The sequence below is a fragment of the Burkholderia sp. MR1-5-21 genome, from assembly GCF_053427715.1.
The window spans coordinates 400,353-515,695 of the sequence record NZ_JBSAXD010000001.1 but is presented as its reverse complement, the minus strand read 5'-3'; the positions used below and the strand labels follow the sequence as shown (position 1 = coordinate 515,695).

The window sequence follows — 115,343 nt, the reverse complement described above, 5'->3', positions numbered from 1 at the left end:
ACTGACGGCTTCGAATACGCTGTTGAACGGCCAGGGCGACGTCAATGGCAGCCGGCAACTGAAGGTTTCGACGAATACCCTCATCAACGATGGCAAGCTGCAGTCGGCCGGTGATGTCAGCGTGACGACGCATGGCGACCTCGCCAACAGCGGCCAGATCGTGGCCGGCCACGATCTCACGGCGACGGCAGGCGGCCTCCTCGACAACAGCGGCACCCTGTCGGCAGGCCATACCGCGAACGTGAACGCCGATACCGTGCGGAACCGCGCGACAGGCGAATTTTTCGGCAGCAACGCTACAAACGTCCATGTGAATCGATCGCTGACCAATGAAGGGTTGATCGACGGCGGCGCAACGACGGTGACGGCCGGCGAGTCCGTCACGAATGCGGGCGGCCGAATCTACGGTGACATCGTTGCGGTGGGCGCGAACACCGTCATCAACGATCAGAATGCCGACGGCGTGGGTGGCGTGATCGCATCGCGCGCCGACCTCGACATCGGCGCGCAGACGCTCGAGAACCAGAACAACGCACTGATCTATGCGAGCAACGACATGCGCGTCGGCGGCGCGCTGGACGCGAACCGGCAGGCAGCGGGCGCTGCGCAGACCGTGACGAACAATGGCGCACAGATGGACGCCCGACGCGACGTCACGATCAGCGCGAACCGATTCGAGAACCTCAACGCGAATTTCCAGACCACGACGATCACGACCGACAGCGGCAACAAGTTGTGGTATCAGGTGCCGGGCTCGACCGAAAAAATCGACCCGTCGACCGTTTACCTGTATCAAAAGAACAGTCAGGAAATCCACCCGGGTACGGACTATCAGTGGGCGCTGGACGACGATCAGAAATTCATTCTGTTGCCGTCGACGAAGTATCCGTTCGCGGAGTACGCGAAGTACACGCTGAATGGCATCGCAGGCAAGATCGACAAGACCACGTATGCTGCATCGAATTTCGGCGTGGACGAGGTGGCGGCCAAGACTGGCGCTTATCGCACGGTGCCGGCCGACATATGGGCAACCTTCGGGGTTGCACCGCCGCCGGACGCGAATCCGGCGTGGATGACGCCCGGTCCGTTCCTCATGACCGGGATCGCAGGCCTGTTCAACGGCAGGTACGGCGTGGGCGATGACTGGTTTGCAGTCAAGCCGCCCACGGAGGCGGACGTGACTGGCGACAAGCCACCTTTGTTCGGCCCACCGAGCCCATCGTGCCTGACGTCGGCGAATCCGGCATGCGCGCCGTTCCAGCAGTGGTATCAGGCGACCACGGCCGCCTATCAGAACCTGAATCGGGCCGTCGCCGCATACAACGCGGATGTGTCGGGCCGGCTCGTGGAGACCTACACCGTCTATGCGGTCGACGTGAAATCGACCAAGGATGTCGTGACCGCGTCTCAACCCGGCACGATCACGGCCGGACGGCATATCACGATCAATACGCCATCTGGTGTCAACGACAAGAGCCAGATTATCGCCGGCGACGGCAACAAGCCGACGAATGTGCAGAACATCGGTGCGATCGGCAGCGAGGCGTTTGCGGGTTCGGGCAAGGCGATCCATACGTGGGTCCAGTCGGGTGGAGCGTTCAGCGGGGACGAGCGCGCGACTTCGACGACCGACTACGCGCCGGCCATCCCGTCGCGGACCATCGATCTCCCGGTCGTGCTGACCGATCCGGCCAAGCCGTCGAATCCGATCAAAAGTGCCGCGGTTGCGACATCCGCCGTGCAGGGTGTGAGTGGAACGGGGGTGACGCCTGTGACCGGCAAGGAAGTTGGCGGACAGGTAGTCTCCGGTGCTTCTGTACAGGGCGTCGGAATCGAGATGGTATTCGCGGTGCCGGCGAATGTTGGCGGCGTCGTGGTGCGCACAGTGACACCGAATACGCGCCTGCCGAACAATGCGCTCTATCAGGTCGCGGCGGATCCGGGCAGTCGCATCCTGATCGAGACAGATCCGCGCTTTACCGACTACCGGAAATGGCTGTCGAGCGACACGATGCTGGATGCGCTCAAGGTCGATCCGAACACAGTGCTCAAGCGGATCGGCGATGGCTTCTACGAGCAACAACTGATCCAGCAGCAGATCATCCGGGTGACCGGCCAACGTTTCATCGGCGACTATTCGGACAACCAGAGCGAATACGAAGCGCTGATGGCGAGCGGCGTGACGGCGGCGCAGCAGTTCGGGCTGAACGTCGGCACGGCGCTGACCGACGCACAGATGGCGGCGCTGACGAGCGACATCGTGTGGCTGGTCAATCAGACCGTGACGTTACCGGACGGTAGCCAGCAAACGGTTCTGGTTCCGCAGGTGTATCTGCGCGCGAATGCGGCGGACCTTACCGGCGAAGGGACGATCATCGCCGGCAAGAACGTGACGGTGGATGCGGACGGCGCCTACAGGAATACGGGCGCGATCGCGAGCCGGAACGTCACCATCATCCGTGCGGAATCGATCGAGAACAGCGGGACGGTCGCGGGCGGTACCGTGCTGGCGAGTGCAAACAAGGATCTGAACGACCTCGGCGGCTTGATTCAGGGAAACACCGTCTCATTGTCGGCCGGACGCGACCTCAATCTGACGAGCACCACGAGTTCGGCGACGGCGAAGAGCGGCAGTGCGACGGGCATCGATCGCGTGTCGACGATCAACGCCGGGACATTGGTTGCGCAGGCCGGCGATGACCTGAATACGAATGCCGCGGCGATTGCAACGACGGGTGATGCGGCCCTGGTCGCGGGCAATGACGTCAATCTCGATGCGGTGCGCCAGAGCAGCCAGGACGCGGTCAGGTGGGATGACCGCAATCACGCGGAGCATTCGGCATCGAGCGATACGGGGACGCAGATTGCAACGGGCGGTAGCCTTGCGATCGCGGCGGGCCGGGATGTCAATACGACGGCGGCTTATGCGAACGCGCAGGGTGCGATCGGAGTGAGTGCCGGGCGTGACGTGAACCTGAGCGCCGGCGAACAGAGTGCGAGTGCGAACGACGAACACTATCGGAAGGAGAGCGGTTTCCTGTCGTCGAAGTCGACGCACACGATCGATTCGAGCAGCTACACGAATGCGGTCGGCACGACGTTGTCGGGTAATACCGTCGCGGTGCAGGCTGGAAACGACCTGACGGCGAAAGCTGCGACGATCGCCGGCACGCGTGACGTGAGTCTCGCGGCCGGCCACGATCTGACGATCACGACGGCGGATACTGCGTCGAGCGAGTATCACTTCAAGGATGTCAGGAAATCGGGGCTCGGCAGCGCAGGCGCCGGGATTTCGTACGGCACGAACCGGACGACCGATACGAGCCGCGATACCGTGAAGGGATCGCGAGGCAGCCTGGTCGGCAGCACGGACGGCAGCGTGTCCCTGCAAGCGGGCAACAAGCTTCATGTCACCGGCTCCGACATCGTCGCGGCGCAAGATGTGACGGGGATCGCGAAGGAGGTGACGATCGATGCGTCGCAGACCAACCGTCACCACGAAGAAACCCACGAAGTGAAGACCACCGGTTTCTCGCTGGCGGTGAAGTCGCCCGTCATCGATGCGATCCAGAACGTAAACCAGCAGGCGCAGGGGGCGGGCAACGGTCAGGACGGACGGGCCGCGGCGCTGCATGCGATCGCGGCAGCCGGTGGCATGGCAGATACGGTCGCGGCAACGGGCAATTTGACGAATGCGCTCAGTGACCCGAAGGGCAAAGTGGACGCGAAGGTCGAGCTGAGTTTCGGTTCGTCGCACGCCAAGACGACATACATCGAGGACATCACGCAAAACAACGGCAGCAGCGTGAAGGCCGGTGGCACGGCTGCCTTTGTTGCGACGGGCGACAAGAACGCCGGGCAGGGCAACGTGACGATCCAGGGATCGGATGTGAGCGCGAAGGATGTGCTGCTGAAGGCGACCAATCAGGTCAATCTCATTAGCAGTACGGACACGGATAGCACGCGCAGCACGAACGAGTCGAAGAGCGCGAGTTTCGGTGTGTCGGTGGGGACCGGTGGTTTGGGGGTGTCGGCATCGATGTCGCGCGCGCATGGCGATGGCAATTCGGATGCAGCCACGCAGAACAACACGCATATCAACGCGAGCAATACGGCGGCGATCGTCAGCGGCGGCGATACCAGCATCGTTGGGGCGAACGTCAATGCGAACAAGGTGATTGCGGATGTCGGCGGCGATCTGAATCTCGCGTCGGTGCAGGATACGAGCCAGAGCGCGGCCCATCAGAGTAGTGCCGGCGGTGGGTTCAACGCGAGCATGAGTGGGGCGAGTGCCAGTGTCAGCGTGCAGAACGGCCATGCGAGGGGCAGCTATGCGGGTGTGAACGAGCAGTCAGGTATTCAGGCGGGGGACGGCGGATTCGACATCAACGTCAAGGGCAATACGGATCTGAAGGGCGCGTACGTCGCGAGTACGGCGACGCCGGACAAGAACCAGCTCACGACGGGGACGCTGTCGTTCTCGGATGTTCAAAACCACTCCGAACACGATGCGAGCAGCTTCGGGATCAGTGCGGGTGGTGGTGTCGGGAACGGCGGTAACAACTACGCGACGCATGGGCCGACGAGCGGGAAGAACACGGGTGGGGCGCTGCCGCTCTATGTAAGTGTGAGCGACAGCAGCGATGCGACCACGAAGAGCGCGATCAGCGCGGGCACCATCACCATCACGGACACGGCGAACCAGAAGCAGGATGTGACGACGCTCGAGCGCGATGCGTCGAATCTGAATGGCACGGTCAGCAAGACGCCGGATTTGCAGCAGGTGTTGAGCAATCAGTCGGATCGGATCAACGCGGCGCAAGCGGCGGCGGAGACGATTGCGAAGCAGATTGGCAGCTATGCGGACAAAAAGCAGCGGGATGCGCAGACAGCAGCGGCGAATGAAACCGATCCGAAGCTCCGGGCGCAATATCTGCAAGAAGCCAAGGATTGGGCCGAAGGTGGCGACAATCGGGCCGCACTGCATATCGCGGGTGGGGCGTTGACCGGTGGCTTGACCGGAGGCGGCTTGGGGGCCGCAGGCGGCGCGGCGGGTGCGGGGCTGTCGGCGAAGCTCGCGCCGCAACTGAATGAAATCGCGCAGTCGATCAAGGACGCGGGGCCGACGGGTAGCCAGAACGTCGACGAGCTGCTGGGGAATCTTGCGTCGAATGTGTTGGCTGGTGGTGCGGGTGCGTTGGTTGGAGGTGGAGCGGGGGCGTTGTCTGGGGCGAGTGTGGATCGGTTTAATCGGCAGTTGTATCAAGACGCGCAATTCGACGAACGCGCGCTCGCAAAGAAGTTGGCGGAAAAGAGTAACGGGCAATACACACAGGCGCAGATCGAAGATCAAATGCGGATCATGGCAGCATCGATTGGGATGCGACATGAATCTGGTGCGCCGACCACATTAGTGGGGCAAGTGCCGACGGATAGCGGGGCGCAGTGGGTCGGTGCGAAGCCGACGGCTGATGGAAAAATGGTGCTGACCCAGAAGACGGCACAACCTGATCCAAAGATTCAAGCGTACATCCTGAACAATTACAACACGGTGATGCCGGGTGATGTGCCGAGCATGGTTACGTATGATCGGCCTGCTGGTACTGGTTGGGGATTCAACGTGACCGGGCCATTTACGAAGTTTGATCAGTCGGATGTGAACTATGTGAAGAACACGACGGCGGATGCGGCATCGATGGTTTCGACAAATGCGGGGCGGTTTGGAGCAGTGACGACTGCGCTGGCGAACGTCCCATCACCATACTCTGGTGGACTCTCAGCAGCAGCTTATGCTGCAACAGTTGCTGGATTCGCGGCTGACGCTCTGGGCCAAATCGTTAAACCGGATGTGGGTCAATACGCCGTATCTGGTGTCACTGGTTTAATTGCGGGAAATCTGTCAGATCGTGTTCCGGGGTTAGGGCCAGCGATAAACGAGACAGTGAACACGTTCAACAATAGCGGCGCAGGCCAGCAGACGCAGAATTATGTGAATAGATACTGGATTGACTTCGTTAATTATTGGGGCGGCAAGTGATAAAAATTCGATTTATTGAGGATGGGAATTTTTCGCGATGGATGCGGACTAGCCTACTTACTATTGGTGTTCTAATTATGTTCGTTGCGTACAAGTACGTACCACCCGCTCCGTTTGGAGGTTTCCTGCTGCTGTTCGGGTTGGGGGTCGCGGCTGTTGGCGGGTACGCGAGTAGGTCACATTTGCTCAAGCTCAAACCCTTCGACAACAGCTACAAGAAGGCTCGCGAGAGCTACGAATCAGACAGCGATGATGAAGGAGTAAAGAAGTGAGTGAGGCATGGTCGAACAATAGCGTACCCAAGGATCATTTTTCAGTTGCCCAGGTAGCGCTTTACATTTTCGCGATACATCAGGCAGTCGTCGTGCTCATGACTGCAAGTGACGCTGTACCTCTGGGTATCGCCCCATAGGCCCCGTTAGTGTAACGAATTTCAGTAACCACCACCGCCGTCGTCAGCATTCTGTTCCTCATGATTGGGTATGTTCTGCTTGCTCGCTGTCTGACTTGCTGTAGCAGGGTGGTTTGGCGAATCTCATCGGCTGTATTCCTGACCAACCTGGGAATTGAGGCCTTGGCGCCAGCAGTACAACCCAGGCCGCACCCTGTATTGGCAGGAAGTCGTTCCATAGCCGGTGCAATCTCCATATGGAGTGGCCGTGCGGTGGTTGGCAAACCGTCAAATGCGACATCGTGTAACTGATCAGTGAAAAGCTTCAGTCTTGAATACCAGCGCCTTTGGTAGTACGGTGACGGGCGTAGTAGCGGACTTTGTTCAACAAATCGCGAAGCCAAATTCGGCGCAATATGTGTTCAACGGATTAACGGCGATGCTGAGTAACTACGCATCGAGCAAGTATCCCGAGCTTACGCCAGTTATTAATGAGCTGACCAACCATTTGAATGGTAGTAGCGCCGCAGCCTCAATTCAGGATCGCGCGAACAAAGTGTTTGGTGGGAGTGGTGAATGAAAAAAGTAATGAAGATTCGATTTATGGAGGACGGAAATCTTAGTTCGTGGTTGCGTATTCTTCTTATTCTTATCGGCATTGGTCTTGCCGTAATTGCAATTGAATTTGATCTTTCTGTTGCCTGGGCTCGCACTCTCTTACTTGGTGGATTCGCAATCGCACTTGTTGGGGGGATGACGAGTCGCGCAAAACTTTTTCATATCAAACCGTTCGATAACAGCTACAAGAAGGCACGCGAGAGTTACAAGTCGAAAGATGACGAAGAAGAACGGTTGAAATAGAAGCGCGAACCCGGCGTTGGCCAGGTTTGTTCGGTTCAAGCGGCAGTTGCACGACGACGCGAAAGCGAATGAATAGACGCTGGAGAAACTGTTGGCGGAGAGTACGGATACGGACAGCACGCGCAGCACGAACGAGTCGAAGAGCGCGAGTTTCGGTGTGTCGGTGGGGACCGGTGGTTTGGGGGTGTCGGCATCGATGTCGCGCGCGCATGGCAACGCTAATTCGGATGCAGTCACGCAGAACAACACGCATATCAACGCGAGCAATATGGCGGCGATCGTCAGCGGCGGCGATACCAACATCGTTGGGGCGAACGTCAATGCGAACAAGGTGATTCCGGATGTCGGCGGCGATCTGAATCTCGCGTCGGTGCAGGATACGAGCCAGAGCGCGGCCCATCAGAGTAGTGCCGGCGGTGGGTTCAACACGAGCATGAGTGGGGCGAGTGCCAGTGTCAGCGTGCAGAACGGGCACGCGAGCGGCAGCTATGCGGGTGTGAATGAGCAGTCGGGCATTCAAGCCGGGGACGGCGGATTCGACATCAACGTCAAGGGCAATACGGATCTGAAGGGCGTGTACATCGCGAGTACGGCGACGCCGGACAAGAACCAGCTCACGACGGGGACGCTGTCGTTCTCGGATGTTCAAAACCACTCCGAACACGATGCGAGCAGCTTCGAGATCAGCGCGGGTGGAGGTGTCGGGAATGGCGGTAACAACTACACGACGCATGGGCCGACGAGCGGGAAGAACACGGGTGGGGCGCTGCCGCTCTATGTAAGTGTGAGCGACAGCAGCGATGCGACCACGAAGAGCGCGATCAGCGCGGGCGCGATCACGATCACGGACACGGCGAACCAGAAGCAGGATGTGACGACGCTCGAGCGCGATGCGTCGAATCTGAATGGCACGGTCAGCAAGACGCCGGATTTGCAGCAAGTGTTGAGCAATCAGTCGGATCGGATCAACGCGGCGCAAGCGGCGGCGGAGACGATTGCGAAGCAGATTGGCAGCTATGCGGACAAGAAGCAGCGGGATGCGCAGACAGCAGCGGCGAATGAAACCGATCCGAAGCTCCGGGCGCAATATCTGCAAGAAGCCAAGGATTGGGCCGAAGGTGGCGACAATCGGGCCGCACTGCATATCGCGGGTGGGGCGTTGACCGGTGGCTTGACCGGAGGCGGCTTGGGGGCCGCAGGCGGCGCGGCGGGTGCGGGGCTGTCGGCGAAGCTCGCGCCGCAACTGAATGAAATCGCGCAGTCGATCAAGGACGCGGGGCCGACGGGTAGCCAGAACGTCGACGAGCTGCTGGGGAATCTTGCGTCGAATGTGTTGGCTGGTGGTGCGGGTGCGTTGGTTGGAGGTGGAGCGGGGGCGTTGTCTGGGGCGAGTGTGGATCGGTTTAATCGGCAGTTGTATCAAGACGCGCAATTCGACGAACGCGCGCTCGCAAAGAAGTTGGCGGAAAAGAGTAACGGGCAATACACACAGGCGCAGATCGAAGATCAAATGCGGATCATGGGCGGGGTGATCGGCGGGGATCGTGAATCTGGAGCGCCGGCGACATTGGTCGGGACGATGCCGACCGACTCGGGAGCGAAATGGCAATATGCGGGAACGACCGATGACGGCAAGCCGATTCTGACGCAGATCACGGTGAGGCCGAATGCTGAATTGCAGAGCTACATTCTTGCGAATTCTGCATGGGCGCAGAATGAAGTGCCGAACATCATGTATGACGGGACTGGCAAGAAGGGTTTTGGCTTTGAGGTAACGGGGCCGTTCACGAAGTTTGATCAGTCGGATGTGAATTATGTGAGGAATACGACGGCGGATGCGGCGTCGATGGTTTCAATGAATGCGGGGCGAATCGGCGCGGCCGCAGCAACAGGAGCAGCGCTTCCTACGCCTGTTACCCCCACCCTTGAAGCTATCGCGTTTGGATCGACGGTTACTGGATGGGTGGCGGATTTCGTTACGCAAATGGCTCGTCCAAACCCGGGTGACTATGTCGCAGGAGGCGTAGTGGATCTGACGCTCGGAGGGGTAGCGAATAAGTACCCACTAGCTGGGCCCTTCTTTACAGAACTCGGGAATTGGATCAAGGGCACCGGCACATTCAATGATGCAAGTAAAAAACTTAACGATGCAGTAAAAAATGGAAAATGAAGATTATAAATGATGGGAATTTTGCGCCTTGGTTTCGTGTCGGATTGTGGGCGGCGGGTATAGCTATTGCTGCTTCGTCTTATTATTTGCTGTCTGGGTTATTAATGTTCTTCGGTGTTGTCGTCGGAATGATTGTTCTAGCGACCGGAACATACGCGGAGCGTGCGAACATCTTGCACTTGAAGCCGTTCGACGACGGCTACAAGAAAGCACGTGGGAGCTACAAGACGAAGGATGACGACGAAGATCAGTCGAAGTAGAAACGACGAACCCGGCGATGGCCGGGTTTGACTGACCGGTTCAATCGGCAGTTGCATCCTGAAGAAAAGAAGTGGATCAGCGAAAAAGAGGCGGCATATGCGAAGCAGTATGGTTTGACGCCCGAGCAAGCGCATAACGAACTGACGATGCAGGCCAATTTGCAAGTGCAGAACGGTTCCTCAGGGACATGGAATCAGCGCGCGAGCGAATTCTTGGGACAAGCGCATGGGATGTTGCCTGCTGACGGGTTCGATCGGCAACTGCACGACGACGAGAAAAAGGCGTTTGCGGAGAAGGCTGGCAACGACAAGGCTGAACAGGAGAAGCTGACGCGCGCGGCGTGCCACGTGGTGAAGTGCTGGGCGGAGTACCAGAGGGTAGCGCGGAGTGGAACAAGGACTATGTGGGTGAGGTTGAAGCGGCGCAGTTGGAGCCGCAACTGGATTAGGCGAATCAGCAGGAGGAAGCAGATTTGTTCGAATACACGCAGTGGCAGAAGGTTGCTGATGCACTCAAGAACGATCCACAAAGAGTTGGCCTCGCTCGTTCCGCCAGTCTTCCGAGATTTTCAAGTGGAACATCCGAGGCAATCATCTTGCCGATTTGATCGCAGGCAGCGTCGCGAAGTATGTCCCATCCGGCGTCTGATCCGCCAGGCTCGAATGGGGCCGTTCCGCTTGTACGAGCTGATGTACTCGCCGATGGAGCGCCGGGCATGGTTGACCGGGAGATGTCAGGAAGCCGAACTCATTGACCAATCGGCAACTTCAGCGGCTCGTGCTCACCCGTCAGCCCGAACACGACGAGTTGCGCGGGCTCGGTATCGCTCGCGTTGCGCGACACCTGATGCCGCGAGCCGGGCGGCTCGTACCAGCCTTCGCCCGCTCGATATCGGCGCAACGGGCCGTCATTGATCTGCGACAGCACTTCGCCCTTCGACACGACCGCGAATACCGAGCCGAGATGCCGATGCGGCTCGGAGGCCTGGCCGGGCGCGTAGTCGACCGTCGCGACGACCGCCAGCTTGCCGGGCGCTTCGGGCACGGCCTGCTTCATCACAGGGTGCACGGCGTCGCCGCCGTCGTGTGCATGCGCCGCCGGGGACGCGGCGCCGAGCGCGGCCAAGAACGCGGCGGCCGCGCACAGGAACATGGAGCGCGTCATCGCAGGCTCCTTACGCGGGCAGCTTGCGGAACGCGATCGCGAAGCGGTTCCACGTATTGATCGTCGACACGAGCAGCGTCAGGTCCACGAGTTCTTCCTCGGTGAAATGCGGCTTCACGGCTTCCCAGACGGCTTCCGGCACGCGGTCGGCGGCGACCAGCGTCAGCGCCTCGGTCCATTCGAGCGCCGCGCGTTCACGGTCGGTGAAGAACGGCGTTTCGCGCCACGCGACAACCGTCGCGAGGCGGCGGTCGGTTTCGCCGCCCTTGCGCGCATCGGTGGTGTGCATGTCGACGCAGAACGCGCAGCCGTTGATCTGCGATGCGCGCAGGCGCACGAGTTCCGCGAGCGGTTTGTCGATCGAGCTCTTCGCGAGGAATTCCTCGGCGTTGCGCATCACCTTGATGGCATTCGGGCTGGCGGCATAGAAGTTCAGGCGGGGTTGCATCGTGAGTCCTCGGTCGGTTGATGCGCACGGTGGCGCGACGGGACCCAGATTAACGATCGGACTGGCCTTCCGAAATGACCAATTCCAGGTAAATCAAGGTAGCCAGTGCTCGGCGGTCAGCCGCCGGCGCGCAGCAGCGCAGCAAGCCGCGCGAGCGCCGTGTCGACGCGCGTCGCGTCGATCCCGCCATAGCCGAACAGCAAACCCGCGTGACGCGGCACGTCGACGTGGAACGCCGCGATCCCGTACAGCCCGACATCCTGCCGGCTCGCCGCCGCGATCAGCGCTGCTTCGTCGACACCCGCCTTGAGCCGCGCGGCGAGGTGAATGCCCGCCGCCGGCGCGATCGTGTCGAACCACGGCGCGAGGCCGCCGCGCAGGTGCGCGAGCAGCACCTTGCGCCGCGCGTCGTAGTGCTTCTGCACGCGGCGCAGGTGCCGCGCGAAATCGCCGTCGAGCATGAAGCGGGCAAGCGCGGTCTGCGTCAGCGTGCACGTATGCCAGTCGACGATCTGCTTCGCCTTGCAGAGCGCCGCGTGCAGCGCATGCGGCGGAATCGCGTAGCCGATCCGCAGCTCGGGAAAGATCGTCTTCGAGAACGTGCCGATATACGCGACGAGGCCCGTGCGGTCGAGGCTCTTCAGCGATTCCATCGGCCGTCCTTCGAAGCGGAATTCGCCGTCGTAGTCGTCCTCGATGATGATCGCGCGCCGTCGCTGCGCCCATTCGAGCAGCGCGACGCGCCGCTCGAGGCTCATCGGCATGCCGAGCGGAAACTGGTGCGACGGCGTCACGTAGACGAGGCGCGCATCGTCCGGCAGCCGGTCGGTGACGAGGCCGTGCGCATCGACCGGCACGCCGGCCACCGTCGCGCCGAGCGACGCGAACGCGGCGCGGGCCGGCGGGTAGCCGGGATCCTCGACCGCGACGACGTCGCCGGGCCGCACGACGACGCGCGCGATCACGTCGAGCGCCTGTTGCGCGCCCTGCGTGACGATCACGTCCTGCCAGTGGCAGCCTACTGCCCGGTTGAACGCGACATAGCGCGCGATCGCGAGCCGCAGCTGCTGGTCGCCGGCCGGGTCCTGATACTGGCCGGGGCCGCGCGCCTGCACGCGCAGCGCATGGTGCAGGCAGCGGCGCCACGCGTCGAATGGGAACAGCGACTTGTCGGTCACGCCGCCGCGGAAATCGAAGGCGGGCGCGTGCTGCGGAGTCGGCATTGCAAGCGCATCGGGCAGGTCGGTCCAGAACGCGCGGATGTCCGGCGCGTTCGTGGGGTCGGGGGCGGCGGCGATGCCCGGCGTCGGCGTATCCGGTGCATGCGGCACGCGCGCGAGGCCGTCGGCGACGAACGTGCCGTCGCCGCGCCGCGTCCACAGGTAGCCTTCCGCGATGAGCCGCTCGAACGCGTCGAGCGTCGTCTTGCGCGACACGCCGAGCTGCGTCGCGAGATCGCGCGTCGACGGCAGCCGCGCGCCGCCCGCGAGGCGTCCGTCGACGATCGCGGTGCGCAACTGCCGGTAGATTTGCCCCGTCAGGTCGTGACGGCCTTCGATGCGGATCGCGATGTCCATCGCAGTGGCTACCTCGGTTTGGATGATTTCGCCGCAACCGGCGTACCGCAAGTATGCCTTTGCGCCGGCCGGCGGTGCGGGCAGGTAGGGGCAGGTGCTGGCAGGTGGGGACAGGTGCGGTTAGGTGCGGTTAGGCGCGTAGGTGCGGGTAGGCGCGGGCAGGCGCGGGCAGATGCGGGCAGATGCGGGCAGATGCGGGCAGACGTGGGCAGACGTGGGCAGGTGCGGGCAGGTGCGGGCCGATGCGCGCGCCGCGCTCCGCTGCCGGAGCGGCCCGGCAGGCCTGCCGGCGTTACGTCGCACTCACCCGATACGTGCGCCGAGCCAGGACGTGAACGCCGTCACGAGCGGCGTATCGGCGAGTTCGTGACGCGTGACGAGGTAGTACGCGTGCCGTGCCGGCACGGTCGTGTTGAACAGCCGCACGAGCGTGCCGTCGAGCAGGTCGTCGCGCACCGACAGGCTGTCGCCGAGCGCGACGCCCTGGCCGCGCGCGGCGGCCTCGATGCCGATGTGCGCATTGCCGATCTCGAGCACGCGGATGTCCGGCAGCTTGTCGGCGTTCGCCTCGGCGAGCCACCGCATCCACGAGCCGGAATGCTCGCAGAACAGGGAGCGCCCGGCCAGGTCCTGCACCTTGCGGATCGCGGCGGGCCCGTTCATCAGCGCCGGACTCACGACCGGAAAGAGCGTCGGGTGCACGAGCAGCGTGACGCGCCGGTTGCGCCAGTTGCCTTCCCCGTAGCGCACGCAGACGTCGACGTCCGGCGAATAGACCTCGCGATCGTCGTTCGACGGAATCACCTTCAGGTGGATGCCCGGATAGCGCTCGAGAAAATCGCCGATATGCCGCGCGAGCCAGCGCGACGTGAGCGACAGCGGTGTCGATATCACGAGGTCGCCGACGGCGGCCGGCGTGTCGAGCTTGACCGTCGCGTTCGCGATCATGTCGAACGCCCGCCCCACCGGCTCCAGCAACGCTTCGCCTTCGGGCGTCAGCTTCACGCGCGCCTTTGATCTGACGAAAAGCTCGACGCCGAGCGTGCCTTCGAGAATCCGGATCTGGTGGCTGACCGCGCTGGCAGTCACGTGCAGTTCGTCGGCGGCGGCCGACACGCTGCCGCGCCGGGCGGCGGCCTCGAATGCGCGGAGGGGATTCAGCGGCGGCAGGCGGTTGCGCATCGGTGTTCGCGGCAGGTGTTGAGAAAAATTTCATTTAAGCCGATTCAATTTCTCGCTACAACAAAAAAAATTGAATGCCTACAGTGGGGGCAATTCATCCGACACGAGGTTGACCGCAATGAGCATCATCGAACCGATCGAACGTCTGTGGGGCGGCCGCTTCCAGGCGAAACCGTCCGACGCGCTGCAGGCGCTGTCGCGCTCCAATTCCAGCTTCTTCCGTCTGGCGCCGTACGATCTGGCGGGTTCGCGCTCGCATGCGCGCGAGCTGCAGCGTGCAGGAATCCTGAGCGACGAGGAGCTCGCGCAACTGCTCGCCGCGATGGACGGCGTCGAGCGCGATTTCGCGGCGGGCGAGCTCGCGCCGTCGCTCGCCGACGAGGACGTGCACACGTTCCTCGAGCGCGTGCTCACGCAGCGCCTGCCCGCGATCGGCGGCAAGCTGCGCGCCGGCCGCTCGCGGAACGACCAGGCCGCGAACGACTTGCGCCTGTATCTGCGCGACAAGTCGCGCAAGCTCGTGCGCAGCGTACTCGAGCTGCAGGAGGCGCTCGTCGGACAGGCGAGCCAGCATGTCGGGACCATCACCGCGGGGTTCACGCACCTGCAGCCGGCACAGCCGATCGTGTTCGGGCATCAGTTGCTCGCGCATGCGCAGGCGCTGTATCGCGACGTCGACCGGCTGGTCGACTGGGATCGCCGCACCGCGCGCTCGCCGCTCGGCGCGGCCGCGCTCGCCGGTTCGGCCATCTGTGTGCGGCCGGAGCTGTCGGCGCGGGAACTCGGCTACGACGGGCCGTGCGAGAACTCGATCGACGCCGTCGCCTCGCGCGATCATGTCGCCGAATTCGTGTTCGTGACGAGCATGCTGTCGGTCAACCTGTCCCGCCTGTCGGAAGAAGTGATCCTGTGGACGTCGCGGCAATTCCGCTGGGTGGAACTCGACGACGGCTACGCGACAGGCAGTTCGATCATGCCGCAGAAGAAGAACCCGGACATCGCGGAGCTCACGCGCGGCAAGGCCGGCCGGCTGATCGGCAACCTGAGCGGCCTGCTCGCGACGCTGAAATCGCTGCCGCTCGCGTACAACCGCGATCTCGCCGAGGACAAGGCCGCCGCGTTCGATTCGATCGACACGCTCGAACTCGTGCTGCCCGCGATGGCCGGGATGATCCGGACGATGCGCGTGAACGCCGACGAGATGCGACGCCAGGCGCCGCTCGGCTTCACGCTCGCGACGGAGGTCGCGGACTGGCTCGCGCTCACGGGCGTGCCGTTCAGCGAGGCGCACGAAATCACCGGCGCGCTGGTGCGCGCGTGCGAGCGCGACGGCATCGAGCTGGCCGACGCGAGCGCCGAACTGCTGCAGGCGGTCGATGCGCGTCTCGCACCCGGGATGCGCGAGCGCCTGACGCTCGACGCAGCCGTCGCGGCGCGCGCCGGCGCGGGCGGCACGTCGCCCGCACGCGTGCGCGAGCAGATCGAACGCCTGCAGCACGCGATCGAACGCCAGGCCGTGTGGGCCGCCGACTACCGGGGGCCGTCATGCTGAGCGCATCCGATACCCGCCGTCTCGACGGCACGCCGCCGGCAGCCTCCGACGTGGCCGACATGGCCGGCCTCGTGCGCGTGCGCCGGCGCTACTGGGGCCGCTATGCGGCATCGGTCGCGATCGTCGCGGCGATCGCGTACGTGGCTGCCGCGTTCGCGCGAGGCCAGATCGAATGGCACGTCGTCGGCCAGTTCCTGACCGCGCACTCGATCCTGACCGGCCTTGGCAACACGATCGTGATGACGATCCTCGCGATGACGCTCGGCGTCGCGCTCGGCGTCGTGACCGCGGTGATGCGGCTGTCGTCGAACCCGGTGCTCGGCGCGCTCGCGCAGGGCTACATCTGGCTGTTCCGCGGCACGCCGGTGATCCTGCAGCTGCTGCTGTGGTTCAACCTCGCGCTGGTGTTCCCGACGATCGGCATTCCGGGCATCGCCGAATACCGCACCGTCGACGTGATGACGCCGTTCCTCGCGGCCGTGCTCGGGCTCGGGATCAACCAGGGCGCGTACACGTCTGAAGTCGTGCGCGCGGGGCTGCTGTCGGTCGACACGGGCCAGTACGAGGCCGCGAAGTCGATCGGCATGGCGCGCCTGCAGGCACTGCGCCGGATCATCCTGCCGCAGGCGATGCGCGTGATCGTGCCGCCGATCGGCAACGAGCTGATCAGCATGGTCAAGCTGACGTCGCTCGCGAGCGTCGTGCAGTACGCGGAGATGCTGCATAACGCTCAGAACATCTACTACGCGAACGCCCGCGTGATCGAGCTGCTGATCGTCGCGGGAATCTGGTATCTCGCCGTCGTCACCGTGCTGTCGCTCGCGCAGGCGCGCGTCGAGAAGCGTTTCGCGCGCGGTGCAGGGCGCGGCGCGGGGCGCAAATGAACGGCACGACCCATCACCATCGGGAGGCTCCCATGACGAACGCGAACGCGGTCGTGCGCGCGGTCGACGTGCGCAAGTCGTACGGCGACTTCCAGGCGCTGCACGGCATCACCCTCGACGTCGCGCAGGGCGAAGTGCTCTGCATCATCGGTCCGTCGGGCTCGGGCAAGAGCACGTTCCTGCGCTGCATCAACCAGCTCGAGACGATCAGCGCGGGCGCGCTGTGGGTCAACGGCGAGCTGGCCGGCTACCGGCGCGTCGGCGACCGGCTCCACGAGCTGTCGGAGCGCCAGATCGCGCGGCAGCGGCTGTCGACGAGCATGGTGTTCCAGCGCTTCAACCTGTTCCCGCACAAGACCGCGCTCGAGAACGTGATCGAGGGTCCCGTGCAGGTCTTGAAGCGCCGCCGCGCGGACGCGCAGGAGGAAGCGCGCACGCTGCTCGCGCGCGTCGGGCTCGGGCACAAGTGCGACGCGTTTCCGGTCGAGCTGTCGGGCGGCCAGCAGCAGCGCGTCGCGATCGCGCGGGCGCTCGCGATGCATCCGCAGCTGATCCTGTTCGACGAACCGACGTCCGCGCTCGACCCGGAGCTCGTCGGCGAGGTGCTGGCCGTGATGCGCGATCTCGCGAAGAGCGGGATGACGATGATCGTCGTCACGCACGAGCTGGGCTTCGCGCGCGAAGTGGCCGATCGCGTCGTGTTCATGGACGGCGGCCGGATCGTCGAGAGCGGGCCGCCCGACCAGGTGCTGTCCGCGCCGACGCATCCGCGCACGCGCGACTTCATTTCGGCAGTGATCGCATGAGCGGGCCGGGCGCCCCGTGCCGCCGCGCCCGAACGACTGTTTCCGTCAACGACATCCTCACACAACGACAAGGCAACGCCCCATGAAAGCTTCCATCCTGACTCGCACCCTGGCCGCCGCCGCGTTCGGCGCACTCGCGCTGCACGCGTCGTTCGCGGTTGCGCAATCCACGACTGCCGCCGCAAAGCGCACGCTGAACGTCGCGATCGTGCCGAACTATCCGCCGTTCGAATACAAGGACCCCGCGACCGACAAGCTCGCGGGCTTCGACGTCGATCTCGGCGAGGCGCTCGCCGCGAGGATGGGCGCGAAGGTGAACTGGGTCGAGACGAGCTTCGACCAGATGATGAGCGCGGTCACGACCCAGCGCGTCGACATGATCCTGTCCGGCATGACCGACCTGCCGACGCGCCGCGACGCGGTGACGTTCGTCGACTACATCGAGACGGGGCCGCAGTTCTACACGTTGAAGGCGCGCGCGGGCGAGTTCACGCAGATGGGCGCGCTGTGCGGCAAGCGGGTCGGGTCGAGCCGGCGCACGTCGTTCCCCGACAACACGGCCGCGTGGAGCGCGGAGAACTGCGTGAAGGCCGGCAAGCCCGCGATCGTCGTGGTCGGCACCGACGGCTCGTCGGACGCGCGGATGCAGTTGCGCCAGAACCGCATCGACGCGGCCGTGCAGGGCGGCGAGACGCTGCCGTACCAGAACAGCCTCGAGCAGAACGCGTACGCGCCGGTCGGCAAGCCGTTCCTGTCGCAATACACGGGGATCGGCGTCGCGAAGACCAACACGGCGCTGACGAGCGCGCTGACGACTGCGCTCAACCAGATGATCGCGGACGGTTCCTACCAGAAGATCCTGACGAAGTGGGGGCTGCAGGAGCACGCGGTGTCGAAGGCGATGGTCAACGGCACGCACTGAGCGCGCGATGACTGGCCTCGCTCCCCGCTGGCCGGACGCGAAGCGCGCGTGCGTCGCGCTCGCGTTCGATCTCGACGGCCCGACCGGCGACGCGATGCTGAACGGGTCGATCTGGAACAACCCCGCCTACTTCACGCTCGGCAGCTACGGGCCGTGGCGTGCGCTCGGGCGGCTGCTCGACCTGCTCGCGTCCTTCGACGTGCCCGCGACGTTCTTCGTGCCTGCGTGGGTCGCCCGGACGTGGCCCGCGCAGTGCGCGGCGATCGTCGAGCGCGGCCACGAGATCGGCTACCACGGCTACCGGCACGAAGCGTTCTGGACGCTCGCGCCCGAGCGGCAGCGGGAGGTCATGGCGCAGTCGGCCGAGATCTTCGCGCGCACGCTCGGTGTGCGGCCCGTCGGGTTCCGCACGCCGTCCGGCGACTGGAGCGCGCAGACGCTGGCCGTGCTGCGCGAAGCGGGCGTGCGCTACTCGAGCTCGATGCGCGGCGACGACCGGCCCTATCTGCTGCCAGGCCATGACGGCGAGCCGCCGCTGGTCGAGATCCCCGGCCGCTGGGAGACCGACGATTACGCGTCGCTCGCGTATCACCGCAATCCGGACTTTCCGGCGGGGCTCGACCGGATCGCCGGTTACGACGCGACGCTCGACAACTGGACGCGCGAATTCGACGGCGTGTATCGCGACGGCCTGTGCCTGACAACGCTGCTGCATCCGAAGGTCTGCGGCAAGCCCGGGCGCATCGCGTTGCTGGAAGCGTGGCTCGGCCACATGCAGGCGAAGGGCGGCGTGTGGTTCGCACGCTGCCGCGAAGTGGCCGACTGGTGGCTCGCGCAGCACGCGGGCGATGCGGAGCCGACACAACGGGACAACACGTGACGACGTTTCCTTCATGGCCGGGCGGCGCGCGATGCGCGGTCGCGATCACAGTCGACTTCAATGACATCCATGGCATCGAAACGCAGGAGCCGCGCATCGCCGGCCGCGAGAAATCGCTGTCGGCATGGCGCTACGGTGCGACGCGCGGTGTCGACCGGCTGCTCGCGGCGTTCGACGAGTTCGGCGTGCCGGCGAGCTGGTTCGTGCCGGGCGTCGTCGCCGAAACGCACGCGGATGCCGTGCGAGCGATCGCCGCGGCCGGCCACGAGCTCGGTGTGAGCGGCTATCGCTGCGAGGACTTCGACACGCTGCCGCTCGCCGCGCAGATCGACGCGTGCCGTGCGGGGCGCGCTGCGCTCGCGGACGTGATCGGCCGCGACGCGGACGGCTTCCGCTCGTTCACCGGCAACTGGGCCGACGGCTTCGCGGATGTCCTCGTCGCGGAAGGTTTCACATGGTCGTCGTCGTGGCGCGGCGACGATCTGCCGTATTTCCATCCGCCGGGCAACGGCCGCGCCGACGGCGCGCGACTCGTCGAATTGCCGTTGCACTACGAACTGGAGGACGAGCCGTATTTCGTATTCAACCTGTCGCCGCCGGTGCCGGCCGGCCAGCCGCGCATCGCGTCGTATCGCGACGTGCTCGACAACTGGCGGCGCGACTTCGACGGTTTCCGGCGCTTCGGGCTCTGCTGCGTGCTGCGGCTCCATCCGGAAATCATCGGCACTGCCGGGCGGATCGACCTGCTGCGCGCGCTGCTCGCGCACATGCGCGACGCGGGAGACGCATGGTTCGCGACGGGGCGCGACATCGCACGCTGGTGGCGCACGCAGGGGCCGGCCAATGCGCCAGGCCATCCGGTCGACGTGTTCGCGCACTGCGTCGCGGAGGCGGCGGCGCGATGACGGCCGATATGCAAACGCGCGCCATGCGGCTCGCCGCGTTCGTTGCGCAGACGCCCGCCGACACGTTGCCGGACGACGTCGTCGCGAAGGCGAAGCGGCACGTGCTCGATACGTTCGGCGCGGCGCTCGCGGGCGCGTCGGCCGTCGAGACGCGCAGCGCCCGCGCGCTGACCGGTGCCGCCGAGCGCGGCGGCACGCTGCTGTGGGGCACGCGCCGGGCGGCGGGCGCGCGCGACGCGGCGTTCGTCAACGGGATCGCCGCGCACGCGCTCGAACTCGACGATTCCGGCGGTTGCGATCATTCCGGCGCGGTCGTGCTGCCGGCCGCGCTCGCCGCGCTGGCCTGCGCGGCCAGGCCCGTGACGGGCCGCGAGTGCCTGGCGGCGATCGTGCTCGGCTATGACGTCGGCCGGCGCGTGCTCGAGGCGGCCGGCGGCTATTCCGCGCACAACGGCGCGGGCTGGCATTCGACGCTCAGTTGCGGCGTGTTTGGCGCGGCGGCTGCGAGCGCGCGCATGCTCGGGCTCGACGCCACGCGCACGCGCGACGCGCTCGGCCATGCGGCGAGCTTCGCGGGCGGACTGTGGGGATTCATCCACGACGGATCGCAGACGAAGCGGCTTCACGCGGGGCGGGCGGCGGAAGGCGGCGTGCTCGCGGCGCTGCTCGCGCGCGAGGGCGTGAGCGGCCCCGCGCACGTGTTCGACGACGTGTGGGGCGGCTTCTTCAGCACGTTCGCCGCGCAGTCGCGCGCGCACGATGCGCTGACCGACGGCCTCGGTGCGAACTGGAAGCTGATGCGCTGCTCGATCAAGCCGCATGCGTCGTGCCGCAGCGCGCACGCGGCCGTCGACGCGACGCTGCAGCTCGCGGGCGGGCGCCGCTACGATGCCGACGGGATCGAACGGATCTCGGTGCGCGCGAGTGGTTTCGTGGTCCGGATGTGTGGCGGCCGCGACCTGTCGACACTGTCCGCCGCGCAAATGAGCCTGCCGTATGCGGTCGCGGCGGCGCTGGTGTTCGGCGACACCGGGCTCGACGCCTATCGTGCCGAGCGGCGCACCGATCCGCGCATCGCCCGCATGCTCGCGCGCATCGAGATCGATGCCGATCCGGCACTCGGCGATCTCGACGAGCCGACCGTGACGCTGCATGCGAAAGGCGCCGCACCCGCGTCGCGCCACGTGCCGATCCCGCTCGGCGATCCGCGCAATCCGCTCGCGGACGACGCGTTGCTCGCGAAATACCGCGCATTGTCGGGGCCGGCGCTCGGGCAGGCGCATGCCGATGCGCTGGCCGATGCGTGCCTGTCGCTCGAGCGGCTGCCCGATGCGCGCGTGCTGCAGGACGCGCTCGCAGGCGACGCGGATGCCGGCGAGCCGATGCGTTGATGCCGGGCGCCGCCATCGACATGGCGTCCGCGGCGCGAACGGCCGGCATCGTCCGGCATGCGCCGCTACGGCGCGTCGCAAGCGCGATCCGGTCCGTCCCGCCCCGCGAGGTTCGTGACCGTCAACCCGTCGAACGTCGCGCTGCCGTGTTCCGCGAACACGGCGATTCGGTCAGCCGCGAGCGGCGGGAAGATCAGGTCGGTGATCGCGGTGCGCCCGCCGCCGGCGAATACTTCGACCGAGCCGCGATCGACGACGATCTCGAGCGGCAGCCGCCCGTTTTGCAGCGGCAGGTTCACGATGTGCTGCGGGCTGAACGCGCTGGAAAAATTCGTTTCGCCCGATTGCGACCGGTCGAGCGTCAACGTCCGTTTCGCCGTGTCGTAGACGATCCGCGTGCCGATTGTGCCATCCGCCGAACGCCGCACGACGAGCCCCGCGCGCGCGGCGCCGTGCGGGGCGAGCGTCAGCGTGATCCGCTGGACGGTGCCGCGCGTCGCCGCCGGCAATTCGCGCAGCGCCGACGCGACGCCCAGGTCGCCGAGATGCGTCGCGGGCCGTCCGTCCGCCCATGCGTCGAACGCCGGGGCCGGCGTGACGACGAGCTGCGGCTCGCCGTCGATCGTCTTCAATGCGAGTGTGCGCGGCAACGTCATCGCGCCGCGCCATGGCGTCGTCGGCGCCTTCGCCGCGTAATCCCAGTTGCTCATCCACGCGATTGCAACCGGCTGCGCGCCGGGTGCGCCTGAAAACGTGCCGGCTGCGTAGAAGTCCGCACCATGGTCGACCCAGCGGAATTGCGCGGGATCCGACCCGGCCGGCGCGACGCGATCGGGCGTGAAGGTGCGGCCATCGAAGTCGCCGACGAAATACATCGACCCCGAACCGCCCGCGATCGACCACGGATTCACATTGACGATCATCACCCACTTGAACCGCTTCGGATCGCCGTCGACCGGCAGCGGAACCAGGTCGGGCATTTCCCACAGCGTGCCGTCGTGCGGGACGCCCGGCAGCGTGAAGTCGCTCAGGAACGCCCAGTGGATCAGGTCGCCGGAGCGGTACAGCTTCACGACGTGCGCGTCGGCGACGACGGTCGTCATCAGCCAGTACCCGCCGGGCGCGTACCACGATACTTTCGGGTCGCGGAACTGCTTCGACTCCGGATCGAGCGTGAGCACCGGATTGTGCGCGTACGGCCGCCAGGTCTCGCCGTGGTCGGTGCTGTACGCGAGCGATTGCGCCTGCGTACCGGGCGCGTGTCCGGAACCGGCCTTGTAGACGCTCGTGTACAGCGCGACGAGCGGGGTCTCGCCGGGCGCGCCGAGGCCGGACGTGTTGCGCGTGTCGGCGACGATCGAGCCAGAGAAAATTTCCTCGGTCGCGTTCGCGCGCATCGCAACCGGCTGCTCGCGCCAGTGGACGAGGTCGGTGCTGGTCGCGTGGCCCCACGACATGTTGCCCCAGTCGTTGCCGAGCGGATTGAACTGATAGAACAGGTGATAGCGGCCGTTCTCGTAGACGAGGCCGTTCGGGTCGTTCATCCAGTTGCGCTGCGGCGTGTAATGGAGCGCCGGCCGCCATTGCGGCGTGCCGTCGGAGACGGGCGCGGGGCATGGAATGGCGGAGGGCGCGGCGGCGACGCGTGCGGCGAGCGTGCACGCAAGCAGCAACGTCGCCGCGCGGGGGCGGAAGCGTTCGGGTGTGAATCTCATGCGTCGTTCGATGCTTCGCATGACGAAGCGGGAAGAAGGGCGCTGCGCGACCGATGCCGCCGGCGGCGCAGCGCAAGGTTTGCCGAAGGTGACGGCCAAGCGCGCGCACGGGACACGCCCGATGCGCGCGCGCCGCGCTTACTGCGCGTTGCCGTCGTTGTGGCCGGCGCCCGTCGCGGGCAGGTTTGCCGGGATGTCGCCGTAGCCGCCGAGCCCGCCGCGTCCGTAGAAGCGGTCGACCGCCGTCGACGTGCCGTTGATGTTGACCTTCACCGTCGGCGCGAGCGTGCCGCCGCGGCGCGGGCCGATCGCGTCGATGAACGACTCGACGAGGCCGCCCGGCATCACGTAGTGCGAATACGACTGGAACTCGCGCGGGTTCTGGTTCGGGTCCTGGAAGTACGGCTGGCCGGCCGGCGCGGAGAAGTCGGTCGGATTGCCGAGCACGAGGCCGCTGCCGCCGTTCAGCGGCAGGAAGTCGCTGCGGATGCCGTTGCCGACGAAGCCGTACACGCCGTCAGGCCCGTCGACGCCGGCCGCCATCGTGTTGCGGTGGCTGATCGTGAACAGGTAGTACTTGCCGTCCTTCAGGTAGATCTGCGGACGCTCGGTCTGGTCGTCCACGCAGTTCGCGGACAGCAGCGGCGGCAGGAACTTCCACTCGGTCAGCTGCGGGTTCGTCGCGATCGCGAGGCCGACATTGGCCTTTTGATACACTGCGCCCGAATTCATCACCGCGTTCAGGTCTTCCTTGTACGGATCGTTCTGCGCGTAGCCGAGGTCGGCTTCGGTGCAGGTGCGCGAACCGCGCGGGCCGCCCGTGTTGCCCTCGAACACCATGTAGGTCTTGCCCGGATGCGCCGGATCGGTAAACACGAACGGATCGCGGAACGAGAAGTAGGTGTTCTGCTGCCCCGTCTGGTAATACTTGCCGTCCGGCTGCAGCAGCGCCTTGTGATCGTCGAAGCCGCTGAACCACACGTGCTTGTCGTCGGCGTGGATATGGCCGTCGGCGCGCGTGATGATCGCCTGAGGCGGCGTGATGTCGGCGCCGCCCGGCGCCGAGCGGTTGAACGACGTCGCCGTGTAGTACAGGCTGACGTTGTCGCCGTGCGTGAGGCGCGCGGAGCCCGACCATTCGGCGTTATTGGTCATCGGCGCGGTGCCGAACACCTTCACGCTCGCACCGTCCGGGAACAGGTGGCCGCCCCAGGTCCAGCCGCCGTTCGCGGGGCGCTGCGACGCGGGGATGCCCGCGCGGCGGTAGAAGAAGCCGATCCGCGCATGAACGTGGCGGTCGTCGAACGTGTAGCCGGCATGCGGGTCGGCGGTGAGCGAGAAGATCACCTCCCAGCCCTTGTAGCTGAGCTGGTTCGCGCGCAGGTCGGCGAGCGGCCACGTGTCCCAGACCCACACGTTCGAATTGATCAGCGGGAAATCCTGCGGGATGTCGGGCATCGTCAGCGCTTGCGGCAGTGAATTCCTGTCCGCGCCGGCGATATGCGATTGCGCGACGATCTGACGGATGTCGGCGCGCGTCCAGCGCATCGTGAAGTTGCTCTCGGGATCGTAGGCCTGCTGCGAGTGGGGCGTGGGCATGGGCGCGCCCGTGCCGCCGGACTGCGCGTGCGCGACGGCCGCGAAGGCGGCCAGTGCGCCGCCAGCGAGCAGCAAACGTTTGCCCGGGAGCGAGCGGAAAAGGGGAAAGTATGTCATCTCGGCGTTGTTTCGAAAGAGGTTGAAAGAGAACGTCTGAGGGTGGCATCGATGTCCAAACCGGTTTGGATGCTATTTCAAACCGGTTTGGGCGTCAAAAGATATTTATTTGACAGCATTGCTTACAGAGGCGAAAGAATCGGCCGGCAGACCGCTCGGGTTGCCGGCCGCACATCGCAAGGGACGACCGTGAAGGTGAATCTGAAGGCGCTATCGGATGCGCTCGGGCTGTCGCGCACGACGGTCAGCCGTGCGCTGAACGGGTATGACGACGTCAGCGAGGCGACGCGCGAACGCGTGATTAAGGCGGCACAGGAAATGGGCTACGTCGCGGATCCGACCGCGCGCCGTCTCGCGACGGGGCGCGCGGATGCGATCGGGATCGTCTATCCGTTCGGTGCGGGCGATCTCGGCGATCCGCGTTTCGGCGAGGTCGTCGCAGGGATCACCGAGCGGCTGGCCGAGCGCAACCTCGATTTCATCATCGTGTCCGCGCGGCCGAACGCGGAACTGGACACGTACCGGCGGCTTGTCGACGGCAAGCTGGTCGACGGGCTGATCGTCGCGCGCACGCTGGTCGACGATCCGCGCATCGCGTTCCTGCAGTCGCGCGGGTTTCCGTATGTCGCATACGGCCGCACACGGAGCGCGGAACCGTACGCGTGGTTCGACTTCGACAACGAAGCCGGCGCGAAGGCGGCCGTGCAGCGGCTGATCGGGTTCGGGCATCGGCGCATCGCGATGATCGGCGCGCCGCTCGCGCTGAATTTCGCCGCGCAGCGGCGCGCCGGTTTCAACGCCGCGATGCGCGAGGCCGGCATCGAACCCGATCCGGCACTGCAGGTCGAGTGCCCGTTCACGCGCGACGGCGGATTGCTGGCCGCGCAGGCGCTGCTCGCGCTTCCCGAGCCGCCGACCGCGATTTTCGTCGACAACAACATCGCGGGCAGTGGTGCGTTTCGCGCGCTCGCCGACAGCGGGCGGCGCATCGGCGACGACCTTGCGCTGATCGTCTATGACGGGGTGCCGGCCGACGTCGCGCATCCGCGTCGCGTGACCGCCGTCTTGCAGCCGACCGGGCATAAAACGGGGCGTTCGCTGGCGGAGCTGATGCTCGACATGGTTGCCGACGGCGTGCGCGGAGAGCGGCTTGCAACGCCGGTGATCGACGCGGGCGACACCGACGGGCCGTTGCGCGGGTAGGGGCGGGCGCGGCACAGGCGAGCGTTCGAGGTTGAAGGCAGTCGCGGCGCGCGCCGGCCAGCGGACGAAATCCCTGAAGCCCGCATGGTCGAACGCCTGTTGGCTAGACGACTGGTCTATTCGGGCGATATCATCCACTCCGTTGATTGCAACGACGACTGGCGGCACGGCGCAGTGCACCAGGCCGGCGGGATGCCGGAAATCTGCGGCGGCATGCCGATTCGCCGGAAGCGGACGCGAAACTGAAACATGCGGCTGCGATGCTGGCGGGGCGGTGTCCGGTGTCCGGTGTCGGTCGTCGCGGCGACGCGCGACGTGAGCCGCGTACCGCAGCAAGGTTGCGCGCAGTCAGACCATCACGCGACGCTGTCGCGTTTTTTTGCGCCAGTGCTCTAGACGACTGGTCTAATAGAGTGTGACGTGATGCAGAACTTTGACTACGCGAACCACGTGTTGTGGACCAATACTTGAGCAATACGCGGCCCTGTTTCCACCCTTTCGATAGGAGTGCCCGATCATGAAGATTCTCGTTGTCCTGACGTCGCACGATACGCTCGGCGACACCGGCAGGAAGACCGGTTTCTGGCTCGAGGAACTGGCAGCGCCGTACTACGTATTCAAGGACGCGGGTGCCGAATTGACGCTCGTTTCGCCGAACGGCGGCCAGCCCCCGCTCGACCCGAAGAGCAGCGACCCGTCCGCGCAGACCGACGCAACCCGCCGATTCGAGGCCGACGCGGCCGCCAAGGCCGAGCTGGCCAGCACGCGCAAGCTGGCCGACGTGTCGATCAACGATTACGACGCGGTGTTCTACCCGGGTGGCCACGGTCCGCTGTGGGATCTCGCCGAGGACCTGCATTCGATCTCGCTGATCGAGCGCGCGATCGGCGCCGGCAAGCCGGTGGCGCTCGTGTGCCACGCACCGGGCGTGCTGCGTCACGCGAAGGATCCGCGGACGGCCGAATCGCTGGTGCGCGGCAAGCGCGTGACGGGCTTCACGAACAGCGAGGAAGCCGCCGTCGAGCTGACCGAGGTCGTGCCGTTCCTCGTGCAGAACATGCTCGAGACCAATGGCGCGCGCTACGAGCACGGCCCCGACTGGGCGCCGCACGTGGTGGTCGACGGCCTGCTGATCACCGGACAGAACCCGGCATCGTCGGAGCCGGCCGCCGAAGCGCTGCTCGCGCAGCTGAAGCAGGCCTGACGCCGCGCGGCGCAGTGCGCCGTCGCCCGGCGGCGAGCGTTGCCGGGCACACCTTTTCGTCCCGTCGCACGACGCGCGGCGGGCGCCCCCTTTTTACGCAGAACCAAGCAAAGGAGTTGATGGATGTCTGCCCTGTTCGAACCGTTCAAACTGAAGGATGTCACGCTGCGCAACCGGATCGCGGTGCCGCCGATGTGCCAGTACGTCGCCGAAGACGGCGTCGTCAACGACTGGCATCACGTGCACCTGGCCGGCATTGCGCGCGGCGGCGCGGGCCTCGTGATCGCCGAGGCGACCGCGGTGGCACCGGAGGGCCGCATCACGCCGGGCTGCGCGGGGCTGTGGACCGACGCGCACGCCGCCGCGTTCGCGCCGTCGGTCGCGGCGATCAAGGCGGCGGGCGCGGTGCCGGGCATCCAGCTCGCGCACGCGGGCCGCAAGGCGAGCGCGAACCGGCCGTGGGAAGGCGACGATCACATCGCCGACGGCGATCCGCACGGCTGGCAGACGATCGCGCCGTCGGCCGTGCCGTTCGGCGCGCACCTGCCGAAGGTGCCGCGTGAAATGACGCGCGACGACATCGCGCGCGTGCAGGCGGATTTCGTCGCGGCGGCCAAGCGCGCGCGCGACGTCGGCTTCGAATGGCTCGAACTGCATTTCGCGCACGGCTATCTGGGCCAGAGTTTCTTCTCCGTGCATTCGAACCGTCGCGACGACGCGTACGGCGGCTCGGCCGAGAATCGCGGCCGCTTCCTCGTCGAGACGCTCGCGGCCGTCCGCAAGGTGTGGCCGGAGCACCTGCCGCTGACCGCGCGGTTCGGCGTGATCGAATACGACGGCCGCGACGACGAGACGCTCGCCGAGTCGATCGCGCTCACGCAGCGCCTGAAGGCGGAAGGGCTCGACATGCTGAGCGTGTCGGTCGGCTTCTCCACGCCCGACGCGCAGATTCCGTGGGGCCCGGCGTTCCTCGCGCCGGTCGCGGAACGGGTGCGCCGCGAGGCCGGGCTGCCGGTGGCGTCCGCGTGGGGCATCGATACGCCGCAGCGCGCGGAGCGCGTCGTCGCCGACCAGCAGCTCGATCTGGTGATGGTCGGCCGCGCGCACCTCGCCGATCCGCACTGGCCGTATTACGCCGCGAAGCAGCTCGGCGTCGAGCGGCCGTCGTGGACGCTGCCCGCGCCGTACGCGCACTGGCTCGAGCGCTACAAGGTCGCCGCGAAGGCAGCCTGACCCGGGCGCGGACCGGCCTGCCGCATCCTGGCGGCGCGGCCGGTGCGCCGGAACGCATCCCGACCCCGATAGAATGGCGGTTCGCGCAGGCTTGTCCGCTGCGCGAGCCGCCATTTTTCATCGACTTCCGAGCTGAGGGGCCATGGGCGCTCACGTACCGCCGTCTTCCGATTCCGCCGCGCGACCGAGCGCGCAACAGGTCGCCCGCGCCGTGCTGTATGCCGCGTTGCTGGCGCTCGCGCTGTGGGTGATCCGCGCGTTCATTCCGGCGATCGCATGGGCGTGCGTGATCGCAATCGCGATGTGGCCGCTGTTGAAGCGCTTCGAGTCGCACCGGCTGTTCCGCGACCGGCCGACCGTCATCGCGACCGTGATCACCGCCGGGATCTCATTGCTCGTCGTGCTGCCGGTCGCGATCGCGCTGATCCAGGCGATCGGCCAGGCGCACGACCTGCGCGAATGGCTGCGCACGGTTCAGGACAACGGCATTCCGGTGCCGGATCTCGTCAACCGGCTGCCGTTCGGCGCGGCGCAAATCTCCGCGTGGTGGCAGGCCCATCTCGGTCATCCGCTGCATGCGTCGTCCGCGATGAAGGGCGTCAACAGCGAGACGTTCATCGCGGTCGGCCGGCAGTTCGGCACGCGGCTCGCGCATGCGGTGCTCGAATTCGGCTTCATGCTCGTCACGCTGTTCGTGATCCTGCGCGCGGGCCACAGCCTGTCCGGTGCGCTGCTGCATGGCGCGCAGCGCGCGTTCGGCAAGAACGGCGCGCAGCTGATCGAGCGGATGGCGGCCGCCGTGCAGGGCACGGTGACGGGCCTCGTCGTCGTCGGGCTCGGCGAGGGTGCGCTGCTTGGCATCGTGTATGCACTGGCCGACGTGCCGCACGCGGCGCTGCTCGGCCTCGTGACGGCGGTCGCCGCAATGCTGCCGTTCTGCGCGCCGCTCGTGTTCGGCGGCGCGGCGCTTTGGCTGTTCGTGCAGGGCGCAACCGGCTGGGCGATCGCGGTTGCCGTGACCGGCTTCGTCGTGGTGTTCGTCGCCGAGCACTTCGTGCGGCCCGTGCTGATCGGCAGTTCCGCGCGGCTGCCGTTCCTGCTCGTGCTGTTCGGCATTCTCGGCGGTGCCGAGACGTTCGGCCTGCTCGGGCTGTTCATCGGTCCCGCGCTGATGACCGTGCTGACGATGCTGTGGGCCGAATGGGTCGCATGATGCGGGAGCAGCCGACCGTGTGTGCAGGCAACGATTGTTGACGACCCGCGGTGTGACCCGCCGCGCTGTGGCGTCGCGCATGGGACTTTACAAATCTTTTCGATCTGGACCCAAAAGTCGAGTAGCATGAGGTTTTCGACCGCGCCGGCGAGGCACAGCAGATTTCCCCAGCATGCGAATGATCCCGATGTCCCGGCCTGTGGCGACGCTGTCGCTGGCAGCGAGCTGTCTGATGATGAGCGGCTGTTCGTGGTTCTACACGTTCCTGCCGTTTTCGTATTCGCGCCTGCCGGTGCCGAAGGCGGCATCCGCGCGCGGCGCGACGCGCGCCGAGATCATCCGCGCGGGCGGCAACCCGCGCAGCGTATGGATGGTCCGCAACGGCAGCGGCGTCTGCTACAACTACCAGCTCGATCACGGCGACCAGCATCGCCCGTATTTCGTCGTGTTCGACGAGGCGGGCGTCGTCACGCAGCATGGCTTCGATACGTGCATGGAGGCCGATCGCAGAGGGCTGCTCCAGACGCAGAAAGCCAGCGCGAGGTAGCGCGCCGCAGCCCGGCGGCATCGATTCGAACCGTTATGCGATCGTATCGACCACGCCGCCGTCGACCCGCAACGCGGCACCCGTCGTCGCCGATGCCTGCGGCGAACACACGTACACCACCAGATTCGCGACCTCAGCGGGCGTCGCCGGCCGCTGGATGATCGAGCTCGAGCGCTGCGTGCGCACGAAGTCGACCGCGACCTCGTCGATGCTGCGGCCGGTTTCGTCGGCGGTTTTCTTCAGCAGCGACCGCACACCCTCGGACAGCGTCGGCCCCGGCAGCACCGAATTGACGGTGACGCGGCTGCCGGCCGCGAGCTTCGCGAGCCCGCGCGCGATCGACAGCTGCGCGGTCTTCGTGAAACCGTAATGAATCATGTCGACCGGAATGTTCAGCGCCGATTCCGACGAGATGAACACGACGCGTCCCCAGTTTCGCTCGAGCATCCCCGCCATGTAATGCCGTGCGAGCCGCACGCCGGACATCACGTTGGTCTGGAAGTAATGCATCCATTCGGCGTCGTCGATGTCGAAGAACGGCTTCAGCCCGTAGATCCCCGCATTGTTCACGAGGATGTCGGCCTGCGACGCGGCGCGCGTGACGCGGGCTGCGCCGTCGCTGTCGGACAGGTCCGCGGCGACGCCTTCGACGGTCGCGCCCGGCGCCGCGGTGCGCAGGTGCGCAAGCGCGGTCTGCACCGACGCTTCGCTGCGTCCGTTGACGACGACCCGCGCGCCGGCGTGTGCGAGCCCTTCGGCGATCGCAAGGCCGATGCCGGCCGTGGAAGCGGTGACGACTGCCGTCTTGCCGTTCAGATCGATATGCATGGTCGTGAAAGGGCGGTGAGGGGGAGGGAAGCCGCCGGACCTGCCGCGGCGGCCGGAATTCAAAGCTTAGGCGAAACCGCGCGATTCGCCAGCGCGGCGATTGCGTCGCGCCGGGCGGTCTTGTAGGGTAGGCGTTTGCCATCCCCCGGGAGTCCTCGCGTGAACCGCCGCACCGTCAAACCCGTCGTGCCGTCGCCGTTCTGGCGCGATGCCGCGCTGCCGTTCATCGAGGCGCGCACCGTCGACGACGGGCGCGCGATCTGCTACGTGAAGCACACGCACGATACGTTTTCGCTCGGCGCGATCGTCGGCGGCACCAGCACCTACCTGAACGGCGCGACCAACGAACGCATCGGACGCGGCGCGCTCGTGATCATCGATCCCGAACAGGTCCATGCGTGCAACCCGGACGGGCCGCACGCGTGGGCGTACCGGATGGTCTATGTCGACGTGCCGTGGCTCGCGCGGCTGCAGCATGCGCTCGGCCGCGATCCGAACACGGATTTCCATGGTTTTTCGCAGAAGCTGACCGATCGGCGCGACCTGTTCGCGAATTTCGCGGGCTTCTATCGCACGCTCGTCGCGCCCGGTGTCGAGCCGCTCGGCAAGGAGAGCGCCGCGGTCGGGTTCTTCACGCGGCTGCACGACGTGCTCGATCCGGCCGCGCCGCGCACGCGGCGCGCCGGCGACAACGCGAAGCTCGCGCGCGCGGCCGACTACATCGCCGGCCATTGCCGCGACGCGGTGACGCTCGACGCGATTTGCGCGGCGGCCGATCTGTCGCCTTCGTATCTGATCCGCGCGTTCAATGCGCGCTACGGGATGACGCCGCATGCGTTCCTGATCGACCGACGCGTGCAGTACGGGCGCGCGGAACTGCGTCGCGGGCGGCCGATCGCGGATGTCGCGCTCGATGCGGGGTTCGCCGATCAGGCGCACTTTCAGCGGGCGTTCCGGCGGATTGCGGCTGCGACGCCCGGGCAATACCGTGCTGCTGAGGGCTGAGGGCTGAGGGCTGAGGGCTGAGGGCTGAGGGCCGAGGGCCGAGGGCCGAGAGCCGAGAGCCGAGAGCCGAGAGCCGAGAGCCGAGAGCCGAGAGCCGAGTGCCGAGAGCCGAGTGTCGAGTGCCGAGTGTCGAGTGCCGAGTGTCGAGTGCCGAGTGTCGAGTGTCGAGTGTCGAGTGTCGAGAGCCGAGAGCCGAGTGCGGGCAGCCGGCCATGCACGTCGGCAAGCCGGTTGTCAGCGTGAATCGCGGTGCATGAGCCCCGGCTTCACGCATCGAGCAGGTAAAGCGCGCTGCCCGCGAGCAGCAGCGCCATCACCCGGTTGAACACGCGCATCCTGCGCGCATTCGCGAGACGGTGCCGTAGCGACGCGCCCGCGTAGGACCAGCACGCGATCGCCATCGGCCGCGTACGCGCCCATCGCGGCGACGCACGCGAGCCATGCCTTCGGGTTCAGCCACTGCATCGCGGCGCCCGCGGCCGCGGACGGTCCGGCGACCTGCGCATCGGGCGACAGCCGGCCGTCGTCGAGTGCGAGGCGCAGCGCCATGTACAGCAGGAACGCGATCCCCGACCATTGCGTCGCCGTCGTCAGCACGGGCCAGCGTACCAGCGCCGCATGCAGGCCGAGGCCGATCAACAGGAACAGCGCGACAAAGCCGAGCGTCGCGCCGGCCGCATAGCGCAGGCTCGCGCCGAGACCATAGCGCGCGCCGGAACTGAGCGCGACGATGTTGACGGGACCAGGGGTGATCGACGATGCGAGCGCGAACGCCGCCATCGAAACCAGAATGCTCATCGGATGCCTCCATGCGTAGAAGAAAGTCGCATCGAGGCTACGGGAGCGGGGCGGGTGCGTATTGAAGAAAACTGCCCTTGGCTTGTCTGGCCGTCAACAGCGCACGGTCACATTCGGCGGCACGCGCCGCGGACAGGGCGCGATGCGTCAGTGCAGCGCGCGCGGCGCACCGGTCGGGGCCGGGGACGCGTCCGCCGCCCGCGCCGGCTCGCCCGGCTGGATCGCGCCGCCGGCGCACGGCTGCGTCGATACGGAGAAGCCGAACGTATTGACGCCGCCCGCGCACGCGACGAACACGCTGCCGCCATGCATTTCCGCGACGGCCTTGACGATCGACAGCCCGAGCCCGTGGTTCTCCTTGCTGTTCGCGCGGGCTTCCTCGAGCCGGTAGAAGCGCTCGAACATGTGCGCGCGGTGCGCGACGTCAATCGGCGCGCCGGGGTTCGCGACCGACAGCTCGACGAGCGCGTCGCGACGCGTGATCGTCACGTGCAGCGTCGCGCCCGGCGCCGAATGCTGGATCGCATTGATCAGCAGGTTCGTCATCGCGCGGCGGAACAGCGACGGGTCGACGCTCGCGCGCGCATCGCCGTGCAGCTCGGCATGCAATTGCGCCTCGTCGAGCGGAATCTCCAGGAAGTCGAGCATGCGCCGCACCTCGTCCGCGAGCGACACGTCCTTCAGGTCGCTCGCGCGTTCGCCGCGATCGCTGCGCGACAGGAACAGCATGTCGTTGACGATCACGCGCAGCCGCTCGAATTCCTCGAGGTTCGACTGCAGCGTCTGACGCATCCGCTCGACCGAGCGATCGCGGCTCGTCAGCGCGACCTGCGTCTGGCCGATCAGGATGCTGACCGGCGTGCGCAGCTCGTGCGCGACATCCGCGTTGAACGCCTCGAGCCGCTCGTAGGCCTGCTGGATCCGTTCGAGCGCGCCGTTGAACGACGCGGCGAGATCGCGCAACTCGGCGGGCAGTGCGTCGGTCTTCAGCCGCTGATGCCGGTTCACGTGATTGACGGCCGCCGCCTCCTGCGACAGGCGGTCGAGCGGCGCGAGGCCGAAGCGCGCGACCGCGCGGCCGAGCAGCAGCGTGATGCCGGTCGCGACCGCGATCAGCGCGGCCAGCGTCCACCCGAAGCGCCGCAGCATCCGCTGCGTGCGCTCGCACGATGTCGCGACGACCAGCTTCAGCGCCGGCCGCTCGCCGCTGCCGGCTACCGTCACGGTCTTCGTCATCACGTCGTAGCTGCTGTCGTTGAACCGGTAGCGCTGGTACGTGCCGAACGGTGCGCCATGCGGCGTGCCGTTCACCGGATGCCCGAAGCGGAACGCCGGATCGGGGCCGTCGACCTGATAGTGCGTCGAGCCGTCCGGTGGTTGGAGATCGGCGAGCTTTTCCTGCGTGAGGTGCCAGCGCGCGGCCGTGTTGACATGCGACACGATCATCTCGACCACTTTCGTGCGCGTGTCGAGCGTCGCGCGCAGTTCCGCGAACAGCTGCCGCTCCATCATCACGAACAGGCCGCAGCCGACCAGCGTGAACACGAGGAACGACACGATGCCGAACATCGCGGACAGGCGCAGCGTGATCGATCGTTTCATGCGTGCCTCTCGCCGTCGCCGTCCTCGCGCACCTCGAGGACGTAGCCCATGCCGCGGATCGTGTGCAGCAGCTTGTCGGCGAACGGGCCGTCGAGCTTCGCGCGCAATCGCTTGATCGCGGTCTCGACGACGTTCGCGTTGCTGTCGAAGTTCACGTCCCACACGAGTTCGGCGATCGTCGTCTTCGACAGCACTTCGCCGCTGCGGCGCGCGAGCACGCCGAGCAGCTGGAACTCCTGTGCCGTGAGGTCGAGGCGCGTGCCGTCGCGCGTCGCGCGGCGGCCGATCAGGTCGACGCGCAGGTCGCCGATCGAGATCAGCGTCGACTCCTGCACACGCGCGCGGCGCGTCAGCGCGCGCAGCCGCTCGATCAGCTCGAGGAACGAGAACGGCTTCGTCAGGTAGTCGTCCGCGCCGCCGCGCAGCCCGCGCACGCGGTCGTCGACGCGGTCGCGCGCGGTCAGCATGATCACGGGCGTCTGCTTTTGCGCGCGCAGCGCACGCAGCACGCCGAAGCCGTCGAGCTTCGGCAGCATCACGTCGAGCACGACCACGTCGTAGTCGAACTCGACGGCCTTCCATGCGCCGTCCTCGCCGTCGAGCGCGGTATCGACGACCCAGCCTTCCTCGGCGAGGCCGCTCTTCAGGTATTCGACCACCTTCGGTTCGTCTTCGACGATCAGGACTTTCATGTTCGGTTCCGTTGTCGGAGTTATCGGGCCGTCGCGACCTCGGACGTCGCGGGGCCGGCCGCCGTGCCGACGTCCCAGCCGCCGCCGAGCGCCTTCGCGAGGAACACGACGAGCGCCGCGCGCTGGCCCTGGATCTGCACGGCCTGGCGTTCGCTCGTCAGCTGCTGCTGCTCGGCGGTCAGCACGTCGATGAACGGCGTCAGACCGCCGGCGTAGCGGTCCTGCGCGAGCGCGACCAGCTTGCGCGCGTCGTCGACCGCGGCGGCGGCTTGCCGCGCGGCCTCGTCGAGCACCGACAGGCCCGTGACCGCATTCTGCACCTCCTGGAACGCGGTGAGCACGGTCTGCCGGTAGTTCGCCTGTGCGGCGACGTAGCCCGCCTGCGCGAAATCGACGCCGGCTTTCAGCCGGCCGCCTTCGAACAGCGGCTGGCTCACGGAAGCGCCGACTGACCACAGCAGCGCCGGTACCGTGAAGAGCCCCGAGAAGCGCGTCGCATCCCAGCCGATGTCGGGCGACAGCGTGATGCGCGGGAAATACGCGGCGCGCGCGACGCCGATCTGGGCGTTCGCGGCGGCCATCGCGCGCTCGGCCGACGCGACGTCGGGACGGCGCTGCAGCACGTCGCTCGGCACGCCGGTCGGCAGCGGCGGCGCGTTGATCGGCACGACGCGCGGCGGCAGCGAGAACGATGGCGCGGGCGTGCCGACGAGCGTCGCGAGCGCGGTTTCGACCTGCGCGCGCTGCTGGATCAGCAGTTGCGCCTGCGTGCGCGTCGCGTCGAGCTGCGCGCGCTGCTGCAGCAGGTCGAGCCCCGACACCGCGCCGAGGTCGTGGCGCGCCGACACATAGTCGAGCGCCTTCTGCTGGAGGTCGATCGACCGGTTGACGACGTCGATCTCGGTGTCGAGCTCGCGCAGCGACAGGTAGCTCGACGCGAGATCCGCGGTCAGCACGAGGCGCGCGTTCGCGAAATCGTCGCGCGCCTGCTCGGTGCTCGCGTGCGCCGATTCGACGCTGCGCCGCACGCGGCCGAACAGGTCGAGTTCGTAGCTGACGCTCGCGCCCACCTGGATGTCGTTCTGCACGGTCGACGCGCTCGCTGTCGCGTAGTTCGTCTGCGGCCGGTCCGCGGAGATCTTGAAGCGCTGGCCGCTCGCGTTCAGGTTGACGGCCGGATACTGCGCGGACGCGACGGACGCCAGCGTCGCCTTCGCCTGGTCGTAGCGTGCGGCGACAACCTTGAGGCTCTGGTTGTTGCGCAAGGCCTCGGTCTCGAGCGCGTCGAGCTGCGGATCGCCGAACGCGGTCCACCACGCGGGATCGAGCGGTGCATGCGCGGGCGCGGCCGGCTGCCAGTACGCATCGGCCGGATCGACGTGCCACGCGGCGGGCGTGTCGACGTCGGGCCGCCGGTAGTCGGGGCCGACGGTGCAGCCGGTCAGCGAGGCGAGGGTGGCGAGCGCGGCGGCCAGCGCGGCCGGCCGCAGCGCGAAGCGGGTGCGCGTCACGTCTTTGCCCCCGCGGCGGCGGACGCCGGCTTCGGCGCCGCGTTCGTCACAGCGACCGGATCGCCGTTCGCGACCGAATCGCTCGGGTTCACGACGAGGCGGTCGTCCGGCGTGACGGGGCCGTCGATCTCGAGCGTCTGACCGACCGTGCGCACGACCGTCACCGGCTTCAGGCGAATCTGCCCGTTCGCGTCGACGGTCGCGACCGTCGGGCCTTCCGCGCGGAACAGCAGCGTGTTGGCCGGCACCGACAGGCGGCCGACCGGCGTCATCGGCAGCGTCGCCTGCACATAGGCGCCCGGCAGCAGCCGGCCGTCGGGGTTCGGCAGCGTGATCTCGATCTGCAGCGAACGGGTGGCGACGTCGATGGCTTCGGCCGTGCGCGTGATCGTCCCGTCGAATGTCTGGCCCGGCAGCTCGGCCTGCGCGACGCTCACGTGCTGGCCGGTCTTGACCTGCTGCGCATAGGCCTGCGGCACCTGCACGTAGAGGCGCAGCCGGTCGGCCTGCACGACGGTGAACAGCGACCGGCCGCCGTTGCCGGAGTTGACGAGATCGCCGACGTCGACGTTGCGCTGCGTGACGATCCCGTCGATCGGCGCGACGATCCGCTGGAAGCCCTTCAGCTCGGTCAGCCGGCGCACGTTCGCGTCGGCTGCCGCGAGGTTCGCGGCGCCCTGGTTGTACGCACCTTGCCGGTCATCGAGTTCCTGCTGCGAGACGGCGTCGCGCTGGCGCAGCTGCTGCGCGCGGTCGAACGACGTCTTCGCGAGCGCGAGCGCCGCCTGCGCCTGCTGGCGCTGCGCGCTCGCCTGCGCGAGCTCCTGGTTCAGCTCCGGCGTGTCGAGCTCGGCGAGCAGCTGGCCCTGCTTCACGTGCGCGCCGATGTCGGCCTGCCAGCGCAGCACATAGCCGCTCGCACGCGCGTAGATCGGCGCCTCGACGAAGCCGCGCAGCGTGCCGGGCAGCGTCAGGTGGCCGCCGTGCGCGGCATCGGCCGGGTGTACGACGCTCACGTACTGACGCGCGTTCTGCTCGGTGATCGCGTCGAGCCGGTTGCGGTTCACGACGTTCGTGACGACGGTGCGCGCAGCGCCTGCCGCCAGCAGCACGCCGACCACGATCAGCACGATCCGCGCACGGCGCCAGACGCCCGCCCGCGCGGGCAGGTCGAGCCCGTGTTCGTCTACCTGGATGCCGACGGAGCTGTGATGTTTCTCTTCCATGAATTCAACCGGTCAGATCAATAGGCTTGGCAGGTCAGTGTCCGGCGGCCTTGCGCGCGCGCCGCCGCGCGAGCCGCGCATGGACGCCCGCGAACACGAGCGGGACGAACAGCAGCGTCGATACCGTCGCGAACAGCAGCCCGCCGATCACCGCGCGGCCGAGCGGCGCGTTCTGCTCGGCGCCTTCGCCGAGCCCGAGCGCCATCGGCACCATGCCGATGATCATCGCGAGCGCGGTCATCAGCACCGGGCGGATCCGGGTCGCGCCGGCCTCGAGCGCGGCAGTGAGCGGCGGCGCGCCGGCCGCGAGGCGCTGGCGCGCGAACGACACGACGAGAATGCTGTTCGCGGTCGCGACGCCGACCGTCATGATCGCGCCCGTCAGCGCGGGCACGCTCAGGTGCGTGCCGGTGATGAACAGCATCCACGCGATGCCGGCGAGCGCGGCGGGCATTGCGCTGATGATGATCAGCGGGTCGAGCCACGACTGGAAATTCACGACGATCAGCAGGTACACGAGCACGATCGCCATCGCGACGCCCGCACCGAGCCCGATGTACGACGTGCGCATCGTCTCGATCTGGCCGCGCATCGTCAGCGCGGTGCCGCGCGGCAGCGTCGCGCGCGCGTCGGACACGATCTTGCCGATCTCGTCCGCGACCGAGCCGAGGTCGCGGCCCTCGACGCTCACGTACAGGTCGATCGCCGGGCGGATGTTGTAGTGCGTGAACACGGCCGGCTCGCTCACGGTGCGCATCTGCACGAGGTTGCCGAGCAGTTGCAGCGGCTCGCCGGTGCGGCCCGCGGACACGGGCGTGCCGAGCAGGTCGCCGACCGAGCCGATGTCGTATTGCGGGGACTGGATCGCGAGCGGGTACTGCACGCCCGTCTTCGGGTTCACCCAGAACGACGGCGTCGTCTGCGCGCTGCCGGACAGCGAGATCAGCATGTTCTGCGCGACATTCTGCGCGGAGAGGTTGAGCTGCTGCATGCGCGTGCGGTCCATGTCGGCTACGAGAGTCGGCTGGTCGTTGCGCTGCAGCACGTGCGCGTCGACCGCGCCGGGGATTTGCCTGACTTTTTTCATCAGGCGGCTCGCGATTGCCATGTTACTCGCGAGATCGTTGCCGAGCACCTGCACGTCGATCGCGGCCGGCTGACCGAAGTTGAGGATCTGCGTGATGATGTCCGACGGCTGGAAGAAGAATTCGGCGCCGGGGAAGCGTTCCGGCAAGCGCGCGCGCAGCGCCTCGACGTAACGCTGCGTCGGTGCGTGGCCGGGCTTCAGCGCGATCAGGATCTCGCCGTCGAGCGAGCCGATCGTGCCCGCGTTGCTGTACGACAGGTTGATGCCGCTGATCGGCTGCCCGAGGTTGTCGACGATCGCGCCGAGCTCGTCCGGCGGCACGATCTCGCGCACGACGCGTTCGACCTCGTCGGCGAGGCGCGCGGTCTCCTCGATCCGGTAGCCGGTCGGCGCGCGCATGTGCAGCCGGATGTTGCCGGAATCGGCATTCGGGAAGAAGTCGCGGCCGAGCGCGAACACGAGCCCCGTCGACAGCACGCAGAAGCCGAGAAAGCACATCGCGTAGAAGCGGCGGCGCACCAGCAGCATGCTGAGCAGCACGATGTACGACGCGCGCAGCCGCTCGAACGCGTGGTTGAAACGGTGATGCACGCGCGCGAAGCGCGACGTCGAATGATCGGGCCCGACAGTTGCCTGCTGCGGGCGGAACAGCAACATCGCCATCGTCGGCACGAGCGTGCGCGACAGCACGTACGACGCGAGCATCGCGAACACGACGGCCTCGGCGAGCGGCACGAACAGGAAGCGCGCGACGCCCGTCAGGAAGAACATCGGCACGAACACGATGCAGATGCACAGCGTCGACACGAACGCCGGCACCGCGATCTCGCCCGCGCCTTCGAGGATCGCGTCGTGCAGCCCGGTGCCGAGATGCAGGTGGCGCTCGATGTTCTCGATCGTCACGGTCGCGTCGTCCACCAGGATGCCGACCGCGAGCGCGAGCCCGCCGAGGGTCATGATGTTGATCGTCTCGCCGAGCGCCGACAGCGCGATCAGCGACGTGAAGATCGACAGCGGGATCGAGATCGCGATGATCAGCGTGCTGCGCCAGTTGCCGAGGAACAGCAGGATCATCAGCGCGGTCAGCACGGCGGCGATCAGCGCCTCGTGGATCACGCCCTGCACGGCGGCGTTGACGAACACCGACTGGTCGAACAGCGGCGTGACCGTGAGGCCTTCCGGCAGCGTCGGGATCACCTTCGGCAACAGTGTCTTCAGGTCGGACACGACCTTCAGCGTCGACGCGTCGCCGCTCTTCAGGATCGACACCAGCACCCCGCGCTGGCCGTTCTGCCGCACGATGTTGGTCTGCGGCGAGAAGCCGTCGCGCACGGCCGCGACCTCGCCGAGATAGGTGGTCGCGCCGTTCACGGTCTGCAGCGGCAGGCGGCTGATGTCGGCGATGGTGTCGGCAGACGCGTTGGTGTCGATCCGGTATTCGGTCTGGCCCATCTTCGCGGTGCCGGTCGGCAGCACGAGGTTCTGTGCGTTGACCGCGTTGACGACGTCGGCGGGCGTGAGGCCCTTCGACATCAGCGCCTTCGAATCGATGTCGACCGCGACGACGCGCGTGCGGCCGCCGTACGGGAACGGCACCTGTGCGCCGGGAATCGTGATCAGCTGCGGGCGCAGGAAGTTCAGCGCGATGTCGGCGAGCGACTCCTCGCCGAGCGTCTTGCTCGACAGCCCGAGCTGGATCACCGGGATGCTCGACGCGGAATAGGTGATCACGAGCGGCGGCGTCGCGCCTTGCGGCATCTGCCGCACGATCGCCTGCGCGGACGACACGGTCTGCGCGATCGCGGTCTGCACGTTCGCGCCCGGCTGCAGGAACACCTTGACGACCGCGGTGCCGGGCAGCGTCGTCGACTCGATGTGCTGGATGTTGTTGACGGTCGTCGTCAGGATCCGCTCATGCACCGACGTGATGCGGTCCGTCATCTCCTTCGCCGACAGCCCGTTGTAATTCCAGATCACGCTGATCACCGGGATGTTGATCGACGGCAGCACGTCGACGGGCGTGCGCATCAGTGCGAGCGGGGTGGCCAGCACGATCATGATGGCCATCACGATGAACGTGTACGGGCGCCTGAGCGCGAGATTGACGATCCACATGGAAGCAGCGGGGAGGCGGCGGTCAGACGTTGGTAATGGGCACCCGAATGATAGGCGCGCGCGCCAAGCGGGTTACTGACACGAAACTGGCGGAATTGTCAGTTTCGTGCGCGCGGCCGCGAATGGGTCGGGATGGTCAGACCGTTCAGATCTGCTCCATCCCGACCCGCGCGAGTTCCGCCAGGTCGACGACCTCGATCTGGTTGTACGCGAGCCGCAGCACGCCGCGTTTTTCCAGCTGCTGCAGCGCCTGGTTGATCCGCTGGCGCGACACGCCGACCAGCATGCCGAGTTCTTCCTGCGAGATCGCGAGCGCCGGGCCCGTGTCCGGGTAGAGGCTCGGGTTGAACAGCTGCGCGAGCGACTGCGCGACGCGCGCGTCGACGTCGAGCAGCCGGCTGTTCTGGATCGACGCGATGAACTCGCCCATCCGGTTGTTCAGCTGATGGATCACGAAGCGGGTGAACGGCAGGCTGCTGTCGAGCAGCGCATGGAACGTGTCGGCCGGCACGAACAGCACCGTCGAGCGCTGGATCGCGACGACCTCGTACTTGCGCGGCTCGCGCTTGATCACGCTGCCTTCGCCGAACCAGCCGCCCGACGGCACCCCGGAGAACGTGCAGCCGCGCCCCGACGCGTTGAAGATCGCGAGCTTCAGCAGCCCGCGATGTACGCCGATCCAGTATTCGGACGGCGCGAGCCGCCGCGCGATCACGTCGCCCGCGTCGCGGCATTCGGCATGAGACTGGGCGAGCACGAGCGCCTGGTGTTCGGGGGCGAGCGCGCGGAACCACGCGCACTGGCCGAACAGCACGGGCAGCGGGGCGGGCTCGGCCGGCACGTCGGGCGCGGGTGCGTCGAGGGGAGCGAGAACGTCGTCGTGCATGGATCCGGGTTTGCGAGGATAGGGATAACACGCGGGGCGTGCGGAGGACTCTGTCGTTTCGATGACAGACGCCCCACAATATCGCCCGTTAGGCTATCTCGAATTGAACCATATCAAAACGATTCGAGGCGCATGCGCCTCGTGGGAGACAGGATCATGACGCAGATGTTCGAAGCCGGCCTCGCTCGCCGCGACGCCAATTACGTGCCGCTCACGCCGATCGACTTCCTGGTGCGCACGGCCGAGGTCTACGGCGAGCGCCTCGCGATCGTGCACGGCGACGTGCGGCGCACGTGGCGCGAAACCTACGCACGCGCGCGTCGCCTTGCGAGCGCGCTTGCGCAGGCCGGCGTCGGCCGCGGCGACACCGTCGCGGCCGTGCTGCCGAACATCCCGGCGATGGTCGAGGCGCACTTCGGCGTGCCGATGGCGGGCGCCGTGCTCAATACGATCAATACGCGACTCGACATCGCGTCGGTGCTGTTCATGCTGCGCCACGGCGAAGCGAAGGTGCTGATCGTCGATACCGAATACGCGGAGCTCGCGCAGCGCGCGGCGCTGGAAATCCCGGGGCTGAAGATCGTCAGCGTCGCCGACGCGATGCCGGCCGACCCCGCGCGCTTCGCGGGCGCGACCGACTACGAGGCGTTCGTCGCCGGCGGCGACCCCGGCTACGCGTGGACGCCGCCCGCCGACGAATGGGACGCGATCGCGCTGAACTACACGTCCGGCACGACCGGCGACCCGAAGGGCGTCGTCTATCACCACCGCGGCGCGTACCTGGCCGCGATCAGCAACATCCTCGAATGGGATATGCCGAAGCACGCGGTCTACCTGTGGACGCTGCCGATGTTCCACTGCAACGGCTGGTGTTTCCCGTGGGCCGTTGCGGCGCGTGCGGGCGTGAACATCTGCCTGCGCAAGTTCGACGCGAAGACGGTGTTCGACCTGATCCGCCGCGAGCGCATCACGCACTACTGCGGCGCGCCGATCGTGCAGAGCGCGATCGCGAACGCGCCGGCCGAGTGGCGCGAAGGGATCGACCATACGGTGCACGCGATGGTCGCGGGCGCGGCGCCGGCGCCGGCCGTGATCGCGAAGATGAAGGAGATCGGCTTCGACCTGCTGCACGTGTACGGGCTGACCGAGGTGTACGGCCCCGCGACGGTCTGCGCGAAGCAGGCGCACTGGGACGAGCTGCCCGACGACGAGCTCGCGCGGCTCAACGCGCGGCAGGGCGTGCGCTACCACCTGGAAGCGGGCGCGACGGTGCTCGACCCCGACACGATGGCGCCGGTGCCGGCCGACGGTGAAACGCTCGGCGAGATCATGTTCCGCGGCAACATCTGCATGAAGGGCTACCTGAAGAACCCGCACGCGACCGACGAGGCATTCCACGGCGGCTGGTTCCATACCGGCGATCTCGGCGTGCTGACGCCGGACGGGTACATCCGCATCAAGGATCGCCGCAAGGACATCATCATCTCGGGCGGCGAGAACATCTCGAGCATCGAGGTCGAGGACGCGCTGTACCGGCATCCGGCCGTCGCGGTCGCAGCCGTCGTCGCGATGCCGGACCCGAAGTGGGGCGAGGTGCCGTGCGCGTTCGTCGAGCTGCGCGACGGTGCGAGCGCCACCGAGGAGGAGATCATCGCGCACTGCCGCCAGCTTCTGGCGGGCTTCAAGGTGCCGAAGGTCGTGCGCTTCGGGGAGCTGCCGAAGACGTCGACCGGCAAGATCCAGAAATTCCAGCTCCGCAATGCGGTCGGCTCGGACAAGGCGATCGATCTGGCGGGCGACGCGAAGAAGGGGTGAGCAGGCGCGCGGCGTGCGACTTGCGCACGCCGCGTCAACGCGGGGCGAGCCAGGCGATCGCGAGACAGCGGCCCACCGTCGCGAGCGTGACGATCGCGACGGAGTTCGGCAGCGGTTCGCGCAGCACGCCGGCGATCACCGTCAGCGGCCGGGCAACACGCGGGCCGCGCGTTCGCACGTTCAATTCCAGCCGGCCATGATCGCGCCCATGCCGACGAGCAGGCCGCCCGTCACGCGGTTCATCGCGCGCATCCGCGCCGGCCGCTGCAACGCGCGGCTCAGCCGGTGCGAGAACAGCGCCATCGACGCGACGCCACCCGCGAACATCAGCGCGAACGTCGCCGCGAGCAACAGAAACTGAAGGTTCAGGCTCCATTCGGCGTTCGTGCTGATGAATTGCGGAAAGAACGACGGAAAGAACAGCAGCGTCTTCGGATTCAGGCCCGAGGTCGCGACGCCGCGCCAGAACAGTGCGCGTCCGGCGTCGGATGGCGGCTCGACGATTCCGGCCGATGCCGATGCCGATGCGGATGCGGCGGGCGCGTTGGCCGGCGCACGGTTGATCCATTGCTTGCACCCGAGCCAGACCAGATACGCGGCGCCCGTCCAGCGCAGCACGGTGAGCGCGCGCGCGTCGATATGCACGAGCGAGTTCAGGCATAGCGCGGTCAGCGCGAGTTGCAACAATACGGCGAGCGTGCCGCCCCATACGCAAGGCAGTGCGCGCCGCCAGCCGGTGCGCAGCGCCTGGTTCATCGTGAGGAGGTTGACGGGGCCGGGGGCGTAAACGAGAACGATGGAAGCAGCAAGGAACGACAGGTAAAGCCTGAACGACATGACAGGAAGTGCAAGAACGGGGAGACAGGCACCGGCGTCGTACGCGGCCGGATAGGCGCACGGGCGGCGGTGATCGAATGCCTGCGTGCCCGGCACCGCAACTCGTGATTGCGGCCATGCGTCCCGCTGCGAAGGGGTTGTCGCGGGGAGCGTGCCGGGCATCAGGCATGGAGAAAATGTATCAAGCCGGCAGGTTAAAAGGCTTCCTGTTTTCCAGCTGATTGGCGCGAAAACCGGAATCCTGTTCAGATAGAATTCGAGTTTTCAGTAGAAGATTCTTCCTGTCATGGCTACACGCGAACGCTCACCGAAAACGCTCGACAATCAGGACCGCAAGATCCTCGGCGCACTGCAGAAAAACGCGCGCCTTTCGAACGCCGAACTCGCCGAACAGATCGGGATGTCGACGACCTCGTGCTGGAATCGCACGCGGCAACTCGAACTCGACGGCTACATCGACGGCTATGTCGCGCTCGTCAACCAGCGCATGCTCGGTTACGCGGACATCGTGATCCTCGAAGTGACGCTCGATCGTCACGAGGACGACGCGCTGGCCCGCTTCGGCGCGGAACTCGCGGCGCTGCCCGAGGTGCTCGAGGCCTATCTGGTGTCGGGTGACTACGACTACTGGATCAAGGTCGCCGTGGATGGCACGGCCGGATACGAGCGGTTCCTGCGCGAGAAGCTGTACAAGATTTCGAGCATCCGCCACAGCCGCTCGATGTTCGCGCTGCGCTGCATGAAGGACGTGCCGTCGATTCAGGTGTGAGTGTGCGGGGGGCGGTTGGCCGGCCTTCGGTGAAGGATCGACCCGCAGGGCTGCGCGATCGCGCGGTGGAGGGGCGGTGAGCGCCTGTATCGGAAGCGTGGTCAGCCCGTTTCCGGGCTCACGGTGCAGCTGTCCTGTACCGGACGGCGTGCGCGTTCAGCGCGCACAGCCACAAGCAAAGGCCGGCGATCGTACGCCGGCCGGCGTCCGGTCGTTCCGTTCAGCGCGGGAGGCGCGCGTGCGCTTCAGCGATGATCGCGCAGTTTTCGAGGTGGATTGCCCATGCTTCTGCAAGCAGCGAGCCAACACGCTCGAGCCAGCCAGCGGATTGGTTGGAACGGTCGGAGACATTAGACGTTTGCATGACGGAGCCCCATTAAGGTGGCGAGTTAGGGATAACCCTAATCATAAGGGAATCCCGCCGCGTTGTGAAATGTGATTTTGTAATATGGGAATTACAACCTCATTTTGTTGCCGCGGCGCAACATGACGTGTGCCGTCTCCGCCCGCGGCACGCTGCTGCTTCCTTGCCTTGCGGTGCTTGATCCGGCTCGGCTCGGCTCGGCGCAGGCGCGTGTGCTACCCGTGGCGTCCGGATTCAATTTCGATATGGCGTGTGAGACGTGCGCGCGCCGAGACAGCGACGGAGCGCAGTCTCGGCGGGAGAAGCACGATCGGGCGGGACTGGGCGGGGATGAAGGCGGATATTCCGGTCGCGGCGATTACCCGCCGATCCACCCGAACCGCCATGACAGCCGCCGCGTGGCGGCCAGCAGCGCCTGCGCGAGATCGCTGTCGCGGCCACGCGGGAAGCCGCGCGACGAACCGATGATCGCGATCACCAGCCGGATGCTGCCGGTGTGGTCGAAGACGGGCGCGGCGACCGTCGCGATGCCGGGCACCGGCGCGTCGAACGCGTAGTCGAGGCCTTCCGCGCGGATCTGCGCGAGCTGCGTGCGGAACGCGTCGTCGATGCGGACGGCGCCTTCGGCGGCCGGGCGGCTCGCAAGACGCACGGGCTCGTCCGCGAGCAGGTCGGCCAGCACGTCGTCCGGCACGCACGCGGCGAACGTGCGGCCGATCGCGGTGTGGACGAGCGACATCACGGTGCCGACCTGCAGGCTCACGTGCTGCGGCCGCGCCGATTCCTCGAAGCGGATCACGGTCGGTCCGAGCGGCCCGAGCGTCGCCGCCGCGATGCTCATGTCGGTCGCTTCGGCGAGCGCGACAATCTCGGCTTCCGCGTCGCGGGTCGGCGACACGCGCTGCATCGCGACCAGGCCGAGCGCCTGGCTGAGCGGCCCGGCGTCGAAGCAGCCGGCGTCGTCGCGGCTCAGCAACCCGATCTTGATCAGGCTCACCAGATGCGGAAACGCCTTCGCGGCGGGCATGTCCGCCGCCGCCGCGAGATCGCGCAGCGGCAGCGCGCGACCCGCCGACACGAGCGCGAGCAGCAGGTCGCCCGTGCTGTCGAGCGCGTTGATGCCGCGCTGCACTTTTGTGTCGTCGGCGAGGGCGGGCGGCATGCACGGCACCAACGGGGCGGCCGCGCCCGGCGCCGCGTCGTCCGGCGCGCCGAGCGATGCGGTCGCCTGTTGCGCGGCATCCCGCAGCGCGGCCGCGACCGGGCCGTCCCACGCGACATCGATGGAGCCGGTCGAACCGATCACCGTCAGCGCGAGCTGCAGCCGCCCGTCGGCATCGAGCACCGGCACGCTCAGGCTGCTGACGCCGGGGCTCGGCAGGTCGACGCCGCGCTCGATGCCGCGCCGGCGGATCTCGTCGAGACGCGCCTCGCGCTCCCGTGCGGTGTCCGTCGACGGGCCGCTGTCGGCGCCCGCGAGCGTGCGGCCGGCGCCGGCCTGGCTGGCGGCCATCGCCGCAAGCAGCGCCGGTTCGGCGAATGCGGAGAACACGCGGCCGGTCGCGGTCGTCTCGAGCGACATCACCGAGCCGACGTGCAGGTTCATATGCAGCGGATAGCCACCATGCTCGAGGCGGACGATCGTCGGCCCGAGCGCGCCCGGCACGCTGAGCGCGACGGTGAAGCCGACCGCGTCGGCAAGCCGCGCCGCATGCGGGACGGCCGCGCGGTAGGCCGGCTGCCGCTCGATCGACATCAGCCCGAGCCGCAGCGACAGCGGCCCCGGCTCGTAATTGCCGGTGATCGCGTCGCGCTTCACGAGCGCGAGGCGCGTCAGGCTCACCAGATACGTATGCGCCTGCGCAGTCGACAGCGCCGCGGCCGCCGCGAGCTCGGACAGCCCGAGCGGCTTGCGCTGCCGCGCGAGCGCGTCGAGCAGCCGGCCGCCCACCTCGACACTCTGGATGCCGCGCTGCGCCTTCTGCGGCGCGTCGTCCGCGCGATCTTCGTCGTTCTGCACTGCGTCCACCTGAAATCGGAATACCCGAATGGTATCCGACGCCATTTATCGCGCCGGCCCGCACGTTTACCCGTATTAGACAATAGCAAGTAAACTTGTCATTGACAAATATTGTGGGCGGGACGATGATCCGGTCATCCCCCTCAACACATGGCTCGCAGCCACGGAACGCAACATGGCCAAAGCATTCGCCTCTCAAGCCGATCTGGAAGAGAAGAAGATCAGCTGGACCCGGCTCTCCGAGAACGCCTACGCATACACCGCCGAAGGCGACCCGAACTCGGGCGTGATCATCGGCGACGACAGCGTGCTGATCGTCGACACGACCGCGACGCCCGCGATGGCGCAGGACCTGATCGCGAAGATCCGCAGCGTGACCGACAAGCCGATCAAGCACGTCGTGCTGTCGCACTACCACGCGGTGCGCGTGCTCGGCGCGTCCGCGTATTTCGCCGAAGGCGCGCAGCAGGTGATCGCGAGCCGCGGCACCTGGGAGATGATCGTCGAGCGCGGCGAGGCCGACATGAAGTCGGAGATCGAACGCTTCCCGCGCCTGTTCGCGGGCGTCGAGACGGTGCCGGGGCTGACCTGGCCGACGCTCGTGTTCGAGCGCGAGATCACGCTGTTCCTCGGCAAGCTCGAAGTGAAGATCATGCATGTCGGCTCGGGCCACACGAAGGGCGACACGATCGTGTGGCTGCCGTCGCAGAAGGTGCTGTTCTCGGGCGACCTCGTCGAATACGACGCCGCGTGCTATTGCGGCGATGCGCAGCTCGAACAGTGGCCGGCGACGCTCGAGGCGCTGCGCGCGCTCGGCGCCGAGAAGCTCGTGCCCGGCCGCGGCCCGGCGCTGCTGAACCCGGCCGACGTGAACAAGGGCCTCGACTACACGAAGGACTTCGTCACGACGCTGCTCGCGCAGGGCCGCAAGGCCGTCGAGCAGAAGCTCGACCTGAAGGCCGCGATGGCGCTGACGCGCGAGGCGATGGATCCGAAGTTCGGCCATGTGTTCATCTACGAACACTGCCTGCCGTTCGACGTGTCGCGCGCGTTCGACGAAGCGAGCGGCATCACGCATCCGCGCATCTGGACCGCGCAGCGCGACAAGGACATGTGGGCCGCGCTGCAGGAGTGAGCGGCACGTGACGGCGGGGCGTCCGGGCGGACGTCCCGTTTTTTTTCCGTGACGGCGGCCGGTAGCGGCGACGCGTCGCGGTTTTCGATCTCACAAGAAAGCAGGGCGCATGCACGCCCTCGGAGACTGCTGCGCGCTCGATTCGCGCAGCCCGTTTGGAGAGAGACATGCCCCAATCCGTTCCTGCCGAAGCGGCGGTCGCGTCCGCGTCCGCGCCGGCTTCCGACGACCAGCTGATGTTCCGCAAGATCGCGTGGCGGATCATCCCGTTCCTGTTCCTTTGCTACGTCGTGTCGTTCCTCGACCGCATCAACATCGGCTTCGCGCAGTTGCAGATGAAGCACGACCTCGGCTTCAGCGATGCGATGTACGGCCTCGGCGCGGCCGTGTTCTACGTCGGCTACGTGCTCTGCGAGGTGCCCAGCAACATGCTGCTCGCGCGCTTTGGTGCGCGCCGCACGTTCACGCGGATCATGCTGCTGTGGGGCATCGCGTCGGTGGGGATGATGTTCGTGTCGAAGCCGTCGCATTTCTATGTATTGCGCTTCATGCTCGGCGTGTTCGAGGCAGGTTTCTTTCCCGGCATCGTGCTGTACCTGACCTACTGGTTCCCGGCGAACCGGCGCGCGGCGGTGATCTCGGTGTTCTTCGCGGGCGTCGCGGTCGCGGGCGTGCTCGGCGGCCTGATGTCGGGCTGGATCATGCGCGACATGAGCGGCGTGCTCGGCCTGTACGGCTGGCAATGGATGTTCGCGATCGAAGGCGCGCCGGCGATCGTGCTTGCGTTCGTCGCGTTCGCATACCTCGTCGACCGGCCGCAGGATGCCGCGTGGCTCACGCCGGCCGAACAGGCACGCGTCGCGTCGCTGTGCGCGCAAGGGCAGGGCCGCGACGACGCGCACGGCGCTCACGGTACGCACAGCCTCGCAGCCGCGCTGATGAATCCGCGTGTCTACCTGTTCGCGTTCATCTACTTCTCGCTGACCTGCGCGTCGCTGACGCTGAACTTCTGGATGCCGCTGATGATCCGCGATTTCGGCGTGACCGACGTCGTCGCCGTGAGCCTCTACACGGTCGTGCCGAACGCGGTCGGCGCGGTCGGCCTGATGCTGATCGCGCGCCGGTCGGACCGCACCGGCGAGCGCCGCAAGCACTTCGCGTGCTGCACGATCGGCGGCGGGCTCGCGCTCGCCGCGCTGACGCTGCATCTGCACAGCTTCGCGGCGATGCTCGCGTGCCTGTCGGTCGCGGCGACGCTGATCTTCGCCGCGCTGCCGATCTTCTGGGCCGTGCCGACTCACTACCTGTCGGGCAAGGCCGCGGCGGCGGGGATCGCGCTGATCAGCAGCATCGGCATCACGAGCGGCATCGTCAGCCCGTGGGTGATCGGCCTGATCCGCACCCGCACCGGCAGCATGGATCTCGCCGTGTATCTGCTGGCCGCGCTGCTGGTCGCGAGCGGCGCCGCGCTGATGCTCGGCGTGAAGGGCGAGCCCTTGCGGCAGGGCAGGCAGACCCGGCAGGCCTGAGCGGACGGTCGCACCGCGCCGGAATCCGGCAGCGTCGCTGCCGTACAAAACCCATCCAGGAGACAACCGATGTCTGCTCCCCTTCAAGCGGAAGCGGCGCGCGGCGCCGCTTCCGAAGCCGGCGCGCCGGACGCCGACGCGCTGTACCGCCGCATCGGCGCGCGGATCGTGCCGTTCCTGTTCGTCTGCTACATCGTGTCGATCCTCGACCGCAGCAACATCGGCTTCGCGCAACTGCAGATGCGGCAGGATCTCGGCCTGTCCGATGCGATGTACAGCCTCGGCGCCGTGCTGTTCTTCGTCGGCTACGTGTTGTTCGAAGTGCCGAGCAATGCGCTGCTGCGCCGCTTCGGTGCGCGCCGCACGTTCGCGCGGATCATGCTGCTGTGGGGCGCGGTGTCGGTCGCGATGATCACCGTCGACAGCGCACGGCATTTCTACGTGCTGCGTTTCCTGCTCGGCGTGTTCGAGGCCGGCTTCTTCCCGGGCCTCGTGTTCTACCTGACCTACTGGTATCCGGCGCGGCGGCGCGCGTCGGTGCTGTCGATCTTCTATGCGGGTGTCGCGGTCGCGGGCATGATCGGCGGGCTGCTGTCCGGCTGGATCATGCGCGGGATGTCGGGCGTGCTCGGGCTGCACGGCTGGCAATGGATGTTCGCGATCGAAGGCGCTCCGGCCATCCTGCTCGGCGTGATCGCGTGGTTCTGGCTGTGCGACCGGCCCGAGCAGGCCGCATGGCTGACGCCGGACGACAAGCGGCGGCTGGCCGACGACCTCGCGGCCGACCGCGCGCACGCGAGCGCGCAGCTGCGTGCACATTCGGCGGCGTCGCTGCGGCAGGTGCTCGCCGAGCCGCGCACGTACCTGTTCGCGTTCATCTACTTCTCGCTGACGACCGCGCTGCTGATGCTGCTGTTCTGGATGCCGTTGATGATCCGCGAGTTCGGCATCCATGACGTCGTGCAGATCAGCCTGCTGTCGATCGTGCCGAACGCGATCGGCGCGGCGGGACTGATCGCGATCGCGCGGCGCTCGGACCGGCGGCAGGAACGCCGTTGGCATTTCGCCGCGTGCGCATTCGGCGGCGCGGCGGCGCTCGCGCTGCTGACGCTGCATCTGCCGAGCCTCGTCGCGATGATGGCGCTGCTGTCGCTGGCCGCGATGCTGATCTTTGCCGCGCATCCGGTGTTCTGGGCGATGCCGTCCGCGTATTTCTCGGGCGCGGGCGCGGCGGGCGGGATTGCGCTGATCAGCAGCATCGGCGTGTCGAGCGGGATGATCACGCCGTGGATCGTCGGCGTGATCCGCACGCGGACCGGCAGCATGGATCCGGCGATGCTGATGATTGCCGGGTTGCTCGCGGCGTGCGCGGTGGCGATGCTGACGGGGATCCGGCCCGTCGCGCAGCAGGAGGGAGGGCGCTGAAAGCGCGCAGGGACGATCGTCGGAGGCGGAGCAGCCTTGCCGAAAACCGGCGGCGCGTCGATGAAACGATGACGAAAGGATGACAGCGCAGCTACAGCGAGGACCTCCTGTCCGGCATCGACAATCTCGAATGCGGCGTCGATCGTTTCCTGTTGCGTCGGCTGGTCCGTTAAGCGATCATTTCCGCGTTGCACGCGCAATACCAATACAAATTCCGGGGGCTGCAATCATGAAATGGTATCTGAAGGTACTGAAAAACTACGCCGTGTTCAGCGGGCGTGCTCGCCGCAAGGAATACTGGATGTTCTTTCTGGTGAACATCATCGTTGCGTTCGTGATCGGCGCGATCTTTGGCGTGATTGCCGCGCTGGTCGGCGACAGGTCACTCGCCAACTGGGCGCAGCTCTATAGTCTCGCCGTCCTGATTCCGGGCATCTCGGTCGCCGTCCGCCGCATTCACGATTCCGACCACAGCGGCTGGTGGGTGCTCTTTCCGATCGTCAATCTGGTGTTCCTCTGCATCGGCGGCACACCGGGCCGGAATCGTTTCGGCGACGATCCCAAAGCGGAAATCGCCGTCGGCGGCGCATGAGCGGTCCGAGCCGGCGAACGCGATAGGCGGGGGCGGCCGGTTCCGGTAACGCCCACGCCATCGTTCGCCATATGGCGAGCCTCAGCGCTCGTCCGCGAACTTGTCGCCAAACATCGGATGGCCGCCGGCGGATTCACGAATGCATGACCGCGCGCAGCGAATGCGCTGCGCGTGCAGCCGTCAGGCAACGGGAATCGGGTTGTCGGCGATCAACTGGTTGAACTGGTCGACAAACGCATGCTCGTTCGGCCCGGCGTTGTCGCGCAGCGGCTTGGCCGCATCGACGACAACCTCGGTCGTCGCGGTTTCCAGCAGCTTCATCGTCTCGGCGATGAACGCGTCGAGCGGCATTGCGCGCGGGTCGCCGCTCTTGTGAACGAGATCCGTGTCGACCCAGGGCGGTGCGATCTCGAGCACGCGCACGCTAGTGTCGCGCAGCATGAACCGTTGCGACAGCGTGTACGAATGGATCGCGGCCTTGGTGGCCGAGTACAGCGCGGTTGCTGCGAGCGGCACATAGGCGAGCACCGAACTGTTGTTGATGATGGTCGACTCGGGCTGCCGCTTCAGATGCTCGACGAACGCGGCGCTCACGCGTACCGGGCCGAGCAGGTTCGTGTCGACGAGACGCACGGCCTGCGCGTCGTCGAGCGGGCCGCCAGCATCGTCGAACGGCATGATGCCCGCGTTGTTGATCACGACGTTCAACGCCGGGTAGCGTTCGATCAGTTGCGCGGCGACTTCGCGAATCTGCGCCGCATCACCGATATCGAGTTCGACGGTGTCGATGCAGGGATGCTGTTCCGCGATTTCATCGAGCAGCGCCTTGCGGCGCCCCGCGACGATGACCTTGTTGCCACGCTGGTGAAAGGCTTCCGCCAGCGCGCGGCCGATGCCCGACGTGCCGCCGGTAATGAATACGGTATTTCCGCTGAGTTTCATGATAAGGATTCCTTGTTGGATGGGTCGGGTTCAGGTTCGATAGCCTGGCCTTATCGCGCCGTCGCGTAGCGCGGTGCAGGCGCATCGCTCGACAGGTGCGGGGCCATCGTGCGCCGCGCAGCTTCATACGCGTCCCACTCTTCGCCGGCATGCAGCGACGGAATCGTCACGAGCTCGTGACGGTCGAAGCCCGTCAACGCCGCGTCGACCATGTCGGCCGCCGACATGACGATTTCACTCGGCAGGTGCTCGAGCGGCAGTCCGCCGGTCTGCCAGAAATCGGTCGCGGTTGCGCCGGGCAGCACGGCTTGCACCTGCACACCCTTGTCGGCGAGCTCGTGGTGCAGCGACTGGCTGAACGCGAGCACGAAAGCCTTGCTGCCGCCGTAGACGCCGTTGAGCGTTTCCGGTGAGATCGCGACGATCGACGAGATGTTGATGACGGCGCCGTTGCCGCGCGCGACGAAGCCCGGGACGGCCGCATACGTGAGGCGGGTGAGCGCGGTGACGTTCAGGTCGATCAGGCGCGTCATCGCATCGACGTCGCTGTCGAGCAGCGGCGTATGCGTGCCGACGCCCGCGTTGTTGACCAGCAGCGTGATGCTGGCGTCCTGTTTCAGCTTCGCTTCGACGCCGGCAAGGGCCGCGCGGTCGTTGAGATCCGCGTCGATGATTTCGACGCTGCGGTGCGTGTCGTTCGTGATGCGGTCGGCGAGGGCGATCAGCCGGTCGCGATTCCGCGCGACCAGGATCAGGTCGTAGCCGCGGCGTGCGAGCCGCTCGGCGTAGACTGCGCCGATGCCCGACGACGCGCCGGTAATAAGGGCCGTACCTTGATGTGTCGTTGCCATGATGTCACTCCGGTTAGAGAAGCGTCGATGAACGCGTGAATGCATTCTGGCTTCGATCCGGCATGACCGAAATGACATAGATGGGTATGATTCAGGACATCGGGTGACGGCTTGGCGCCAGGAGAACGGACATGCACCGGATCGGCTTTCTGATCAGCGAAGGGTTTCAGATCATGGCGCTCGCGCCGCAGTCGGTGTTCGAGTACGCGAACTTCGTGACGGGCGAGCCGTTCTACCGGCTCGACAATTTCTCGGTGGCCGGCGGCGACGTGCACTCGTCGCTCGGCTTTGCCGTCGGCACACGGTCGTTGCGCGGGCGGGTCGACGTCGACACGTGGATCGTCGCCGGGGTCAACGATCCGGTCGGTTCACCGGCACCGAAGGAGATTCTTGCCTTCCTGCGCAAAGGCGGGCAGCGCGCGGCGCGCACCGCCGGGATCTGTACCGGCGCATTCGTGCTCGCGGAAGCCGGCCTGCTGGCGCAGCGGCGCGCGACGACGCACTGGGCATTCGGCCGTGAAATGCAGAAGCGCTTTCCGGACATCCGCGTCGAGGAGGACCGGATCTATATCGTCGACGGTCCGATCTGGACGTCCGCCGGCATGACGGCCGGTCTGGACCTCGCGCTCGCGATGGTGGAAAAGGATCTCGGCGCGGAGATCGCCCGGTCGGTCGCGCACAAGCTGGTCATGCACCAGCGCCGCGCGGGCGGCCAGTCGCAGCATTCCGAAATGCTGGAGCTCGCGCCGAAATCCGATCGCATCCAGAACGCGCTGAACTACGCGCGCCGGAATCTGAACCGCGCGCTGACGGTGGAGGAACTGGCCGAAAGCGTGCACCTGAGCCCGCGCCAGTTCAGCCGGGTGTTTACGCTCGAAACCGGACAGTCACCGGCCAAGGCGATCGAAAAGCTGCGGCTGGAGGCGGCGCGGGTGATGATCGAACAGAGCCGGCATCCGCTCGACGTCATCGCGAGGGAGACCGGTTTTCGCGACCGCCGCCATATGCGTGAAGCGTTCGTGCGCGGGTTCGGCGTTCCGCCGCAGGCGGTTCGGCGCGACGCGCGCATGGATGAGCGGGGAGGCCGCTAGGCCGGGGCAGATGCAACCGAACGCAAAAAAGTACGCGTACGTGATGTGAATTCGAATCCGGTCAGCTCGCGCAGCGCGCTGCGATGAGGGCGACGAACCGCCGCGCCTCGTCTTCAATCGCCATCACGGTGCCCGACCGGCGCGTCGACGCAAAGTCGAGTCCGGCGAAATAAAGTCCGGCGATCGGCGCAATGCCGTTTTCGTGAACCGGCTGCTGTCGCTCATCGAGAACACCCGGTATGTCGATCCAGTCGAAGTCCCCTCCAAAGCCCGTGCACCAGACAATCGCCGAAATGTTCCGCTCGATGAGATCGAGCAACAGGATAGGTCGCTCGGGCAGGCGTGGCGCAACCGTCTCCGCCTCGTCCTCAGCGGCCGCGGGCGCAGGAAGGCCGCCAAGCTCGATAAATTCATCGATACGGCTTTTGGTTTGCGCGGAAATCTGGTCGCCGAACCGAACATTCTCGACAAGGTCGTCGGCGAAGACGAGCCGGCCATCCTCCACGCCGATCAATCGTCCTAGCAGCACGACGCCTTGGGCACTCAGAGACTGCAGGCTGATTGTGTGCAACGCACCAAGCATGGGCCGAGCGGCAACGCGGCCGGACGCATCGATGAAATCCTTGCGCGGCACGTCGAACATGCCGGTCTTCACCATCCACACGACAATGTCGTGTCCACGATATCGTCGCGGCAGACGGCCGATATGGCTCGTCGCGAGATAGGTCTCTCGGCCGGCCAGGATCAGGTCTTCGGCGATTTGGCAGCCAGACTGGGCACTGCCCACCACGAGGATGGCCCCGGCGGGCAGGGCGCTTGCATTGCGGTAGTCCGACGCATCGATTTGCACCGGGCCGTTCACCAATGCCGACGCAGCAGCCGGTCGGCGTGGCCGGTTCAGGCTGCCGCTGGCGGCGACGACGTTTTTGGACCACCACGTCTGTTGCGGCGTCACAACGCGAAAGAGCCCGTCGCTTGAATCCAGTTTTGAGACCGCGATGCCGGTGTGAACCGGGAGTTGGTGGCGCAGCGCGTAGTTTTCGAGCAGCGTCACGAACGCCGTGTGCGTCATGAATCCTTCCGGCTCGGCGCCGCCGTAACTATCGCCGGGCATGACGCTGTAGCTGTTGGGAAGATTGAAGTGGAAAGAATCCCAACGCTGGGTCCGCCAGGTTTCGCCGATTCGGCCGCGCTCCAGAACGCAGTGCCGCATATTGGCCTGAGCGAGCGCATGACTCACGCCGAGACCGGCCCATCCAGCACCGACAACCACCGCATCCAGAACGCGCTTGTCTCTCATGGCCGCCCCCGAAGCATTCCTGTCGATCCGATAAATCGTCTCATTGCCAGAATCTGACCTCTGCCACGCGGTCAGCCTCTCAGCCACGCCCGCTCACCGGGATTGCGACATCGTTGGTCGAGGCGGTTGCGCAGCACGTGGCGTTGAAAACACCGCCGTGGGAATCGCGACGAGCGACCACGGTGCCGGGCTGTCTTCACAGACGACGTTGTCCGACGATACGACGCGCGAAGCGCTGGCCCTCGTGGTGAAGAAGATAGGTAACTGGGAAGAAACGGGGAGTAAGGACTTTTCAGGATGAATTCCTGGTGCAGAACGTGCTGGCCCGCCTATTCAAGGGGGGGCTGACGAGGCTCGTCAATTGACTGCCTCTGGCAGACACGCTAAGCCCGATAGGGAAATTGCGGTTTCGGCCAACACCCCGCCTGACCGGACGACCGTTCGACCTCGAAACCCGTCATCGACGCAAGGCGGCGTTCTTGCGCCGGTTGGGGGCGACACCGGCCCTGACGTCCTTTTTGAGGATCGGGCGGTACAGAGCGAATCGACGCGATGAACCGACTCACGCAGGCGTCGTCCGACAACGGCAAGCTGAACAACCTGCGAGACCTCGCGCCGCAACATGTCCAAACATTGCTGTTCAGCCCACGGCCAGCAGGTTTTGCTCCTCAGTGGCCTTCTTTTTTCGTCTTCGGTTGTTGAGGTCGCTGCTGCTTGTCAGATCCGCGTTGCGTCGGCGCCCTCGTACATGCGTCCGGGGGCGTGACATAGGGCACATCGTTGCAGCAGCACGCATAGACCGGAAACCCGTACGCGTTCGTGCCGATGATGGTCGTTGGCCCGTGCAGCGGGCAAACCGCTTTCATGGCGTCTCGTGAAACTCATTGGGGAACTGCTTATATGGTATATGCCGACTCGGCGTCTCACCATGGCCGCAGCGTTCCGTCGACGCAGGTGACGGAATGCCCGCCGATCCATGCTGCATCGTCCCCATAGCTCACCTCGATCTGGCCGACTCGACCCAGTACCGCCCCTTGGCGCACACGGTAGCCTCGCGCCGGTGCCATGCCGGTGCGTTGCAGATAGAGCGCCAGGCACGCGTTCGCGCTGCCGGTAACAGGGTCTTCGTTGACGCCGTCGGCGGGAGCGAAACAGCGGATCTCATAAGCGGCGTCCGCCTGAGGCCCGATTTGCCCGAACGGCGCCACGCCCCCTATGCTCAGCTGTTCGCTGAGTCGCGTCAGCGCGGCGAAATCGGGACGCAGTGCGAGACAGGCCTCGTCGTCGCGCAGGCGGCACAGCAGCCACGCTACGCCGATGTCGACGATTTGCGGCGGCGGATCTTCTTCCAGACGCTCGGCCCCCAATGCCTGCGCCAGCGCCGGCCAGTGTTCGCGTCCCACCTCGCGCCAGCGCGCCGCCGGCGATTTGAACGCCAGCGATCCGTCGTCATCCTGACGCAGTTCGACCAGGCCGACACCGCACTCCTGCCACAAGCGCCTCGGGCTGTGCAGCGTCAGGCCGCGCTCCAACACCGCATGCGCGGTGCCCAGCGTCGGGTGGCCGGCGAACTGCAGTTCCATTTGAGGTGTGAAAATCCGTGCCCGGTAATCCGCTCGCGGATCCGTCGGCGTGAGCACAAAGGTGGTTTCCGACAGATTGGTCCAGTTGGCGATGGTTTGCATCTGCACATCGCTCAGCCCGTCGGCCTCGAAGATCACGGCGACGGGGTTGCCTTTGAACGGCGTGGCGGTAAAGACGTCGACCTGCTTGAACGGTAGAAGCATGGCGATCTCCCAAGATGCTCACTCAACTTCGCGCGATCAGCGTGATCTGCACGCAAGCGTCCAACGGGATGCGCGTCCCGAGAGCGAGTGCACCTGCTTGCCGCGCTCCCCGAGTACGTCGACCAATCGTTCCGTTACTTTCTTGGTCCCCGGATGCTGCTCGGTGAAGTCGGCGCCCAAGGTTGGGGAGCGGATCCTCGCGAGGCGCCGTGATTCAGCATAGACACCAGTTGTCGTCTGAATTGGACGGGGTAAACACTGCTCGATCCGGGGCGCGGGGCAGGGCATTCGTCGGCCAGCCCGAGCGCACGCCACCAGTTCGATCGGTCCCGCTGACCACGGCGCCGAAGCGCCCGAGTCTGCGCGGTCTTCGGTAAGCGCGGCACTATGGGGTACGTCACCCGTGAAGCGCTGACGAGAGGCATATGCGGAAAGGGCCCTAAGGAATGTCGCTGCAGGTACCCGTTTCCGTAGTCGGCCATACGGAGGAAGACATCACCCTTCTTTCTTCGGCCCTGCACGCTCCGGCGCTTCATGCGCCGGGACTTTTCCAGGACCGGGCGGGTGTTTCTTCACGTGATCGATGAACGCACGCAGCTTCGGCATGATCTGCCGACGGCTTGGATAGTAGAGAAACACACCCGGCCTCACCGGCGCGAACGGTTCCAGCACGAGCACCAGTGTTCCCGCTTTCAGCGCTTCCGCGACGATTGGCTCAGGTAGCTGCGCAAGGCCCAGGCCTTCAACTGCCGCACCCTGCAGGGTGGGAAAATCATGCGCGATCAGCGGGCCCGATACGGCGACCTCGATCTCGTGGTCATTGTCGTTGAATGACCACGGTGCGAGCGCGCCGTTGGATCTCCGCCACCGCAAGCACGCATGTTCGCGCAGATCATCCACGCATTCGGGACGACCGCGACCTGCGAAGTAGGAAGGACTCCCGACGATGGCGAGACGGAACGGGGGCGTCAACGGCACCGCGACCATGTCGGCGGCGACGAACTGGCCCAGGCGAATGCCGGCGTCGAACCCTTCCGCCGCGAGATCGATCAGCGCCTCGTTCGCGGCAATTTCCACTTCGATCTCGGGATAAGCCTGGCAGAAGGATGCGATCAGCGGTTCCAGCAGGATCGGCACCACCGCGCGCGGCACCGAAAGGCGCAACAGGCCGGCGGGTCGCTGGCCGAGACCGCGGGCCACCTCGCTGGCGGCGACGAGCTCTTCGAACGCCGGCTTGGCACGCGACAGAAACCGTTCGCCGGCTTCCGTCAGGCCGACACTGCGCGTGGTGCGGATGAAGAGTGCGGCGCCAATGCGTTCTTCAAGCACACGCACCGCCTGGCTGACGGCCGACGGCGTGACGCCGAGTTCGGCCGCTGCGCGACGAAAACTGCGATGCTGGGCAACGCTGAGGAACGCTTCCACGCCATCGAGCGCGCCTTGCCTGACTGTGAAGTTCTGCTTCATGACCCATCAACATTGTGATGAATAGTCGCTCGCCAGCGGCCATGTTACACCTACGCCTGCAGACGAGGCATCGCGCCGATCTCGACGCGCAAGGCCGGAACGATCTGCTCGAAACCATGGAGGAACCTCACCATGAACGACGCACTTGATGGCGTGCGCGAGCACTATCGCGCGACCGGCCTGACCGAGCGGCTGAAAGCCGCGCTCGCGGTGCTTGGACCGGAAGATCAACGGTTCGCACCGCGGCAACTGGACGCCCTCGACCAGTTTCACACCCGCGGGCTGGCTGCCACCGACGAGCTGGCCGAATTGACCGGGATCACCGCCGACATGTCGGTGCTGGACGTCGGTTCGGGTATCGGCGGGCCGGCCCGTGTCCTGGCCGGAACCCGTGGCTGCCGGGTGACGGGCATTGACCTCAGCGAGCCTTTCGTGGATGCCGCGCGCTATCTCGCGCAGCGCACCGGGCAGAGCGGGCAGGTGTCGTTTCGTACCGCCAGCGCGCTGGACCTTCCGTTCGACGACGGCGGATTCGATGTCGTGTTGCTGCAGCATGTGGCGATGAACATCGCCGATCGCGCCCGGCTTTACCGGGAGATCCGGCGCGTGCTGAAGCCGGACGGCAAATTCGCGACGTACGACGTCGTCGCAAACGGCAGCGACCTGCACTATCCCGTTCCGTGGGCGCGAACCCCGGCCACGAGCTTCCTGATGACGGCCGACGCGACACGCGAGGCCATCGAGGCAGCCGGTTTCCGCACGCTGACATGGCAAGACGACACGGAGGCTGCAAAAGCATGGATCGCCCAGCGGCGGACGTCCGGGCCGCCGCCGTCGCCGAATCTCGGCGTCGTGCTGGGGCCGGACTTCGCGCAGCTTTTCGCGAACCTGGGACGCAATCTCATCGAAGGCCGGGTTGGCATTCTCACTGCGGTATTCGAGGCCGACGCGACGAATACCCGGAACCCTATGGAGGCCCAATGATGACTGCCGCTCCTCTTCCTGCCGGTATCGTCCCGTCGCGTCCCGCCTGGCGCGGCCTGCTGTGGATCGCACCGCTGACCGCCTTGTGGATCGGCCTGATCTACTGGCAGCCGGCTATTGCGGCTAGCGGCGTTCCAGTCACCGCTCACCAGCTGGCGGTCCATGCGGTCGTCGCGATCGGTATATGGCTCGGTCTCGAACGTACCGACCTGACGCCGGGCCAACGCAGCACGACCTGGCTTGCGGTCATGATTCCGTACACGCTTTGGTTCGCTGTCGCGTGGAGCGCGGCCATCGATGGCACCTTCCGCGCGGGCACGCCGGACGCACCGCCGTTGCTGCCGTTGGCGATTTTTGTGCCGGTGCTGATCGGCACGCCACTGTTGCTGTTGTCGAGGCGGGTGGGGCAGGTGCTCGATGCGATGCCGGCAACGTGGCTCGTCGCGTTTCAGCTGTACCGGGTCTTCGGCGGTTGGGCGCTCGCTGCGTGGCTGCATGGACGCCTGCCCGGCGCGTTCGCGTTGCCGGCGGGAATCGGCGATGTGCTGACCGGCGTGTTCGCCGTGCCGGCAGCAATCGCCGTCGCGACCGGGACAGCCGAGGGTCGAAAGGCGGCGATCACGTGGAACATCTTCGGCCTCGCGGATTTCGCCATTGCGGTCACCATGGGGGCGATCACGTCGCCTGGCCCGTTCCAGCTGATCGTTCCGGCCGTGCCAAGCATCGGTGCCGGCGCCTATCCGGATGTATTGACCCCGGCGTTCGTGGTGCCGACCTCGATCCTGCTGCACGTGCTGTCGCTGCGCCAGCTGATCCGGCGATCCGACGGCTGAGCCCGTTCGGCGACGCGGCGCGGCGCCGACATTTTGACGCCGGGCGTGCATGCTACGATCGCCGAATCCGATTCTGATCCGGACGAACCATGGCGACGTTGTATGACTTGCTCGGTGTGCAGGAAGACGCCACCGATGAGGAAATCAAGCGCGCATACCGGCGCGCCGCGATGAAAGCGCATCCCGATCGCAACCTCGGGCAGGAAGCGTGCGCGCATGCGCGGTTCCAGGAGGTCAAGGAAGCGTATGCAATTCTGTCGGACCCGGCGCAGCGCCGCGTCTACGACGACGTCTATGCGCAGGAGATGGCGCGGCTGCGCGAAGAGGAGGAGCGCCTGCAGGCCGAGCGGGAGGCGGAATACCGGCGGTTCGTGGCCCTCGCGTTGGGCTTCGCCGAACGCGGATACAGCCGCGACGTCGTGTTTGGCGTGCTGCTCGGCCGCGATTGCGACGAGCAGCTTGCCGGGCGCATTGCCGACAGCTCGACCGAATTGCATGCGTCGCGCCAGCCGGGCGCGTCTCGTGACACGCAGGTCGATGAACGCGCAACGCGAGACGATGACGGCGCGGTGAAGGCGGCGCAACACAACTCCCGGGAATCCGACGGTGCGAAGCAACCCGCACCGGACCAACCGCCGGAGGGTGACGCCCGGACGGCTGGCGAACACGCTTACGCAAACTGGGTCAGCACCCTTTGGCATGGCGTGTTCGGGTTGCGCCCGTGAATGCGTTCGTCTTGAACGCATTTCTGCACGGCGCGCGGATTCGCAGCGGAGCCGCGCGGCCGACCCCGATCGACGTCAGCGCGTAATGAACGGCACGGCGAACGCCACGGCGGCTTCCGGCGCCGTCCGCGCGTGCTTGCGCTGACGCAGCAGCGCGACGCGGCAATTCTCCCGTGCCGTCTCGCGGCCGTCGTCATCGAGCAGCACGAGGTCGCCGCGCATCACGTTGAACGTGATCACGTCTTCGCCTCTGGCACCGAGCGTTTCCGGCGTATGGACCGAGCCGGCCGGTTCGAGCACGGTCGAGCCGGCGTGCGCAACCCAGTCGTATTCGAGGTAGCGCCACGCACCCTGCAACGTGTAGACGAAAACCTGCCCGTCATGGCGATGGCGCGGCAGCGTCCGGCCTGCGGGCATCTTCAGCAGCGCCGTCAGTGTGTCTTCGGCCGCGTTGATGTGCAGGTACTTGATCGCGAGGCCCGGCAGATCCGGGCTCATCGGCAGCCACGGCAGCGCGTCGCCGGGCAGGCACGAGATCGGCGGCAGGTCGGTGGGGAGCGGAGCGGACGGGTGCATGGTGGCTGGAGTGGCTGGAAAGGGGCGGTGGAAATCGGCGGAGACGGCATTATCGCAGAGCGGGGCGGCAAGCCGGCTCGTGGGCCAGCGATCCGTGTCCGGTTCGGGGCCTGATGCGCGTCCGTCGCGGAACGGGTTGGCGGGCCTCATGCCGACGACGGGCACGAAACCGCCGGATCGATCATCCCGCCGGTGCTGAACGCTACCCGCCGACAGCCGTTTCGCGCCCGTTCGCATGCGCCGCTTCCAGGCATGACTGGAACAGCAGCGCGGCCCGCGACGGCCGCGGCGAGCGCCGCAACAGGCTCACGAACCGGCACCGGTAGTTGAACCGGTGCGATGCGATCGACTGCATCAGCCCCTTGTTTTCGAAGCTTTCCGCGTAGTGGTCCGGCAGGAAGCCGAGATAGCGCCCCGACAGGATCAGCGTCGCGATCGATTCCTGGTCGGACGCCGTCGCGCTGCGCGTGAGCTTCGCGCGATGGCTCAGCTCCATGTTCGGCGAATGGAAGCCGAGCCCCGCGAACGCATGGTTGCGGATCGTCGTCCACGTGAGCTTGCCGTGCGGCGCATCGTACAGCGGGTGCTGGCGGCCGCAGTAGAGCAGCATCCGCTCGTCGAACAGTTCCGCGTACACGAGGCTGCCCGAGCTGCGGTGCGCGGGAATGATCCCGACCTGATAGCTGCCATCGATGATGCCGCGCTCGACTTCGTTGATCGACGCGACGTGCAGGTTCAGCGCGACGTCCGGCGCCTCGTCCGCGAACCGGCGGATCGCGTCGCCGAGCCGCGCGTTCGGGTTGGTCGCCGTCTTGTCGAACACGGCGATGTGCAGTTCGCCGCCCATCCGGTCGTGAATCCCGTCGATCCGGCTGCGGAACGCCTCCATCGACGCGAGCAGCCGCAGCGTCTCCTCGTACACCGTCTGCCCCTCGGGCGTCAGCGTGAAGCCCGCGCGGCCGCGCCGGCACAGCACGAGGCCGAGACGGGTTTCCAGATCCTTCACGTGGCGGCTGATCGTCGAGATGCCGATATTCAGCTCCAGTTCGGCCGCCGCCATCCCGCCGCACTGCACGACGCCCTTGAAGACCCGCAGCAGGCGCAGGTCCATGTCGCTGAGCTGCCCGAGCAGCGCCCGGCTCTTCGGTTTCTTTGCTTGCATAGGTGCGCAAGTGAACATTGATATTGCGATATTGAAGAGACTAATTGGCCTCCCGACAATGCGCAACATCATCACAAGAAGGAGGGGCGCGCCGCGCCGACCGACATGACCGACACCATCATCGCTGGCCAGCAGGAAGACACCCCCGTGCGTACCGACGCCGCGTGGCTCGACGCGCACTGGATGCCGTTCACGGCCAACCGCCAGTTCAAGTCCGATCCGCGCATGATCGTGTCGGCCAAGGGCGCGTATTACACGGACGCCGAAGGCCGCAAGATCTTCGACGGCCTGTCGGGCCTCTGGTGCACGGGCCTCGGTCATGGCCGCACCGAGATCACGGAGGCGGTGAGCCGCCAGGTCGCGCAGCTCGACTACGCACCGGCGTTCCAGTTCGGTCATCCGAAGTCGTTCGAGCTCGCCAACAAGATCAAGGACCTGACGCCGGCCGGCCTCGACTACGTGTTCTTCACGGGCTCGGGCTCGGAAGCGGCCGACACGTCGCTGAAGCTCGCCCGCGCATACTGGCGCGCGAAGGGCAAGGGCACGAAGACGCGCCTGATCGGCCGCGAGAAGGGCTACCACGGCGTGAACTTCGGCGGCATCTCGGTCGGCGGGATCGGGCCGAACCGCAAGCTGTTCGGCCAGGGCATCGACGCCGACTTCCTGCCGCACACGCAGCTGGCCGAGAACACGTTCTCGCGCGGAATGCCGGAGCATGGCGCCGACCTGGCCGACCGCCTGCTCGACCTGATCGCGCTGCACGACGCGTCGAACATCGCGGCCGTGATCGTCGAGCCGTTCTCGGGCTCTGCGGGCGTCGTCGTGCCGCCGAAGGGCTACCTGAAGCGCCTGCGCGACATCTGTACCGCGCACGACATCCTGCTGATCTTCGACGAAGTCATCACGGGCTTCGGCCGTGCCGGCGCGATGACGGGCGCGGACGCATTCGGCGTGACGCCGGACATCATGAACTTCGCGAAGCAGGTGACGAACGGCGTGCAGCCGCTCGGCGGCGTGATCGCGACGAAGGAAATCTACGACACGTTCATGGCCGCAGGCGGCCCCGAGTACATGCTCGAGTTCCCGCACGGCTACACGTACTCGGCGCACCCGGTTGCCTGCGCGGCCGGCGTCGCGGCGCTCGACCTGCTCGTGAAGGAAGACGCGGTCGGCCGCGTGCGCGAACTCGCGCCGCATTTCGAGGCGGCCGTGCACGGGCTGAAGGGCCAGCGCCATATCGCCGACATCCGCAACTATGGTCTTGCCGCGGGCCTGACGATCGCGGCGCTGCCGGGCGAACCGGCGCGCCGTCCGTACGAGATCGCGATGCGCTGCTGGGCGAAGGGCTTCTACGTGCGCTACGGCGGCGACACGATCCAGCTCGCGCCGCCGTTCATCGCCGAGAAGCGCGAGATCGACAACCTGATCAACGCGCTGTCCGACGCGCTGAACGAAGTGGACTGAGCCGCGCCATTGCACGCCGCGATTTCCGCGATTACCGAATTCACGAAAGAGCCCGACACATGAAACACGACAGCAATGTGACCTCCACCCTCGGCCACCTGATCGACGGCAAGCACGTCGACGGCGGCAGCCGCATCCAGCCGGTGTTCGACCCGGCAACCGGGCAGTCGAACAAGAGCGTCGCGCTCGCGGACAAGCTGACCGTCGAGGCCGCGATCGCGTCCGCGCAGGCGGCGTACCCGGCCTGGCGCAACACGCCGCCGCTGAAGCGCGCGCGCGTGATGAGCCGCTTCAAGACGCTGCTCGAGGCGCACGCCGACGAACTGTGCGCGCTGATCACGGCCGAGCACGGCAAGGTGCTCGCCGACGCGATGGGCGAACTGCAGCGCGGCATCGAGAACGTCGAATACGCGACCTACGTGCCCGAGCTGCTGAAGGGAGAGCACAGCAAGAACGTCGGCCCCGCGATCGATTCGTGGAGCGAGTTCCAGGCGCTCGGCGTGGTGGCCGGCATCACGCCGTTCAACTTCCCGGTGATGGTGCCGCTGTGGATGTGGCCGATGGCCGTCGCATGCGGCAACACGTTCGTGCTGAAGCCGTCGGAGCGCACGCCGTCGTCGACGCTGCGGATGGCCGAGCTGGCGCTCGAAGCCGGCCTGCCGCCGGGCGTGCTGAATGTCGTGAACGGCGACAAGGAAGCGGTCGACACGATCCTGACCGACGCGCGCGTGAAGGCAGTGAGCTTCGTCGGCTCGACGCCGATCGCCGAATACATCTACTCGACCGGCTGCGCGCACGGCAAGCGCGTGCAGGCGCTCGGCGGCGCGAAGAACTTCGCGGTCGTGATGCCGGACGCCGACATCGGCAATGCGGTGAACGCGCTGATGGGCGCCGCGTACGGCTCGTGCGGCGAGCGCTGCATGGCGATTCCGCTCGTCGTCGCGATCGGCGACGAGACCGGTGACAACGTGGTCGCGGGCCTGAAGGCCGAGATCGCGAAGATGAAGGTCGGCCCGGGCACGGGCGTTGGCGTCGACATGGGCCCGCTCGTCACGCAGCAGCACTTCGAGAAGGTGACGGGCTTCGTCGAGGCCGGCATCGACGCGGGCGCGTCACTCGTGGTCGACGGCCGCGGCGTGAAGGTCGACGGCCACAACGGCGGCTATTACCTCGGCCCCTGCCTGTTCGACAACGTGAAGCCCGGCATGCCGATCTATCAGCACGAGATCTTCGGGCCGGTGCTCGGCGTCGTGCGCCTGAAGTCGCTCGACGAGGCGATGGCGCTGATCGACGCGCACGAATACGGCAACGGCACGTGCCTGTTCACGCGCGATGGCGAAGCGGCACGCTACTTCAGCGACAACATCCAGATCGGCATGGTCGGCATCAACGTGCCGCTGCCGGTGCCGGTCGCGTATCACTCGTTCGGCGGCTGGAAGCGCTCGCTGTTCGGCGACCTGCACGCGTACGGCCCGGACGCCGTGCGCTTCTACACGAAGCGCAAGACGATCACGCAGCGCTGGCCGTCGGCCGGCGTGCGCGAAGGGACGGTGTTCAGCTTCCCGTCGAGCCGCTGACGCGCATCACGCGCGACGCGCGCCGGGCGAGACGCCGGACTTCGTTGCAAGCGCCAAGCCCGGCCGGAGCGATCCGGCCGGGCTTTTCATTGTGCGGTGCGGAAGGCGCTGCTGACAGGCGGGCGACGCGCATCGCGCCCCGCGCAATCCCGCGGGATGCGCTCAAGGCGTGACGAGATGCCACATGTTGTTGAAGTTGTTGCCGTTGCGGTCGCCCTGTTTCATGTCCTTCGAGAAGAAATACAGCGGCTTGCCCTTGTAAGCCCATTGCGCGCTGCCGTCGTCGCGCTTGACGATCGAATACGGTCCGGCGGGCACGTCGGTCGCGCTCGCCTTGTACGGCGGCCAGAACGACTCGCACTGGCCCGTGCACGCGCTGGTGCCGGCGTTCGGCTTGTCCTTGTCGAAGGTGTAGACGGTCATCCCGTTCGCGGCGACGAGCGCGCCGTTATCGACGCTCGTGATCGCGCCTTGCGCGAAAGCCGCCGTCGACGCGACGGCGAGCAGGGCGGAACTGGCGAGAAGCGCGGCTTTCATGTTGCCTCCTTGTTGGCCGGTGGGCGGCCGCGATCGCGCGCACGCCTAAGGATGGCGCACCGGGATCGCGACGAGCGATGCGATGTAGCGGCGGTCCGTGACCGGCGGCGCGAGCGACTGGGGGTCGAATGGCAGGCCACGGGAGCGCGCTTCATTCACGATAGGCGTTTTTTGGCGGGCCTGCGCAGTGAACCGGGGCCACATCGGAATCGCGCGGTGCGTCGTAGCGCGACACTCGCGTGGCGCGTACCGCGGCGGCCGAGCCATGCGGCCATGCAAGCACGCGCGCAAACCGCGCGGAGAGACGCAGAGAGAATCAGCGGCTGACGCGATTGGTCAGCGTGACGCCGGCGATCACCAGCGCGCCGCCGACGAGCATCGACGGCGACAATGCCTCCCCGAGCAGGCAGACGGACAGCAGCACCCCGAACACCGGCACGAGGTTGGTGAACACGGCGGCACGGGCCGGCCCCAGTTCCCGGATCCCCTGCGAATACCAGACGAATGCGACGACCGTCCCGATTGCGCCGAGGTAGGCGATCGCGGCGATGGCCTGCCACGTCAGATGGATGCCGCTGCCCGCATGCGTGTCGAGCAGGCTCGCGCCGAGCAGCAGCAAGAGGCCCCAGAGCGTCGCATAGGTCGTCGACGCGAGCGGAGACAGTCCGTTGAGCGCATAACGTCCGATGATCGTGTACGCGGCCCAGCTCAGGACCGCGCAGAGCATGTACCGCTCGCCGGGGCCGAACGTGTTGCGCAGGTCAGTCAGGACCAGGAGCAGGTCGCCGCGGCTGATCACGACCAGCGCGCCGACGAGCGCCACGGCGATCCCGGCCCAGCGCGTCAGCGAAAGCCGTTCGCGGAACACGACGGACAGCAGCAATGCCGTCGCGACGGGATTCAGCGCGACGAACAGCGCGGTGCGTCCGGCCGGCATGCGCGCGAGCGCCGCAAAGAAGCAGAGGTTGTACAGGAAGATGCCGGTCACGCCGAGCGCGAACGTGGTCGCGATCTGCTGGCCGCTCAGTCGCGGCAGGCCGCCTTCGTATTTCCACGTCAGCACCAACAGCAGCAGCGCCGCGATCGCGAACCGGCCGGTCGCGGCCGTCGTCGCGGGCAGCGATGCGGCGAGCATCCGCCCCGCGATGAAGGTGCCGCCCCAGAACAGCGTGACCAGCGTGAGCTTGACGTAGATCCCGGTTGGCGAGTGGACGGAGGTGGTAGTGGCGATGGCGGCGGGCGTGGCTGGAGCGTTCATGTCTTCTGCAGGGGGGACCGCAAGCCTTTCGGATCGACGGACGCGCGGGCATTCGCGATGCGAGGCCTTCGGGTTGAAACGGGAATCCATGCGTCGATCCGCGCGACGTCAGTGCAGCGTCGCCATTCCGGCGAGCGCCGTCATCACGACCGGCATCGCAAACGCCGCGGCGAGGGTCTGGAACGCGGTGATGCCGGCCATCAGCGCGGCGTCGCCGCCGAGCTGGCGCGCCATGATGTACGACGCCGACGACGTCGGCAGCGCCTGAAACAGCAGCGCGACCGTCAGTGCCACGTCGGTCAGCCCGAACGCGCGCCCGGCCACGAGCGTGAGGACCGGCATCGCCATGAACTTGAACGCCGACGCGACGCATACCGGCTGCATCCACGCGCGCGCCGCGTCGAATTTCAGTGCTGCGCCGACGCACAGCAGGCCGAGCGGCATCGACGCTGCACCGAGCGCACGCACGGCCGGTTCGACGGCAGCGGGAAACGTGACGCCGCCGGCCTGCATCGCGATCCCGAGCGCGCACGCGACCACCAGCGGATTCGACAGGATCTGCCGCGCGAGCGCCGCTGCGCCGACGCGCATCGAACCGTAGCGCGCGAACACCAGCACGCACATCAGGTTGACGGTCGGGACGATCGCGGCGACGCACACGGCTGCCAGTGCGACGCCCCGGGCGCCGAAGAGTCCGGCCGCCAGCGCGGTGCCGACGTAATTGTTGAAGCGCACCGCACCCTGGAACACCGACGTGAAGCCGGCGCCGTCGACGCGCACGAACGGGCGCATCAGCAGCAACAGTGCGGCGACGGCCGCGGTCGAGCCGACCAGCGCGCCCGCGAGCGGAAACACGGCGAGCGATTGCAGCCGCGCGCTCGCAAGGCCGTGCGCGAACAGTGCGGGCAGCAGCACGTAATAGCTGAGCCTTTCGGCCTGCGGCCAGAACGTGTCGGCGACGAAGCCCGTGCGCCTGAGTCCGTAGCCGAATGCCACCAGCAGCGCGACGGGCATCAACGCGAGCAGGATCGCGCCGATCATCGCGGTGCGCGCGCGGGAACCCCGCGCGACGGAGAGGCGATCGGACGATGACGTGTAACGGAATTCCGTCCTGCAGGCAGCATGGCGAGGTGCGATCGAGAGCGTGACGACCCCGCCAAGTTAACACGCCGGAGCAACAGGAATTATTGTTAATTATCCGGTCTTCAATGAGAAAGTCTCATCGATGATGCGGTGACTTCGGCGGCGAGCGCGCGCGCAAAGCGCTCGGCCGGACGCGACCGGTGCTCGAGCAGCACGACGGCGCGCGCCATCTGCGGGTCGCCGAACGGCAAGCGGGTCACGGGCGGCAGGCGCGCGAGCGTCGCATCGGACAGCGCGACGATCGCCGCGCCGAGGCCCCTCGCGACCATGCGGACGATCGTCTCCGCACTGTCCAGCACCATCTCCTCGCGCACGCGTACGCCGAGACGGCGCAGTTCCGCGGCAATCATGCGGCCGGCCCATGCCTGCGCATCGAAGCGGATGAACGGCAGCGCTTCGAGCAGCGTGCGCGCATCGCGCTCCGCGTACTGCGGCGGCGCGAGTAGCCAGAAGCGATCCTCGTAGAGCGCGGTCCACGTCAGTTCGGCGGGGTACGGCTTGACCGGGCGGGTCGTAATCGCGGCATCGAGTTCGCCGGCGGCGACGCGATTCGCGAGCTCGACCGACATGCCGGCGGACACGTGAACGCGCAGCGACGGATGCGCGTCGCGCAACGCGAGCAGCGCGTCGGGCAGCGGGCCGGACAGCGCCGTCTGGATCGCCCCGAGCCGCAAGCGGCCGACCAGCTTTTTCTCGTCGCTGAGCGCATCGGGAATCCGGTCGACCATCGCGAGGATCTGCTCGGCCTGCGCGACGAGGATGTTGCCGGCCTCGGTCAGCACGGGTTGCCTGCGTGACCGGTCGAACAGCTGGACGTTGAACTCGCTCTCGAGCGTCTTGATCTGCAGGCTCACCGCCGACTGCGTGAGGCCGATCGCTTCGCCGGCGCGGGCGAAGGTCCGGTAGCGGGCGATCGCCACCAGCGTTCTGAATGCGCGCAATGACATGGACAAGCTGATGAGGGCAGCCGGAGGGATCGATCGCGGCGGGCGATGCGCGTGACGGCGATCGGGGGCGAAGGCGCCGGGCGGATCGGGCTGCGATCGATCCGCCCGCCGGGCGCGCGCCCGATGACGGAAGCGGAGGGCGCGGCAGCCGGCCGGTTCGCGCACATCATGCCTGCGCGCCATCGATCGGGCAACCGGGCGCGCGACGCCGAACGGCAGCTCGGCAATTAATACCCGGGTAATATTGCAATCTTCATTTTATCCGGGTATAAATACGCTCATTCAAACTTCCGGTGAATGGGTGAAGAACATGCATTCCAGTTCCTGCACGGCCTTCGAAGGCCATCGGCGGCTTGCCACCGGGCCGCTTTCGACGATTGCGCTCACGATCAAGCGGGCGATCGACGCGGGTGGCGCGGACACGATTCTGATCTTCGACGATACGACCGGGCGCTCGATCGACATCGACCTCAGGGGCTCCGATGACGACATCCGCGCCCGCTTCGCGCAGCCTGACGACGCGTCCGCGCAGGCCGACGCCGACACGGATACCGGCGCCGGCGCGACCGAACCGCGCGGCCGCGGCCGTCCGAAGCTCGGTGTCGTGGCCCGCGAGGTCACGCTGCTGCCGCGCCACTGGGACTGGCTGGCCGCACAGCCGGGCGGCGCGTCCGTCGTGTTGCGCAAGCTTGTCGACGAAGCGCGGCGCACGAGGGCGGACGAAGACCGGCGCCGCGGCGCGAAGGACCGCGCGTACCACTTCATGTCGGCGATCGCGGGCGATCTGCCCGGCTTCGAGGAAGCGGTGCGCGCGCTGTACGCGAACGATCCGTCGCGCATGCAGGCGCTGATTGCCGCGTGGCCCGACGACGTGCGCGACCATGCGCTCGCGCTCGCGTCCGGCGACATTCCACCGGGTTCATCGCCCGACTCGCAATCCGGATCCTGACGACATGCCCACTTTCGATCTGAACAGCGGCGCAATCGCGCCGGTCGCGGATGAATCCGACATCGACGATCTGCGTGTGACCGGACACATCCCGCGCGATCTCAACGGCGCGCTGCTGCGCAACGGCCCCAATCCGTTGCGCGGCCGCTTCGAAGGCAACGACGTGCTCGCGTGGTGGCCCGAAGCGGCGATGCTGCACGCGATCGCGTTCGACGACGGCCGCGCGACCGGCTATCGCAATCGCTGGGCGCGCACGCGGCGCTGGGCCGACGTCCATGCGCCAGCCTGCGCGCCGTCGCTGCCCGATACCAATCCGAACGTGAACGTGCTGTTGCATGCCGGCGAACTGCTGGCGCTGGCCGAAGGCGGGGTGCCGCTTGCGATCACGCCCGAGCTGGCGTCCGTCGGCGTTCCGGCGCGGCATGCGGGGCTCGCGGGCGGCATGACCGCGCATCCGAAGGTCGATCCGCGCACCGGCGAACTGATGACGTTTCGTGCCGACTGGAAGGCGCCGTGGTTGCGGTACGGCGTCCACGACGCGCAGGGCGTGCAACGCGTCGACATCGAACTCGAGCTGCCGGCGCCGTCGATGATGCATGACATGGCGATCACCGCGACCCGCAGCATCCTGCTCGATCTGAACGTCGCGTACGATTTTTCGATGCTGTCGCACGGGCACCGGATGCCGCTGCGCTGGCATGACGAGCGCCAGGCGCGCATCGGTGTGATTCCGCGTCATGGCGGCGACGTGCGCTGGTTCGACATCGCGCCGTGCTTCATCCAGCACGTGGTGAACGCATATGACGCCGACAGTTCGACCGTCGTACTCGACGCGGTTCGCTATGCGTCGTTCCTGAGGCTCGGCAAGCAGCCCGGCGTGTTCGAAGAGCATCAGGTCGGCGTGCTGTGGCGGTACGTGATCGATCTCGCGGCAGGAACGGTCGCCGAAACGCAGATCGGAGATGCAGGCATCGAATTGCCGCGCATCAACGACGAGCGGACGGGCGGCGCCCACCGGTTTGTCTATGCGACCGGGCAACCGACGAATGCCGAACTTCGCGGGGTGGTCCGCTACGACCTCCAGCGTGGCGCGATCGCGCGCTACGACGTTCCCGAAGGCGACCAGAACGGCGAACCGGTGTTCGTGTCCCGCCCCGGCGCATCGGACGAAGACGACGGATGGGTGCTGGCATGGGGGTACCGCCACGCGACCGATACCAGCGATCTCGTGATACTCGATGCGCGCTGCATCGACGAAGGGCCGGTCGCGACGATTCATTTGCCGAGGCGCGTGCCGGCGGGGTTTCACGGCGCGTGGGTGCCGGCGGCGCGATGACCGAGCCGAGCACCAGTACCGTGTCGATCCACGCGTAGGGATTCAAAAGTGAAACGGCTGCGGTCGCGAGCGCGGTGCTCGTGAAGGAGCACCGCGCCGCAGCCCGCGTGCATGGTGTCGGCATGGCGCTCCGCGCACTCGCGACGCGTGGCCGGCCGATTCAATTGCCGGCACGCGCTGTGTTGGTTACCGATTTGCAACGTGTTGTTGCCGGCGCCCGCGGATGTGTCTGTTGTTACGTTACATCCTTGAATGATTTTGCCGTTGCGCGCGTGTCCGGCACGTCGCGACACGGGACAGCGACGGGCTGCGCGCGGCGATCCGGCGCGGCCGAACCCGCCTGCCGGCGGGCCTGTGCGGCCGTCGGCGAGCATCCCGCCGCAGGTTGCGCATGCCGTGTCCTTGACGCTGGTACGGAATCTGCATTCGATCGGGCACGAACATCGCGTTGCGATGAGCGCGAGGAAACCAGACAACCGGGCACGTCCACGGACGTGCTCGCCGAACCGCAGAACGGGGCAAATCATGGACGCGCGGCCGAACCAGTCAGACGCGCACTTCCAGGCCTTCCTGGTGAAGCTGCTCGAGCAGCCGCAACAGGCCTGGAGCGCGAAGCAGCAGCTAGAACTCGAGATGGCCTGCATGCTGTCCACGGAAATGGTGCGCATGGCGGAACACCTGCGTACGCACACCGCGGATTTCGACGGCTATCTGCTGCTGCTCAAGTACGCGAAGGTGCTCGATTTCATGCTGACGTCGCTGTCCTTGCGCCGGGAGATCCATCCCCAGACGCTGCGCATCATCTTCAGGCTCGCGAACCTGAAGGTGAGCGAGGACTACCCGGATTGAACCGGCTCTGCGTCGTTGAAGGTGGACTTGCGACGCGCAGCCTTCTTCACACCCACAGCCGATACATCCAGAATGACTCGTCGTCCGCAAAGCGTTGCGCGAACTCGGTCGGCGAGAATCCGGTGATGCGTTTGGTTGCGCGGCTCAGGTGTGCCTGATCGGCAAACCCTTCGTCGAGTGCCAGCGTCGCCCAGTTGACCGGATGTCCGGCGTCGATGCGATCGCGCGCCGCGAAGAACAGGCTTTCCATCCTGACGAGCGATTGCCAGTCGCGCAGCGAGCGTCCGCTGTACGCCTTGATGCGTCGCTCGACCTGCCGCGGACCATGCGTGCGCCGCCATTCGCGCGCCTGCCATGCGAGGCGTCCGACCCAGTGCCGGCCCGCGTCGCGCAGCGACGCCAGCGCAGAGCCGCCCTGAAGTTCGCGCCAACGCGGCGCGAGATACCGTTCCAGCGCGGCCAGCGTGGCCGTGTCGTCATCGGCGGCGGGCAGCGCATCGAGGAGCGGCCGCCACGCGCCGCCGAGCACTTCGCGTGCGTCGACAATGCGGTCGTGGACCGCAGGCAGCGCAACACCGAACAGCGCGTGCGCGGCATCGGCGGTGAAGCACGCCATGCCGCCGCGTCCGGTCGTCGGCGCCCAGCTCGTCAATGGCCGCGACTGGCTGCCGGACAGCGTGACAGCCGCGCCGAAGGGCCGCCAGCGCGGACCGTCCGCCGTTCCGTCGACGAGTCCGACATCGAAGCCGCGATACCAGGACAGGCACACGAGCGGCGTAGCGGGGAAGTGGGTCAGGCATTGCGCGTCGCTCAGTGCGAACTCGCGCGTATCGCGGCAGACGATCGCGACAACGGCGCCGTGCAGCGCAGGCGGCGCCAGATACAGCCGGGCGTGAGGTGGCCGGCCGCCGCTCAGCGCGCGGGGCGCACGCACATGCGGATCGGGGCACGGCGGCCATGTCGGGAGCAGACCGGAGGACATGACCACGCAGTATAGGGAGACGCGCCAGGCGTGTCGATGACGTTTCCGTTCAAGACCGGCGCGCGACGACTGCGGACAATGCATCGCATGAATACGCGAACCGACACCCGATGCCCATTCCATGCAGACGCGACATCGTCTGCGCCCGTTCGTCATCCGCCCGGCGTGTGGCCGCCGGGGCCCCGTGCCGGGCTGACAGGCTGGGGCCTGCTGCGCAGCATGTCGCGCGACCTGATCGGCACGCTCGCCGGCTGGCAACAGCAGTTCGGCGACGTCGTGCACCTGCGCATGTGGCCCGAGCATGCGGTCGTCGTGACCGACCCGCAGCTCGTGCGCGAACTGCTGGTCACGCATCACGACGCGCTGGCGAGATGGGAGCGCGGCATGCGGGTGTTTGCGCAGGTCCATGGACACAGCGTGCTGATTGCCGAGGGCGACGCGTGGCGCGACAAGCGGCACGCGCTTCAGCCGGCATTCATGCCGAAGGCGGTCCAGGGCTTTGTCCCGACGATCGCGGCGGCGGCCGGCCATGCGCTCGGGCAGTGGCCTGCGCACGATCCGCACTGGCCGGTCGAAAGCGCGCTCACGTCCCTCGCGATGGACGTGATCGTCCGAACGATGTTCTCCGACGTGATCGGCGACCTCATCGGCGACGACACGCGCGCCGCGGAGGAGGCCGTGCGCACCGTGAGCGAGGCGGCCAACGCGGAGTTCTACCAGCCGGTGACCGCGCCGGACTGGATGCCGTGGAAGCGCCGCAAGGCGCGGGCGATGGCGGTGCTGAACGAACTGATCGACCGTCAGTTGCACGCGCGTCTCGATTTGCCGGACAGCCGGTGGCCCGACGACCTGCTGTCGCGGCTGTTGCGGCTGCACCGGGAAGACGTGCGGGCCTGGCCATTGCAGGCGGTGCACGACGAATGCATGACGGCATTCCTGGCCGGGCACGAAACGACGGCGGCCGGGCTCACCTGGTGGACGTGGTGCATGGCCGCGAATCCTTTGGCCCAGGCGGCCGCGCGAGACGAGGTCGAGCGCGTGTTGCGCGGCCGCGCGCCGACCGCGGAGACCCGGCCGTTGCTGCCGTACCTGACGCAGACGCTCGAGGAGACGTTGCGCCTGTATCCGTCGGCGCCGATCCTGATCAGCCGTCGCGCGACGCGGCCGATCGCATTGGGTGCATGGCAACTGCCTGCGCGGACATTGTTCATGCTGCCGCTGCAGCTGATGCATCGCGACGCGAGATGGTTCCCGGAACCGGGCACGTTCCACCCGCAGCGTTTCGCCGCCGACGCGCCGGCCATTCCGCGCGGCGCGTACATGCCGTTCGGCACGGGCCCGCGTGTCTGTCTCGGTCAGCATCTCGCGCTGACCGAGATGACCGTGATCGCCGCGATGGTGCTGCAGCGATTCGTGCTGTCGGCACCGGCCGGCATGGCGGCGCCGCGTGCGGTGCTGAACGTCACCTTGCGGCCGGATCAGCCACTGCATCTTGCGATCGACGCGGTCGATTCCCGCATGTCATGACAGCGTGGCCGTGCCGGCGCGAAATGCGACGCGCATGGAGGCGGCCTGCCGGGGGCGCGTTGCTTGTTGTCGCGGATCGTCGCTGTCGGGCAGAGGATGACGCGGCGCAGCGAACCTAGACCGTCGCGACCAGCAGTTCCTCGGCGTTGTTCGGCGGGCGCAGGCCGTCCGTCCTGCCGGAAAAATAGCGCTGCGTCAGCTGCGCCGCGGAAACGTGCCGCGCGTCGCCAAAACCCGTCTCGCGGACGAGCGCGGCGATCTCGGGCGGCGTATAGAAGCTGATGAACGGCGTGCCGCTCGCGCGCGCTCCCTTCGCGGCCATCTCGAGCCCGGGGCGCACGTCGGGGTCCGCGTGTTCCAGCGGCAGCAGGAATGTCATCGCGAACATCGATCCCGGCGCGAGCGCCGCGACGTCGCGCAGCGTGGCTGCGTTCGCTTCGTGGGTCAGATACATGCTGACGCCGGTGGAGACGACGATCGCCGGCTTGCCGCTGTCGAAGCCGGCGGCCGCGAGTGCGTCGCGCCACGATCCGCCCGCTTCGAAATCGACGGGGACGAAGCGCAGCCAGTCCGGAACGCCGAAGCCCAGTTCGACGAGGCGCTGCCGCTTCCACGCCTGCGGGCCCGGCCGGTCGACCTCGAACACATGGAGACCCGACGCGACGTCGGGCCGGCGCTGCGCGAAGCTGTCGAGGCCGGCGCCGAGGATCACGTACTGGGTCGTCCCGCGCGCGGCCTGTTCGACGACGAGATCCTCGATGAACCGGGCGCGGGCCACGATCGACGCGCGGAACGGGCGGGTGAACTGCGGATCCATGTCGCCGCGCTGCTGCCAGCCCGGTTCGGGCGCGAGCAACCGGAGGCCGATGTCGTCCTCCAGCACGGGCGGACGCGCATCGATTTCGGCATGCAGCGCCCGCCACAGCGCGACCCGCGCTGCGGTGCTGTCCGGCGAGATTTCGTGACTGTCGCTCATGATCGTGGCCTCATTGCCCGAAATTGGCGTGGGTGGTCAGGAACACGGCTTCGATACCCTCGGCTTTCATGTCACTTCTCCTTTTTGGCCAATGTCAGCGAGGATAGTGTGTTTTTCGGCAGTGCAACGGGTCGCATGCGGTGCGTAGCGGCCATCACGACGCGTCTTGTTCCCCCAACGCCTGAATGAACCGCGAAAACAGCTCCGGCTGCGACGAGATCCCGAGCTTCGCGTACAGATGCCGCCGGTGCACCTTCACGGTTTCAGGCGAAATCGCGAGCCGTTCGGCGATCGCCTTCGACGAATTGCCGCGCAGCACCATCCTCGCAATCGCCATCTCGCGCTCGGTCAGCAGGTCGGCCCCGAACCGCGCGAGCGCCTGCTCGACGCGCGCGCCGAGATCGCTGTCGGGCGCCGTGCGCGCGGCATCGCCGACGAGCTTCCAGTGCTGGCGTATCGTCGCGAGCACCCACGGCATCGCGGCCGTCAGCTTGCCGAGCGGCTCGACGTCGAAGCGGGCCGCGGCGCCGAGCGACAGCGACAGCAGCGTATCCGGATGCGGCCGCACCAGGATCTGGATCTCGTCGTCGCCGACGGCGTCGCGGAAATAGCTGAGGAAATACTCGCTCTGCCGGAACAGGTCCGGCGCGACTTCCTCGAGCCGGTAACAGCCGTCTGCGAGCCCGTCATGCGCGGCCTGCAGAAACGGATCGAGCAGATATAACCCGTTCAGGTAGAGCGCTACCGGCGACGGCTTGTCCGTCCCGCCCGTGTCGTACTCTTCGAGCACGACCGGCACGCCGTCGCGGCCGGTCGCGGTCGCGAGCGCGTTGTCGAACGGCGCCATCTCGTTGAGCAGCAGCACCAGAAAGCGCCAGAAACGCGGCTGACCGAGATGATCGATCGCGCGGCCGAGCGCCTGGTGCATCGCGATTTCCGAAAACAGTCGATCCATACCACCACCGGAAGGGCGTAACACGAAGGGGGAATAGCGGTCCTGAAATTGGCTTCCTAGACTGCGACTCAATCTGGTGGGCCCGAGTATGGGCGTTCAAAAAAGCGGAGCAAAGGAGAGCGAAATGGCGATGATGTCGGATTCGACAGGGGCGATGCAAGCGGCGCCCGCAACAGGCGATGCGCCGCGCGCGCTCGCGCAGACGCTCAGCGTGCGCGACGTGGTGATGATCACCGTGTCGGGCGTGACCCCCGCGAGCTCGATCTTCGTGATCGCGCCGTTCGCGATCCAGCAGGCCGGCAGCGGCGCGGTGCTGTCGTTCCTGCTCGGCGGCGTGCTCGCCCTGGCGTTTGCGTTGTGCTACGCCGAACTCAGCGCCGCGCACCGCAGCGCGGGCGGCGAATACGTGATGGCGAAGCGCGTGTTCGGCACGCTGCCCGGCTACCTGACGTTCATCGCGGTGCTGGCCGTCAGCGTGTTCATTCCGGCCGTGCTCGCGAGCGGCGCCGCGCCGTACCTGAACAATGCGCTCGGCACGCACTTCAGCAACCAGTCGGTCGCGTTGACGATCGTGCTGCTCAGCTACGTGCTCGGCATGCTGAACATCAAGACGAACGCGTGGATCACCGGCGCGTTCCTCGTCGTCGAGATCAGCGTGCTGATGCTGATCGCGGGGCTCGGCTTCGGCTCGCCGCATCGCGGCGCCCAGGCGCTGATCGCGCCGCTCGTCGTGAGCGGCAATGCGCTCGTGCCGGCGACGCTCGCCGCGATCGTGCCCGCGATCGGCACGGCGATCTTCTGCTACAACGGCTTCGGCGCGGCCGCGTATCTCGCGGAAGACCTGCGCGGCGGCAACCGCAACGTCGCGAAGGCGGTCATCTATTCGCTGCTCGTGGTCCTCGTCGTCGAGCTGATTCCGCTGACGGCGATCGTGCTCGGCGCGCCGTCGCTGACGGAGCTGTCGAAGAGCGCCGACCCGATCGGCTATGTCGTGCGCTCGCTCAGTGATCCTGCCGTGTCGCGTGTCGTCAGCGGCGGGATCTTCCTGTCGGTGTTCAACGCGATCATCGCGATCGTGATCACGATGGGGCGACTGCTGTACAGCAGCGGCCGGCACGCGCTGTGGTCGCGCGGCTGCAACCGCGCGTTTTCCGTGATCCATCCGCGCTTCGAGTCGCCGTGGCTCGCGACGCTCGCGCTCGCGGTGCCGTCGGCGGGGCTCGTGTTCGTGTCGAGCCTCGACGAGCTGACCGCGTTCACGGTCGACCTGCTGCTGCTGGTCTATCTCGTCGTCGGCCTCGCCGCGCTCGCGAGTCGCCTCGTGCGCCGCGACGTGGCGCATCATTACCGGATGCCGCTCTGGCCGGTGACGCCGCTCGTCGCGGTGGCGGGCGCCGCGTACACGCTCTATACGACGTTGGCGGCCTCGACGAAGCCGACCGACCTTTACATCATCGCGGGGCTGTTCGTCGCCGCACTCGCGATGTATGCGATGTGGGCGCGCCACAGCGACGCGTTCCGCACACTTTGACGAACGATCGAACTACGGGAGGATTTGCATCATGCGCACGAGGGATCTCGGCATCCGCATCGGCCTCGGCACGCCGGGCCGCTTCAACGCGATCACCGACGTCGCGGGCGTGCGGGTCGGGCACTGCACGCTGAATGTCGACGCCGGCGACGCGTCGATCCGCACCGGCGTGACGACCATCGAGCCGCGCGCGGGCGCCGCGCACGACGCGCCGTGCTTCGCGGGCGTGCACGTGCTGAACGGCAACGGCGACGCGACAGGCCTCGAATGGATCCGCGAGGCGGGGCTGCTGTCGACGCCGATCGCCTATACGAACACGCACAGCGTCGGTGTGGTGCGCGACGCACTCGTCGCGATGGAGCGTGACGCCGCGCGCGATCGCGTGTACTGGTGCATGCCGGTCGTGATGGAAACCTACGACGGCCTGCTCAACGACATCTGGGGGCAACACGTGACGGCGTCGCACGTGCGCGGCGCGCTGGCCGCCGCCCGGTCGGGGCCGGTCGCGGAAGGTGGCGTCGGCGGCGGCACCGGGATGATCTGCCACGAGTTCAAGGGCGGCATCGGCACCGCGTCGCGCGTGCTCGGCGCCGATGCGGGCGGCTGGACGGTCGGCGCGCTCGTACAGGCGAACTACGGTGTGCGCGAGATGCTGCGCGTGGCCGGCTATCCGGTCGGCGACGTGCTGCGGCACGTGCATTCGCCATTCCGCGCGCCGGGCGCGCGGGGCGAGGCCGGCATGGGCTCGATCGTCGTCACGCTCGCGACCGATGCGCCGCTGCTGCCGCATCAGTGCACGCGCCTCGCGCAGCGCGCGAGCGTCGGGCTCGCCCGTGTCGGCGGCGGCACCGAGGACTCGAGCGGCGACATCTTCCTCGCATTCGCGACCGGCAATCGCGGCATACCCGCAGCGAACTACGGACGCAAAGGTGAACCGACGACGGATGTGCGGATGGTCAACAACGATCACATTTCCGCGCTGTTCGTCGCGGCGGCGGAGGCGGTCGAGGAAGCGATCGTGAATGCGCTCGTCGCGGCGAGCGACGTCGCATCGCGTGGGGCGCGGGTCGAAGCGCTCGGAACGGCGCGCTTGCTCGATGCGCTGCGTGAAGTCGGCTGGCGACCGGGGCGGGGCGGGTGAAACGGAGCGCGCCGCTTCAGGCGAAGCGGCGCGTACAGGGGCGGAGCGGCGAACCGGTGGGTCGTTGCCTGCCCGCGTACCCGAGAAGGGCGCTGCGGGCTCGGCCGTCGCGACGCGGCATCATGCTAAGGCCTGTTCCCGCTAATAACGGGCTTGCGCTGGCCGCCAGAAGGGCCGATCGCCGCGTCATGCTCCTTGCGAATACGCCCGGTATTCGCTGCGTCCCATTCCTTGCGCTCGGCCCTTCTGGCGGCCAGCCCCGCGAAGGTATTTTTGAAATCAGGGGAACGTGCCTTGCCGGCCGCATTGCGGCGTCGCGCGTCGCTTGTTTGGCTCGGCCAAACGGCGCTCCGTGCTCCTTGCACGCGCCCGAAGGAAGTCCCCTTGGGGGACGACCGGCAAGGTACGTTCGCAAGCCCGTTATTAGCGGGAACAGGCCTTAGCTGCCGAAGTAGACGTTGCAGAAGCTCACCGGACCGACGCAGGCGTTCTGGTCTTCGTCATTCGATTGCGCGCGGTCGACGCGGCCTGCGGCCTGGACGGCCTCGGCGCGGTTCGCCTGTTGCTGTGCCGGGTCGGCCGGCGCCGGTTGTGCGTGAGCGACGGCGGCGGTCAGCGACAGGGCAACGAGGGCGAGGTGCAGCGGCTTCATTTCAGTTTCTCCTGGGTGGTGACCAGTCTTGCTGGCAGTGATGAAACTATAGGCTCGTACTGCTTATGGATTAATCACCGCGCAAGGAGAGCTTATTTGCATCCGCAACAAGGATCGTTCGCCGACCACGTTCAATGGCGTTCAACGGCGATGCCGGTTGAACGGCGCATCCTTGTCGAGCAGCGCGCTGCGCATGAAGTGCAGGCAGCCGACGATGCGCTGCATCCGGCGACGCTCGTCGGGCACCGCATGCCACGCATGCAGCGTGTGCTGCGCCGCGCGGATCGCGAGGTTCACCGATTTCAGCGTGCGTGCGTGATGGCTCGGCGACGGGTCGTCGAAGAAGCGCGGCAGTTCGTGCAGCACCGTGTCGACCGAGCCGGTCCAGCGCAGCGTCTGCGGCGGTTTCGATGCGCAGAAGGCTTGCAGTTCGTCGCGCAGGTCGATCACCGCGTGTCCGACCTCGAGCGTCGCGAGCATCCAGCGCAGCGCATCGCGGTGCTGGCGCGTACGCCGCACGAGCAGCGTGCGCAGCTGCGCCATCAGGTCGTGCGTGCTCGACTGGAAGCGCTGCGCAAGGCCGGCCGGCGCGCCTTCGCACGCGAGCGTCACCTGGCAGCGCAAGTCGTGCGCGATGCGGCCCGTCAGCCACGGCATGTGAGTGGGGAACACCACCGCGAACACGATCGAGCACACGAGCATCGCGACGACGACGGCCAGCCCGTTGTTGATCAGCACCTCCGGCGTGTACGAGATCACGTTGTCGGGGCCCGCGAGCAGACAGAAGAACACCGCGAAGCCGATCCCGTAGCCGGACAACCCGGGCCGCATCGCGAGGAACGCGCCGAAGCCGAGCACCGGCGCGAGCGTCGCGCACAGCAAAGGAAGGCCGTCGATGTTCGGGTACACGTAGCACAGGAACAGGTAGCCGGCCAGGGTCGCGAATGCCGCACCGACGCCCATCTGCGCGACGAATTTCGGCGCGCGCGGCGACGTCGAGCTGAGCGCGCATGCGATTGCGGTGCCGATCACGGCGAGCGCACCGCTCGGCCATTGCGACGCGATCCAGAAGGCGCTCATCGCGCCCACCGCGACCACCGTGCGCAGGAACGCGAAGCTGATGAAGAACCGGTTGGTCTTCACCGCGTAGTGCGTGACGGTGCGCTCGAACGCATGATCATCCTGGTCGAGCGACGCGTAAGTATCCGCGTAGCCGAGGAACTCGCCGACGAATCGATACATCAGTTCGATCGCGGTGTCGTAGTCGAGCAGGCCGCCCGCCGCATGATCCTCGATCTCGCGGCGCGACGCGCGTGCGCCTTTCGGCAACGCCGTGTGAAAGCGCCGCAGGTCGAGCCGCGCGCCGGTCGCGCGGGCGGGGCCGTGCTGCAGTTCTTCGTGCAGCGCCGCGAGCCGTTGCGCGAGCGCGTCGATGTGCGGCGCGAGCGCGGCGAGGACCTCATCGGCATGTCCGGCGCGCAGGCGCTTGACGAGCTGGTGCAGCGCATGCAGTCGCGTGCACGCGTTCATGAACTCGCTGTTCAGCCGCGCGAGCCGGCGGCTGCGCGCACGAATGTGCGGATCCTCGAACGACGCGAACGCGCGGTTCGCCTCGAAGCCGACGATCTCGTCGACGAAATCGGCGAACCGGCGCTCGAATTCGCCGCGCTCGATGTTGCCCGCGAGCGCGTTGGCCGCGAACCCGGCGAACTTCGTGTGGCGCGCGCTCAGCGAGCGCATCAACGCCTTCGCCGAGCTGAGCGGCAAGATCAGCGCGCTGACGACGCCGGAGCAGACGATCCCGAGCGCGACTTCGGCGGCCCGCGTCAGCGCGGACTGGAACAGCGTCTGCGGCGTCATCACCGCGGGCAGCCCGATCAGCGCGGCCGTATAGCCGGCGAGCACGAACCCGTACCAGCGGAAGTGGCGGTTGCGCACCGCGAGCGCGATGCAGCCGCCGATCCACAGCGTGATGCCGGCCATGTAGAGCTCGGGCTGCTGCGCGAACAAGCCGCCGAGCGCGAGCGCGGCGACGAGGCCCGCCGCGGTGCCGAGCACGCGATAAAAACTCTTCGCGAACACCATCCCGGACATCGGCTGCATCAGCACGAACACGGTCGTCATCGCGGTGCGCGGCTGCGACATCTCGAGCCGCATCGCGATGCCCATCGCGAGCAGCGCCGCGAGCACGGTTTTCGCGAGGTGCAGCCAGATCAGCCCGTCGCTGGCGGCCCAGTCGCGCGCGGCCTTGCCGAGCGGATCGAGCCATCGCCCCCATCGTTGAAGTACGACGGAAGGTGAATCGATCGCAGGCTGTGGCTTCATGACTGGGGGCGGCGCGTGCGGTGCCGGGCGGCTCGCCGCGGCTTGTCCGAACGTGCCCGTTCGACTGGTGAGGCGCCGATTGTAGGAGCGTCTCGCATGCGCGTTAACGCAGCCACGGGGAAACGATAGTTGCAGCCAGCGTAACAATCCATCGCAGTTTGTGGAGGAAAATAGCGGCTCCTACACAGGTGATGCACAGGAATGGATACGCTTCAGAACATGCGGGTGTTTACGCGCGTCGTCGAGACGGGCAGTTTCACCGCGGCCGCGCAATCGCTGAATTCGACGACGGGCGCGATGTCGCGTGCGGTGTCGGAGCTCGAGGCGCGGCTGCGCACCCGCTTGATGAACCGTTCGACGCGCCGCCTCGCGCTGACGTCGGCCGGCGAGAGCTATCTGCGGCGCTGCCGGCAGATCCTTGCCGATGTCGACCGTGCGGAAGAAGAGGCGAGCTGCGCGCACGAGCGGCCGGCCGGCGTGATGCGCATGCGCAGCTTCGCAAGTGTCGGCCATCACTATGTGCTGCCCGCGCTGACGCGCTATCACGCGCAGTATCCGGAAGTGTCGATCGAGCTGTCGCTGTCGCAGCGGATGCCGGACCTGTTCGACGGCACGAGCGACATGGCGGTCGTCACGGCGTCGTCGCTGCCCGATTCGGAGCTCGTGTCCCATTTGCTCGGGTCGACGTTCAGCATCCTGTGCGCGTCGCCCGACTACGTGCGCCGGCATGGCACACCGTCCCGCCCGAGCGATCTCGGCGCGCACGCGTGCCTGACGCTGCGCACGCCCGCGTTCCCGACGCACGAATGGCTGCTCGAAGGGCCTGACGGCATCGAGCAGATCCACGTGACGGGGCCCGTGCAGACCAACACCGCCGAATCGCTTGCGCTTGCGATCCGCGACGGCATCGGCATCGGGATGCTGCCGCTGTATGCGGCGATCGACGCGCTGCACGAAGGCACGCTCGTGCGCGTGTTGCCGGAGCATATCCTGCAGAAGATGAACGTGTATGCGCTGTATCCGTCGCGCCGGTTCATCGATGCGAAAGTGCGGACCTGGGTCGAATTCCTGCGTGCGCAGGTGCCCGACATGATCGCGCGCGACGTCGAGATGCTGGCCGCGCTCGGCCGGGAACCGCAGGCCGCCTGAGTGGCGAGGCGTTGCCGCTTCGGCGGCCGCTTCAGCGCGCTATCGGCGCGCAACTTCATCAAATGCTTCTGATCCGATTCCTGATCGGCTTCAATCAGCTTCGATCGGGTGTCAATCAGGCTCGCCGCCCGCATGCTTCAGACCACGCATGCGGGCGGCTTTTGCCGTGTGCGACTCACAGGGCCGGCTTCGCTGCGACGCCGGTTTCGGCGCCCGGCGTACCGGCCGGACCGTATGCGGCTTCGGCGGCCTTGCGCGCGGCGAGCCGCTTCGCGGCAAGACGTTCCTGGGCGGCCATGATGTCGTCCGGGTAGTTGCCGGCGTCGCCGAGCGACGGGTTGTAGCCGACGGATTCGAGGTCATACAGTTCCTGCAGCACTTGCGCGCGCGTGACGGGCGACTTCGACGACTGGGCGAACGACAGGGCGGGTGCGGCGAGCAGGACGGCTGCAGCGGTGGCGACGACGAGCGATTTCACGATTTCCTCCGGGATATTCGGTGCGATTCGGCGATTAGCGAGTGATCCGAACCGTTGAGGCAAGTTTACGCAGCGGTGCATCGCGTAAAAACCCCGATTCCAGGCAGGCATCCTTCCAGAACGAACAACATTGGGCGGGCAACCGATGCACGTCGCGCGTGCTGCGTCGTTGCGCGCGCACCAAAAGAAAAACCCGCCTTCGCAGGCGGGTTTCGCGTGTCGGCAGGCAGCCGGGCGACGCAGCTCAGAAGCGCGTGCGCATGCCGATCGTGCCGACGATCTGGTTCGCGGTGCTCGATGCACCGCCGGACGTGTTGATGAACGCCTGATAGCCGCGGCCGGACGCATGCTGGTACATCGCTTCCGCGTACAGGTCGGTGCGGCGCGACAGCTTGTAGACGGCCTGCAGGTCGACCTGGTGCCACTTCGGATCGGTGCCGTGCTTGCTGTCCGGGTTCGACACGCTGGCGTCCGTGTACACGTACGCGGCGCCGAGGCTGACGGCCGGCGTCACCGCATAGCGGACGTTCACGTCGTAGTTGTTGAACGCGATCTGGCCGGTGGAGCCGAACGAGCCCGAGTTGTCGTATTGCGAGCGCATGTACACGAAGCCGACGGTGGCCGGGCCGAACACGTAGCTGACGCCGCCGCCGTACGAACGCATGCGGTCCGCGCCGATCGACCAGCCGCCCTGGCTCAGGCTCTTCGCTTCGGCGGTGTCGGTCGCGCCCGGGCTCGCGCTCGTCGAGCCCTTCGTGCCGTTCATCTGCAGGTACGCGCCGGCCACCTTCAGCGGGCCGTTCGCGTAGCTCGCCGCGATGCTGTACGCGCGGTTGCTGGCGAAATTCGTCGAGTTCGAGAAACCGTACAGCGCGCCGACCTTGAAGCCCGCGTACGTGTCGCTCGTGTACTTGACCGCGTTGTTGATGCGCAGCGAGTGGTTCAGGTTGTCGTTGTCGAACGGATGCGCGAAGCCCGTGTCGCCGAAGTCGCCCGACGTCGCCGACAGCGGCGCGACGAAGTCGACCATCGTGTCGTACTGGCGGCCGAGCGTCAGCGTGCCGTAGCCGCTCTGGCTCAGGCCGACGTATGCGTGGCGGCCGAACAGCTTGCCGTCCTGGCCGAGCGCGCCGTTGTTGACGTTGAAGCCGTTCTCGAGCACGAACAGCGCCTTCAGGCCGCCGCCGAGATCCTCGCTGCCCTTGAGCCCGAAGCGGCTGCCGTTGATCGTGCCGCTGGCCATGCGCCACTGGGAAGCGCCGCCCACATTGTTGGTGTAGGCGATGCCGGCGTCGATCAGGCCGTACAGCGTGACCGAGCTCTGCGCATGCGCGAGCGGGGCGAACAGGGCGGCGGTGGCTGCGCCGGCGACAAGGGTTTTTTTCACGTAATGGCTCCTGCGTGTGGGATTGCGAACAAGAAATTCGGCGCAAGTATAGGGACGCCTTCACGCGGAATCCGGCGGGGCGGCGCGAGCGCACCGTTGCAGAACCAGCAAGAGTGATTCACACCGTTGTCATATCGCGTGCGGCACGCCGGATGCCGGGCATCGGGCGCGCCGCCGATGCGGGTCGCGCGTGCGCTGCCACGCAGTGTTGTGGCGCGGCTGCAACATCCCGTGCGGCCGCGCCGGCAGTTGCTCGATGCCGCGCGCGCGCGGAGAATGGGCGCGTCACGCCATCGATCCGGAGACAGAAGATGACTACGCCGAGCCGCCGTCCGTCGATCAGTTCCGCCGTGTTCTATCGCGATCCGTGGGCCGCGCTCGACTGGCTCGAGCGTGCGTTCGGCTTCGAGCGCAGCATCGTCATCAGCACGCCGGACGGCAAGCTGTCGCATGCGGAATTCACGTTCGGCGACGGCACGGTGATGATCGGCGGCGAATGGGCGGATTTCGTGTCGAGCCCCGAGGGCGTCGGCGGCAAGAACACGCAGTGCGTGCATGTCCAACTGACCGGCGACCTCGACGCGCATTGCGCGCGTGCGCGGCAGGCCGGCGCGGTCATCCTGCAGGAGCCCGCCGACCAGTTCTACGGCGACCGTACCTATCGCGCACGCGATCCCGAGCAGCATGTGTGGACGTTCGGGCAGCAGGTGCGCATCGTGACGCGTGAAGAGGCTGTCGCGGCGACCGGGCTGAAGATCGACGGCTGGTCGTGACCGACGGCGCCGTCGCGCGCGATTTCCCCTTTCTTTCGAAACGAGCGTCCGGTGCGATGACGCACGGCCGCTTCATGCCAGGACCCGACATGAACCTGTTCAACGTACGTTTGCGTGGCCGCGACGGCCTCTTCACGATCGGCATCGATGCGGGCGTCATCGCGCGCATCGACGCGCAGCCGGCCCCGATCGCGCCGGCGAGCGGCGGCGACATCGACGCGGGCGGCCGTCTCGCGATCCCGCCGCTCGTCGAGCCGCACATCCATCTCGACGCGGTGCTCACCGCCGGCGAGCCGGCCTGGAACATGAGCGGCACGCTGTTCGAAGGGATCGAGCGCTGGGCCGAGCGCAAGGCGACGATCACGCACGACGACACGAAGACGCGTGCGCATGCGGCGATCGGCATGCTGCGGGATCACGGGATCCAGCACGTGCGCACCCACGTCGACGTGACCGATCCGTCGCTCGCCGCGCTGAAGGCGATGCTCGAGGTGAAGAACGAGGCGCGCGGCCTGATCGACCTGCAGATCGTCGCGTTCCCGCAGGAAGGGATCGAATCGTTCGACGGCGGCCGTGCGCTGATGGAGCAGGCGATCGACATGGGCGCGGACGTCGTCGGCGGCATTCCGCACTTCGAGAACACGCGCGAGCAGGGCGTCAGCTCGATCCGCTTCCTGATGGATCTCGCCGAGCGCACCGGCTGCCTCGTCGACGTGCATTGCGATGAAACCGACGATCCGCATTCGCGTTTTCTCGAGGTGCTCGCCGAGGAAACGCGCGTACGCGGAATGGGCGCGCGGGTGACCGCAAGCCATACGACCGCGATGGGCTCGTACGACAACGCGTATTGCTCGAAGCTGTTCCGGCTGCTCAAGCGCGCGGGGCTCAGCTTCGTCTCGTGTCCGACCGAGAGCATCCACCTGCAGGGGCGCTTCGACACGTTCCCGAAGCGGCGCGGCGTCACGCGCGTCGCGGAACTCGACCGCGCGGGCATCAACGTGTGCTTCGGGCAGGATTCGATCAAGGATCCGTGGTATCCGCTCGGCAACGGCAACATCCTGCGCGTGCTCGACGCGGGACTGCACATCTGCCACATGATGGGGTACGAGGACTTGCAGCGCTGCCTCGACTTCGTGACCGACCACAGCGCAACCGCAATGAATCTCGGCGAGCGCTACGGCATCGCGGTCGGCCGGCCCGCGAACCTCGTCGTGCTCGATGCGGACAGCGATTACGAAGCAGTGCGCCGTCAGGCGAAGGCGGCGCTGTCGATCCGCAGCGGGAAGGTGATCATGCGGCGGGAACCGGAGCGGATCGCCTATCCGGCGTGATCCTGAAGGGATCCCATTGCGCGGCGGCGAGGCCACCGGCGAGAAGCTCGCCGCCGCACGTGCAGACGCGTTTCATTCGCTCGACGCATGAGTTGATAAGAAAAATGCGTTTGTCTCATGGAGGCGGGCAGCCTAGGATGCCGGCTATTCACGGCGTGCGCGAAGCGCGCCGTCCTTGCCGCCTCTGCTCGCCGAATCCATGCGTCCCGACCTGCCATTCTCTCCTTCATCGTCGTTGCAGCCGACCGGCAGCCCGCTCGTCAAGCTCGCCGCCGTCACGGCGCTGACCGGCGTCGGCGCCGGGCTCGGCGGGATGTTGCTCGCGTTGCTGCTGCTCGAGTTCACGCGCGCGAGCCATGACTGTCTCGTGCCGATGCTGCTCGCGGTGGCCGGATCGATCGTCGCGTACCGCTGCGCCGAGCGCCATGCGCAGCGGTCGCGCGAACAGCTCGCCGACCTGCGCGCGATGGTGGACGAACGCGCCGCCGCGGCCCAATAGCGATCGCCGCCGTCAGTCTGGAGGCGCGGACGCATTGTCGATGGCGACGGCACGCCCGATCGCCGATACCTGCCCGGTTGCCGGAATTGAAGACGATGGCCGAACGCGTCTACGCCGAGTTGTCGCTGGCCCCGCATTCATCTGCATACGCGCACAGTGCTGAAGCGTGCGCGGCGCCCGACGGTGACGCCGGGCCCGCCGGCGACCCTCACCGCGCCGGTTGATCGGTGAGGGTTTGCAGGAACGCTTCGATATCCTTGATATCCTGCGCCGACATCGCGGGCGCGTCGCCGGCCTTGCGGTCGAACGGTGCATCGGTCACGTCGACGTTCGCGCGATACTTCGCCGGGATATCGTCGTACGCGTCGACCTTGCCGTCCGGGCCGCGCGGATAGAACTTCTCCGGTGCGATATTGCGCTCGTTGTAGAACGCCATCACCTGGTCCAGCGAGTGGAACACGCCGTTGTGGAAGAACACGTGGCGGGTTGCCGCGTTGCGCAGCGTCGGCGTGAGGAACATCCCGCAATACTGCGTCTGGTCCTTCAGGTCCTCGCGGAACGGCCCGCACAGCCCGAGGTCGTGAAACGCCGGGTCGCGGTTCTGCGCGAGCAGGCGGTTGCGCGGCGCGCCCAGCGCTTCGTACTGGAAGTCGGTGAACATCGGCGGCAGCCCGTCCTTGCCTGGCTTCGACAGGTGGCAGCCCGCGCAATTCGCCTTCGCGGGATCGTTGAAGAGCCGCAGCCCGCGCAACTCCGCCTGCGTGAGGCGCGCGCGGCCTTCGAGCCAGCGGTCGTACTTGCTGTCGTACGGGTGGAACGACGGATCCTCGACCTGATAGCGCGCGATCGCGAACATCGCCTCGGATACCGCGAGCTGCGCGCGGTCGAACACGCGCGGCCCGAACAGCTGCATGAACTGCGCACGGTGCGACGACTGCGCGAGCTTGTGCGCGACGTCGTCGACGCTCGCATTCGCCATCTCGACCGGATTCAGCAGCGGGCCGAACGCCTGCTGCTGCAGCGTATCCGCGCGGCCGTCCCAGAACATCCCGCCTTGGGGCACGAGCTGCGGCGCGGCCGCGGTGCCGGCCACCTTCTGCTCCTTCACGACGCCCGCCGCCGACGCGGCCTGCTGCGCGACGCTCGCCGCGTCGTCGTTCTCGCTCGTATCCGGGCCGATGCTGAAGTTCGGCTGCCGGTACAGGTACATCAGCGACGGCGGCGGCCGGTAGCCGTGCAGCGTCATCGCGATGCCGCCCGGCTGGACTTCGAGTGCGTTCGGCGGGCCGTACGCATGATCAGGGCTGTGGCACGACGCGCACGACTGCTTGCCGGACGCCGACAGCGCCGGATCGAAGAACAGCGCGCGGCCGAGTTGCGCGACCGCGGACAGCGGCGCGGCAGTCGGGCGCTGCAGCACGATCGGGTGCGGGTTCGCGCCGGTCCAGTCCTCGACGAGGGTGCCGACCGCGGCGGGCGTGTGCGCCGGAAACGCGATCGCGAACGCGGCGTAGCCGAGCACGCCGGCGCCGAGCGCGAGCGCCGCGCGGCGCAGGAAGCGAGAAGGGCGGCGCAGTGCGGCGGCGCCGGTATCGGACGCACCGGGCGGAGGGAAGGCGGGACGGGCGGTCATGCGGTCCAGGTTGAAGTCGGGCGCCGCCGAAGCGGCGCGTTGAAACGGAAACGGCCGGCGCGTCGCGCGCCGGCCTGCGGGGTGACGTCGGCGATCAGATTCAGTTCGACGGTGCCGAGCTGAGTGCGGTGCCGAGCGTCGGGTCGAGGTACAGCGGCGCCGTGTTCGGCTTGCCCGCGAAGTTGAACAGCCCGCTCAGGTCGCCGGCCGTTGCGTCGAACGAGCCGCCGCCGATGCGCTGGCCGCCGAGCCAGTTGTCCTCGATGAAGCGGACGACCGAGGCCTGGTCGACCAGCGTGTGGTCGACGTAGTTCTGCTTCGCGTACGGCGAGATCACGACGAGCGGAATCCGCACGCCCGGGCCGCAGCGGCCGTTGACGGTGCCGCCCTTCACGCCGGTGGTGCCGCCCGTGCCGCACTTGCCGTTGCCGTTCACCTGGTCGACGGCGTCGGAGGATGCGCGGGTCGGGGTCGTGTAAGCATGGTCGTACCAGCCGTCCGAATCGTCATAGGTGACGATCACGGCCGTGTTCTGCCAGTCGGGCTGCTGCTGCAGGAAGTTCACGACCTTCGTCACGAACGCCTGCTCGTCGAGCGGATCCGAATAGCCCGCGTGCGCGTCCTGCGCGGCCGGGGCCTTCAGGAAGCTCACCGACGGATAGTTGCCGGCCTTGACTGCGGCGAAGAAGTCGTCGGAGTCGTACTGGTGGTTCGCCGGTTCGGCCGTCTTGCCGTCGGTTTCGAGGCTCGAGCCGATCGCGGCGACCGAGCTCGGCCGCGTGTGCTGCGGGTTCGCCGTCGTCGCGTAGTACTGGAACCAGTTGTGGTGCGGGATGTAGTCGGACGTCGCGGCATTCACCGCGGTCGCGACCGTGCTACGGGCGCAGCCCGTCGTGCCGTTGCCGTTCACGGTCGACAGGTTGAAGCCGCCCATGAAGCCGCCCCACGTGATCTTCGCGCCGTTCAGCAGGTCGCCGATGTTCTTGCCGGCCATCATCGCCTGGTCGGTCGTGCTCGAGCACACGTCGAAGCCCGGGTCGACGTCGTTGATCATCGTGAAGCCGCCCTGGCCGTCATTGATGTAGTACGACGACGCGGCGAGCGTCGACGGCTGCTTCGACGTCTTGACGATCTGCATCCCGTTGGTCTGGCCGGAGATCACGTTCAGCGCGCCCGGCGTCGACGGACCGTACGACGTCGTGTACATGTTGTCGCTCATCGCGAAGCGCTGCGCGTAGTTCCACAACGCGGTCACGGTGTTGCCGTCGAAGTAGCCCATCACCTGGCCCTTCGTGCCGAATGCGCCGGCGCCGCCGGACGAGCCCTTGCCCGTGTATTTCGGGAACAGGTCGGCGAGGCCGTTGTCCTCGGCCTGCTGCTCGGCCGTGTAAGCGTGGTTCTGGTCGGCGGTCGCGGCCTGCGTGCGGTCGAGGCGGAACGGGTTCGCGGCGTCGCTGCCGTTCGCGGTGTTCGTGAAGTTCGGATTGGCGGTCAGCAGCGTGCCGGTCAGGCCGTTGACGGTGGGCGTGCCGGCCGCCGCGGTGAACGCCGGTTCGCCCGTCGGGTTGGTCGCGTTCGGATAGGTGCCGAAGTAGTGGTCGAACGACACGTTCTCGCCGTAGATCACGACGAGGTGCTTGATCGGCGTGGTGGTCTGCAGCGCATCCTGCGACGACACCGAGGCCGCGGCCGGTGTCGAATCTTCGCTGCCGCCGCAGGCGAACAGCGCGAGGACGGCGCCGGCGCAGGCGGTGACGAGCATGGCTTGACGGAACATCGTGGAGGACTCCATTCGAGCGGGTCATGGAAATGATCGGCCCGGAACGGCAATGGGCGCGACGGTGAGCACGCGCATTGAATCAGTCCGGTATGAAGATATGGGGACGGAGTGGTTTCGCGAGCATTGCGTCGCGATATCGATTTCATTACGGGGACATTTGCCACGAAAGAAATGCGAAAGAAAGGCGGGCGTAATGCGTGCTGCCGGACGCGGACACGCTTGCCTGGAGGGCCGCGCAGCGCGGCGCACGCCGGCCCGGCCGGGGTACCGGGCCGGCGCGCTCCGAAAACGGCTTGCGGCGACTTTGACGATCAGATGACGGATTGTTGCGGTGAATCCTTCTACCGGCGCGACGATGGCGCCGCCCGGTCATCGGCCAGGCGCTTTGTCACGCTTCGACCGGCATCGCGCTCGTGCACTTGACCTCGTCGAGGCAGACGCTCGAATGCACGCCGCTCACGCCGGGCGTGCGCATCAGCGTTTCGAGCAGGAACGTGGACAGCCCTTTCAGGTCGTGCGCGACGACCTTCAGCACATAGTCGATGTCGCCCGTCACGGAGAAGCACTCCTGGATCTGCGCGAGATCGGAAACGAGCTTCTGGAATTTCGACAGGTCGCGGATATGGCCGCGCTCCATCGTCACATGCACGAATGCGGTGACGCCGAAACCGAGCGTCTCGGGGTCGAGCCGCGTCTCGTAGCGGCGGATTGCGCCGATCTCCTCGAGCCGCCGGTGGCGGCGCAGCGTCTGCGCGGGCGACAGGCCCACGGCCTTCGCCAGTTCGAGGTTCGACACGCGGCCGTTTTCCTGCAGGATCGCCAGCAACGCGCGATCGATTCGGTCGAGAACCGGTTCAGGCATTTTTGTTTCCTCATCTGTCTCCTGGATGCAATCTTATCTCATAATGTAGGGTTTGCATGAACGGCTTACGAAACCCGATTTCGTCGTCGCAACGCTAAACTGACCCCGGATTTTCGTGTGCGTTCGCAGCAATGCGGCCGCAGGCGGCAATCGGCGGCCGGTGTGATGGGGCCGCCGGCGGAGTTCGGGTGCCGCCGCACGAAGATTGCAGTCCCCAACCCGGCGGCTCCACGAACGGCAGCCGGCACAGCAAAACAGCGCCCGGCACACCGAGGCGCGCCGCTTCCACAGGGGGCGGAGAAAGTGGAGAAGACATGGTTTCTGGACACGAGAAGGACGGCCTGAAGCGCGGGCTGAAGAATCGGCACATCCAGCTGATTGCGCTCGGCGGCGCGCTCGGCACGGGGCTGTTCCTCGGCATCGCGCAGACGATCAAGATGGCGGGCCCGTCCGTGCTGCTCGGCTACGCGGTGGCCGGCATCGTTGCGTTTTTCATCATGCGCCAGCTCGGCGAGATGGTCGTCGACGAGCCGGTGGCCGGGTCGTTCAGCTACTTCGCGGACAAGTATTTCGGCCACTTCACCGGCTTCCTGTCCGGCTGGAACTACTGGGTGCTGTACATCCTCGTCAGCATGGCCGAGCTGTCGGCGGTCGGGATCTACGTGCAGTACTGGTGGCCGGGCGTGCCGACCTGGGTGTCCGCGCTCGTGTTCTATGTCGTCATCAACCTGATCAACCTGACGAGCGTCAAGTCGTACGGCGAGACGGAATTCTGGTTCTCGATCATCAAGGTTGCCGCGATCGTCGGCATGATCGGCTTCGGCGGCTGGCTGCTCGCGAGCGGCCACGCGGGCCCCGAGGCGAGCGTCGCGAACCTGTGGCAGCACGGCGGCTTCTTCCCGAACGGCGTGTCGGGCCTCGTGATGTCGATGGCGGCGATCATGTTCTCGTTCGGCGGCCTCGAGCTCGTCGGCATCACCGCGGCCGAAGCGGACGATCCGAAGCACAGCATCCCGCGCGCGACCAACCAGGTGATCTACCGCATCCTGATCTTCTACATCGGCGCGCTCGCCGTGCTGCTGTCGCTGTATCCGTGGGAGAAGGTCGTGACCGGCGGCAGCCCGTTCGTGCTGATCTTCCACGCACTCAGCAGCAACATGGTCGCGAACGTGCTGAACGTCGTCGTGCTGACGGCCGCGCTGTCGGTCTACAACAGCGGCGTGTACTGCAACAGCCGGATGCTGTTCGGCCTCGCGCAGCAGGGCAACGCACCGAAGGCGATGATGTCCGTGAACAAGCGCGGCATTCCGCTCGTGGCGCTCGGCACATCGGCGCTCGCGACCGGCGTGTGCGTGCTGATCAACTACTTCATGCCCGGCAAGGCGTTCGAAGTGCTGATGGGGCTCGTCGTGTCGGCGCTCATCATCAACTGGGCGATGATCAGCCTGATCCACCTGAAGTTCCGCCAGGCCAAGCGTGCTGCGGGACAGCAGACGTTCTTCCGCAGTCTGGGCTATCCTTTCACGAATTACCTGTGCCTGGCGTTCATGGCCGGCATTCTCGTCGTGATGTACCTGACGCCGGATCTCCGCCTGTCGGTGTACCTGATCCCGGTGTGGCTCGCGGTGCTCGCGATCGGGTATCGCTTCCGTCAGAAGAATGCCGCGTATGCGCTGAACAACCGCGCATCCGCACGCTAAGGCCGGCCAGGTGCGCGCAAGCGCACCTGGCGCCGGCGGCAGCACGCGCCGGCGCCCGCAGCAAGACTTTTCATCCAACGAGACCGATAAAGCCATGTTCGAACACATCGACGCGTATCCCGGCGACCCGATCCTGACGCTCAACGAGAACTTCCAGAAGGACCCGCGCGAGCAGAAGGTCAACCTGAGCATCGGCATCTATTTCGATGCCGAAGGCCGGATTCCCGTGATGGACGCCGTCCGCGAAGCCGAGACGGCGCTGCAGCGCGAGATCGGCCCGAAACCGTACCTGCCGATGGTCGGCATGGCGCCGTACCGCGACGCGGTGCAGGCGCTCGTGTTCGGCGCCGATCACCCGACGCGCGCGGCGGGCCGCATCGCGACCGTGCAGACGCTCGGCGGCTCGGGCGCGCTGAAGGTCGGCGCGGATTTCCTGAAGCGCTACTTTCCGGACACGCAAGTGTGGCTGAGCGACCCGAGCTGGGAAAACCACCGCTTCATCTTCGAGCGTGCGGGCTTCACGGTGAACACGTACCCATACTACGACGAGGCGACGGGCGGGCTGAAGTTCGACGCGATGCTCGCGGCGATCAACACGCTGCCCGCGCGCAGCGTCGTGCTGCTGCACGCGTGCTGCCACAACCCGACCGGCGTCGATCTCGACGAAGGCCAGTGGCAGAAGCTGATCGACGTGATCGAGGCGCGCGAGCTGCTGCCGTTCGTCGACATGGCGTACCAGGGCTTCGGCGCGGGCCTCGACGCGGACGCGTTCGCGGTGCGCGAAATCGCCCGCCGCGGGCTGCCGGCGCTCGTCGCGAATTCGTTCTCGAAGAACTTCTCGCTGTACGGCGAGCGTGTCGGCGGCCTGAGCGTGATCTGCGAGGATGCCGCCGCGGCGGACCGCGTGCTCGGCCAGCTCGCCGGCGCGGTGCGCTCGAACTACAGCAACCCGCCGATCCACGGCGCGAAGATCGTGTCGGCCGTGCTCAACACGCCCGCGCTGCGCAAGCAGTGGGAAGAGGAGCTCTCGGCGATGTGCCGCCGGATCGCGCGGATGCGCCAGTCGATCCACGACGGGCTGCGCGACCACGTCAGCGGCGAGGCGCTCACGCGCTACGTGAAGCAGCGCGGCATGTTCACGTACACGGGCCTCACCGAATCGCAGGTCGACGCGCTGCGCGAAGTGCACGGCGTGTACATCCTGCGCTCGGGCCGGATGTGCGTCGCGGGGCTGAACGACTCGAACGTCGGCATCGTCGCCGATTCGATCGCGAAGGTGCTGAAGAGCGGCGTCTGAGCGCGACAACGCACGATCCCGCGCCACGTGCGCGGGACCCTGTCAAACCGGCTGTCCTCGTTGCGGGGGACAGCCGGTTTTTTTGTGCGGCGGCGCGCATTGCGTGAGCGTGCATCTGTCGCGGCTGCGTGCGCGGCGGTACGATGCGCGGGTTGATCGTGAAGATCGTCCAGTCGAGGAGCGTCCCGGGAATGAGCATTCGAATCGTGCAGCTAGGCTCGCCGCGCGCGGCCGGCGAGGGCCTGCGGATCGGCACGGTGCGGCGTCCGCCGCGCGGCGTGCCGAAGACCGAGTTCGCGTCGCGCAACTATTACGACGTGTGGCTGCCGACGCTGTCGCCGACCCCTGAGCTTGTCGCGCAAGCGCTGCATGCCGAAACCGACGCCGACTGGCGCGCGTTCGCGCGCAAGTTCCGCGCGGAGATGAATCACGGCGATGCGCCGAAGGTGCTCGACCTGCTCGCGGCGCTGTCGACGACCACGCAATTCTCGATCGGCTGCTACTGCGAAAACGAAAGCCGCTGTCATCGCAGCATCCTGCGCGAACTGCTCGCCGAGCGCGGCGCGGCGATCGAGCCGGACGCATCCTGACGCAGCGCGCCGCAGGGCGCGGGTGGCGTGGGGCATGACGCAGGCGGCACCGTGGTGCCGTCGCGCAGGCCAGACCGCCAGCCGACAGCGTGGCGCCGTCGCGCAGGCCAGACCGTCAGCCAGCACCGTGGCGCCGTCGCGCAGACCAGACCGCCAGCCGACACCGTGACCCTGTCGCGCAGGCCAGACCGCCAGCCGACACCGGTCACGCCGACGCTGCAGCGGGCGTGTCAGGCGCCGCCCACGGCGGCAGGTCGGCCCAGCCGAGCGGGCCGTAGACCGTGCCGCCCGCCGATTCGACGGTCTCGACGAACGCCTGCAGCGTCGCGCCGCCCCATACGAGCAGCGTGTTGGCGTCGAGGAAGTTCTCGCTGCGCAGCCACGGCGCCGCGCCGCGATTGATCTGCTCGACGCTGTACGCGCCCCCGTGCCGCCCGGCCTCGGGCGGAAACAGCAGCGACGCTTCGAACGCGACCTTCAGCACCTGCGTGCGCGAGTCGCTGTAAGGCGGCTTCGCGACATCCTGATACGGAACCGCCGCCCAGCTCTCGCCGCATTGCTCGTCGAGCGGCAGACACGTGAAATACGCCCACGGCGCGCGCACGAAACACAGCCGGTAGAGATCGCGGGCGCCGTCCAGATTCGCTATCAATGCCATTGCTTGCCCTGTGCAATTCGCTGCCCCGTATGCCGGCGCGCCCTGCGCGCGGGGCGTTCGCGCAATCCGGATCAATCGGAGCCGACCTGCGGCCGATCGCGCCCGAGCGTGCCGGTATACATCCTTTGACCGCACGGCGGCCGCCTCGTTGACCGGCGTCACGCGGTGCGCGCCGGACCGGTGACTCACTTGACGTGGGTCAAGCGCGCGACGGCGCACGACTCTATGCTCACCTCATGGACGCGTCGGGACGGTGACAGGCAAGCCGATGCAATGCTGCATGACGGTCGTTTCGGTGCGGACGGCGGGTCGGGCGGCGACGATGCGGCGCGCAAGCCGCGGGAGGCGCAGATGACGCTGTCGGGCAACATCCGGGAAGGCGACTGGACGGTCGAAGTCGACACGCGGCCGGACGTCGAGGGTGGATTTCGCTGCCGCGTGCGCGTCGAGCACGGCGACGGCCCGACCCGGTTTCACCACGCGTTCGAGCACGGCCATGCGTATCCGACGGAGCGCGAGGCGGTGCTCGAAGGGCTGCGGGCGGGCATGACGTGGATCGAGCTGAAGCTGTCGCAGGTGTTCAACGTATAGGCAGGGAAACACGAAATAACGGGAACGCGCACGCGGGGGCGTGCGTGCAACGCGCGGCGGGATCGCGCACGATGCCGGTCGGACTGCGGCCGGCGAGAACAGGCCACGCAGTCGTACAGGAATCTTCGCCGTTTCGCAGCGATGCGGGCGGCGCATACAAGGCGGTCGGCGCGAGGGCGGCCCCGTCAGGAGAAACAACATGGGCGTGGGAATGCAGATCGCCTATTTCGGGTTCGCCGGTTCGGCCGCGCTGGAAGCGGAAGCCGGCGCGCAACTGGTGCGCCTCGATCGGTTCCGCGCATTGATCAGCGGCTGCCATCTGGCGATCGAGTCGCGCTCGGCCGGCGCCGGCCGGCGCGCGTACGACGTGCGGCTCGACCTGATCACTCGCAACAACGAGCTGAAGCCGGTCCCGCACTGCGTCGGCGACGACGCGAACGAAGCCGTGCGCTGCGCGTTTGCGCAAGCGGAGCGCGAGTTGATTGCGTGGCAGGTCGGCGCGCCGAACGGGCCGACGCCTGGCGCGCATGCGGCGCGTTGAGTCGCTACACGCGCGCGAGCCCTTCCGCGTCGAGGATGCGCACGCGCTTGCCGTGCGTTTCGACGAGCGATTCGCGGTGGAACCGGGAGAACATCCGGCTGACGGTTTCGAGCTTCATCCCGAGGTAGCAGCCGATTTCCTCGCGCGTCATCCGCAGATTGAACTCGGACGCCGAATAGCCGCGCGCCTGGAAGCGCGACGACAGGTTCAGGAGGAAATGCGCGACACGCTGTTCCGCCGACATCGTGCCGAGCAGCAGCATCTGGCTGGATTCGCGGACGATCTCGCTGCTCAGCATCTGGTACAGGAAGTGCTGCATCGACTTCATCTCGCGGCACGCGGCCTCGAGCGGGCCGAACGGGATGATGCACACGACGCTGTCCTCGAGCGCGATCGCGTCGCAGCAGTGCTGGCCGCCGCCGATGCCGTCCATGCCGAGCGTCTCGCCGGCGATCTGGAAACCCGTCACCTGTTCGCGGCCGTCGCGGTGCACCATCACCGTCTTGAACGAGCCCGCGCGCACCGCATAGATGCTCTGGAACGGATCGTCCGCGCGGAACAGCGCGTCGCCTTGCCGGACGTGGCGGGTCGTGCAGATGATCGCGTCGAGCCGGCCGTACTCGGCCGCCGTCAGGTGCGGCGGCAGGCACATCGAGCGCATCGCGCAGACCGAGCAGCGCGCGGCCGGTTGTTTGGGGGCGTCGGCGCGCGCGACCGCGTGCAGCGGGATCGCCGGCCGCGGCGCGACGGGCGTGGCGGCTGCGCTAACGGAAGCTGAGGACATGATGCAACTCCGGCACTTTCAGGGCAGGTGCACGCGACGCGCGTGCACCAGGGATTCGATCACGTGGCATGCGGCGTCGAATTCGGCGGTCTTGTCGAAGAAGTAATCCGCACCGGCCGTCGCACAGGCCTCCCTGAATGCCGGCGCCGAGTGATTCGTCAGCACGATCGTGACGACGCGCGGCGCGGACTTCGACAGCGTCCCGATCAGATCGAGACCGCTGCCGTCCGCGAGCCGCAGGTCGACGATCACGACATCCGCCTGGCACCGGCGGATGTGCGCCCACGTACCCTGGCCGTCTTCCGCTTCGCCCACGACGTCGACGCCGCGGATCGCGCCGACGAGCAGCGCGATCCTGCGCCGAACGGCGACGGCGTGATCGACGAGAAACACCCTGAGCGCGGCGGGTGACAGGCTGGCATTCATGAAAGCCAGTATCGCGTTGCGCCGCCGGAAAGGAAATCGGCCGAATTGGAAGTTTGCGTAGGCGGGTTCGCCGCGTTGTAGGGTTTTTCCTACAACGCGGCCCGCAGCGGGGCCGCATGACGGCGGCGCGCGGGGCGCCGCGCTGCCGGGTTCAGGCGCCGCCTCGCGCGCCGGTTGCGTCGAGTGCGTCACGCGCCGTGCGGCACGCGGCGAGATCCCAGGCCGCGCAGCCGACGCTCTTGAACAGCGGCGGCCCGCAGCGCTCGAACGTGCCGCGCAGCACGTCGGCGAGCGACGCGACGGTGCGCCAGTCGACCTGCGCGAGGATCAGGTCGCCCGCTTCGTGGCGCGCACCGGCCGGGTCGTCGACGACGAGCCGGCTGTTGCGCACGGTGCCCGCGTCGATTTCCGCGGCGTCGGCCGTGAATGCGCCGACGCCGACCACGAGCCGGCCTTCGCGCGCCGCTTCGCGGTAGACCGGCGTGCGGCTCGTCGTCAGCGTGACGACGACGTCGATCGTGTCCGGAATCGGCGCGTCGGGTTCGACCGGCGTGAGCAGCGGCGCATGCGCGCGATGGGCCGCGCAGAATTCGGCGGCACTGGCCGCGCTCGTGCCGCGAACCGACAGGCGGGCAGCGGGGAAGATCGCCGCAAGCGCTTCCGCGTGATTCGCGGCCTGCTTGCCGGTGCCGATCAGCAGGATCTCGCGTGGCGCGTCGCCATGCAGCGCGTGGATCCCGAGCGCGGTGATCGCGGCGGTGCGGCGCCCGGTGACCGTCGGGCCGTCGAGCACGAAGCGCATTTCGCCCGTGACCGCGTCGCACGCGATGACCTGCCCGAGGATCGTCGGCAGCCCGCGCGCGCCGTTGCCGGGACACACGTTGACGAGCTTGTGGATCGCGAGATCGCGCGCGCTAGACGGCATCGACAGCATCACGCCGCCCGCCTGCAGCGGCACGACCAGGCGCTCCGGACTGATGATCTCGCCGGCCGCGTACTCGACGACGGTGTACCTGAGCGACGCGAGCAGCGCCGGATAGTCGAGCAGCGCGGCTGTCGCGGCCGCATCGAAAACGGGAGTTTGGGGAAGGGCGGTCATCGTGTGCGTCGGAACGTCGGGTGAGCGTGGACGGCCGGGCGACCAGTGTGCCCGGTGCGGGGTGGCCAGATACCGCGAAACAGGCAGCCTGGATCGAATCTATACCAGCAGCTGGCGGAATGACAAGCCAGAAAATAAAGCGGGGTGGCGATTTTGGTTCTATTATCAGTCCAACAGAGTGCGGCGGTCTGCCGGTCTGCATGACGCAGGCCGGGCGGCGTGCCGCTCCGGTATAGTGCGAACCCATTCCGATCCACGACCAGAACACCCGGCAGGAGCTTCACGATGTCGTCCGCGCGCCCCGAATTCCTCGAAGGCGGCTTCCGGCCGCTGCAAATCTACGAGCAGGTCGCCGAAAGGATCCGCGACGAGATCCGCGCGGGGCGCTACGCGCCCGATTCCCGGCTGCCGTCCGAACGCGAGCTCGCGGCGCTGTTCAAGGTCGGCCGGCCGGCCGTGCGCGAGGCGCTTGGCGCGCTGCAGAACGAAGGGCTGGTGTTCACGAAGCGCAATTCGGGCACCTATGTCGTGCCGGCGCCGCTCGACGTGCTCGCGCAGGCCGGCCGCATGCGCAGCGCGGCCGAGGCGGACGTCAGCCCGACCTCGACGCTCGACGTGCGGCTGATCCTGGAGCCCGCGATCGCCCGTCTCGCGGCCGCGCACGGCAGGCCCGACCCGGCCGCCGAAGGCTATCTCGCGCAGATGGAAACGATCACCGACATCGACGACCCGCGCCAGCGCGCGCTGTGGAACGAAAGCGACCGGCTGTTCCACCGGCAGATCGCGCTGATGACGGGCGACGCACTGCTCGTGAAGATCGCCGACGAAGTCGCGAAGACGATGGACCAGCCGCTGTGGAAGCGGCTGAAGGACGACGGAATCTACGACGCGGGCCGGATCCGGCTCTACGTGTCCGAGCACCGGCTGATCTACGAGGCGATCGTGTCGGGCGATGCCGATGCGGCGGCGTTCTATGTCGAGCAGCATATCCGCCGCGTACGCCGCGACATCGCGCCGAAGTGAGCGGTTCGGCGGTCATCTGGTTCCGGACTCGACCAGATGATCGACCATTATTTTTGAAACTGCTTGCGCAGTGACCACGCGTATCCTACATTGGTTTAACTAAAAACCAATCAGGAGACATCATGCGTACTCTCGTCACTGCACTCGCCGTGGCTGCGGCCGTCGGCGCGCTGACTTCCGCGCACGCGCAGGAAGTCGTCACGATCGGGCATTCGGCGCCGCTCACGGGCCCGCAGGCCGCCAACGGCAAGGACAATGAAAACGGCGCCCGCCTCGCGATCGAAGAACTCAACAAGGAGAACCTGAAGGTCGCCGGCAAGACCGTGACGTTCAAACTGGTTTCCCAAGATGACCAGGCCGACCCGAAAGTGGGCGTGCAGGTCGCGCAAAGTCTCGTCGACAAGGGCGTCGTCGCGGTGCTCGGGCCGTACAACTCCGGCGTCGCGATCCCGTCGTCGGCCGTGTACAACACCGCGGGCGTGCCGATCCTGCCGGTCGCGTCGAACCCGGCGCTGACGAAACAGGGCTTCAAGAACATCTTCCGGATCGGGGCGAGCGACGAGCAGCTCGGCGGCACGATGGCCGTGTTCGCGGCGAAGACGCTGAAGGCGAAGACGGCCGCGATCATCGACGACCGCACCGCGTACGGTCAGGGCGTTGCCGAGCAGTTCCTGAACGTCGCGAAGGCGAACGGCATCCAGGTCGTCGACCGCGAGTACACGAACTCGTCGGCGACCGACTTCCTCGGCATCCTGACGACGATCAAGGCGAAGAACCCCGACGTGATCTTCTTCGGCGGCTATGCGGCGCAGGGCGCGCCGATGGCGAAGCAGATGAAGCAGCGCGGGCTGCGCGCGAAGCTGCTCGGCGGCGACGGCATCTGCTCGGCCGACATGGGCAAGGTGGCGGGCGAAGCCGCGTCGATCGTCTACTGTGCGCAAGGCGGCGTCGCGCTCGACAAGACGGCGGCCGGGCGCGAGTTCCTGAAGAAATACCACGACACGTATCACGCCGACACGCAGGTGTACGCCGTGAACTACTACGACGGCGCGAAGCTGCTCGCGGACGCGATGGTGAAGGCCGGCACGACGACCGACAAGGCGAAGCTGATCGCGCAGCTCGCGAAGTCGAACTACAAGGGCGTCGCGGGCACCTATTCGTTCGACGCGAACGGCGACCTGAAGGGCGCGCCGACGACCGTCTACGTGATCCGCAACGGCTTGCCCGTGCCGTATGGCGAGTGACCGGCGTGTCGGGCGGGGCGGGCGCCCCGCCTGGCGGCCGCGCTTGCCGATCGATTCAACCCTTCCTGACCAACGATGAAACTGACCCGATCCCTGTCAACTGTCGAAGTCCACACCGGCGGTGAAGCGTTTCGCATCGTCACGAGCGGCCTGCCGCGCCTGCCGGGCGACACGATCGTCCAGCGCCGCGCGTGGCTGAAGGAGCACGCCGACGAGATCCGCCGCGCGCTGATGTTCGAGCCGCGCGGCCACGCGGACATGTACGGCGGCTATCTGACCGAACCCGTGTCGCCGAGCGCCGATTTCGGCGTGATCTTCCTGCACAACGAGGGCTACAGCGACCATTGCGGGCACGGCGTGATCGCGCTCGCGACCGCCGCGGTCGAGCTCGGCTGGGTGCAGCGCACGGCGCCGGAGACGCGGGTCGGCATCGATGCGCCGTGCGGCTTCATCGAGGCGTTCGTCAAGTGGGACGGCGAGCATGCGGGGCCCGTGCGCTTCGTCAACGTGCCGTCGTTCATCTGGCAGCGCGACGTGTCGGTCGACACGCCGTCGTTCGGCACCGTGACGGGCGACATCGCGTACGGCGGCGCGTTCTATTTCTACGTCGACGGCGCGCCGTTCGGGCTGCCCGTGCGCGAAGCGGCGGTCGAGCAGTTGATCCGCTTCGGCGCCGAGGTGAAGGCCGCCGCGAACGCGAAGTACCCGGTCGTGCATCCGGAGATTCCGGAGATCAATCACATCTACGGCACGATCATCGCGAACGCGCCGCGCCATCCGGGCTCCACGCAGGCGAACTGCTGCGTGTTCGCGGACCGTGAGGTCGACCGTTCGCCGACCGGCTCGGGCACGGGCGGCCGCGTCGCGCAGCTCTACCAGCGCGGGCGGCTCGCAATCGGCGACACGCTCGTCAACGAGTCGATCGTCGGCACGATCTTCAAGGGGCGCGTGCTGCGCGAAACGACCGTCGGCGACATCCCGGCCGTGATTCCGGAAGTGGAGGGCAGCGCATACATCTGCGGCTTCGCGAACTGGATCATCGACGACCGCGATCCGCAGACCTACGGCTTTCTCGTGCGCTGAACGCGCGCAGTTGCCCGCATTTGCCGTCACCCGTTTGTTGTACCAGGCTTGGCGCGCGTTTCCGGTTGCCGGACGCGCGCTCTTTTTCGCGGGCAGCAGATGACGCGGTTTCCGGGCTTCGAAGCGGCCCCAGATCGGTGTCAAAGCGCCCCCCGATGACGCCTGCCGGCGCCCGCGCGCCTGAACGCCGCGCGACTTTTGGTACGATGCACGCTTTCCAGCAGATCCTTCATCCGCGTGAATCGCCGAAACGTGTCGTCAGTGCGTGACCTCTGTGCCAAATGGGTCGCGCGCGCCCAACCCGTCGCGGCCGCCGCCGCCGCGCCAGTCAAGCGTCTCCTCGCCGTCGTCTGGTTCCACCTGCGGCATCCGACGCGCCGCGGCGTGCTGCTTGCCGCCGCCGCCGTGCCGGCGCTGTTCGTGCTGTACGTGCTCGCGCTGATCCCGTTCACGCCGAGCATCGGCGACATCCGCAAGGCGCGCGTCGACCAGCCGGCGCAGGTGCTGTCGTCCGACGGCAAGCTGCTCGCCGAATTCAAGCCGTCGAACCGCGAGTGGGTGCCGCTCAAGCAGATTTCGCCGCACATGGTCGATGCGCTGATCGCGACCGAGGATCACCGCTTCTACGAGCACCACGGCCTCGACTGGAAACGCACCGCGTCGGCCGCGCTGCACACGTTCTCCGGCAATCGCCAGGGCGGCTCGACGATCACGCAGCAGCTCGCGCGCAACCTGTATCCGGACGAGATCGGCCGTGCGCCGACGCTCACGCGCAAGGTGAAGGAAGCGATCACCGCGCTGAAGATCGAGGCGGTCTACAGCAAGGACCAGATCCTCGAGACCTACCTGAACACGGTGCCGTTCCTGTACAACGCGTACGGCGTCGAGATGGCCGCGCGCACCTATTTCGACAAGTCGGCCGACGAGCTCGACGTGCTCGACAGCGCGACGCTCGTCGGCATGCTGAAGGGCAACAGCTACTACAACCCGGTGCTGAACCCCGAGCGCGCGCTCGCGCGCCGCAATACGGTGCTCGGCCAGATGGTGAAGTACGGCAAGCTGTCGCCGGCGCAGTTCGCGCAATTGCAGCGCCGGCCGCTGCGCGTCGACTTCGAGCGCCAGAAGGAGCCGCCGGGGCCGGCGCCGCATTTCGCGCAGCAGCTGCGCAGGTGGCTGATCGCGTGGGCCGACCGCAACGACTACAACATCTATTCGGACGGGCTGATCGTTCGCACGACGATCGATTCGCGCCTGCAGGCGATGGCGACGCAGGCGCTGAAGCAGCAGGCGAACCAGCTGCAGGGCATCGCGAACGGCGCGTGGAGCGGGCGCGACGGCTGCGGGACCGACAACGAGGTGTTCCGCACGTTCATGCGCGAAGCGCCCGAATACAAGGCGATGCAGGACGCCGGCAAGAACGACGCGACCGCGATGAAGGCGCTCGCGGCCGATCGCGGGTTCATGCGCGCGCTGTGCAAGTCGAAGACCGACGTGCAGGCCGGCTTCCTCGCGATCGATCCGCGCTCGGGGCAGATTCGCGCGTGGGTCGGTAGCCGCGACTTCACGAACGAGCCGTTCGACCACGTCGCGCAGGCGCGCCGCCAGCCGGGCTCGACGTTCAAGCCGTTCGTTTACGGCGCCGCGTTCGCGAGCGGGATGACGCCGGACGACACGTTCGTCGACCAGCCGGTCGAGATTCCGCTGAAGGGCGGCGAGATCTGGCGGCCGAACGACGACGTGCCGCCGACGGGCAAGCCGATGACGCTGCGCGACGCGATCGCGCTGTCGCGCAACCGGATCACCGCGCAGGTGATGGAGAAGGTCGGGCCCGCGACGGTCGCGCGGCTCGCGACCGCGATGGGCGTGCGCGACAGCACGCTCGAACGCGTGCCGTCGCTCGCGCTCGGCACGAGCCCCGTCACGCTGAAGGAGATGGTGACCTCGTACGCGACGATCGCGAACGGCGGGCTTTATGTGGAGCCGCAGATGGTCACGCGCATCGAGAACCGCAACGGCGACGTGCTCGCCGAGTTCGCGCCGGCGCCGCCCGAGCGCGCGCTCGATGCGGAGACCGACAAGACGCTGATCGACGTGATGCGCGACGTCGTCGATCGCGGGACGGGCACGAGCATCCGCACGCGCTTCGGCATCCGCGGCGACGTCGCGGGCAAGACCGGCACCACGCAGGACAACGCGGACGGCTGGTTCATCCTGATGCAGCCGGGCCTCGTCGCGGGCGCGTGGGTCGGTTTCGACGACGGCCGCGTGACGCTGCGCAGCGATTACTGGGGGCAGGGCGCGCACAGCGCGCTGCCGATCGTCGGCGACTTCTTCCAGCGCGCGCTGCGTGCGCGGCTGGTCGACGCGAAGGCGAAGTTCGACACCGAGCCCGCGCCGGGCTGGATTGCGTCGATGCAGGACCGGCTGTCGGGCTGGTTCGGCACGTGGTTCAAGCGCGAGTCGAAGGCGCCGCCGGCTCCAGCGAAGGTGCAGCGCGCGCCGCAGCCGGCTGAACCGGAAGCGGGCGCGGCGTCCGGCGCATCGGCACCGGAAGCCGCTTCGGGCGGCATCGTCGAGGAATGGGTGCCGGCGTCCGAAGTGGCCGCGTCGGCCGCTGCCCTGTCGGCCGCCAGCGCGGCCGGTGCGTCGCAGCCCGCGGCGAACGGCGCGAATACCGGTGCGAATACCGGCAACGGCGCAGGCAACGGTGCCGCGCCTGCCGTGGCCCCGCCCGCGGGGCCGGCGTCGCCGGCCGTTTCGCCGGCGCCGGCCCCCACGGCGCCGGCCGCCCCCGACGTGCAGGCGCCGGCCGGCGCGAGCAGCGTGTACTGATCCGGCCGTTCAGGTTTTGCGCGAGGCTGCCGTAATACGGTCATCACGACAGCCTCGCGCGGCCGCGCCGCGTCTTTCCGATGCGCAGTCCACATGATTACGTCGCGCTCGAGCGTGACGATTTCGCGGCCGGCACGCCGCTGGGATTCGACCTTTACGACCTCGGCGGCGCTGCGCTGCTGCCGGCCGGCACCACGCTCCACGATCCGGCGCAGCACGCGTTCCTGTTCGACCATTTCCGGCCCGCGAAGAAAGGCGATGTCGCAGCGCCGGCGCGGCCGTCGTTCGGCGATGCGCAGACGGGCGACGCGCTCGGCCTGTCGACCAGCGCGACGATCGGCATCCGGCGGCGGGTCGGCGCGACGCGCACGATGCACCGCTGCCGGCTGATCGGCCGCGGCGCGGGCCAGTCGCTGTTCGTCGAGCCGCAGCACGCGGCCGCGTTCGAGTTCGCGCGCGGCGACGACGTCGAGGCGATCGCGATCGGCCGCGCGGCGGTCGTCCGTTTCGCGGCGACCGTCGAAGCGGTGCATGACGAGCCGGCGCCGTTCATGGTCCTGTCGGCGCCCGGGTTCGTCGAGCGGCTGCGCACGCGCGCCGAGCCGCGCGTACCGGTGCGGATCGCCGCGCGCTGCAGCGGCGGGCAGGACGGCGTGGGCAGCTTCGGGATCGTTCGCGACATGAGCCTGAGCGGCCTGTCGATCGCGACGAGCGATGCGCTTGCGAGCGCCGGGGATCCGCTGCGGATCCGGCTGCCGTACGAGGTCGGCGGAAACGTCGCGCTGCTGCCGCTGGACGGCACGGTGCGCAACGTGCACGCGGATCCGGCAGCACCGGGCTTCGTGCTGCACCATGTCGCGTACGGCGACATGGAGACGGCCGATACCGTGCGCCTGAAGGCGCTGCTGTTCGACCGGCTGATGGCGCTGGCGGACGCTGGCAGCGCGGGCTGAGCCGCACGGCGGTGGGCATCGCCCGGCAGTGGGTTGGAAACCGCACCGGCGACGGCATCCGGAGCACGGCACGCGCAATGGAATCCGCCCCCAATTAGATGCGCCGGCACGGATAATAATCAGACAAATCAACCGGGCAGGCGCGGATTATATTTTTTCCGTCAACAGTGAATTCGTGATTTAAGTATTTACCCTGATTGCCCGGACTCCTAGACTTCAGGACATGCGCTACAACTCACGGTTCAAACCGAATGTCCGAAGCGCCTGACAAAAACATCTCGGAGGTTCCATATCATGAATTCGCTGATCAAGGCAGTTGCAGTCGCCGCCCTCGTGGCCGCCCCGCTCGTATCGTTTGCCCAGTCGAACCAGCAGCCGGTGACGCGCGCGCAAGTGCGTGCGGAACTGGTCCAGCTCGAGAAGGCCGGCTACAACCCGAACGACTGGATCAACTATCCGGAAAACATCCAGGCCGCACAGGCCAAGATCGCCGCCGCGCAGAACAGCGGTGCCGCCGACGCGACCGGCTATGGCGCGAATGCGGCAGCAGCGTCGCAGGCCGGCCAGCGCGTCGTCGTGCCGGCTGCCGGCGATACGTCGTCGGTCTACTTCGGCCACTGAGCACCGGCGCCCGGAAGGGCGCCCGGTCAGCCCGGAACGCGAGGCCCGCACTCATCAAGTGCGGGCCTTTCGCATTCCGGGGGCATCCGAAGGGACACGATGAACTTCGCGGTTGTCGAGTCCGTCGTGCAGCGCAATCGTGTCGATCGCGCGCCGCGCGTGCCGTTCATTTCTCGGCATCAGGCGCCTGCTTCGACGCCTTGGCGGCGCCGCCCCGCACGCGACCCGTCAGCACGAGCGCGATCCCGCCCAGGATTGCGACGGACGCAATCGCAAGCCGCCACGTCGGCTGTTCCGCGAGGAACAGCACGGCGCCGCACGCGGCGATCGGCGGCACCGACAACTGCACGGCGGCCGCGCGCATCGCGGTGAGGTGCTTCAGCGCCGCGTACCAGATCACATAGCCGATTCCCGACGTCAACGCGCCGGACACGACCGCGAGCAGCGCGCCGCGCGTCGTCAGATGAAACCGTCCGGCCAGCGCGACACTCAGCACGAGCGCCATCGGCGCGGCGCGCAGGAAATTGGCGGCGGTCGACGCGACCGGGTCGGCGAGCCCGCGTCCGCGCAGCGAATAGACGCCCCACGCGATGCCGGCGGCCGACATCAGCACGACGCCGCCCGGCGTCGGCGCCGATACGCCTGGCGACACGAGATAGAGCAGGCCGGCCACCGCGGCACCCATGCCGACCCAGCCGGTGGCCGCGAACCGTTCGCCCGCGTGCAGTCCTGCCGCGAACATCGTCAGCTGAACCGCGCCGAACAGGATCAGCGCGCCGGTCGCGGCGCTGACCGTCAGGTAGGCGAACGAGAAGCACGCGACGTACGCGAACAGCATCGACGCGGCCAGCCAGTCCGCGCGCGGCGGCGGCCGGCGCGTGCCGGCGCGCACGACGATCGCGAGCATCAGCGCGCCCGACACGAGGCGCAGGCTGCCGAAGCTGGCCGCATCGATCCGCGCGTCGTGCAGCGCGAGCCGGCACAGCAGCGAATTCGACGCGAACGCGAGCATCGCGACGCACGTCAGCCAAACGGTGCGTGCGGTCGGCTGCGTACTCGGCGGCGAGGGATCGGAGGAGGTCGCAAGCGGGCGCATGACAGTGTCACAGATGGCCGGCGACGATCAACGCGGCGCCGCCAAGCAGCGCGAAGCCGAGCGGCGCGGTGAGCCGGCGCCCCCACGCGGCGTTCTTCTCGACGGCCATCGCGGCCGCGAGCGCGAGCATCCAGCCGAGGCTGCCGGCGCCGACGACGAACATCAGCAGCATCAGCGCCCAGCAGCAGCCGACGCAGAACAGACCATGCAGCCCGCCGAGCGCGAACGCATGCCGGTGCGGCGCGTAGCCGCGCCAGTGGCTGATCACGAAGCTGAGCGGCGTGCGGCAGCGATCGAGGCAGCGCGTCTTCAGCGCGCTGAACTGGAATGCGCCGGCGAGCGCGAACACCGTCGCACCGATCAGCCAGCCGTGCCAGGCGAGTGCCGGCACATGCGCGACGCCGGTGAGCAGCAGCGCGTCGAGGCCATGGGCGAGCAAGCCGAACGCGCTCCATACCGCGACGTAGCCGAGGCCGACGAGCGCGAGCAGCCGCGCGCGGTCGGGCCGGCCCGCGACGACGCGCGCGAACGCGTTGAACAGCGACAGCGTGGTCGGCAGCATCATGGCGAGGATCATCAGCGTCCACGATGCCGCGTAGAGCATCGCGGGGAGCCACAGCGTCGCGCCGGGCAGCGCGCGGCACAGCGTCGAGATCGGCCCGGACAGCGTCCAGCCGTCGTGTTCGAGGTAACGCCCGTACGGGCTGCGCGTCCATGACCACAACGCAGCCCACGCGAGCGCGACGAGGCTCGCGAACACGAACGGAAACACGCGGCGATGCTGCAGCGCGGCCATGGCCGTTTCCGCCGCCGCGCAGCGCACGCGAACACGCGTGTGCCGCGCGGCGTGCGATGCCGTTCAGGCGTCGAACAGGAACGTGCTCTGCAGCGCGTTGTGATTCGTCAGATTGACGTCGATGCCGATTGCCGCATTCTTCGAGCGATAGACAGGCGCCTTGCCGACGAACACGGGCGCGCCTGGAACGGTCGAGAACACGGTATCGGACAGCGTCGTCTGCGCACCTGACGGACCGAGGTAGGGCTCGAGTTCCGCGTGGTAGTCGGTGCCGATCGACAGCGTGCCCTTCGCGCCGTTGACGTCGAAGCGGATCGGCGCGCGCTCGATCGAGACGACGGTGCCGATCAGTTTCGCGAGCTCGGCGATCGGTCCGCCGGCCTTGCCCGTATAGACGTTCAGCAGCGCTTTTTCCTGTTCGTCGGAGGCGGTGTCGCTGACGAAGATCGCGGCGGTCCAGTTGCCCTGCAGGATATTGCCCGGCACATGGCAGACCGCGGCGATCGTGTTGCCGCTCACGTCGACTTCGTCGATGGTGCCCTTGTCCATGTGCCACGCGACGATCGTGTCGCAGGTGCCGAAGTCGGGATCTTCGCCGATCCAGCACGGGCACAGCACGCGGCAGTTGCAGACCTCGAGCAGACGGCCTTCCAGGTGATAGCTCATGGTTTCCTCCTTTTTTGAGAGAGCGACCGCGCGGTGCGCCACACAGAGGACACCGCCCGACGTTCGATCAGGCGGGATCGGCGGTGTGAACGCGGAATGCGCAGAGGAATGCAGTGGGCGCGGGGAGCGGGACGGGTGCGATAGCGTGTGCCGAGTCGGCGTATGGATTTTCCAGTGTAGGCGTGCACGACTGATATTCAAGCCGATGCCCGGCGGCCGCGCGCGCGGCGGGCCGGGAGGTCTGGCCGGGAGTCCGCGCCAAGCGTCCGTATTGAGTGTCCGCGCCAAGAGTCCGTGTCGAGATGTCGTGCCGAGAGTTCCGGCGGACAAGTTGGGCTGACAACCGCACGCGCGTGCGCTAGCATCGCGGTCGATGTTGCCGCACCCAAGCGGCCGATGCGCGTTGCAACGTGCCGGCCCGTGGCGCGGCGCCGCGCGCCGAGGCGCGGCAGGGCGGCTGGCCCGGCATCGTGTTCCACGACATCAACGAATAAAAAGGAGCGTCCATGCGTGTCTTGACCGGTCTGCTGTGCTCGTTGGCACTGGCGGCGAACGCCCATGCGCAGGCGAACTGCGCGAATGCATCCGATCAGGCGACGATGACGGCGTGCGCCGATCGCGCATACCGGAAATCCGATGACGAACTGAACCGCACCTATCAGGCCGTCACCGCGCGTTTGCGCGACAACGGTGCGCTCGGGGAGAAGCTCGTCACCGCACAGCGCGCATGGATTGAATACCGCGATGCCGAATGCGGCTTCTCGAGTGCGGGCGCAGCGGGCGGCAGCGTGTATCCGATGGTGGTCTCGACGTGCCTCGACGATCTGACGAAAGCGCGCACCGAGACGCTGCAGGGCTATCTGTCTTGCGAGGACGGCGACCTGGCCTGTCCGGTGCCGGCGAAATGAGCATGCGGCGTGAAGCGGGCGCGGGTGTCCGCTTCACGCCGCTTGCAGTGCGACGCTCGCCGCGCGTTGTGCGTCAGACTCGCCGTCGAACGTCGCCTTCGAACGTCGTCGTTACACGTCGCCGTTACACGTCGTCCGTTTCGTCGAGCAGCTTGTGCCGCATCGCGTAGCGTACGAGTGCGGCCTCGTGCGGCATCTGCATCTTCTCGAGGATCCGCGTCTTGTACGTGCTGACCGTCTTGGCGCTCACGCACAGCGCCTGCGCGATCTCGGTCAGCGTCTGCCCGGCGGCGATGCGGCGGAACACGTCGAATTCGCGGTCCGACAGCCGCTGGTGCGGCAGCGTCTCCGCGGGTTCGTTCAGGCTCTGCGCGAACTGCTCGGCCATCGCGAGGCTCACGTAGACGCCGCCCGACGCGACCTTCGTCACCGCGCCGACCAGCTCGGCGCTCGCGCTTTCCTTCGTCAGGTAGCCGGACGCGCCCGCGCGGAACGCGCGCACCGCGTATTGCTGTTCCGCATGCATCGTCAGCACCAGCACGCGCAGCGCCGGCTTTTCGTCCTTGATCTGCTTGATCAGTTCGACGCCGTTGCGGCCCGGCATCGACAGGTCGAGCACCAGCACCTGCGCGGGTGTCGAGCGCACGAGCGCGATCGTCGTCGGGCCGTCCCACGCTTCCCCCGCGACCTCGAAGTCGCTCGCGTTCTGCAGAATGTGCCGCAAACCGTCGCGCACGAGCGTATGGTCGTCGGCGATGAGCACCTTGATCATGTGTAGGTCGGTTCCTGTTGGATCGTGTTCAGTGGGAGCGCGACGGTGAGCGAGAAGCCGCGCGCGAGCGCGGTGTCGATCGTCACGCTGCCGCCCAGCATGTGCGCGCGTTCGCGGATGCCGATCAGCCCGAACGACTTGTCTTCGTGCGTCGGGCCGCCGGGCGCCGCGCCGCGGCCGTTGTCCGCGATGCGCAGCACGCAGAAGCCGCTCTCGACGTCGAGCGTCAGCGCAACCCGCGTCGCGTCAGCATGCCGCGCGACGTTGGTCAGCGCTTCCTGGACGATGCGGAACAGCGTCGTCGCGCCGGCGTTCGTGAAGGTGATGCCGCCCGTTTCGATGTGCCGCTCGACGTCGATTCCGTAGCGGTTCGTGAAATCGTTCGCGAGCCATTCGATCGCCGGCACGAGGCCGAGATCGTCGAGCATCACGGGCCGCAGGTCGGCCGCGATGCGCCGCACCGACGCGACCGTCGCGTCGATCAGCCGCCGCATGCCCTGAAGCTGGGTGAGCACGTCGTCGTCGGGCGCCGTGCCGTCGGACGCGTGCAGCCGGTTTTCGACGACCGACAGATCCATCTTCAGCGCGGTGAGCTGCTGCCCGAGGTCGTCGTGCAGCTCGCGTGCGATGCGGGATTTTTCTTCCTCGCGCACGTTCTGCAGGTTCGCCGACAGCTCGCGCAACTCCTCGCGCGACTGCTTGAGCGCGTTCTCCGCGCGCAGGCGTTCGGTGATGTCGCGCAGCATCACCGTGTAGAGCTTGCCGGATGCATCGCGGATCTGCGAGATCGACGCCTCGATCGGGAATTCCTCGCTGTTGCCGCGCAGCCCGAACAGCACGCGCTGGCGGCCCATCTGCCGCTCCGACACGCCCGTCACGCCGAACTGGTCGACGTGCTTCGCATGCGCGGCGCGGAACCGCTCGGGGATGAAGCGCGACAGCGGCGCGCCGATCGCTTCCATCGCGGAGACGCCGAACACCTGCTCGGCCATCGGATTGAAGATCACGATCGTCTGCTGTTCGTCGATCGTGATGATGGCCTCCATCGACGAGCGGATGATGCCCATCATCCGTGCTTCGTTGAGGATCCCGCGGCTGCGCGCGCCGAGGTCGGACATCGCCGCGAGCCGGCCGCGCGCCAGCGCGTGGACGAGCGCCGCGAGCGCCAGCGACGCCAAGAGGCCCGCCGCGAGCACGGTGCCGGCCGCGCGCTGCGCGCCCGTCGCACTCGGGCGGCCGTCGGTGGAATACGCGAGCGTCAGCGTGCTGCCGCCGAAGTTCAGCACGTCGGTCCGGCGCATCAGGTCGGGCGAGGCCAATGCTTCGTCGGTGGTCGATTCCGCGCTGAAGATCGGCTGCGGGTCGTCGTTGGCGCTGACCCGCAGGTCGATGCCGCGCTCCGCGTC

Annotated in this window: 98 protein-coding genes and 3 pseudogenes (2 of these 101 cut by a window edge); 54 read left to right on the top strand and 47 right to left on the bottom strand. The window is 67.2% G+C overall.

Annotation, left to right across the window (positions count from 1 at the left end):
• The 5 genes and pseudogenes from ACV229_RS02195 to ACV229_RS02175 form a co-directional block, all read left to right on the top strand.
• On the top strand, positions 1-6,037 hold the 3' portion of the coding sequence (locus tag ACV229_RS02195) for a two-partner secretion domain-containing protein (protein ID WP_448081472.1). It extends 3,473 nt beyond the left edge of the window; the window shows 6,037 of its 9,510 coding nt (coding positions 3,474-9,510); its start codon lies beyond the left edge, outside the window; the stop codon is at positions 6,035-6,037.
• Between the two features lie 722 nt (positions 6,038-6,759).
• On the top strand, positions 6,760-7,008 hold the full coding sequence (locus tag ACV229_RS02190) for a hypothetical protein (RefSeq protein ID WP_448081471.1): 249 nt from the start codon (positions 6,760-6,762) through the stop codon (positions 7,006-7,008).
• The gene (locus ACV229_RS02185) at positions 7,005-7,289 is read left to right on the top strand and encodes a hypothetical protein (RefSeq protein WP_448081470.1); all 285 of its coding nucleotides are present in this window, start codon (positions 7,005-7,007) and stop codon (positions 7,287-7,289) included. Before ACV229_RS02190 ends, ACV229_RS02185 begins: the two co-directional genes overlap by 4 nt.
• A 91-nt stretch (positions 7,290-7,380) precedes the next feature.
• Positions 7,381-8,706: pseudogene (locus tag ACV229_RS02180) on the top strand (hemagglutinin repeat-containing protein); the annotation flags it as partial.
• Between the two features lie 749 nt (positions 8,707-9,455).
• Positions 9,456-9,719: a hypothetical protein gene (locus ACV229_RS02175; protein ID WP_448081469.1), complete on the top strand. Its 264-nt coding sequence runs from the start codon at positions 9,456-9,458 to the stop codon at positions 9,717-9,719.
• A 748-nt stretch (positions 9,720-10,467) separates the two neighbouring features.
• Here the strand turns inward: ACV229_RS02175 and ACV229_RS02170 are convergent.
• From ACV229_RS02170 to ACV229_RS02155, 4 genes are all read right to left on the bottom strand, one after another.
• Complete coding sequence (locus ACV229_RS02170) at positions 10,468-10,884, bottom strand: cupin domain-containing protein (RefSeq protein ID WP_448081468.1); 417 nt, start codon at positions 10,882-10,884, stop codon at positions 10,468-10,470.
• Between the two features lie 10 nt (positions 10,885-10,894).
• Positions 10,895-11,332, bottom strand: a complete 438-nt coding sequence (locus ACV229_RS02165) for a carboxymuconolactone decarboxylase family protein (RefSeq protein ID WP_448081467.1) — start codon at positions 11,330-11,332, stop codon at positions 10,895-10,897.
• Between the two features lie 116 nt (positions 11,333-11,448).
• On the bottom strand, positions 11,449-12,909 hold the full coding sequence (pdxR, locus tag ACV229_RS02160; RefSeq protein ID WP_448081466.1) for a MocR-like pyridoxine biosynthesis transcription factor PdxR: 1,461 nt from the start codon (positions 12,907-12,909) through the stop codon (positions 11,449-11,451).
• Positions 12,910-13,212: 303 nt separating this feature from the next.
• A complete protein-coding gene (locus ACV229_RS02155; protein WP_448081465.1) occupies positions 13,213-14,091 on the bottom strand; it encodes a LysR substrate-binding domain-containing protein in 879 nt (292 codons plus the stop codon).
• Between the two features lie 118 nt (positions 14,092-14,209).
• Between ACV229_RS02155 and argH the strand changes: the two genes are divergently transcribed.
• The 7 genes from argH to ACV229_RS02120 all read left to right on the top strand — a co-directional run bounded on the left by argH (position 14,210) and on the right by ACV229_RS02120 (position 21,431).
• Positions 14,210-15,643, top strand: a complete 1,434-nt coding sequence (gene argH / locus ACV229_RS02150) for an argininosuccinate lyase (RefSeq protein WP_448081464.1) — start codon at positions 14,210-14,212, stop codon at positions 15,641-15,643.
• Positions 15,637-16,527 (top strand): amino acid ABC transporter permease, encoded by an 891-nt coding sequence (locus tag ACV229_RS02145; protein ID WP_448081463.1) that lies wholly within the window; start codon positions 15,637-15,639, stop codon positions 16,525-16,527. Before argH ends, ACV229_RS02145 begins: the two co-directional genes overlap by 7 nt.
• Positions 16,524-17,333 carry an amino acid ABC transporter ATP-binding protein gene (locus ACV229_RS02140; protein ID WP_448081462.1) on the top strand — a complete coding sequence of 270 codons (810 nt, stop codon included), beginning with the start codon at positions 16,524-16,526 and terminating at the stop codon, positions 17,331-17,333. Before ACV229_RS02145 ends, ACV229_RS02140 begins: the two co-directional genes overlap by 4 nt.
• Positions 17,334-17,415: 82 nt before the next feature.
• Positions 17,416-18,255: an ABC transporter substrate-binding protein gene (locus ACV229_RS02135; protein WP_448081461.1), complete on the top strand. Its 840-nt coding sequence runs from the start codon at positions 17,416-17,418 to the stop codon at positions 18,253-18,255.
• 7 nt (positions 18,256-18,262) lie between these two features.
• Entirely contained in the window at positions 18,263-19,135 is an 873-nt protein-coding gene (locus ACV229_RS02130) for a polysaccharide deacetylase family protein (protein ID WP_448081460.1), read from the top strand.
• Entirely contained in the window at positions 19,132-20,040 is a 909-nt protein-coding gene (locus ACV229_RS02125; RefSeq protein ID WP_448081459.1) for a polysaccharide deacetylase family protein, read from the top strand. Before ACV229_RS02130 ends, ACV229_RS02125 begins: the two co-directional genes overlap by 4 nt.
• Positions 20,037-21,431, top strand: coding sequence for an MmgE/PrpD family protein (locus ACV229_RS02120; RefSeq protein ID WP_448081458.1), 1,395 nt, complete (start codon positions 20,037-20,039; stop codon positions 21,429-21,431). The genes ACV229_RS02125 and ACV229_RS02120 overlap by 4 nt, the downstream gene beginning before the upstream one ends.
• A gap of 65 nt (positions 21,432-21,496) precedes the next feature.
• On the opposite strand, the gene ACV229_RS02115 is transcribed toward ACV229_RS02120, so the two are convergent.
• On the bottom strand, positions 21,497-23,146 hold the full coding sequence (locus ACV229_RS02115) for a glycoside hydrolase family 32 protein (RefSeq protein ID WP_448081457.1): 1,650 nt from the start codon (positions 23,144-23,146) through the stop codon (positions 21,497-21,499).
• A 138-nt stretch (positions 23,147-23,284) separates the two neighbouring features.
• Entirely contained in the window at positions 23,285-24,862 is a 1,578-nt protein-coding gene (locus ACV229_RS02110; protein ID WP_448081456.1) for a glycoside hydrolase family 68 protein, read from the bottom strand.
• A 189-nt stretch (positions 24,863-25,051) separates the two neighbouring features.
• On the opposite strand from ACV229_RS02110, the gene ACV229_RS02105 reads away from it, so the two are divergent.
• The 6 genes from ACV229_RS02105 to ACV229_RS02080 all read left to right on the top strand — a co-directional run bounded on the left by ACV229_RS02105 (position 25,052) and on the right by ACV229_RS02080 (position 30,262).
• The gene (locus ACV229_RS02105) at positions 25,052-26,065 is read left to right on the top strand and encodes a substrate-binding domain-containing protein (RefSeq protein WP_448081564.1); all 1,014 of its coding nucleotides are present in this window, start codon (positions 25,052-25,054) and stop codon (positions 26,063-26,065) included.
• Positions 26,066-26,149: 84 nt separating this feature from the next.
• The gene (locus tag ACV229_RS02100) at positions 26,150-26,311 is read left to right on the top strand and encodes a hypothetical protein (RefSeq protein ID WP_448081455.1); all 162 of its coding nucleotides are present in this window, start codon (positions 26,150-26,152) and stop codon (positions 26,309-26,311) included.
• A gap of 271 nt (positions 26,312-26,582) precedes the next feature.
• Positions 26,583-27,269 carry a type 1 glutamine amidotransferase domain-containing protein gene (locus ACV229_RS02095; RefSeq protein WP_448081454.1) on the top strand — a complete coding sequence of 229 codons (687 nt, stop codon included), beginning with the start codon at positions 26,583-26,585 and terminating at the stop codon, positions 27,267-27,269.
• Positions 27,270-27,392: 123 nt separating this feature from the next.
• Complete coding sequence (locus tag ACV229_RS02090; protein ID WP_448081453.1) at positions 27,393-28,502, top strand: NADH:flavin oxidoreductase/NADH oxidase; 1,110 nt, start codon at positions 27,393-27,395, stop codon at positions 28,500-28,502.
• 142 nt (positions 28,503-28,644) lie between these two features.
• A complete protein-coding gene (locus tag ACV229_RS02085) occupies positions 28,645-29,715 on the top strand; it encodes an AI-2E family transporter (RefSeq protein WP_448081452.1) in 1,071 nt (356 codons plus the stop codon).
• 172 nt (positions 29,716-29,887) lie between these two features.
• Positions 29,888-30,262, top strand: a complete 375-nt coding sequence (locus ACV229_RS02080) for a hypothetical protein (RefSeq protein ID WP_448081451.1) — start codon at positions 29,888-29,890, stop codon at positions 30,260-30,262.
• A gap of 33 nt (positions 30,263-30,295) precedes the next feature.
• Here ACV229_RS02080 and ACV229_RS02075 read toward each other — a convergent pair whose 3' ends face one another.
• Positions 30,296-31,090 carry an SDR family NAD(P)-dependent oxidoreductase gene (locus ACV229_RS02075; RefSeq protein WP_448081450.1) on the bottom strand — a complete coding sequence of 265 codons (795 nt, stop codon included), beginning with the start codon at positions 31,088-31,090 and terminating at the stop codon, positions 30,296-30,298.
• Between the two features lie 186 nt (positions 31,091-31,276).
• Between ACV229_RS02075 and ACV229_RS02070 the strand changes: the two genes are divergently transcribed.
• A complete protein-coding gene (locus tag ACV229_RS02070; protein ID WP_448081563.1) occupies positions 31,277-32,095 on the top strand; it encodes an AraC family transcriptional regulator in 819 nt (272 codons plus the stop codon).
• 266 nt (positions 32,096-32,361) lie between these two features.
• Here the strand turns inward: ACV229_RS02070 and ACV229_RS02065 are convergent.
• The 7 genes and pseudogenes from ACV229_RS02065 to ACV229_RS02035 form a co-directional block, all read right to left on the bottom strand.
• Positions 32,362-32,893 (bottom strand): annotated as a pseudogene (locus ACV229_RS02065) (LysE family translocator).
• A gap of 147 nt (positions 32,894-33,040) precedes the next feature.
• Positions 33,041-34,495 carry a heavy metal sensor histidine kinase gene (locus ACV229_RS02060; protein WP_448081449.1) on the bottom strand — a complete coding sequence of 485 codons (1,455 nt, stop codon included), beginning with the start codon at positions 34,493-34,495 and terminating at the stop codon, positions 33,041-33,043.
• Positions 34,492-35,187: a heavy metal response regulator transcription factor gene (locus ACV229_RS02055; protein ID WP_448081448.1), complete on the bottom strand. Its 696-nt coding sequence runs from the start codon at positions 35,185-35,187 to the stop codon at positions 34,492-34,494. Before ACV229_RS02055 ends, ACV229_RS02060 begins: the two co-directional genes overlap by 4 nt.
• Positions 35,188-35,207: 20 nt before the next feature.
• Positions 35,208-36,698 (bottom strand): efflux transporter outer membrane subunit, encoded by a 1,491-nt coding sequence (locus ACV229_RS02050; RefSeq protein ID WP_448081447.1) that lies wholly within the window; start codon positions 36,696-36,698, stop codon positions 35,208-35,210.
• Positions 36,695-37,924 (bottom strand): efflux RND transporter periplasmic adaptor subunit, encoded by a 1,230-nt coding sequence (locus ACV229_RS02045; protein ID WP_448081446.1) that lies wholly within the window; start codon positions 37,922-37,924, stop codon positions 36,695-36,697. The genes ACV229_RS02050 and ACV229_RS02045 overlap by 4 nt, the downstream gene beginning before the upstream one ends.
• A 34-nt stretch (positions 37,925-37,958) precedes the next feature.
• Positions 37,959-41,126 carry an efflux RND transporter permease subunit gene (locus ACV229_RS02040; RefSeq protein WP_448081445.1) on the bottom strand — a complete coding sequence of 1,056 codons (3,168 nt, stop codon included), beginning with the start codon at positions 41,124-41,126 and terminating at the stop codon, positions 37,959-37,961.
• Between the two features lie 145 nt (positions 41,127-41,271).
• The gene (locus ACV229_RS02035; RefSeq protein WP_448081444.1) at positions 41,272-42,012 is read right to left on the bottom strand and encodes a Crp/Fnr family transcriptional regulator; all 741 of its coding nucleotides are present in this window, start codon (positions 42,010-42,012) and stop codon (positions 41,272-41,274) included.
• Positions 42,013-42,168: 156 nt separating this feature from the next.
• Between ACV229_RS02035 and ACV229_RS02030 the strand changes: the two genes are divergently transcribed.
• Positions 42,169-43,827, top strand: a complete 1,659-nt coding sequence (locus tag ACV229_RS02030; protein ID WP_448081443.1) for an acyl-CoA synthetase — start codon at positions 42,169-42,171, stop codon at positions 43,825-43,827.
• A gap of 34 nt (positions 43,828-43,861) precedes the next feature.
• On the opposite strand, the pseudogene ACV229_RS02025 reads toward ACV229_RS02030, so the two are convergent.
• Both ACV229_RS02025 and ACV229_RS02020 read right to left on the bottom strand, forming a co-directional pair.
• Positions 43,862-43,981, bottom strand: a pseudogene (locus ACV229_RS02025) (DedA family protein); the annotation flags it as partial.
• A 26-nt stretch (positions 43,982-44,007) separates the two neighbouring features.
• Positions 44,008-44,664, bottom strand: coding sequence for a LysE family translocator (locus ACV229_RS02020; RefSeq protein WP_448081442.1), 657 nt, complete (start codon positions 44,662-44,664; stop codon positions 44,008-44,010).
• A gap of 286 nt (positions 44,665-44,950) precedes the next feature.
• Between ACV229_RS02020 and ACV229_RS02015 the strand changes: the two genes are divergently transcribed.
• Positions 44,951-45,433, top strand: coding sequence for an Lrp/AsnC family transcriptional regulator (locus ACV229_RS02015; RefSeq protein ID WP_448081441.1), 483 nt, complete (start codon positions 44,951-44,953; stop codon positions 45,431-45,433).
• A 722-nt stretch (positions 45,434-46,155) separates the two neighbouring features.
• On the opposite strand, the gene ACV229_RS02010 is transcribed toward ACV229_RS02015, so the two are convergent.
• On the bottom strand, positions 46,156-47,817 hold the full coding sequence (locus tag ACV229_RS02010; RefSeq protein WP_448081440.1) for an IclR family transcriptional regulator: 1,662 nt from the start codon (positions 47,815-47,817) through the stop codon (positions 46,156-46,158).
• 175 nt (positions 47,818-47,992) lie between these two features.
• On the opposite strand from ACV229_RS02010, the gene ACV229_RS02005 reads away from it, so the two are divergent.
• The 4 genes from ACV229_RS02005 to ACV229_RS01990 all read left to right on the top strand — a co-directional run bounded on the left by ACV229_RS02005 (position 47,993) and on the right by ACV229_RS01990 (position 52,498).
• The gene (locus tag ACV229_RS02005) at positions 47,993-48,952 is read left to right on the top strand and encodes an MBL fold metallo-hydrolase (protein WP_448081439.1); all 960 of its coding nucleotides are present in this window, start codon (positions 47,993-47,995) and stop codon (positions 48,950-48,952) included.
• A gap of 167 nt (positions 48,953-49,119) precedes the next feature.
• Complete coding sequence (locus ACV229_RS02000; protein WP_448081438.1) at positions 49,120-50,481, top strand: MFS transporter; 1,362 nt, start codon at positions 49,120-49,122, stop codon at positions 50,479-50,481.
• A gap of 69 nt (positions 50,482-50,550) precedes the next feature.
• Positions 50,551-51,906 carry an MFS transporter gene (locus ACV229_RS01995; protein WP_448081437.1) on the top strand — a complete coding sequence of 452 codons (1,356 nt, stop codon included), beginning with the start codon at positions 50,551-50,553 and terminating at the stop codon, positions 51,904-51,906.
• Positions 51,907-52,135: 229 nt separating this feature from the next.
• Entirely contained in the window at positions 52,136-52,498 is a 363-nt protein-coding gene (locus tag ACV229_RS01990; RefSeq protein WP_448081436.1) for a DUF805 domain-containing protein, read from the top strand.
• A gap of 180 nt (positions 52,499-52,678) precedes the next feature.
• Here the strand turns inward: ACV229_RS01990 and ACV229_RS01985 are convergent, their stop codons facing one another.
• Together ACV229_RS01985 and ACV229_RS01980 are read right to left on the bottom strand one after the other, a co-directional pair.
• On the bottom strand, positions 52,679-53,440 hold the full coding sequence (locus ACV229_RS01985) for an SDR family oxidoreductase (protein ID WP_448081435.1): 762 nt from the start codon (positions 53,438-53,440) through the stop codon (positions 52,679-52,681).
• Between the two features lie 50 nt (positions 53,441-53,490).
• The gene (locus tag ACV229_RS01980) at positions 53,491-54,291 is read right to left on the bottom strand and encodes an SDR family NAD(P)-dependent oxidoreductase (RefSeq protein WP_448081434.1); all 801 of its coding nucleotides are present in this window, start codon (positions 54,289-54,291) and stop codon (positions 53,491-53,493) included.
• Between the two features lie 131 nt (positions 54,292-54,422).
• Here ACV229_RS01980 and ACV229_RS01975 point away from each other — a divergent pair, with 131 nt between their 5' ends.
• The gene (locus ACV229_RS01975; RefSeq protein WP_448081433.1) at positions 54,423-55,382 is read left to right on the top strand and encodes a GlxA family transcriptional regulator; all 960 of its coding nucleotides are present in this window, start codon (positions 54,423-54,425) and stop codon (positions 55,380-55,382) included.
• Positions 55,383-55,443: 61 nt separating this feature from the next.
• Here the strand turns inward: ACV229_RS01975 and ACV229_RS01970 are convergent, their stop codons facing one another.
• The 3 genes from ACV229_RS01970 to ACV229_RS01960 form a co-directional block, all read right to left on the bottom strand.
• A complete protein-coding gene (locus ACV229_RS01970) occupies positions 55,444-56,682 on the bottom strand; it encodes a flavin-containing monooxygenase (RefSeq protein ID WP_448081432.1) in 1,239 nt (412 codons plus the stop codon).
• A 923-nt stretch (positions 56,683-57,605) separates the two neighbouring features.
• Entirely contained in the window at positions 57,606-58,469 is an 864-nt protein-coding gene (locus ACV229_RS01965) for a PhzF family phenazine biosynthesis protein (RefSeq protein ID WP_448081431.1), read from the bottom strand.
• Between the two features lie 495 nt (positions 58,470-58,964).
• Positions 58,965-59,936 carry a LysR family transcriptional regulator gene (locus tag ACV229_RS01960; protein WP_448081430.1) on the bottom strand — a complete coding sequence of 324 codons (972 nt, stop codon included), beginning with the start codon at positions 59,934-59,936 and terminating at the stop codon, positions 58,965-58,967.
• Positions 59,937-60,068: 132 nt separating this feature from the next.
• Here ACV229_RS01960 and ACV229_RS01955 point away from each other — a divergent pair, with 132 nt between their 5' ends.
• The 3 genes from ACV229_RS01955 (at position 60,069) to ACV229_RS01945 (ending at position 62,478) form a co-directional block, all read left to right on the top strand.
• Positions 60,069-60,920: a class I SAM-dependent methyltransferase gene (locus tag ACV229_RS01955; protein ID WP_448081429.1), complete on the top strand. Its 852-nt coding sequence runs from the start codon at positions 60,069-60,071 to the stop codon at positions 60,918-60,920.
• An 83-nt stretch (positions 60,921-61,003) separates the two neighbouring features.
• On the top strand, positions 61,004-61,753 hold the full coding sequence (locus tag ACV229_RS01950; RefSeq protein WP_448081428.1) for an MFS transporter: 750 nt from the start codon (positions 61,004-61,006) through the stop codon (positions 61,751-61,753).
• Positions 61,754-61,842: 89 nt separating this feature from the next.
• Complete coding sequence (locus tag ACV229_RS01945; RefSeq protein WP_448081427.1) at positions 61,843-62,478, top strand: J domain-containing protein; 636 nt, start codon at positions 61,843-61,845, stop codon at positions 62,476-62,478.
• A 75-nt stretch (positions 62,479-62,553) separates the two neighbouring features.
• Here ACV229_RS01945 and ACV229_RS01940 read toward each other — a convergent pair whose 3' ends face one another.
• Positions 62,554-63,054, bottom strand: coding sequence for a 2,4'-dihydroxyacetophenone dioxygenase family protein (locus ACV229_RS01940; RefSeq protein WP_448081426.1), 501 nt, complete (start codon positions 63,052-63,054; stop codon positions 62,554-62,556).
• A gap of 202 nt (positions 63,055-63,256) precedes the next feature.
• The gene (locus tag ACV229_RS01935) at positions 63,257-64,216 is read right to left on the bottom strand and encodes a LysR family transcriptional regulator (protein ID WP_448081425.1); all 960 of its coding nucleotides are present in this window, start codon (positions 64,214-64,216) and stop codon (positions 63,257-63,259) included.
• A gap of 105 nt (positions 64,217-64,321) precedes the next feature.
• On the opposite strand from ACV229_RS01935, the gene ACV229_RS01930 reads away from it, so the two are divergent.
• Both ACV229_RS01930 and ACV229_RS01925 read left to right on the top strand, forming a co-directional pair.
• Positions 64,322-65,680: an aminotransferase class III-fold pyridoxal phosphate-dependent enzyme gene (locus ACV229_RS01930; RefSeq protein ID WP_448081424.1), complete on the top strand. Its 1,359-nt coding sequence runs from the start codon at positions 64,322-64,324 to the stop codon at positions 65,678-65,680.
• A 59-nt stretch (positions 65,681-65,739) separates the two neighbouring features.
• Positions 65,740-67,257, top strand: a complete 1,518-nt coding sequence (locus ACV229_RS01925; protein ID WP_448081423.1) for a CoA-acylating methylmalonate-semialdehyde dehydrogenase — start codon at positions 65,740-65,742, stop codon at positions 67,255-67,257.
• A 162-nt stretch (positions 67,258-67,419) separates the two neighbouring features.
• On the opposite strand, the gene ACV229_RS01920 is transcribed toward ACV229_RS01925, so the two are convergent.
• The 4 genes from ACV229_RS01920 to ACV229_RS01905 form a co-directional block, all read right to left on the bottom strand.
• A complete protein-coding gene (locus ACV229_RS01920; RefSeq protein WP_448081422.1) occupies positions 67,420-67,794 on the bottom strand; it encodes a COG4315 family predicted lipoprotein in 375 nt (124 codons plus the stop codon).
• A 316-nt stretch (positions 67,795-68,110) separates the two neighbouring features.
• Entirely contained in the window at positions 68,111-69,052 is a 942-nt protein-coding gene (locus tag ACV229_RS01915; protein WP_448081421.1) for a DMT family transporter, read from the bottom strand.
• 108 nt (positions 69,053-69,160) lie between these two features.
• Positions 69,161-70,093: an AEC family transporter gene (locus tag ACV229_RS01910; RefSeq protein WP_448081420.1), complete on the bottom strand. Its 933-nt coding sequence runs from the start codon at positions 70,091-70,093 to the stop codon at positions 69,161-69,163.
• Positions 70,094-70,257: 164 nt separating this feature from the next.
• Positions 70,258-71,142: a LysR family transcriptional regulator gene (locus tag ACV229_RS01905; protein WP_448081419.1), complete on the bottom strand. Its 885-nt coding sequence runs from the start codon at positions 71,140-71,142 to the stop codon at positions 70,258-70,260.
• Between the two features lie 45 nt (positions 71,143-71,187).
• Between ACV229_RS01905 and ACV229_RS01900 the strand changes: the two genes are divergently transcribed.
• From ACV229_RS01900 to ACV229_RS01885, 4 genes are all read left to right on the top strand, one after another.
• On the top strand, positions 71,188-71,373 hold the full coding sequence (locus ACV229_RS01900; RefSeq protein ID WP_448081418.1) for a hypothetical protein: 186 nt from the start codon (positions 71,188-71,190) through the stop codon (positions 71,371-71,373).
• Between the two features lie 79 nt (positions 71,374-71,452).
• On the top strand, positions 71,453-72,091 hold the full coding sequence (locus tag ACV229_RS01895) for a DUF2239 family protein (protein WP_448081417.1): 639 nt from the start codon (positions 71,453-71,455) through the stop codon (positions 72,089-72,091).
• 4 nt (positions 72,092-72,095) lie between these two features.
• Complete coding sequence (locus ACV229_RS01890; RefSeq protein ID WP_448081416.1) at positions 72,096-73,427, top strand: carotenoid oxygenase family protein; 1,332 nt, start codon at positions 72,096-72,098, stop codon at positions 73,425-73,427.
• A gap of 525 nt (positions 73,428-73,952) precedes the next feature.
• Positions 73,953-74,276, top strand: coding sequence for a DNA-binding protein (locus ACV229_RS01885; protein ID WP_448081415.1), 324 nt, complete (start codon positions 73,953-73,955; stop codon positions 74,274-74,276).
• Positions 74,277-74,322: 46 nt separating this feature from the next.
• On the opposite strand, the gene ACV229_RS01880 is transcribed toward ACV229_RS01885, so the two are convergent.
• Positions 74,323-75,258, bottom strand: a complete 936-nt coding sequence (locus ACV229_RS01880; protein ID WP_448081414.1) for a helix-turn-helix domain-containing protein — start codon at positions 75,256-75,258, stop codon at positions 74,323-74,325.
• Positions 75,259-75,345: 87 nt separating this feature from the next.
• Here ACV229_RS01880 and ACV229_RS01875 point away from each other — a divergent pair, with 87 nt between their 5' ends.
• A complete protein-coding gene (locus ACV229_RS01875) occupies positions 75,346-76,785 on the top strand; it encodes a cytochrome P450 (RefSeq protein ID WP_448081413.1) in 1,440 nt (479 codons plus the stop codon).
• A gap of 115 nt (positions 76,786-76,900) precedes the next feature.
• On the opposite strand, the gene ACV229_RS01870 is transcribed toward ACV229_RS01875, so the two are convergent.
• Positions 76,901-77,761: a class I SAM-dependent methyltransferase gene (locus ACV229_RS01870; RefSeq protein WP_448081412.1), complete on the bottom strand. Its 861-nt coding sequence runs from the start codon at positions 77,759-77,761 to the stop codon at positions 76,901-76,903.
• Positions 77,762-77,915: 154 nt separating this feature from the next.
• Positions 77,916-78,716, bottom strand: coding sequence for a helix-turn-helix transcriptional regulator (locus ACV229_RS01865; RefSeq protein WP_448081411.1), 801 nt, complete (start codon positions 78,714-78,716; stop codon positions 77,916-77,918).
• 124 nt (positions 78,717-78,840) lie between these two features.
• Here ACV229_RS01865 and ACV229_RS01860 point away from each other — a divergent pair, with 124 nt between their 5' ends.
• Positions 78,841-80,247: an APC family permease gene (locus ACV229_RS01860; protein ID WP_448081410.1), complete on the top strand. Its 1,407-nt coding sequence runs from the start codon at positions 78,841-78,843 to the stop codon at positions 80,245-80,247.
• A 31-nt stretch (positions 80,248-80,278) separates the two neighbouring features.
• Positions 80,279-81,388, top strand: a complete 1,110-nt coding sequence (locus ACV229_RS01855; RefSeq protein WP_448081409.1) for a DmpA family aminopeptidase — start codon at positions 80,279-80,281, stop codon at positions 81,386-81,388.
• A 439-nt stretch (positions 81,389-81,827) separates the two neighbouring features.
• Here the strand turns inward: ACV229_RS01855 and ACV229_RS01850 are convergent, their stop codons facing one another.
• Positions 81,828-82,040, bottom strand: coding sequence for a hypothetical protein (locus ACV229_RS01850; protein ID WP_448081408.1), 213 nt, complete (start codon positions 82,038-82,040; stop codon positions 81,828-81,830).
• A gap of 141 nt (positions 82,041-82,181) precedes the next feature.
• Positions 82,182-84,365 (bottom strand): FUSC family protein, encoded by a 2,184-nt coding sequence (locus tag ACV229_RS01845; RefSeq protein ID WP_448081407.1) that lies wholly within the window; start codon positions 84,363-84,365, stop codon positions 82,182-82,184.
• 201 nt (positions 84,366-84,566) lie between these two features.
• On the opposite strand from ACV229_RS01845, the gene ACV229_RS01840 reads away from it, so the two are divergent.
• On the top strand, positions 84,567-85,514 hold the full coding sequence (locus ACV229_RS01840) for a LysR family transcriptional regulator (RefSeq protein WP_448081406.1): 948 nt from the start codon (positions 84,567-84,569) through the stop codon (positions 85,512-85,514).
• A 175-nt stretch (positions 85,515-85,689) separates the two neighbouring features.
• On the opposite strand, the gene ACV229_RS01835 is transcribed toward ACV229_RS01840, so the two are convergent.
• Both ACV229_RS01835 and ACV229_RS01830 read right to left on the bottom strand, forming a co-directional pair.
• On the bottom strand, positions 85,690-85,992 hold the full coding sequence (locus tag ACV229_RS01835) for a DUF4148 domain-containing protein (RefSeq protein WP_448081405.1): 303 nt from the start codon (positions 85,990-85,992) through the stop codon (positions 85,690-85,692).
• Between the two features lie 244 nt (positions 85,993-86,236).
• Positions 86,237-87,379: a porin gene (locus tag ACV229_RS01830; protein WP_448081404.1), complete on the bottom strand. Its 1,143-nt coding sequence runs from the start codon at positions 87,377-87,379 to the stop codon at positions 86,237-86,239.
• Between the two features lie 311 nt (positions 87,380-87,690).
• Here ACV229_RS01830 and ACV229_RS01825 point away from each other — a divergent pair, with 311 nt between their 5' ends.
• From ACV229_RS01825 to ACV229_RS01815, 3 genes are all read left to right on the top strand, one after another.
• A complete protein-coding gene (locus tag ACV229_RS01825; protein WP_448081403.1) occupies positions 87,691-88,152 on the top strand; it encodes a VOC family protein in 462 nt (153 codons plus the stop codon).
• Positions 88,153-88,241: 89 nt separating this feature from the next.
• Complete coding sequence (codA, locus tag ACV229_RS01820; RefSeq protein WP_448081402.1) at positions 88,242-89,483, top strand: cytosine deaminase; 1,242 nt, start codon at positions 88,242-88,244, stop codon at positions 89,481-89,483.
• Between the two features lie 199 nt (positions 89,484-89,682).
• The gene (locus tag ACV229_RS01815; RefSeq protein ID WP_448081401.1) at positions 89,683-89,982 is read left to right on the top strand and encodes a hypothetical protein; all 300 of its coding nucleotides are present in this window, start codon (positions 89,683-89,685) and stop codon (positions 89,980-89,982) included.
• Between the two features lie 208 nt (positions 89,983-90,190).
• On the opposite strand, the gene ACV229_RS01810 is transcribed toward ACV229_RS01815, so the two are convergent.
• The 3 genes from ACV229_RS01810 to ACV229_RS01800 form a co-directional block, all read right to left on the bottom strand.
• The gene (locus ACV229_RS01810; protein ID WP_448081400.1) at positions 90,191-91,615 is read right to left on the bottom strand and encodes a cytochrome-c peroxidase; all 1,425 of its coding nucleotides are present in this window, start codon (positions 91,613-91,615) and stop codon (positions 90,191-90,193) included.
• Between the two features lie 100 nt (positions 91,616-91,715).
• Positions 91,716-93,392: a phospholipase C gene (locus tag ACV229_RS01805; protein WP_448081399.1), complete on the bottom strand. Its 1,677-nt coding sequence runs from the start codon at positions 93,390-93,392 to the stop codon at positions 91,716-91,718.
• Positions 93,393-93,783: 391 nt separating this feature from the next.
• Positions 93,784-94,257, bottom strand: a complete 474-nt coding sequence (locus ACV229_RS01800; RefSeq protein WP_448081398.1) for an Lrp/AsnC family transcriptional regulator — start codon at positions 94,255-94,257, stop codon at positions 93,784-93,786.
• Between the two features lie 314 nt (positions 94,258-94,571).
• Between ACV229_RS01800 and ACV229_RS01795 the strand changes: the two genes are divergently transcribed.
• From ACV229_RS01795 to ACV229_RS01785, 3 genes are all read left to right on the top strand, one after another.
• Positions 94,572-95,957 carry an amino acid permease gene (locus tag ACV229_RS01795; RefSeq protein ID WP_448081397.1) on the top strand — a complete coding sequence of 462 codons (1,386 nt, stop codon included), beginning with the start codon at positions 94,572-94,574 and terminating at the stop codon, positions 95,955-95,957.
• A 94-nt stretch (positions 95,958-96,051) separates the two neighbouring features.
• Complete coding sequence (locus tag ACV229_RS01790; RefSeq protein WP_448081396.1) at positions 96,052-97,254, top strand: amino acid aminotransferase; 1,203 nt, start codon at positions 96,052-96,054, stop codon at positions 97,252-97,254.
• A 191-nt stretch (positions 97,255-97,445) separates the two neighbouring features.
• Positions 97,446-97,844, top strand: a complete 399-nt coding sequence (locus ACV229_RS01785) for a DUF488 domain-containing protein (RefSeq protein WP_448081395.1) — start codon at positions 97,446-97,448, stop codon at positions 97,842-97,844.
• A gap of 205 nt (positions 97,845-98,049) precedes the next feature.
• Here the strand turns inward: ACV229_RS01785 and ACV229_RS01780 are convergent, their stop codons facing one another.
• A complete protein-coding gene (locus ACV229_RS01780; RefSeq protein ID WP_448081394.1) occupies positions 98,050-98,502 on the bottom strand; it encodes a hypothetical protein in 453 nt (150 codons plus the stop codon).
• A 351-nt stretch (positions 98,503-98,853) separates the two neighbouring features.
• On the opposite strand from ACV229_RS01780, the gene ACV229_RS01775 reads away from it, so the two are divergent.
• The gene (locus tag ACV229_RS01775) at positions 98,854-99,093 is read left to right on the top strand and encodes a UDP-glucose 4-epimerase (protein WP_448081562.1); all 240 of its coding nucleotides are present in this window, start codon (positions 98,854-98,856) and stop codon (positions 99,091-99,093) included.
• 199 nt (positions 99,094-99,292) lie between these two features.
• Positions 99,293-99,634 carry a metal ABC transporter ATPase gene (locus tag ACV229_RS01770; protein ID WP_448081393.1) on the top strand — a complete coding sequence of 114 codons (342 nt, stop codon included), beginning with the start codon at positions 99,293-99,295 and terminating at the stop codon, positions 99,632-99,634.
• A 4-nt stretch (positions 99,635-99,638) separates the two neighbouring features.
• Here ACV229_RS01770 and ACV229_RS01765 read toward each other — a convergent pair whose 3' ends face one another.
• From ACV229_RS01765 to lhpI, 3 genes are all read right to left on the bottom strand, one after another.
• A complete protein-coding gene (locus ACV229_RS01765) occupies positions 99,639-100,418 on the bottom strand; it encodes a helix-turn-helix domain-containing protein (RefSeq protein ID WP_448081392.1) in 780 nt (259 codons plus the stop codon).
• 18 nt (positions 100,419-100,436) lie between these two features.
• On the bottom strand, positions 100,437-100,844 hold the full coding sequence (locus ACV229_RS01760) for a response regulator (RefSeq protein WP_448081391.1): 408 nt from the start codon (positions 100,842-100,844) through the stop codon (positions 100,437-100,439).
• A 151-nt stretch (positions 100,845-100,995) separates the two neighbouring features.
• Complete coding sequence (gene lhpI / locus ACV229_RS01755) at positions 100,996-101,943, bottom strand: bifunctional Delta(1)-pyrroline-2-carboxylate/Delta(1)-piperideine-2-carboxylate reductase (protein WP_448081390.1); 948 nt, start codon at positions 101,941-101,943, stop codon at positions 100,996-100,998.
• Between the two features lie 285 nt (positions 101,944-102,228).
• On the opposite strand from lhpI, the gene ACV229_RS01750 reads away from it, so the two are divergent.
• From ACV229_RS01750 to ACV229_RS01725, 6 genes are all read left to right on the top strand, one after another.
• Entirely contained in the window at positions 102,229-102,966 is a 738-nt protein-coding gene (locus tag ACV229_RS01750; protein ID WP_448081389.1) for a FadR/GntR family transcriptional regulator, read from the top strand.
• A 122-nt stretch (positions 102,967-103,088) separates the two neighbouring features.
• Positions 103,089-104,210: a branched-chain amino acid ABC transporter substrate-binding protein gene (locus tag ACV229_RS01745; protein ID WP_448081388.1), complete on the top strand. Its 1,122-nt coding sequence runs from the start codon at positions 103,089-103,091 to the stop codon at positions 104,208-104,210.
• Between the two features lie 75 nt (positions 104,211-104,285).
• Positions 104,286-105,293, top strand: coding sequence for a trans-3-hydroxy-L-proline dehydratase (lhpH, locus tag ACV229_RS01740; protein ID WP_448081387.1), 1,008 nt, complete (start codon positions 104,286-104,288; stop codon positions 105,291-105,293).
• 252 nt (positions 105,294-105,545) lie between these two features.
• The gene (locus ACV229_RS01735) at positions 105,546-108,125 is read left to right on the top strand and encodes a penicillin-binding protein 1A (protein ID WP_448081386.1); all 2,580 of its coding nucleotides are present in this window, start codon (positions 105,546-105,548) and stop codon (positions 108,123-108,125) included.
• Positions 108,126-108,205: 80 nt separating this feature from the next.
• Positions 108,206-109,078, top strand: coding sequence for a PilZ domain-containing protein (locus ACV229_RS01730; protein WP_448081385.1), 873 nt, complete (start codon positions 108,206-108,208; stop codon positions 109,076-109,078).
• Positions 109,079-109,372: 294 nt separating this feature from the next.
• Positions 109,373-109,699, top strand: a complete 327-nt coding sequence (locus ACV229_RS01725) for a DUF4148 domain-containing protein (protein WP_448081384.1) — start codon at positions 109,373-109,375, stop codon at positions 109,697-109,699.
• A 166-nt stretch (positions 109,700-109,865) separates the two neighbouring features.
• On the opposite strand, the gene ACV229_RS01720 is transcribed toward ACV229_RS01725, so the two are convergent.
• From ACV229_RS01720 to ACV229_RS01710, 3 genes are all read right to left on the bottom strand, one after another.
• The gene (locus tag ACV229_RS01720; protein WP_448081383.1) at positions 109,866-110,795 is read right to left on the bottom strand and encodes a DMT family transporter; all 930 of its coding nucleotides are present in this window, start codon (positions 110,793-110,795) and stop codon (positions 109,866-109,868) included.
• Positions 110,796-110,802: 7 nt separating this feature from the next.
• The gene (locus ACV229_RS01715; RefSeq protein ID WP_448081382.1) at positions 110,803-111,591 is read right to left on the bottom strand and encodes a DUF2182 domain-containing protein; all 789 of its coding nucleotides are present in this window, start codon (positions 111,589-111,591) and stop codon (positions 110,803-110,805) included.
• A 63-nt stretch (positions 111,592-111,654) separates the two neighbouring features.
• On the bottom strand, positions 111,655-112,257 hold the full coding sequence (locus tag ACV229_RS01710; RefSeq protein WP_448081381.1) for a DUF1326 domain-containing protein: 603 nt from the start codon (positions 112,255-112,257) through the stop codon (positions 111,655-111,657).
• Positions 112,258-112,763: 506 nt separating this feature from the next.
• Between ACV229_RS01710 and ACV229_RS01705 the strand changes: the two genes are divergently transcribed.
• Positions 112,764-113,165, top strand: coding sequence for a lysozyme inhibitor LprI family protein (locus ACV229_RS01705; RefSeq protein ID WP_448081380.1), 402 nt, complete (start codon positions 112,764-112,766; stop codon positions 113,163-113,165).
• Between the two features lie 124 nt (positions 113,166-113,289).
• Here ACV229_RS01705 and ACV229_RS01700 read toward each other — a convergent pair whose 3' ends face one another.
• Positions 113,290-113,937: a response regulator gene (locus ACV229_RS01700; protein WP_448081379.1), complete on the bottom strand. Its 648-nt coding sequence runs from the start codon at positions 113,935-113,937 to the stop codon at positions 113,290-113,292.
• Positions 113,934-115,343: the 3' portion of a sensor histidine kinase gene (locus tag ACV229_RS01695; RefSeq protein WP_448081378.1), read on the bottom strand. 702 nt of this gene lie beyond the right edge of the window; the window shows 1,410 of its 2,112 coding nt (coding positions 703-2,112); its start codon lies beyond the right edge, outside the window — the gene reads right to left on this strand; it ends in the stop codon at positions 113,934-113,936. The genes ACV229_RS01700 and ACV229_RS01695 overlap by 4 nt, the downstream gene beginning before the upstream one ends.

Bases quoted from the DNA above. Each gene is read 5' to 3' on its own strand.
- ACV229_RS01720 (WP_448081383.1), bottom strand. From the start codon at position 110,795: ATGCGCCCGCTTGCGACCTCCTCCGATCCCTCGCCGCCGAGTACGCAG.
- ACV229_RS02115 (WP_448081457.1), bottom strand. From the start codon at position 23,146: ATGAGATTCACACCCGAACGCTTCCGCCCCCGCGCGGCGACGTTGCTG.
- ACV229_RS02145 (WP_448081463.1), top strand. From the start codon at position 15,637: ATGCTGAGCGCATCCGATACCCGCCGTCTCGACGGCACGCCGCCGGCA.
- ACV229_RS01890 (WP_448081416.1), top strand. From the start codon at position 72,096: ATGCCCACTTTCGATCTGAACAGCGGCGCAATCGCGCCGGTCGCGGAT.
- ACV229_RS01705 (WP_448081380.1), top strand. From the start codon at position 112,764: ATGCGTGTCTTGACCGGTCTGCTGTGCTCGTTGGCACTGGCGGCGAAC.
- ACV229_RS01925 (WP_448081423.1), top strand. From the start codon at position 65,740: ATGAAACACGACAGCAATGTGACCTCCACCCTCGGCCACCTGATCGAC.
- ACV229_RS01765 (WP_448081392.1), bottom strand. From the start codon at position 100,418: ATGTCCTCAGCTTCCGTTAGCGCAGCCGCCACGCCCGTCGCGCCGCGG.
- ACV229_RS02005 (WP_448081439.1), top strand. From the start codon at position 47,993: ATGGCCAAAGCATTCGCCTCTCAAGCCGATCTGGAAGAGAAGAAGATC.
- ACV229_RS02080 (WP_448081451.1), top strand. From the start codon at position 29,888: ATGCGAATGATCCCGATGTCCCGGCCTGTGGCGACGCTGTCGCTGGCA.
- ACV229_RS01975 (WP_448081433.1), top strand. From the start codon at position 54,423: ATGCACCGGATCGGCTTTCTGATCAGCGAAGGGTTTCAGATCATGGCG.
- ACV229_RS02020 (WP_448081442.1), bottom strand. From the start codon at position 44,664: ATGTCGTTCAGGCTTTACCTGTCGTTCCTTGCTGCTTCCATCGTTCTC.
- ACV229_RS02170 (WP_448081468.1), bottom strand. From the start codon at position 10,884: ATGACGCGCTCCATGTTCCTGTGCGCGGCCGCCGCGTTCTTGGCCGCG.
- ACV229_RS01715 (WP_448081382.1), bottom strand. From the start codon at position 111,591: ATGGCCGCGCTGCAGCATCGCCGCGTGTTTCCGTTCGTGTTCGCGAGC.
- ACV229_RS01855 (WP_448081409.1), top strand. From the start codon at position 80,279: ATGCGCACGAGGGATCTCGGCATCCGCATCGGCCTCGGCACGCCGGGC.
- ACV229_RS02060 (WP_448081449.1), bottom strand. From the start codon at position 34,495: ATGAAACGATCGATCACGCTGCGCCTGTCCGCGATGTTCGGCATCGTG.
- codA (WP_448081402.1), top strand. From the start codon at position 88,242: ATGAACCTGTTCAACGTACGTTTGCGTGGCCGCGACGGCCTCTTCACG.
- pdxR (WP_448081466.1), bottom strand. From the start codon at position 12,909: ATGGACATCGCGATCCGCATCGAAGGCCGTCACGACCTGACGGGGCAA.
- ACV229_RS02155 (WP_448081465.1), bottom strand. From the start codon at position 14,091: ATGCGCAACCGCCTGCCGCCGCTGAATCCCCTCCGCGCATTCGAGGCC.
- ACV229_RS01895 (WP_448081417.1), top strand. From the start codon at position 71,453: ATGCATTCCAGTTCCTGCACGGCCTTCGAAGGCCATCGGCGGCTTGCC.
- ACV229_RS01710 (WP_448081381.1), bottom strand. From the start codon at position 112,257: ATGAGCTATCACCTGGAAGGCCGTCTGCTCGAGGTCTGCAACTGCCGC.
- ACV229_RS02075 (WP_448081450.1), bottom strand. From the start codon at position 31,090: ATGCATATCGATCTGAACGGCAAGACGGCAGTCGTCACCGCTTCCACG.
- ACV229_RS01770 (WP_448081393.1), top strand. From the start codon at position 99,293: ATGGGCGTGGGAATGCAGATCGCCTATTTCGGGTTCGCCGGTTCGGCC.
- ACV229_RS01965 (WP_448081431.1), bottom strand. From the start codon at position 58,469: ATGCTTCTACCGTTCAAGCAGGTCGACGTCTTTACCGCCACGCCGTTC.
- ACV229_RS02040 (WP_448081445.1), bottom strand. From the start codon at position 41,126: ATGTGGATCGTCAATCTCGCGCTCAGGCGCCCGTACACGTTCATCGTG.
- ACV229_RS02015 (WP_448081441.1), top strand. From the start codon at position 44,951: ATGGCTACACGCGAACGCTCACCGAAAACGCTCGACAATCAGGACCGC.
- ACV229_RS02000 (WP_448081438.1), top strand. From the start codon at position 49,120: ATGCCCCAATCCGTTCCTGCCGAAGCGGCGGTCGCGTCCGCGTCCGCG.
- ACV229_RS01730 (WP_448081385.1), top strand. From the start codon at position 108,206: ATGCGCAGTCCACATGATTACGTCGCGCTCGAGCGTGACGATTTCGCG.
- ACV229_RS02035 (WP_448081444.1), bottom strand. From the start codon at position 42,012: ATGCACGACGACGTTCTCGCTCCCCTCGACGCACCCGCGCCCGACGTG.
- ACV229_RS01980 (WP_448081434.1), bottom strand. From the start codon at position 54,291: ATGGCAACGACACATCAAGGTACGGCCCTTATTACCGGCGCGTCGTCG.
- ACV229_RS01930 (WP_448081424.1), top strand. From the start codon at position 64,322: ATGACCGACACCATCATCGCTGGCCAGCAGGAAGACACCCCCGTGCGT.
- ACV229_RS01810 (WP_448081400.1), bottom strand. From the start codon at position 91,615: ATGACCGCCCGTCCCGCCTTCCCTCCGCCCGGTGCGTCCGATACCGGC.
- ACV229_RS02185 (WP_448081470.1), top strand. From the start codon at position 7,005: ATGAAAAAAGTAATGAAGATTCGATTTATGGAGGACGGAAATCTTAGT.
- ACV229_RS01900 (WP_448081418.1), top strand. From the start codon at position 71,188: ATGCGCGTGACGGCGATCGGGGGCGAAGGCGCCGGGCGGATCGGGCTG.
- ACV229_RS01750 (WP_448081389.1), top strand. From the start codon at position 102,229: ATGTCGTCCGCGCGCCCCGAATTCCTCGAAGGCGGCTTCCGGCCGCTG.
- ACV229_RS01805 (WP_448081399.1), bottom strand. From the start codon at position 93,392: ATGTTCCGTCAAGCCATGCTCGTCACCGCCTGCGCCGGCGCCGTCCTC.
- ACV229_RS01880 (WP_448081414.1), bottom strand. From the start codon at position 75,258: ATGTCCTCCGGTCTGCTCCCGACATGGCCGCCGTGCCCCGATCCGCAT.
- ACV229_RS02045 (WP_448081446.1), bottom strand. From the start codon at position 37,924: ATGGAAGAGAAACATCACAGCTCCGTCGGCATCCAGGTAGACGAACAC.
- ACV229_RS02175 (WP_448081469.1), top strand. From the start codon at position 9,456: ATGAAGATTATAAATGATGGGAATTTTGCGCCTTGGTTTCGTGTCGGA.
- ACV229_RS01825 (WP_448081403.1), top strand. From the start codon at position 87,691: ATGACTACGCCGAGCCGCCGTCCGTCGATCAGTTCCGCCGTGTTCTAT.
- ACV229_RS01745 (WP_448081388.1), top strand. From the start codon at position 103,089: ATGCGTACTCTCGTCACTGCACTCGCCGTGGCTGCGGCCGTCGGCGCG.
- lhpH (WP_448081387.1), top strand. From the start codon at position 104,286: ATGAAACTGACCCGATCCCTGTCAACTGTCGAAGTCCACACCGGCGGT.
- ACV229_RS02165 (WP_448081467.1), bottom strand. From the start codon at position 11,332: ATGCAACCCCGCCTGAACTTCTATGCCGCCAGCCCGAATGCCATCAAG.
- ACV229_RS01995 (WP_448081437.1), top strand. From the start codon at position 50,551: ATGTCTGCTCCCCTTCAAGCGGAAGCGGCGCGCGGCGCCGCTTCCGAA.
- ACV229_RS02095 (WP_448081454.1), top strand. From the start codon at position 26,583: ATGAAGATTCTCGTTGTCCTGACGTCGCACGATACGCTCGGCGACACC.
- ACV229_RS01910 (WP_448081420.1), bottom strand. From the start codon at position 70,093: ATGATCGGCGCGATCCTGCTCGCGTTGATGCCCGTCGCGCTGCTGGTG.
- ACV229_RS02120 (WP_448081458.1), top strand. From the start codon at position 20,037: ATGACGGCCGATATGCAAACGCGCGCCATGCGGCTCGCCGCGTTCGTT.
- ACV229_RS02110 (WP_448081456.1), bottom strand. From the start codon at position 24,862: ATGACATACTTTCCCCTTTTCCGCTCGCTCCCGGGCAAACGTTTGCTG.
- ACV229_RS01800 (WP_448081398.1), bottom strand. From the start codon at position 94,257: ATGCCTGAACCGGTTCTCGACCGAATCGATCGCGCGTTGCTGGCGATC.
- ACV229_RS02055 (WP_448081448.1), bottom strand. From the start codon at position 35,187: ATGAAAGTCCTGATCGTCGAAGACGAACCGAAGGTGGTCGAATACCTG.
- ACV229_RS01850 (WP_448081408.1), bottom strand. From the start codon at position 82,040: ATGAAGCCGCTGCACCTCGCCCTCGTTGCCCTGTCGCTGACCGCCGCC.
- ACV229_RS01955 (WP_448081429.1), top strand. From the start codon at position 60,069: ATGAACGACGCACTTGATGGCGTGCGCGAGCACTATCGCGCGACCGGC.
- ACV229_RS01775 (WP_448081562.1), top strand. From the start codon at position 98,854: ATGACGCTGTCGGGCAACATCCGGGAAGGCGACTGGACGGTCGAAGTC.
- ACV229_RS01920 (WP_448081422.1), bottom strand. From the start codon at position 67,794: ATGAAAGCCGCGCTTCTCGCCAGTTCCGCCCTGCTCGCCGTCGCGTCG.
- ACV229_RS01990 (WP_448081436.1), top strand. From the start codon at position 52,136: ATGAAATGGTATCTGAAGGTACTGAAAAACTACGCCGTGTTCAGCGGG.
- ACV229_RS01985 (WP_448081435.1), bottom strand. From the start codon at position 53,440: ATGAAACTCAGCGGAAATACCGTATTCATTACCGGCGGCACGTCGGGC.
- ACV229_RS01780 (WP_448081394.1), bottom strand. From the start codon at position 98,502: ATGGCATTGATAGCGAATCTGGACGGCGCCCGCGATCTCTACCGGCTG.
- ACV229_RS01790 (WP_448081396.1), top strand. From the start codon at position 96,052: ATGTTCGAACACATCGACGCGTATCCCGGCGACCCGATCCTGACGCTC.
- ACV229_RS01860 (WP_448081410.1), top strand. From the start codon at position 78,841: ATGGCGATGATGTCGGATTCGACAGGGGCGATGCAAGCGGCGCCCGCA.
- ACV229_RS01725 (WP_448081384.1), top strand. From the start codon at position 109,373: ATGAATTCGCTGATCAAGGCAGTTGCAGTCGCCGCCCTCGTGGCCGCC.
- ACV229_RS02030 (WP_448081443.1), top strand. From the start codon at position 42,169: ATGACGCAGATGTTCGAAGCCGGCCTCGCTCGCCGCGACGCCAATTAC.
- ACV229_RS02100 (WP_448081455.1), top strand. From the start codon at position 26,150: ATGGTCGAACGCCTGTTGGCTAGACGACTGGTCTATTCGGGCGATATC.
- ACV229_RS01760 (WP_448081391.1), bottom strand. From the start codon at position 100,844: ATGAATGCCAGCCTGTCACCCGCCGCGCTCAGGGTGTTTCTCGTCGAT.
- ACV229_RS01815 (WP_448081401.1), top strand. From the start codon at position 89,683: ATGCGTCCCGACCTGCCATTCTCTCCTTCATCGTCGTTGCAGCCGACC.
- ACV229_RS01865 (WP_448081411.1), bottom strand. From the start codon at position 78,716: ATGGATCGACTGTTTTCGGAAATCGCGATGCACCAGGCGCTCGGCCGC.
- ACV229_RS02085 (WP_448081452.1), top strand. From the start codon at position 28,645: ATGGGCGCTCACGTACCGCCGTCTTCCGATTCCGCCGCGCGACCGAGC.
- ACV229_RS01960 (WP_448081430.1), bottom strand. From the start codon at position 59,936: ATGAAGCAGAACTTCACAGTCAGGCAAGGCGCGCTCGATGGCGTGGAA.
- ACV229_RS01935 (WP_448081425.1), bottom strand. From the start codon at position 64,216: ATGCAAGCAAAGAAACCGAAGAGCCGGGCGCTGCTCGGGCAGCTCAGC.
- argH (WP_448081464.1), top strand. From the start codon at position 14,210: ATGAGCATCATCGAACCGATCGAACGTCTGTGGGGCGGCCGCTTCCAG.
- ACV229_RS01915 (WP_448081421.1), bottom strand. From the start codon at position 69,052: ATGAACGCTCCAGCCACGCCCGCCGCCATCGCCACTACCACCTCCGTC.
- ACV229_RS01885 (WP_448081415.1), top strand. From the start codon at position 73,953: ATGGACGCGCGGCCGAACCAGTCAGACGCGCACTTCCAGGCCTTCCTG.
- ACV229_RS02135 (WP_448081461.1), top strand. From the start codon at position 17,416: ATGAAAGCTTCCATCCTGACTCGCACCCTGGCCGCCGCCGCGTTCGGC.
- ACV229_RS01845 (WP_448081407.1), bottom strand. From the start codon at position 84,365: ATGAAGCCACAGCCTGCGATCGATTCACCTTCCGTCGTACTTCAACGA.
- lhpI (WP_448081390.1), bottom strand. From the start codon at position 101,943: ATGACCGCCCTTCCCCAAACTCCCGTTTTCGATGCGGCCGCGACAGCC.
- ACV229_RS02130 (WP_448081460.1), top strand. From the start codon at position 18,263: ATGACTGGCCTCGCTCCCCGCTGGCCGGACGCGAAGCGCGCGTGCGTC.
- ACV229_RS02090 (WP_448081453.1), top strand. From the start codon at position 27,393: ATGTCTGCCCTGTTCGAACCGTTCAAACTGAAGGATGTCACGCTGCGC.
- ACV229_RS02140 (WP_448081462.1), top strand. From the start codon at position 16,524: ATGAACGGCACGACCCATCACCATCGGGAGGCTCCCATGACGAACGCG.
- ACV229_RS01940 (WP_448081426.1), bottom strand. From the start codon at position 63,054: ATGCACCCGTCCGCTCCGCTCCCCACCGACCTGCCGCCGATCTCGTGC.
- ACV229_RS01875 (WP_448081413.1), top strand. From the start codon at position 75,346: ATGAATACGCGAACCGACACCCGATGCCCATTCCATGCAGACGCGACA.
- ACV229_RS01870 (WP_448081412.1), bottom strand. From the start codon at position 77,761: ATGAGCGACAGTCACGAAATCTCGCCGGACAGCACCGCAGCGCGGGTC.
- ACV229_RS01785 (WP_448081395.1), top strand. From the start codon at position 97,446: ATGAGCATTCGAATCGTGCAGCTAGGCTCGCCGCGCGCGGCCGGCGAG.
- ACV229_RS01905 (WP_448081419.1), bottom strand. From the start codon at position 71,142: ATGTCATTGCGCGCATTCAGAACGCTGGTGGCGATCGCCCGCTACCGG.
- ACV229_RS01840 (WP_448081406.1), top strand. From the start codon at position 84,567: ATGGATACGCTTCAGAACATGCGGGTGTTTACGCGCGTCGTCGAGACG.
- ACV229_RS01700 (WP_448081379.1), bottom strand. From the start codon at position 113,937: ATGATCAAGGTGCTCATCGCCGACGACCATACGCTCGTGCGCGACGGT.
- ACV229_RS01970 (WP_448081432.1), bottom strand. From the start codon at position 56,682: ATGAGAGACAAGCGCGTTCTGGATGCGGTGGTTGTCGGTGCTGGATGG.
- ACV229_RS01945 (WP_448081427.1), top strand. From the start codon at position 61,843: ATGGCGACGTTGTATGACTTGCTCGGTGTGCAGGAAGACGCCACCGAT.
- ACV229_RS01795 (WP_448081397.1), top strand. From the start codon at position 94,572: ATGGTTTCTGGACACGAGAAGGACGGCCTGAAGCGCGGGCTGAAGAAT.